Genomic DNA, 115,343 nt, shown 5'->3' on the forward strand with positions numbered 1-115,343 from the left:
ATAGGCATGACTAATTGCGATTGTTACATTCGGAATCCAATCTTCATGAAATTGCTTTAATTTTTTATAAGTAACTTCGGTTACAAAAATTGCTGGATTACCTCGTACACCAATAAATGAATTTTGCTGAGGAAGATTAATTTTTAGTTCAGGAATAGTGGCGTAAGTGCCATTTCTTAATCCTTCAAATCCAATTATTTGACAATACAGTAATATTTTTCTCATTTCTTCATGAGTCATAATCCCTCCTCAGTTTCTTATAAGATCAGCATCAAAAAATCAATTTATCCATTTTGAAATCACATTACTCATGAAAATAACTTGAAGTTTATTTATATGTCAATACATATTGATCATAATTTATTCTCATTAGGGAAAATAAATGACATCAGATGCTAAATTGACTATGTTGTATTGTTAGTGAGATGAGTAGTGAGTTGTGTCAGTTTTTGAAGTTATGAAATTTTGTTTTTCAAGTAGCCATGCAACAAAGAATGGAGCGGGTGATGGGAATCGAACCCACGCTATCAGCTTGGGAAGCTGAAGTTCTACCATTGAACTACACCCGCAAAAATAAACGTATGATAACTCGAATATAGGAGTTATTTCATTCAAGTAAATTTATTATAATCTATAGTTGAATAATCTCCATACTGTTTGTTCCCCCAGCTGTACCAATGACTCGACCTCGTGTTAATAGAATAAATCCATTTTTCTCAAGATGTTTTAGCTCAATTAACTCATCAAGTACTTGTTTATCCAGAGTTTCGGATGAGAACTGATGATAATTCATAAACACAGGAAAAACATTATGGGCAAGACACAAGCGGCCTATGGTTCGTTTATTAGCAGATACCGCGATAATAGGAACGGTACTTTGTTGTCTTGATATCCATAATGCGGTATCACCTGATTCGGTTAAGGTAATGATGGCTTGGATGGGAAAGTGGTTTGCAGCATGCATTGTGGCCATGGCAATCGCTTGATCCGCACGTTTGTAGTGACAGGACTCGCCAGTACTATGGTAATAAAAACTGGCATGCTTTTCTGCACTTAAACAGATCTTATTGACCATGGAGACCACCTTAATTGGAAATTGGCCACTAGCGGTTTCAGCAGATAACATGACGGCATCCGTTCCATCCAGTATGGCATTGGCAACATCGGAGACTTCTGCACGGGTGGGTTGAGGATTGTTAATCATTGATTCCATCATTTGTGTTGCTGTAATAACCACTTTATCCAAACGGCGTGCTTCGCCAATAATATGCTTTTGAATTGCCGGTACTTCAGCAGCACCTACTTCAACACCTAAATCGCCCCGTGCTACCATGATGGCATCAGATTCTTGAATAATTTCTGTTAAATATTCCAATGCCTCCATACGCTCAATCTTTGCAATAATCGGTATTTTTTTTCCAAATTCATTCATAAGTGCACGAGTATGCCTAATGTCTTCTGCATCTTTTACAAAAGACAGACTAATGTAATCTACTTCTGCTTCTATGGCAGTGTGTAAATCACGTTTGTCTTTATCAGTCATCGTCCTTGCTGCTAATCCGCCTCCTTTCCTGTTTAATCCTTTTAGATCACTTAGTATGCCGCCCTCAATAACGTTACAATGAATTTTAGAATCAACAATAGTCATTACTTCTAATTCAACCAATCCATCATTGAGCAGCAAGTGATCTCCTGGAGTCAACTCACGAGATAGATTCGGATAAGCAATAGAAACTTCATTTATGTCGCCTAATCGATCTGGAGCATTGCAATCCAAGGTAAAATTTTGACCTTCAACCAAAGTAATTGATTTATTCTTAAAACGGCCAATACGAATTTTAGGTCCTTGTAAATCGGCCATTACTGCTAATGGGCGATTTAATTCTTCACTAATTTGTCGCACTAAGGCAATAAGTTGTAGCGCTGATGCATCAGCATGAGAAAAATTAATTCGTATGACATCAACACCAGCAGTCAACATGGCGCGAAGTTTCGCGGGATCGCTACTGGATGGCCCTAGAGTGGCAACAATTTTAGTTTGGCGTAACATCTTTAGCACGCTCCTGCAAAATGGCAACAGCGGGTAAGGTTTTTCCTTCTAAATACTCCAGAAATGCCCCACCGCCAGTGGAAATATATGAAATCTGTTGATTGAGATCATAGAGATCAATTGCTGCCAATGTGTCACCACCACCAGCAATGGAAAAGGCGTCGCTTTCAGCAATAGCAATGGCTAAGGCACGAGTACCATAGGCAAATTGAGCAAACTCGAACACGCCTACTGGTCCATTCCAAATAATGGTTTTGGCTTCATTAATAATGTCGACGTATTCACTCACAGTCAGAGGTCCAATATCGAGAATCATGTCATCAGATGCGACATTTTGTAGTGATTTGTTATAGGCTGGGCAATGCTCGCTGAACGATTTACCTACTACAACATCAGTTGGCAAGGGGATATGACACCCTTTTTCTTTGGCTAATTGAAGAATTTCACGAGCTTCATGAAGCAAATCCTCTTCATAAAGAGAAACGCCTATTTCAAATCCTTGCGCTTTGAGAAATGTGTTTGCTATTCCTCCGCCAGGAATTAAAAAATCAACAATACCCACTAATTGTCGTAATAAACTGAGCTTTGAGGAAACTTTAGCGCCACCTACAATAGCAACAATGGGTTTTTGTGGTGCTTCAAGTGCTTTATCTATGGCGTGAAGTTCTCTTACTAACAATGGACCTGCAACTGCAATCGGTGCATACTGAGCAACTCCATATGTGGATGCTTGAGCACGATGTGCGGTTCCAAAAGCATCCATCACAAAGATGTCACAGAGATGAGCAAGTTTTTTAGCAAGTTGCTCATCATTATTTTTTTCGCCAACATTGAAGCGTACGTTTTCACAGACAACTAACTCACCAGGTTTTACATCGATACCATTGAGGTAATGACTTTCGAAACGAACGGGATAATTTAAGTGTTCACTTAAGTATTCCGCTATGGGCTGCATGGAAAAACGTCTTTCAAATTTTCCTTCTTCAGGACGACCTAAATGAGATAAAACCATGACTGCAGCACCAGCAGCTAAGGCAGCGTCTAAAGTAGGTAATGCAGCCTGTAATCGCTGGTCACTGGTAATAAACCCTTCTTTAATAGGGACATTTAGATCCTCACGAATTAGTACCCGTTTTCCAGACAGGTCTATATCGCTCATTTGTATCAGGTTCATCAGTTATCTCCAAATCGGGGTTAGCAACTCATCATTTGCTGTGCTGTATCAAGCATACGATTGGAAAAACCCCACTCGTTGTCATACCAAGCGACTATTTTCACCAGATTGCCAAATACTTTAGTTTGAGTGGTATCAAAAATAGCTGAGGCTGGATTATGGTTAAAATCGCAGGATACTAAGGGATCATCATTAATTTGCAAAATACGGCTTTTTGCTTGACGAACAATATCATTTACTTCTTTTGCTGTTGTTTCACGTTTTGCAGTAAAGGTTAAATCAATAACTGAAACATTAAGAACTGGAACACGCATTGCAAAACCATCAAGTTTACCAGCGAGTTCAGGTAATACTAATCCTACGGCAGCAGCAGCACCTGTTTTTGTAGGAATAATGGAGTGAGCTGCTGCACGTGCACGGCGCAAATCTTCATGACTTCCATCTAAAAGCATTTGATCGTTAGTATACGCATGAACCGTATTTAATAAGCCATACTCAATTCCTAAAGCATCATTTAAAGGTTTTACAACTGGAGCTAAACAATTGGTTGTACACGAAGCATTGGAAACGATGAGGTCCGATGATTTGAGTGTGTGATGGTTTACTCCATACACTATAGTTGCATCAACATTCTTTCCTGGGGCTGAAATTAATACTTTTTTTGCACCAGCAGAAATATGTTGCATTGCCTTTTCACGTTCTGTAAAGAAGCCAGTACATTCCAAAACTAAATCAATGTTTAATTCTTTCCAAGGAAGATTTAAAGGATTGCGTTCCGCGATGATTTTGATCGCATGTCCATCGATAATTAACATATTTCCTTCAACGGATACATCTGCTGGAAAGTGGCCATGTGTTGTGTCATAGCGTGTTAGATGTGCCGTCACATCAATTGCAGATAAATCATTGATTGCTACAATTTCAAATTCATGTTGTTTTTGGGATTCAAAAATTGCTCTTAAAATACAACGACCAATGCGGCCATAGCCATTAATCGCAACACGTATTGTCATATTACTTCTCCAATATTTTAGTAATAACTAGGTTACTTTTATTCCAAGAGGTTTATTGTTACCTGAGTATACAAAGCCTCACTTAGGAGCTAGAGAACAACGCTTCTTAACGTTAAGGCTTTGCCTTCATTCTGGTTACAATAATGTTTCTAATGTTTTAACTATTCGCTCAACAGTAATCTCCAAGAATTGGTATGCTTGAGCCGCTGGGGCAGACACACCAAAACGGTCCAAGCCTATTACCGCACCTTTTAGACCAACAAATTGATACCAATAAGCAGAACTGGCTGCTTCAATTGCTATGCGTGTGTGAATATTTGGAGGCAATACCTGATCTTTATAATTTTGGTCTTGCTCCAGGAATCGTTCCGCACAAGGCATAGAAATGACTCTCACTTTCAGTCCTCGGGCTTTCACTTGCTCGGCAGCGGCAATCGCTAACTGAACTTCTGAACCTGTTGCAATCAATAGAGCATCAGGAGTGCCATCGCAATCGGTAATAATATACCCCCCTTTTTTGATTAATTCAGCTGCGGTTTCACTATGTGGCAATGCAGGTAAATTTTGTCTTGAAAGCAGTAAAGACGTTGGCCCATTATGATGCTCCAAAGCAAGCTGCCATGCAACAGCGGTTTCCATTAAATCGGCAGGTCGCCATACACTCATTCCAGGAGTCATTCGTAGCATAGACGCATGCTCTATTGGTTGATGTGTCGGGCCATCTTCACCTAAACCAATAGAGTCATGTGTAAAGACATAAATGACACGTTGCTTCATTAGCGCGCTTAGTCGTACCGCATTTCGCGCATAATCTGCAAAGACTAAAAATGTTCCACCATAAGGAATAAATCCTCCATGTACTGCTATACCATTCATAATCGCTGCCATAGCGAATTCGCGAACGCCATAATAGAGATAATTACCGGAATAGTCGTGAGCAAAAATTGCTTTACTGCCTGACCAGTCGGTATTATTCGAGCCTGTTAAATCTGCTGAGCCACCGAGCATTTCAGGTAATAGCCGTGCAAAGTATTCGATGCATTGTTGTGACGCTTTACGTGTTGCCATGGCTTTGTCATTTTTGCGACATTGTTCAAAGAATACACCACTGTGATTTTGCCACTCATCAGGAAGATCTCCATTGATGCGGCGTAAAAATTCATAATGTTCTTGTGGATAATATTGCTGATACTCATTCAGAAGCGTTAACCATTGTTGTTCCTCTTTTTGTCCTTGCTCTACTTGATTCCATTGTTGATAAATAGAGTCGGGAATAACAAAAGGTTCATGTTTCCATTTAAAAAATTCACGGACATTGGCAACATCTTGTGCACCTAATGCAGAACCATGAGCTTTCTCACTCCCAGCAACGGAAGATCCTAATCCAATTATTGTATTGCAGATAATTAACGTAGGCTGTGTTGTATTCGCTTGTGCTTTAAGGATAGCTTGTTCAATCTCATCCATATCATGGCCATTTACTGCTTCGATGACGTGCCAATGATAGCCCCTAAAGCGTGCTGGTGTATCGTCAGTAAACCAAGAGTCAACTTTTCCATCAATAGAAATACCATTGTTGTCGTAGAAAACAATTAGTTTTCCTAAGCCTAAGGTCCCTGCTAACGAACATGCTTCATGGGAAATGCCTTCCATCAAGCAACCATCACCTACAAATGTATAAGTATAGTGATCGACAAGATTAAAATTATCCTGATTGAAGTGGGTCGCTAATACACGTTCCGCTAGAGCCATACCTACTGCATTTGCTAAACCTTGTCCGAGAGGGCCTGTAGTCGTTTCTACTCCAGGCGTATGACCCAACTCTGGGTGTCCAGGCGTTTTCGAATTTAATTGACGAAAATGTTTCAGATCTTCCAGAGAAAGAGTGTAACCCGTAAGATGAAGTAATGAATAAAGCAGCATGGAGCCATGTCCATTGGATAATACAAAACGATCGCGATTAAACCAATGAGGGTTTTGGGGATTGTGTTTTAAAAATTTTTTCCATAACACAGTCGCTATATCTGCCATACCTAATGGCATCCCCGGATGTCCTGACTGAGCATGTTCTACTGCGTCTACACTTAAAATACGAATGGCGTTAGCTAATTCTTTGAAAAGATTCATGGGATCTCTTGTCTGTAACTTGGGAGCATTATTGTCGCTCAGAAGACATAAATCAGCAAGAATACAAGTTTGTTTTTAACCATTATTTTGCAAAAAGATTTTATTTTGATCGATTATTCTGTTTAGTGAGCAAATCTCTCTCGAGTTATAAGCGGCTCACAAGAATTGGTTTTTGCTTGGTTTATCAATTAATAATCACTATTTATGTCATAGAACGTATAGTTCATATTATAATCTCTTTATGCTTATTTATGTAATTTAGGTTTATTTTTTTACTTTTAAATTTATTTATAGACAAAAAAATAATGATCACGATAGAATGTTTTTTCTCTTCAAAGTACATTCTAGGGCATCATGACCCCGATAATTCGACGCTTACAAGATAGTTTATCTGAGCTGCCTTTTTCTGAGGTAGAACAAAATCCATTAAATTGGACGTTTACCGAAAGTATTAGAAAATTAGGGCCTGATTTTTATTGTAAAGTAGTACCACTTCATTTAGTTCTTAGCCTCGAGTACAGCTTGTTAGGGCAGCAACTAAGGGCAAAATTTCTATCCAAGCAAGCACTTCATAAAAAGGAAATTGAAGAGCAGTTAATTGCCGCTTTAATGATGGCTGAACTTTTGGAGCATGTTTATCAGCACTATCTCAATGTTCCAAGAGAAGTAGTGCGCTTACGTCAGCACCAAAAACTGTATCGCGAACTATTGACGGAAATCATTAAACCATTACCTAATGAACCTAAAAAATTAGAAATCAATTCTTCATTTTCTCAAGATGTTCGTAATACAACGGTCTTATTGAATTTGTATCGGTTGCTATTCATTCGCTCTAAACGAGCTTTTGATGTTATTGCTACTCTTGGTACTGTTTCTGAGTCTTATCGTAATTTCGTCAGGATTCTGGATAAATATACTGATCCCGTATTAGCGAATTTGGCATGGCTTTTTTTCATACCTCGCTTGTCAGTGAACGTTTTTTTACTCTTGAAGCATACTGTGCCCGGTTTTTGGATGAGCGAGGAAGAAAAATCTTTAGGTTTAAGGGTGCGTTTTAATGCGCAAATGCAGCGTAGGTGGTTTGAATTAGGGAATGATAGTATTTGGCTGACAGCGGGTCTTGTTAATCGATTTATTTTAACAGGTGCATTAGCACCATTTGCTGTATATGTTTCCATTGCCTGTTTTGCTATTGATATTATTCTGTCTGTGACACGAGCCTATATTGAATTAAGCCGTTTGTATGACTTACAAAAACAATATAAATCCATGCTAAAACAAACAAGTAACTCGTCAGAATTAAAGAAAATTGAAGAACATCTTGATGCTATAAATAATCAACTCGATTTTGAATGGTTGCGACTTGGCTCACATATGATGACCACCACAGCTATTTTTCTATCAATGGCTGTAGCGCTACCTATATTGGGGTTTAATCCGCTTATTATTACAATCGGTGCTGCTTGTTTGGTTGCGGTTTGTTTTATAAATTTTGCATTATTCAAGATTATCGATGAGTCTCGGCCGAAAGATGCTCTAGTCATTCCACCAGGTGGGTTATCCAAATTAGGCATTTTTGCGAATAAGGTACATAAAGAACCAGCTTTGTTGCCTAAGAATGAGCATGACTTGGAATTAGAGAACTTATCGAGTTATTCAATCTAATTATTGCAAATTATTGTGATATGTGGTGATCCGGGGACAATCTTTATCATAGGTATAGAGGCATGATTAATTGAATGTTATGCTTAATGTTTTATATCTATTTTCGAAGGTAGAGTATGTCAGGAACAGTTGGATTACCGCAGTTTAGCCGTATTGATGTCAATCATTTTCAGTCTCATCTTGATGCAATGCTAAAAAAGCATTTGCAACAAGTGGAGCACTTACTCAAAGAAAATCCTCATTATACTTGGGATAATTTAATGTATCCTTTAGAGGATATGGATGATGAGCTCGAGCGTTTTTGGTCGCCATTGTCTCATTTGCACGGAGTGATGGATTCTCCTGAGTTGCGCAAATGTTATGATGCTTGTTTGCCACTGCTCTCTGCTTATGAAACGGCAATGGGACATAATCATGAGTTATATGAAGCTATTAAATCAATCGATAAACATACTCTTAACCCAATACAGCAAAAACTGATTGCAGACAATCTACGTGATTTCGAATTATCTGGAGTTGCTCTTGATAAAGAGCGCAAAAAGCGTTTTGAAGTGATTCAAACTCGCTTGGATGAACTAACCAATCAATTTGCACATAATATTTTAGATGCCACTCAAGCATTTACTTTGCATCTTAAAGATTCTACCCGCTTAGTAGGATTACCTGAGCACGCATTAAATACAGCCAAAGAATTGGCTGCTGAGAAGGGACTTGAAGGGTATGTACTTACCTTGGAGTTTCCTTGCTATTATGCAGTGATGACACATGCTGAAGATCGTAGTTTACGAGAAGAGATGTATTATGCTTATATCACTAGGGCTTCCGATCAGGGGCCCAGTGCAGGAACCTATGATAATACACCGTTGATTCAAGAAATTTTAGCATTACGTCATGAAGAAGCTCAGCTTTTAGGTTTTAACAATTATGCCGAATTGTCTTTAGCCACAAAAATGGCTGAATCAACCAATCAAGTTATGGATTTTATGGAGGATTTAGTCAAACGTGCTCATCAGCAAGCTGAAAATGAGTTTAAAGAATTAGAGCAATTTGCTGAGGAGCAATTTAGGTTAAATCGTGTAAAACCTTGGGACATAGGTTATTTGTCTGAAAAAAGAAGACAAGTGTTATTTACCTTATCACAAGAAGACTTACGACCTTATTTTCCTCAGCTAAAGGTGATGCAAGGTTTGTTTGAGCTTGTAAAAAAACTCTATGGGATGTCCATTGAGGAAATCAAGGGCGTAGATGTTTGGCATAAAGATGTTCAATGTTATTGTGTCGTTGATGAGCATAATAATGTACGCGGTTATATCTATACGGATTTGTTTTCCAGGCCTAATAAGCGCAGTGGTGCGTGGATGGATTCGTTACAAAGCCGTAGAAAATTGGAGGATGGTACAGTACAACTGCCTATTGCGACTTTGACGTGTAATTTTGCAAAGGCATCTGCAAATAAGCCAGCAATGCTTGCTCATGAAGAAGTAATCACTTTGTTCCATGAGTTTGGCCATTGTCTTCACCACGTTTTAACACAAGTAAACTATTTAGGTGCCTCGGGTATTAATGGCGTAGAGTGGGATGCGGTCGAGTTACCCAGTCAATTTTTTGAAAATTGGTGTTGGGAGAAAAGTGGTTTAGAAGTCTTAACTGCGCATGTGAATACTGGAGAATCTCTTCCTGATTCTCTCTTCGAACGCTTAATTACCGCAAAGAATTTCCAATCAGCAATGGCTATGTTAAGACAAATGGAATTTTCTCTTTTTGATTTTCGTATTCATAAAGAATACGTTCCGAATCAAGATTCACTTGTTAATGAGATTTTAGCTGATGTACGCTCCAAATCTGTTGTACCTATTGTTTCTTACAATCGTTTTCCACAGAGCTTTAGTCATATTTTTGCTGGTGGATATGCAGCAGGCTATTACAGTTATAGCTGGGCAGAAGTTTTATCCAGCGATGCTTTTTCTCGCTTTGAAGAAGAGGGTGTTTTAAATCCACAAACAGGCCATGATTTTTTACGCCATATATTAGAAGTAGGTGGTTCTAAAAAAGCTGCAGAAGCTTATAAAGAATTTAGGGGGCGTCCTGCGACCATTGATGCCTTATTACGTCATAATGGCATTCAAGGATAAATTGAATTCCGGGTTAAGAAAAAGGAATAGCCCGGAACGCTCTGTTGAATGCGACGAAATTTGATGGGAGGAAGCTTATTTTTTAACATTTTATGGTATACTTAAATGTAAGGGGGCGACCTGGCTTCGACGTGGGTTGCAAAACCAGAGGTGCATGCCGAGAATGAGAACTCTCGTAAATCAGACTCAACTAAATATAAATGCAAACGATGAAAACTTTGCTGGTGGTGAAGCTATTGCTGCCTAATAAGCACTTTAGATAAACCATCACTGTGTACTGGCCAATAAACCCAGTATCCCGTTCGACCGAGCCCGCTTATCGGTATCGAATCAACGGTCATAAGAGATAAGCTAGTGTCCTAATCTATCCCGGGTTAAGATGCGAAATTTAGGGAATCGCTGTGTATCATCCTGCCCGTCGGAGAATCCACAGTTAAATTCAAAAGACAAGGCTACGCATGTAGAGCTGAAGGCAGAGGATTTGCGGACGCGGGTTCGATTCCCGCCGCCTCCACCAATCATTAAAACTATTTCTGACCACTAATGACCATCATAAACCCATGTAGATCAACGAGTTAAATCCACTTTTCTGGTTGATGGGGTTGTCTTTTGTGGTGTTCTGTTGGCTCAAAAATCACCCAAAATATGTCCAAAAGTTTTGGAAAAGTACCCAATATCTGCCCAAAATTTTAGGAGAATTTAGTCACTTTGGATTGCCTTGTAGGAAATTGCGTAATGGAGTTCAAATTTGCAGTTGATTGTGATTCAAAATTGCAGGCGATTACAATTCAAAATTGCAGTCAATTGTAATTGAAGACTGCAGGTGATTACAATTCAAAATTGCAGTCAATTGTAATTGAAGATTGCAGGTGATTGTAATTCAAAATTGCAGTATCGAGTGATAGCGACATTGGCAGATTAAATAATCTATGTTAGCGCTTTCTTCTTAAGCACATAAGGTAGAAAGTGAGATGCCAATGGAGCGCCTAGATATGAGAAAGATCAAAGAAGTCCTACGGTTAAAATATAGTTGCGGATTAAGTAATGTAAAAATAGGACTAAGCTGCAATATCTCACGGGAATCAGTGCGTTTGTATTTGTTACGTGCATCAGCTGCTGGTTTAAGTTGGCCTGTACCCGAAGATTTGGATGATGAACAATTAGAAGGTTTGTTATTTCCAACGGAGTTAATCAGCGCACGTTTACCGCAGCCTGATTGTCAGCAGATTCATCAAGAACTGAAACGCAAAGGCATGACCCTATGGCTTTTATGGGAAGAATACAAAGTAAATCATCCAGATGGAATGAGCTATAGTCGATTTTGCCAATTATATCGTGATTTTAAAGACACATTGTCGGTCAGTATGCGCCAAACGCATGTAGCCGGTGAAAAGCTTTTTGTTGATTATGCAGGGATGACAGTTCCCTGGATTGAACCATTATCAGGTCAAATACATCAGGCACAAATTTTTGTTGCAGTTCTTGGTGCTTCTAATTACACCTATGTTGAAGCGACTGCAAGCCAAAGTATCCCTGACTGGATTAGCTTCCACGTTCGAGCTTACGGTGGATCCCTGATAAGTCCACTGTTGCTGGATATCAACCGGTGAGTGATTGGAACTTAAGCATGGGCACTACCAAGATCGGATAGTTAATTTATGCGGTCTAGTTGAGATTCTTAACAAGATATGTAAAGTTACTCAATCAAATTGCAGAGTACATGTTTCTTGCGAACGCTCGATTTTTGACAAAATCAGTCGGCATTACTAATTTAATTAGTGATACTGACAAATAATGTCAAACTCATATGAGTTGCACTTGGTTTTTTGCACTATATATGTTAGTTGAGCAAACTAAGTAATCTATGTATCTGCCCCACAAGATAAAAGGGAATGGATATAAAAGTATAGTTTACGGATTTCCCTAAATTATCTTTTACATCTACATTAGTTTTACTTGGATAATCAGAATTAATTCGCATGGCGAGAGGTAATTTTTTTAATCCCATGAAAACATGTAGTGACTTTAGGCTTCCTGTGGCACCAGCTTTTACTTCAATAGGTATAATTTTATTACCATGTTGGATTACATAATCAATTTCAGCACTTGAACCAGCCTCTTCTCTATGCCAATAATACAAAACTGGTTCAATATAGGGTGGTTCAATTGTTCTTAGCAATTGGCCAACTACCTGTTCAGCGATGCCGCCATTATTAATCAAAAGAATTTCATTTGTTGAATTAATTTGGTTTAAACTCAGTCCTAGTGCTGTACTACATAAGCCTATATCAAGGAAAACTTCTTTAAAAAATTTTTCTTTAATTTCAGATGCGAGGGGAACACCATTTGCTGAGCTACTTTGTACTCGGTGGCTAATTCGGGCTTTTTCTAACAGATCTAATACATGCTTTATTGTCGATGCTTGAATCGTTTTATTAACTCTACTAAATACAAATTTTTGTCCAAGCATTTTTGGAATAGAATTAAGTACTTCGTCTAATCTTTCTGTCGCTAAACGACCTTTATATTTTGAAAAGTCATCGCGATAGGTGGCCAATAAGTCATTTTGTATTTGACTAACTCTATTCAGAGAGCGTTCAGCAGCCCAATTAGAGACTACAGCGGGCATACCGCCGATAATCAGATATTCTTTAAATAAAGTAGTTAATTGCTCGTGAATCGCAGAGGGGAGCTCGACACTTAGGTCATATTGATTTAAATAGTCATAAAGTGATTCTTTGTCATTTGCTAATAAAAATTCATCAAATGACAATGGTTCCAAATGCATATAGCTAACTCGCCCAACCGGCATACTAAATGAGTGCTCCGCTAGAATAAATTCTAATAGAGAGCCAGCGGAGATTACTGCTAGTTGGGGTAAATCTTCTGCAAACCAACGGAGTTTGCTAAGCAGTTGAGGTGCTGCCTGTATTTCATCTAGGAATAATAAGCACTTTGGGGGATCTATTTTCTGATTTAATACCGTACTTAAATTTAATAAAATTTGATTTACATCATTAGAAGCAAAAAGACTGGCATAGGAAGGTTGCTTCTCGAAGTTGAGTTCAATTAATTGCATTCCTGTCTTTTCAGCTAAGTGCCTTACTAGCCATGTTTTACCAACTTGTCTTGCCCCACGAATGACTAATGGTTTCCGGTCAGGTGAAACTAGCCAGTTATCCATATAATTTAATAGAGTTCGTTTCATTTAATATACTTATCATTAGTAATATACTAAATTATAAGCAATAATATATTTAAGTCAACAAAACAGACGGTTGTTTTGATTATTAAACCAACAAAACAGCGTCCTGTTTTAATTAATAGCCATGGAAAACAGAGGGTTGTTATTTGAATTTTTAAAGTATTGAGGGCTAGTAACACCACATGATATTTACTTTAATCTCCATTAAATACTAATACTTACCTATTACTGGAGATTAAAGTAAATGATGGTAGAACAATTTTTTTATGACCACTCAACCAACCACAAATTGGGTTATCAAGCAACACCGAAGGTTAATTAAAAAATATAGCGGTTGTAAGGAAACAAATTCAATTCCCATATACGGAATCAAACTGAACAAAAACGCAATTGTTAACAAAAAACCACCCAATATCTGCCCAAAAAAGTTGAGCAGGATTTTGAGTTAAAATTTCAAGCAAAGTGATCTGGGTTGGGCTATGCCACCGATTTTTCGGATAGGCTCTTAAATTTTGGAATTAAATTGATTATTTAAATCAAGTGTCTTGATATACTCTTCTTTAGCAAGTTCGATGTATTCTGTTAATGTAATTTCACTATTTAAATGCATGCCTGCCAACTGTTTATAGAGTAAAATTAAAGTGCTCATCTTATCAAGAGAAACCTGTGTCGCAAGATACATAGGTCTACGTTCATCTGTTTCTTCTTGCTTCGTTAATTGGTCTAGATTTACATTAACTAGTTCAGTGCTTGTTGGTGTGAGAAGGTAGAGTTCCTTATAGAGTTCTTTCTTCTTTTCAATGGATGTTTTCGGGTCAAATAGCTGCTGTACTTGAGTGATATGGGAGGATAGGTTAATGCAGGTACATTTTTTATCTTTTAACCAAGAGACAAGAGAGAACGCTTGATTATTTGTTCCTTTTGCAACATTAGATTGATAAATATATCCGTAACATTCGTTTTCTTTTTGATGTGTCGCAAGCATTACATAGGAATGTCCCGGTACATCTATTCTGACGAGTTTAGGTAGATTTGTCATTAATTCATCATGGAGTTTTGTTATTGGCCGGGATAGGTCGTGATGAATAGCTGTTGACATATTTCTCCCTGTCATTAACTTACAAAAGCCGTTCGCCGTATAACCACAGCCTATAGGCAAAAAAAGACCTTGCTCAACTGGTATGTGATCCTTTGAGTCTTTATTCACAGTATTATCCATCATGAGTGCTGCATTTAACACCATCTCAAAAGGGAGGCCTTGTATGCTAATAAGAAAATTGGCATCGATTAAACTGTCTTTATTATTTTCAGCGTTGCATAAAATAGATTTATATAATTGGTGAAATTCAGCCCCATTGGTATTAGATGCATCCTCTTTTTTGTTTTTCTCTACATTAAAAAACATATTTATCTCCGTTTGTAAATCAATGGTTGCAATAAAATAAAACATCATTTTTAATTATAGCATTGGTTGGGTTTTTATAGATTCTGTCGAGATACAGCAGAAAACTCTTATCAACGTGAGTTCGATATTATTTTTAAGCCAAAATCAAAGGAATTTGCTGTAAATTAAGTGAAGGTTTTTTAGGCTGCAATGCGTAAACAGCTAATCCTACTAATAGATTCACCGTAAAATTGTTAATACTTCTGTGTCTCGAGTGCTCGATTTGGCTGATGTTTTTAAGTTGATCATAGAAGTCTTTATAGTATTTCTTATAAGGAGTGTCGTATATGGATTTAGCTTCATTAAAAATGGATAGGCTTAAATATAAATTGTCACAACCATTCGATTTTGAGAACGGTTATCGCTATTAAACAACCCGTGGAAAAGCATGATTATTCAAGGTGGATAAATATATCACTATTTTGGTCTAAATAAAAAATCTCTATATTCAGTGTAAGATAGCATATGGTAAATTGCTTGCAAAACCCCATGTCAAGGAAAGAATTATGAATAAAGAAGCCAGGGTTGTTCTTGTTTTATTATTGATTAGCTTGGTGACCTATGCTTCTAAGTACTCACTTAACGTTTTTATGACGCATCATCTTGCAAAATCTATTTATGGCGATTTCAGCATTGCTATTAAACTTTTGACGATAATGACAGCCTTGTCTCTTTTGGGAACAGATATAAGTTCAAAACGTTTCTTAGGTAAATATATAAATTTAAATCAAAAAGCAGATGCTATTGAATATGTTGCCTGGAATCTTAGGCTCATTAGTGTGACTTTTTTTATTTCACTACTTATTGCGCTAGCATCAACATTGCTGATGATTTTACTTCATCATTTCAGAGTGAAACATATTAACGATTATCATTTGGCGGTTTATGTCTTATGGCTCATCCCATTTTCTGCACTGCTATCATTGTTAAGTAGTTATCTTATAGTGGTTGATCGCATTTATTTATCTACATTATTGACCGAATTTTTAAAATATTTATTGCAAGTTCTTTTATTTATTTCTGTGGTTCTATTTGTTGAGCCAATATTAACGAATTTTTACATAGTCTCAGTATTACTAATCACGTTTATTTTACTTTTAACCTTGTCTCTTTTTTCTTTAAATCAGGACATCTTGGAGTTATTTAAGTATGGGTTTCATAAAGTAAGAAAAACACCGCTTACTAAAATGGATTGGCTAAAAACATCAGTACGATTAATTACAAATAACATCCTCTTTGTTATAGTTTCAGCTCTGGATTTACTTATAGTGGAGGTATTTGGCAGTAATGAAACAATGGTTGGCGATTATGCGGCCATTCTTACAATAATTGGTTTTTTGTGGCTTATTCCTACAACTGCCCTACAAGCTTTAAAATCCAAACTATCTTTTCTCCTCGAATCAGAGATGGGGAAAAAAGAGTTGCAATGTAAAATTAACAGCACTATGATGATTATTATTCCCACTACGATACTTGCTGGCTCAACGATTGTACTGTTTTCAAAAAATATCCTTGGTCATTTTGGACCAGATTATGTCAATGCCTCTCCCGCATTAATCATTTTAACATTCGGAGTAATGATGTCTTGCTTTGGTCGTATTGCTCCGGTTATTTTGATTTTTGGGGGATATGAGCAACTAGTTTTGCGTTGGACAATTTTTGAGTTGACATTCATGATTTTTGTGGCCATTCCTGCAACATATTATTTTAATATTATAGGAACGGCTTCTGCCACGGCGCTTCTTTTAACTGTAAAACCAGCGATATTAATTTCTATAGTTCGTAAAAAATTTGGATTGCGTGTGCTTTTTTTGTAAAAAATTGGCATCTGTCAGCAAGAATGTCACACCCCTAACGTTACTCAGGCATAGTCCTAATTGATGTTTATTCTTAAATTGCAATGAAATTCCTAGCTATATCTAAATGAGCGTTCTTCTTGCTCAATCTCTTGTGATTCATCTAACTCAACCTTCTTTGAACTTTCCTGAGTATATCCCTAATTTCAGCCACCTTATATTAAACCTAATCCAACGCATATCTTCTTGAGACTTTTCAATTTGGAGTCATTGGGTGGGGTTATCCACGTTCAATTTGATTTATAATTATTTAGGCAAAATATTCTTAATTGTGACAGATTTTGTTTGCCAAATGTTGTAGAGGTAAATAATAATAAAAGAATTTTATGAATTAGAATATATAAAGAATCGTAGAGATTGATAGCTATCTTATGTTCTAATTTAGATAGCTATCAAGCCTGTACCTAAATAATTATATGAGGATATATTTAATTTTTTCCTAGAACGATTAGAAGGTCTATAGTTCTCAATTTTATGTCCGCGTTAGTTTCGACTGTTCCGTGAATCCTTTTTTGTGTAGGTAAAATGATTATAGAAGTCTTTATAGTATTTTTTATAAGGAGTGCCATATATGGATTTAGCTTCATTAAAAATGTATAGGCTTAAATATAAATTGCCACAACCATTTTCTATTGCTACACATACCTGGACTCATTTAGAGACTATTTTAGTTCAACTTCACTATGATCATTTTATTGGTATTGGTGAGGCAGCGCCGTTTGCACTTTCGACTGGAGAAACTTATGATTATGTGGTTTCTCAGTTACAAAAGTTTAAAAGTTATGCGATAAATCCTAATGATGACGCACCACACGTTTTTTATAAGTTCCTCCAAGACAATGTGAACAGTTTTCATGCGACTGCTGCTTTGGATAGTGCTTTTCATGACTTACTAGGAAAGCTCCAAAATAAACCTGTATATGAGCTTTTTGGTAATGAAAGGAATCTCTCACTCAATACCTTGACCATACCGGTTTTAGGGTTAAAGGAAACTAAAGAGTTTGCGCTGAGTCTTCTTCAACATCATCCTCAAGTACAATTAATTAAGATTAAACTGAATAATGATAAAATTAATCCTGAAATAGCAAGGGTAATTAAAGACGTATTTGCCGAAAATGTAGCTTATGTCATTGATCCAAATCAATCCTTTAACGATTCACATCAAGCGATTGAAGTTTTAAAAGAAATACAATCGATTTTGAGAACGGTTATCGCTATTGAGCAACCCGTGGAAAAGCATGATTATCAAGGATTATTTGACATAAAAAGCCAGTTTGATGGGGTCGATATTTATGCTGATGAGAGCATGGTGGGTATGGATGGTCTGGAAAAATTAATTCGTATGAAGGCTGTAAATGGAGTTAATATCAAGATCCAAAAAGCAGGTGGAATTTGGAAAGCAAGGCTTCTGGCGCAAAGAGCTCATGAAGCTGGATTAAAAGTAATGGTTGGCAGCATGATGGAAGGGCCTTTAAGCGTTGCAGCAGGTATTCATTTTGCAGCATCAATGCCCAATGTCGCATTTACTGATTTAGATAGTGATTTATTCATATTTCAGGATTTAAAAGAACCCATTTTTACCCAATCTCCCTATATTCAGGGTATGAGAATACCTTTTAAAAAGCCAGGTCTTGGGATTGAAGTTAATGAGTCTGTTCTGAAACATTTGGCACTACAAAAAGTACTGATTTATGAAGAACTGTAATTGAACGGCTGAGTTGTTATCATAAAACAGCTTGAGGATGAGCCGGGAGTTCCACTTTTTACATATAACTCAATTAATTTTTATTGTACTTATTGATCATGCGGCTCGAAATTTCTTAAAGTATTAATACAACTTGCTCTAACTCCGTAAAATTGGGTTTACAACATAACTATATGTGTTATATCTATTAACTATGTATTGTTATGAGGCACTCAGTAGGAGATCAGTATATGCAATCAAAAAAAGAAGAAATGAAGCGTGCCAATTCACCCGTAGAAAAAAAAGTAGATTATGTTCATGCATTCGAACAGTTCATGCGCACAGATCTCACGCGACAAAATCTCAATAAACCGGCCTCAGCAGCCTATGATCGAATCAAGCAGGAGATAACTGACGCAGAAAAAGAATTAAATACAATAAAAGCAAAAAAAGGAAAAGCTAAAAAGAAAGCTTCATTAAATGAAACGATCATTAAAAAGAAAAAATGGTTAAGTGATGTAGACGATGAGGAAAGTAAAAACTTCTTGCCTCTCTGGTCTGCTATGTTTCATGGTTATCTGATTGATTTAGTGGTTAATCAAAAAGAACATATTAGAAAACAGGGCATAGTTGTTAAAGCAGCTAGTGAAGAATTTGTTAAACTCTTGTTAACAGTTCTCTCACAAAACATTAAAGTCGAAGGAAAAACATATACTGCTGCTGAGTTAAAGGAATATAAAAGTGTTTTTAGTCGGTTTTCTGAGTCAATTAAGACAATCGTTATTGAAAATAAAAATGAAATTACTTTAAAAAGAATTAGGAAGATCCTCTTTGGTAATGATTTAACAATTGAGCATGACTGCAATGGTCATGCAATTTATACCCAAATCTATAAAGAAGGAAAGCAATTAGTCATTACGCATTGCAATCGTGGTAATGGTCAAAGATCAACTTATAATTTAGTTTATCGCATTAATATTGCTGGCTTAGATGTAGCTAAGTTAAGAACAGCCATTGAAACAATTACTGGATTAGGTGTCGTCAACGGTAATGAAGAGAATTATAAGAAATTTTATGATCAATATGATAAGACATTAAAAGATTTAGGTTTCAGTTTTAGCTGGGGCAAACATGTAAAATCCCAAAAAATAGGTAATTGTGTTCTGGCGAATTTAAAAAGTCTGTTGAAAGAACGATTACCTGAAGATGTTTATAAATGGTGTACAACGCAAATGAGGGATCTAAGTACTATCCAACATTTGATAAATCCTATGCTGCAATCAGGAAGAAATCTAAAAAATAAACAATTTAATATTGATATTGATGATGAATTTTTTCACCTAAGACAATTAATTAATTATATTTTTGATAAATCGGTAGAGGGAATAGTCAACTGCTATTTTGATAATCCTAGGAAATCTGAAGCTCTAAAGAAAGCATTCAAGGCTATCGGAAATTATGAGAATGTTATTAATGAAAATAAAGCTTTGAGTAAGGCATGCAGAGCTGATATTAAAAATTATATTCATTCAAAAATAGATACATACAAAAAAATATCAATTAACACCGAAATGCGAAATCCGAAAATATTTTATCAAGTATTGTGGAATGAGGCAGAGAAAATTGGTTCCCTATCCTCTGATGATCTAAGTAATAAAGAGTTTTTCAAACATTTAATTAGAAAAGCTGTGAGCAATCCTCATTTTTTTAGCGATGTTTATGATTATTTTAATCGAGAAAAAAAAGAAAACAGCAGCGTCCTACTTAAATTAGTATTTACCCAAGCGATAGAAATCATAACCGATGATTCTATTCTAAATGATCTCGAATACATTGCTGTCTACCAAGACTCGCTGAGAAGAATACTTTTAAAAGAATGTGAAAAGGTTCCTTGTGATCAAGAACTCATTGCTTTATTAACAAATACTCATTTGACTAATACAGATCCAACTTTGTATACAGCCGCTTCCGCTACTATGAAAGCTCGTAAAAACGATGGTAATAAGTATGAAACGCTTAAATTATTGTTAGAATCTACTTTAAAAAATTGTGAATTTTTAGATTTATTTGTTCGCAAAAAGAAGCCTCCAGTTTCTACTTTTTTCAAACAGCAGCAATCTCAAGGAAGTTTCGATCTTGCTGCTTTTTTTAAAGAAGCGGCAGAATTTGTTATTAATAATACAGGACTCCCTTTGACACAAGAAAAATTGCAGCTACAGATAAGTAAAATTTCTCATAGTACCATTGAGCGTAGGGCTGACAAAGATAAAGTAAAAAGATTTTTAGAACTTTTCTGTTATAAACAATTAATTGATTCTGAAAAAATCAATGCAAAAAATAGAACCTATTGGAAAAATCTGCCTGTACTTGCTAATCAATGCAAACAAATCAACTATTGCTTTCCTGATGCACTTGAAGTAGCAAACAGTGTACTTGATAAGTATCATCAATTAAAAACTTTAACTACGAGATTAATATCTAAACAAGAGGAGTCTCTCTTTGATCGAGTTGAAACTACCAAAAATTGGGGCATGAGGTGGTAGATTGAGTGAGGAAAAATGGCATCTATTAAAAACGTAACAGGATTGCCTTGTTCCGATTAAGTACTTCTACGCTATATTATTTTCCTGGGACAATTCGAATATTAATAAACTGCCAAGGATCGCTTTGATCAATATATTTATTATTTGAATTGCTTCTATCCCGTAGGGGAGTCCAATCTGTATAATAACCACCGATTTTACCAAGATAAGGAGAGGCTAAACTCAAAATATACTCATGGTCCATATTTTCGGGCTCTATAATTCCACGTTCTGGATTTTTAATTGCCCAAATCATACCCGATAAAACTCCAGCTGCAACTTGTAGGCTTGTAGCATTATTATGGTTAGCTAATTTTCTAGCTTCATGTATGGATAGGTGAGAGCCATACCAATAAGCCCCTTTTTTATTCCCCATTAATAAAACTCCGAGTTCATCGGTGCCATCAACAATTTCTTTTAAAATAATTCGTTTTTCTTTTTGAGGCATGTATTTTCTTTGCACGAGCTCTTTTAAAGATAAAATAGCATCAGAGCAGGGATGATAGGCATAATGAACTGTTGGTCTGTAATACACTTTATTGTCTGTTTTTAAAGTTAAATATTCTGCAATAGACAAAGATTCAGCATGAGTAATTAAAAAACCATTAATAGGGCCAGAGTTAGGGGTCCAAGTACGAACTTGAGTCTCTGCTCCTGGCTGACTCAGATATATTCCACAATTTGAGCCAAAGTTGTGATGATTTGCATCATGAGGCCAATGACGTTCATGGCTTCCCCAGCCTAGTTCAGCAGGTCGAACCGCTTCAGAAATTAAGGCATCAACTGACCATGTATTTATAAATTCATCCGTTTTTTTAGTTTGAGAGGAAGTTTGAGTATCATGTTCAGAAATATGTATCGTTTTTATATCAAGATCATGAGCCAATTGAGCCCATTCTACAGCTTTTTGTGGTAGCTCACCTTGCCACTTATTATCTTTTGCCAAATTCCATAAGGCTTGTTTAAGAAAGTGGGATACCAATCCCGGATTAGCTCCATGTGTTAAAACGGCAGTAGGACCCTGCTTTTTATGTTGTAATATCGCATCACGTAACGCATAATTAGAAAGGAGTTGATTATTGCTGTACCTTTCTTCCCAAGATTCAGCGGCTGCATCCAAGTATAATATTTTATTTAACTGGCAATATTTTATTAAGTCAATACTGGATACTCCTACGGATAAATTTAACAAAAAATCACCAGATTTAAGAATAGAGGATAAAAGTTCTTGATAGTTATTTTCTTTAACAGCACTTTCTTTGAATGAGACGTTATAATGGTTTGCTACATCTGCACCTAGATTATGTTTTGATAGGATGTAAATTTGAGAGGGATCTAATTTAAGACATTGAAATAAAAGAGGTAATATTGCTTGACCAATACTTCCAAATCCAAGAATTAGAATTTTATTTTTAAATACTATTTGAGTCGCAGATTTATCCATAACTCCCCCAAATAGAACATCTATTTATTATTAAAATGGAGGTACAAATTCCAGAGTGTTCATCAATATAAATTTAGCTACCTCATTCTATTTTAAGTATAGCTCACAAAGATAATCTAATTATAAAATTTTAATGTAAATACGATCGTTGACTGATGAATTAATTTACAGCTTTCTCATATCTATAAATATATTTGATGAGTCATCATGAAATGATATGCTGAATTAAGTCCACAAGGTAAATTTTTTCTGACTCACCGGTGATTTTTCCTTGTAGAAAAAAATTAATTGATACAGTTCGAATAATTCTATGGATTTACAGTTCAAATTCACTAGATTAAATTACTTTGTGGGCCATAAATAATTTTGCAACCCACCGAGTGGCAAATGAATTTAGTGCATTCAATAAAAAAGGTGCTCAATAAATGAAAAGTTATGAAATGTATATTGATGGAAAATTTACTTCAGCTAAAACCGGAGGCACTCGCGATATTATTGATCCTGGTAATGGCCAATTGATTGCAAAAGTTCCAGAAAGTACCAAAGAAGATGTGGTGCTCGCAATCAACGCTGCACGTAAGGCATTCGATGAAGGTGAGTGGAAAAAAACATCAGCGCTTGAGCGAAGTAAACTATTATTTATGGTTGCCAATTTGATTCGTGCCAATGCAAAAATGTTAGCAGAGCTGGAAACGCGAAACTGTGGAAAACCTTTGGCAGAAGCAGAGTATGATGTGACTGATGCAGCTAATTGTTTTGAATTTTATGCTGGACTTGCTACTAAAATTCATGGCGAAACGATGTTGGTTCCAGCAAACTCTTTTAGTTATGTTGTACGAGAGCCTATCGGAGTGTGTGGACAAATCATTCCTTGGAATTTCCCGCTACTTATGGCTGCTTGGAAACTTGCCCCCGCGCTAGCAGCAGGGAATACCGTACTATTAAAACCTTCAGAACTAACACCATTGACTGCGCTTGAGTTATTCAAGCTGATTGATCAATGTGGATTTCCAGCGGGTGTAGTGAATCTCATTACTGGCCCTGGCGTGGGAGTAGGTGAAGAATTAGCAATGAATTCGATGGTGGATAAAGTTGCATTCACAGGCGGAACAGTAACCGGCAAAAAAATAATGCAGGCCGCTGCGGGAAATTTGAAGAAAATATCATTAGAACTTGGTGGAAAAAATCCAAATATTATATTTGCAGACTGCGATCTTGAGATGGCAATTGATGGTGCTCTTTTTGGTGCTTTTGCCAATCAAGGCGAAGTATGTTCTTCTGGCTCTCGCTTGATAGTTGAGCGTTCTATCCACAAAAAAATCGTAGAAGGGATGTTGAAAAAAATTCCAAATATCAAGCTTGGTCATGGTTTAGATGATGGAGTAAAAATGGGTCCACTGGTTTCAAGTGCTCACCGCGAAAAAGTAGAACATTACGTCAAGATAGGGATTGATGAAGGTGCGAAATTGATTTGTGGCGGGAAACGTCCTCTAGGGGAAGCTTTTGAAAAAGGAAATTTTTTTGAGCCAACTATTTTTGATGAGGTGAGGCCAACAATGCGCATCGCCCGAGAAGAAATTTTTGGTCCAGTACTCGTAGTCATCCCATTTGATAGTGAAGAAGAGGCAATTCAAATTGCAAACGATACCGATTATGGTTTGGCAGCAGCTGTGTGGACCAAGAACCTTACTCGTGCTCATCGTGTGACGTCTCAAATTCGTGCTGGGGTTCTTTGGGTAAACCACTACCATCCAACTTATAATGAAATGCCTTGGGGTGGATACAAGCAAAGTGGAGCAGGTCGTGAGTTAGGTTTGTATGGAATCGAAAGCTATCTTGAAACTAAGCAGGTGAATATTAACCTGGATGAAACACCGATTGGGTGGTACTAATGAATCAAATTGATATTAAAACTCAAATACCAGGACCAAAATCACAAATATTGATGGAGCAACGTTATAAACATGTTGCGCGAGGTCCATTTCATGCTACTCCCATCTTTGTGGAACGAGCAAAAGGTTCTTTTGTAGAGGATGTGGATGGAAATGTATTTTTGGATTTCTCATCTGGAATTGGGGTGGTGAATACAGGGCACTGTCCCGATGCGGTAGTCAATGCAATCAAGGCTCAGGCTGAAAAATTCATTCACACAAGTTTTAATATTCTGCCTTATGAAGGTTATATCAATGTATGTGAAAAATTAAATTATCATACTCCTGGAAGTTTTGAAAAAAAATCAATCTTGTTGAATTCAGGAGCGGAAGCTGTAGAAAATGCGATTAAAATTGCTCGTGCCTATACTGGAAAACAAGCGGTGATTTGTTTTGATCATGCTTATCATGGTCGCACTTACATGGCTATGGCCCTTACAGCGAAGAATAAACCCTACAAGCATGGATTTGGTCCATTTCTTTCAGAAGTTCATCGTGCTCCCTTTCCGTATGAGTATCGTTGGAAGGGAAAAAATTGTGTGGAAGAATGTTTCAATGATTTTTCTGAGCTCGCTAATTTTCGTGTCGGCGTTGAAAATATCGCTGCAGTGATTTTAGAACCCGTGTTAGGTGAGGGGGGATTCCTACCCTTTCCAGCGCCATTTTTGCAAAAACTTCGTGAGTTTTGTACAGAAAATAAAATTGTTTTCATTGCAGATGAAATTCAATCTGGTTTTGGTCGTACTGGAACTATATTTGCGATGAAGACACTGGCAGTGGATCCTGATCTTACTGTATCAGCAAAGGGGTTAGGTGGTGGAACAGTGATCGCTGCTGTGACTGGTAAAGCTGAAATCATGGATGCTGCAATGGTGGGTGGGTTAGGAGGAACCTTTGGAGGGAATCCTCTGAGTTGTGCAGCGGCTCTTGAAGTATTCAAAATCTTTGAAGAGGGGAGGCTTTTGAAAAATGTCGCTAACCTTTCAAAGGTATTTCATTCCAAGCTTTCTGGATTTAAAGAAAAATATAAAATAGTAGGTGATGTTCGTGGTTTGGGTGTTATGCAGGCGATCGAACTTGTGAACGATATAAGTACGAAGGAACCCAATAAAGTAGCGGCGGACAAATTAGCAAGATTTTGTTTAGAGCGCGGACTGATAATTCTCAGTTGTGGGATATACGGAAACATAATTCGCCTCCTCATGCCGCTTTCTACTGATGTAAACGATTTGGAAATTGGACTTTCTATCATTGAGGAAGGACTCAAGACATTATAAAGGTGCTTAGATGAACATTACTGAGATTCATATTGCACAATTAACTATTCCATTAATTCGCCCATTTATAACTGCCGTAAGACGTACGGAATGTGTTGAAGATGTGGTGGTAATGATTAAAACGGATAGTGGCAATTGGGGCTATGGTGCAGCAGCTTCAACGCCAGCCATCACTGGAGACAGTACGGAATCTATTATCATTGCAATTAAAACCATTCTTGGTCCACAGTTAATTGGACGAAGTATTTCTGAATTGAATGTATTACTCCAAATGAATAACCAGGCCATAGTAGGTAATACTTCTGCGAAAGCTGCTATTGATATCGCATTGCATGATTTATTTGCTCAATATTGTGGCTTACCTCTTTATAGATTGCTGGGCGGTAATACGAACAGCATTAGCTCATGTATCACTATAAGCGTTAAAGAGATTGACGCTATGGTGCAGGATGCTATTGACCTAGTCAATCAAAGGCACCAAACTATAAAAATAAAATTAGGATTAGATCCCATTGAAGACATCAAGCGCGTCCATGCTATTCGTCAAGCTGTAGGCAATTCTATCACTTTACTTGTAGATGCGAATCAAGGATGGTCTTATGAAGATGCCTTAAAGGTTATTCATTCATTGCAGCAACAGCATTTGAATATCCCTTTGGTCGAACAACCTATTAGTGCTCAAGATCTACTGAACTTAAAGGCTATTAACGAACAAGTTGACTGTCTTATCATTGCTGATGAGGCTTGCTTTTCACCAGAAGATACTATGAATATTGCGAAAATTAATGCGTGTGATGGTGTTAATATAAAGTTGATGAAATCGGGTGGTATTGAGAATGCTCAAGCGATTTATACTATTGCTAAAACAGCACAAATGAAAATCATGGTTGGGTGTATGCTGGAGTCGCCCATTGGAGTTGCTGCTATAGCCAGTTTTGCTTTAAGTAAGCCTGATATTCTTTATGCGGATCTCGATCCTATTTATTTGATTCGTGACAATTATATTCTTGGTGGGGCACAACGCCTTGGCAATAAAATTATTTTGTCAGACAAGCCTGGTTTGGGAATTGAAGGGATTAGTCAAGGATTAAACCGGATTGGAGTGATCCACTAATGTCTTCGTACATTCAGTTAGCCAGTTTAGCCATTATTGTTCTTTATGTCGTGATGTTATTTTGCGATGTTGATGCATTAATAGCGACCGCACTCTGTGTTGGACTAGGCTATTTGTGGAATCTAAGCAGTCCAATTGACATTGGAACTTCTATGGCTAATGCGTTAGGCTCATTCATGGCCTTAGTTGGATTTATTATCATGCTAGGCCATGGTCTAGGTGAGATCTTAACGCATACTCAGGTCAGCCATACTTTAGTGCACCAAATTGTTTCTGGGATTGGGGTTAATACTCAGCGACGTGCTAAAGTTGGTATTGTGCTTTCATCGTTTATCGTTGTAGGGTTGCTTGGCACCTTGGCTGGAGGATTAGCTATTTTAGCACCCAGTTTACGCCCTATTGCAGGTTCTGTTGGACTATCACGTCCTAGCTTGGCTGTGTTAATGCAGGCTTCCGCTGAAGAAGCTTTAATTCTTGGGCCTTTTGCTCCTCCAGTAGTGACTTTACTGGGTATTACAGGACTAAATTATGAGGTCGTACTTTTGTATGCATCTCTTCCAGTGGCTCTGGTTACTTTAATTACTACATGGGTTATGGCTAACCGATTACAACGAAAATATGCGGATGAATCTTACGAAGAAGAGGACACCTCAGAGCCATTTGTTCCCAGTAAACAACAAAAGCGCACTACTTTGCTTTTTTCGATCTCCTTTATGGCGTGTGTCGTCTATGGCTTATTTGCTCAGGCAAAAACCACCTATGTTATTTTTGTCATGTTATTTCTGGCGCTTATTACTGGATTGACGAGTAGATTAAGCTTAAATCAAATTTTTAAATTGCTCGTTGAGGGAATGCGAAAAAGCATGCATCTCTTCTTTTTGTTTATTTTATTTGATCCTTTTATGGTTTTAATTCATCAGGCTGGAGGATTTAGGGCATTAACAGAACTATTAACACCGTTGATTCATTTAGGTGGAAAACCTGTATTATCGATGCTAATAGGTTTTACAGGGGCTTTTGGTATGCCAGGTGCTGCGGAAGCAACCATTAAAATGCTGCATCAGCTTTTTTTCCCTAGTGTACTTCAGATGGAGTTACCCATGATAACTTTTGCTTTGTGCATGATCTTTGCGACCCGGGTTACTAATTATGCTTATCCTGGTGCTAATATGTTTGCTGCAATGGGTTTTGCTGGCAGCGAAAATGTCAAAGCAATGATACAAAACGGACTAACCGTGACAGGGGCACAAGTCTTATTTCTAATTGTATATAGTTTATTTCTATAAGAGCAGTTATCCATTTTCAATCGCAGCATTACCATGACGTAATAAGTTGGTTTCAAAGTAGAAATGGAATGAGCGCTTTTCTTTCCTTAGGATAATTGGAAAAATGTAAGTGATACCAACGATGATGGGTGATTGCTCGAGGAGCTAAATTGGCTATTGTCCACAAAGTAAACGAAAAACCAGCAAGCGACCAGGTCGCCACGCCCCAACCAATCCATTCGAGAATTTCACCAAAATAGTTTGGACTGCTTAAAAAACGAAACATTCCACCATAGGGTATTTTATAAGATCCGGGTTTTTTATTCTTATTCAGGTCAAACAAAATGTTGTCCGAGTTTTGATTGATTACAAATCCCGAAGCAAAAAGTATCAAACCAACGATAAAATGGGGTGTTTGCAACGTTGAAAGTGTAATTTCTTGAAAATGAGTGAGCCAATAGGCATTTACAAAACCATTCACCGTGGTAAAAATCGTGGCTGATATCGTGATAACAATTGGAACCATTTTTGCATTTTTCAAGCGAAATGGATAGATTAAGGAACGATAGACGTAATGAAATTGCCACATTCCAAAAAATACCCACGTATAAGCAGATGGTTTTGTCATTAGAAAAACAACCAAAAATGTGATCACAGATGGCAATTCCATAAAACACCAAGAAACATTTGCAGGAATTTTAGGCGATTTGTTCTGTTGATCATAACGTCCGTAAGGCGCTCGTTTGAAAAAAAGCGTGAAAAATACGATAACCGCTAAAGCATTCCAGAAATGAAGAAATAAAGTTAGATCGTTTTGAGTCATAATTGTATTTTGCCACACTGTGAAAACCAATGAAGCGTATCATGAATCGTTGTTTCGATTTCAGTTTTTTTGTACCCTAATTCATTTTCAGCTTTCGTACAATCCACTGTTGGTGAATACATCAAAGTTTCAATTGAGTATTTTGTAAAGAGCGGTTCTGTATTCGTGATTTTAGAAAAAAACTCCATGAGGGGTACCACAAAGTAAAGCATGTTTGGGGGAAGAAACATACGAGTCATTTTTTTTTGTTTTACAATGGATATCAATTTGACCAAATGATGCATGTTTATGTCATGGCCGCCTAAGATATAGCGCTCTCCAGATTTGCCTTTTTCAGCAGCAGCTATTGCTCCTTGAACCACGTCACGAACATCAACAAAATTGAATCCTCCTCGCACCAAAATAGGGATATGTCCTTTGTATATTTTAATTATTGCAGTTCCCATGAGGGATAATTTATGGTCATTTGGACCGATTGTTCCTGTGGGATTAACCACAACGGCATTTAATCCTTGCTTACAACTATCAAGCACTATTTTTTCAGCATAGGCTTTAGATTGATCGTAAATATTTACGGATTCTAAAGCAAGGGGGTAATTTTCATTTAAAATAGGAGTAGCATGGGATTTTTTATAATTTTGAATGAGGGCGTGAATGGAACTAAAATGAACTAGCTTTTTTACTTGATTTTTAAGGCAAGCATTGACCACATTTTGGGTGCCTTGGATGTTTGTTTTACGAACTTCCTCTTTTTCTCGATTTGTAATGGTAATTTTCGCGGCTAAATGAAAAACTGTATCAATATCTTGAGTGGCATCATACAAAGATTGCGGATGTAAAATATCTCCTTTGCACACTTCCAAAGGAAAATGAGTAAGGTATTTGGGTATTTCACTTCGCACAAGTATTCGGACATCATATTGTTTTTTAATAAGCTCGGCAACGAGGTTATTTCCAATGTGTCCACTAGCTCCCGTGACTAATATTTTCATGATTGTTGATTTCCTATCCAGCATTTTAAAGTGCCAGTCATAATAAGGCTAGACATTAGGAGTCGGTCTTTCTAAAGACGAATAACCGAGAGAACGACACAATCCCTAAGCGGTCCGCATCGACCAGGGCATTCACAGTCCCTGCAATGAACGTGTTGTAGAAGTCTGAAAATCCTTTTGGAAAAAGACGGACTGTTTCAAGGCCTAAAATCGCATTCTTCACTGCCCGAGAGCGAAGCGCGCCAGCCAGAAGCTTGTTTTCGGTAAAAAAATAGCTCCATCCAAGATCTTTTGAAATCTCTGTTTCAGAGAGTAGGCTTAAGCCCACGCTGCGGGCCGCATCTATCAGATCTTCGCTTGTGTGCAGAGGCGGCATTCCAGTAACAAATTCAATCCGCTCAACCAACGCGCGATGCTGTGGGCTATTCACATCGTATTTGGATGTCAGAACTGCATCATAGACTACATATCGTGCATTTGGTTCCATTACACGATGGACTTGTCCAAAGACTTTTGGAAGCAGGTTTTTGGAAATGTATTTAAGTGAGTAAATGCTGTAAGCTGAGCCCAGGAAATCATTAGGAAACGGCAAATTTTGTGTATAGTCACCTTGTCTGACTTCGCACAAGTGATCCAGATTTTGTTCGTGATTGAGGGCATTCGCTCGTTCTACTTCGGCCTGAGACAATGTGAGCCCAAGCACTTTTCCCTGGGAAAGACGGGCAATATCACGCGCTGCGCCACCAAGACCGCAGCCCATATCGAGGGCTGTTTTTCCCGGTAAAAGACAGAGTACTGAATTGATCCGTCTATGCAAGTTCGAAATGGTTTCCTCGCGTGACTGTCCCACATGATCGGGCGGATAAAAAACCCAACTACTGCCGTAAGCAATTTCAATCACCTCCGCCATGAGGTCATAATAATGAGAAGCAACGACTGCATGGTTATGGGTCTGCTTCGCAAGAGAGAATAGGCGGTCGTGTTCTTTTACAAAAGAGCCCAAGTCATTCCGCTTTAACAGGAAGCGTAACGTCTTCATGTAATTGATTAATAGCGACATAGGTTTCTCCTTGAAATTTGAACGCGTTCCTATTTTATGTGAGGATATCGTGATTTATCCACATCAAATTGTATACCTTTGACTAGGATGTGTGTCAACAGCCCCAGTATGAAGATAAAATTTGTACTGATAGTTGATTTTCTAGGATTATTGCGTTTGCATTTTGTTTCATTTGATCATGAAAACAACTATGCTTTTTATTAATGATCAATTATAAAAATAACGAATTAAGAATTCTGCGTGTTTTTAAGAATTATTAACTTGGATTGATGTTATTCGTTCAGTTCGTGCAAGGGATACAAAAAAATAGCCCAATTCAAGGGATGATAAATTGACGAAAAATGAATAGAAGTGTTGCTCAGCATAATTCATTTACTCAAGAAACCACATGGAGCATACGTATGACCTCATCATTAATGGATTTGAGTTCAGAAGAACGGCACAAAATCTTAGAAAAATGGAATCAAACTGAATCTAAATATCCTCATAATAAAATCATACCGGAGTTGTTTGAGGAACAAATTGAAAAGAAATTACAGCAAACAGCGTTGATCTATAAATCAAATATACTTGCTTACAAAGATATTAATAATCAAGCTAATCAATTGGCGCACCATTTAAGAGAAATAGGGGTCAAACAAAATACCTTAATCGCAATCTGCATGGAGCCTTGTTTTGAATTATTAATCAGTATCTTAGGAATTGTAAAATCGGGAGGTGCTTATATTCCATTGGATCCGAACAATCCTGCACTACGTCAAAAAATCATATTATCTGATTCGCGTGCAAAAATTCTAATTACTCATTCTCATCTAGCGAATCAATTTGAAGGCATGAGACTTTCTCAATTGATATATTGGGATATCGTCAAATCTAAGCTAGCTACATATCCTACCACCAATCCTAAGCATATTAATAAAATGAATGACTTAGCTTATGTAATTTACACATCAGGATCGACTGGGAAACCTAAAGGTGTCATGATAACACATCGTAATGTAAATCATTTTGTGCATTGGTTTGGTAAGGCTATTTCAATTTCATCGAAAGATATTTTTGATTTTTCATCGTCTATCTCATTCGATTTTTCAGTGGCATGTACTTTATTTCCCTTATTAAAAGGAATAAAAATAGCAATTTGTTCTGAAACCGATAAAAAAAATCCTTACTTGTACTTAAAGCATTTACAGGATGCACATGTTTCTATCATTAAAATCACACCAAGTCGTTTTAGACAAATCAACAGTATTGTATTGAGCGAGAAAAAAAAACTTGATTTAAAATACATTGTCTTTGGCGGTGAGACTTTGTTAGCAAAAGATATTAAGGATTGGTTAAAGCAGTTCCCACAGCATAAGCTGTTTTGTGAATATGGTCCCACAGAAGCTACTGTTGCTTCATCATGGATTATTATTGATAAAAATAATATTGATCACTATAAGCATCGAATTCCAATTGGAAAACCAGCACTAAATACGAAATTTTTTATATTGGATAAAAATATGCAACCTGTACCTGTTGGTGCTTTGGGGGAGTTATATATTGGTGGTGATGGCATTGCTAAAGGATATTTAAATAAGAAAAAAATAACAGAGAAACGATTTGTTGATAATCCCTTTAACTCAGGTCGATTGTTTAAAACCGGTGATTTATGTCGCTATTTAAAAGATGGAAATGTTGCTTTTGTTGAAAGAGAAGATCATCAAATTAAAATTAGGGGATTCCGAGTTGAAACTGGTGAAGTTGAAACATGTTTGGCATCGCATGCGAACATTCAAAATGTTGTTATTGTAGTGAGGTCCATGCAGGGAGAGTTTGACGAAAAACAATTAATTGCTTATTGCATTCCCAAAGAATCCGCAAAATTAGATGCGAATGAATTGCGTGATTATCTTAAAAACCAGTTGCCTGATTATATGATACCTTCATTTTTTATGATTTTAGATGAGTTCCCTTTGTCTGCAAGTGGTAAATTAGATACCCATAAATTACCTGGACCCGAAGATAAAGAATGTAACCAAGTTATTGAACCACGAAATGAGATTGAAATGGTACTTAAAAAAATTTGGTTAGAAACATTAAATTTAAAACATCTTAGTATCAATGATAATTTTTTTGACTTAGGTGGCAATTCATTGTCAGCAGTTCGATTAATCACTAAAATTCGAAAAATCACGAATAAAAATATTTTATTACAGGATTTGTATCATACAGAAACACTCGTTGATCTTGCTGAGGTTATCAAGGGTGCAGCAGATATTTCTGAAGATGAAGATGAAAATTATCGTCCATCACGTTTAAAAGCAATGCCATTAAATGAATTGCAATTTTTATTATGGTTAATGAGATTATTTTATCCGAAGTCGAAAGTATCCAATATAGTGGCTAGAAGACGTATAGCTGGAAATTTGGATGAAAAGAAATTAAATTTTGTCTTTGAATTATTATGTAAAAAGCATCCAATACTATGCTATCGCATAGCAAGATATTCACCTTTGCAATATCCACAGAAGAATATGCGTCAATTTAAAGTCATTGAAAAAGATATTAGAGGCTTGAAATTGGAAGAACAAGAGCACGAATTACATAGGTCGTTAGATGATTTAGCGAATCGAAGGTGGAAGAAAAGGCTACCATTAATCCTAGTTAAATTATTCCGACTTGGAAATAATTCTTGTGAACTACAAATTGCCCTATCCCATTTTATCAGTGATGAACTATCGGCGGATATTGTATTAAATGAACTATCTCATGCGTATGTTACGTCTAAGAATGAATCGGAGACAGTTGGGCAACAGGAATTGGTTTTTTACGATCATATTTTACGTGAACAAAGAGATCTTAGTAAAAACTTATCAAGAAATATCGATTTCTGGAGCGATTATTTAAAAAATGTTCCCTTATTGGTTTTCCCGCGAAATCAAATTTTAGAGAGTATTGATTCATCTTGTACTACTTATTTTGAAATACCCAAAAATACCTTGCAAGGATTACAGCACTTTTGCGAAAAAAATCGAGTTAGTATTGCAGATACATTGATAGCAGCAACTGGTTATATTTTGGCACCGTACGTACATGATAAAAATAAAATAGTGGCTATGAATTTTGTTAAATCAATTCGTAATAGTGAGATCTATGATAATGCAATAGGTCTTTTTGTTCGAAGTGATGTTATTAAAATCGACTTAAATCAACAAGTCACCTTATTTAAATTAGCAAAGCAAATACAGAGTTCGCGAATTGAAAATTATTCTTATCAAGCATGTCCCGTTATTATAAAAATTGCGTGTCTTTTAAAAAAAGATTGGGAAAACAAAAAAATTAGAAATTTTTTTGTAACGCTTGTCGCAAAAATATATACGTGTATTTTCTATAAATATAAATTAAATTATGAAATTTTATTGATGTTTGGTCGCGTATTTTTGGCACGTAAAAAACACAGTTTTCTAGTTAATATCAATATTATGAATAATTTTATTTATGATAGCTCTGAAACCAAATTGTTAGGGTTTAAGCAAAAGCCATTTAAAGCATATCATGATGATAAGTTGGTTGAAAAAAATGTATTGAATGTTTGGTTTAATCAAGACGGGGATGGTACGTCATATCTCATAATTTCGGGTAATTTAAAGTCTGAATTTCGAAATACTCTTGGTACCCATTTATTAGAAATAATGGCCTCGTGTACATTACAGTGAGCTTTTATTCGTCCTGATCCTATGCTTTATCCATATATAATTTTGCGGTGCATTGTTTTAAATAATCGATGCACTTAAATAATTTTTTCCAACATTCAAGACGAATATTAGGATCAATTGTATTAACGGCATAAGTTGTATCTAAGTCAGTCACCTTTTCATGAGTAACATAGTAACATTTATTATCTTTCAATGATGAAATAACTCGCACTAAATTAAAATTCTCAAAATGCAGCATACAATCATCTGGCACAGCAAAACCTGCTGGTAATATTCCTTGCTTCACTGCATTGATATAGGCATCCATGCGTTCTAGATATTGATTATCGCTATAAATGCACAGCGATTTTATTTTAGAATTAGCATGAGGACAGAAACTTTCTTTAAACCAACCTAAGCAGAGTAACGCTTTATATTGTCCAAATGTAGAGTCACTTAATCCTGAATGAAAGGGATACATGCCTCCAGCACTTACACCGGCTAAAATGGGCAATCGTTTTTCGGATTTCAATTTATTTAAAACAAAATTAAATCCAGATTTTTCCCATGTTTTCAACATTTTTTCTGTATTACCACCACCAACAAAAAGTACATCCTGTTGAGTAAGATAGTTTTCAAGTTGTTCTTTTGTTAACTGTGATTTTGTCAAGATTAACTCTGAAGTAATGACCTTTTTTCCAAATTTTGCACGAACAAATCGAGTAAAGAAAATTCGCTCGATCAATCTATCATTACTGGCTGTGCCGATATAACAAAAACGAACATTCGATTTTTTTATTAAACTAAAAGCATACTCCATAAATCGATTGAGAGTATGATTTAATTTCATAAAATTACTGTCATCAAAGCTCATTAACAACATATGACTCATGCTTCTGCCTGCTATTAAAGAAGGAATTCGTGAGAATATTTCTAATTGGTATGCTTGTATTAATAATTATAGCATGTGTATATAATCCTAAATTCAACTGCCGAATTTAGGAGCCAATAAAGTAAAGTTTGGCTTCAGTGAAATGTCTTGTTACTTCATAATGTACTGTTTTGCTGCTTAGGTTTGCCTGGCGTAATTGATTCATAAGTGTTTCATTGTGACGAAAACTGTCAATCCATTTTTTGACTCTTTTTAGACGCCATATATGTTTGTAAATTTTTTTATTCTTTATCTCTTTAATAACAATAATCCTAGGTAACTTAAAGGGCAGCAATTCTTCATTGACAAGAAGTATTGCCAGTAGCCAACGTAGCGAAAGGAATGAGGGGTAAAAGTCGCCACTGCGGTGGCTGATATTTTTTAAAACAGCCCCTGTTTTATCTTTAAATTTTATATTTCCTGCAGTCAAGCAGCATGCAGTCTCTAGAGGGTCACCGGTCATTTGAAAATGTTTCGGTGCTTTATTATGAGGACGAGTTTCATAAGCAAACCACAACTTACCTGCGGTATCTACTAAAAAGCGAAAAATGGTTTCTTCTTCTTGTTCCAGTAGTTGATTTAAAGTAGATAAAGACTTTATAGAAAAAGAATTAGCTTCACAATTAACGGCTGTTTTCCCTGCATAAAAAATATGAGTTGGATCTGGCGGACTTGAGAAAAATTCTTTATCTAATTGGACACGTTTTAAAAATGTAATCATATTTTTTATTAGGGTAATGGGGCACTAATTAAATGAATCATAACAAACAAATAGACATCGTCAAGTTAATAAATCCAGTGTAAAAAATACCAATATCTTAAATTTTAGGCGCAAATAAATCCAAAAGGAGCATCGTCCTAAATTGGTTTTGCCTTACCAAACTGCTGCCATTGTATGAGTTTTTGATTAAAATATCCTCCGATGAAGATAACAAAGAGGGTACTCCAATAACTTCGAACTCACGTTTTAGATATAAAAGGATTGCAAATTTAATGTAACTCGATAACATGATCTGCAAAGAAATAACAAAGGAATGTCATGAAACTTGCACTATTTACTATCGCTTTATTAGCTCCTGGAGTTGCTTCTGCCTCAACCACAGCTAATAGCTGGTATTCCAGCGGTTTTGGTGGTTACACATACTTATCGTCTAATGTAGAAACACGTTATTATGGTTTCTTGCTCTCTGATGTGCATTATCGCTATGGTTATAATGTGGGTGGTAGCATTGGATACCAAAGTAATCCTATTCGTTATGAATTTCAATATACTTATTTATATGCTGATACGAATCAGTATAGTGTAAATCATAAAAAAGCATTGGATATCGATGGTGGTACTAGAGCAAATATTCTTATGGCGAATCTTTATTATGATTTTCCGGAAATGTTGGGTGAAATTTCTCCCTTTCTTGGGGTAGGTATTGGCTATGCCTTTATGCACGCCACTTTAAACAGTACCAGCCGTTTCCACCGTCCTCATTTTAATACAGACCTAAACTCCTTTGCTTATCAAGGAACGGCAGGGTTGACTTACAATTTTATGGAAAATTTTGCAATCAATGCAGCATATCGCTATACAGCTACAACCAATAAAGGTAATTGGGGCAGAACCCTCCAAGCACAAATGGGTAATGTTGGCGTAGTTTATCGGTTCTTTACTTAAACTCCTTAAGCCAATTTTAAAGGCTTTTCATTGATCTGACTTTGTAGATTTTGAGGTAATAATCGTATCTTTCTCTCTTTTTAGCCTTTTATCTACTTTCAGGCTTTTTTTGTATTGGAAAAGAATGCCTGTTATAATAAATATTAACCAAATTGATTTAAATATGGTTAATGTGTGTAATTATGAAAGAAAAAATACCCCAAGACATTATTTTAAAAGAAGAAAATAAAGTTGGGTCAGATATTATTATTGGTGATGTCCATGGAAATGCGAACTGTTTTAAACAAGATTTAGAATCTCTTTCAAAGACAGATCGCTTGTTTATTGTTGGTGATTTAACAGATAGAGGACATAACAGCCAAGAAGTTATTAGGCAAATATTAAGCCATAAAGAACAAATATTTTCTATTCGCGGCAATCACGAGGATATATGTTTAGCAACGATAAATGCCTTAGAACGATTAACTCAAGAAAAGAGTAGCTTTATTTTTAATGATACTCATCCATTAAGAGATTATATAAAATCGGGTAAAAAATCTTCACGTAAGCTGGCTCTATTATTGAAAAGTTTAGATGATTTATATGCCCATGAACGTGAATATAAAGCTTTGGGAACAACCATTATTAATGGTGGGAGTTGGATAATTAAATTATTTCTAAACGAATTGGAGAATAAGAGCATTAGATGTTTAGGAGGAGCGATTCAATATCAAGAATTCAGTGAAATAAAATCCATCAAAGAATTTATGGAGCATTTACCTTATATTATTCATGTCACAGGAAAAAAGCCGTTTAATATCGTCCATGCAGATATGCCCTTTGAGGATGTAGAACTTTATAAACGAATCGCTCATAATAACATGACATTAACAAATAAAGAAAAAGTCTATGCTACTTGGGCGCGTCACGATGATCCTAAGTTGGAATTAAAGATTAGAACTAAAAAAAGACATAAAGGATCTATTCCATCCTATGTTGGTCATACCCCAATAGTGAAAGAGGAAAAATTCGTACCTATCGTGCGTTATGATTCAAATACAATTAATTTAGATGTAGGCACCTATGCACTTAATGTGAGTCTTGCTGTGAATCATACTAAGGGATGTTCAGAATATATTGGAAAAAAAGATAAGTTAAATAAATCTATGCTAGAAAAACAAGTAGAATTAAACCACCATTTACAAAATAATCCTTACGATCCTTCATTATATAAACTGGATCTTGTGAAATCATCCAAAGAAAAAGTTTCATTTAACTTTAATTCATTTTGGAAACCTCACTATGAGCGAATAGATGAGGAGGACAGACAAGATACTTATCTTAATCGGGGTGACGATAATAATTTAAAGCCTAAATAATAAGACATTACTACTCTCAAGTCGGCTCTTTATTTTTGCTAACTATTCACTTCTATAAAATACTACTGCATAGTGTATGAAGCACTTTGTAGTTTTGTATTAAGAAAAATTAATTTGACGAATAAGAACTTGGTGTAGCACATAGTCATGAATATTTTATTATTAGTCTTTGTTTTATTAGTTTGGGGTATGAACTGGCCTTTAATGAAGTTAGCGATGAATTTTCTTCCTCCTCAATGGTTTGGTTTTACACGAACGCTTACAGGCAGCTTATTTCTTTTTTTATTAGTCATCATTCAGAAAAAAATGACTTTTCCAAAACGAGGAGATATTGCTCATTTATTGAGTGTTGGTGTATTACAAATTGGTCTTTTTACGGCATTGGTTAATTTTGGTTTATTTTATAGTGGGGTAGGCCATGCCGTTATTTTAGTCTATTCCACGCCTCTTTGGGTGACACCTATAGCGGTTATATTCTTTGAGGAGCGTTTGAATTTTATAAAAACCTTGGGCTTAATTGTTGGTATCTTAGGTATCGTAGTTCTTTTTAATCCCTTTAATTTTAATTGGTCCGATCATAATGCATTAGTCGGCAGCATTGCATTATTCTCGGCAGCACTTTTATGGGCGATTGCTATTCTTCATGTTCGTTTTGTGCCTTCGCAGTCATCAATAGGGCAACTCATGCCTTGGCACCTGTTAGTAGGAGCGATGATACTTGCAATCAGTGCTCTTGTTTTTGAACCCCATCCAGTGCTCCACTGGACTACGTTCTCAATATTATTGAATCTTTATATGGGAACGATTGCCACGGGTTTGGCTTTTTGGGCGGCTGTTGAAATGAGCAAACGTTTTCCTGCGGTCACTACTTCTTTATCTTTAACCGGAGTACCAATTATCGGAATTATTTGTTCTTTATTATTCCTTGGAGAAAAACCAACCCTGACGGTCTTGATATCTCTTGCACTGTTAATCATAGGTTTGGTTTGTGTTATTTTAGGAGATTATCAAGAAAAGAAATCGTAAACTAACTATACATTCCCTAGTATTAAAATTTTGATTTAATTTTGTTATAGGTAAAATAGGCAACAGTCAAAATCGCACCTGAAATGAACCCTGTAAAGACATTAACTCCCATAGATATAATGGATGACAGATTTTCTGTGTAATGAGGATGGCAGGTATTTCATGAGTAATAATACTGCCTCCTACTAAAAACATAGCGATTGTTCCTACTGTACTTAAAATTTTCATAAGTATAGGAGCCGCATCAATTAAAAGAATCCCAATTTGTTTCAGTGGATGCCTTTTTTCACGTAAAATGAAGCCTAAATCATCTAATTTTACAATGCATGCAACCAAACCATAAACCCCAATAGTCATAATTATTGAAATTATAGCTAGTACGATTAGTTGGTTAATCAGGGATGTAGAAGCTACTGCGCCTAACGTTATAACAATAATTTCAGCTGATAATACAAAATCCGCGCGCACAGCACTGTTAATTTTTTCTTTTTCGAATTGGTGTAAATCGATATGTTGCAAATCTATTTTCTTTGAATCATCGTTTTTTTTATGGAAAACCTTCTCTACAATTTTTTCAAAACCTTCAAAACACAAATTCGAGATGAAGAAATGATTTATATAGGTGTTTTCATAGTTTTAATCCTTAATTCCATAATGAAGAAAATAGGTAACTTCTCATCAAATAAAATTTATTATGATTGAAACATAAAGAGATTATTAGTTTTTGTTCAACTTTTTTAATAATAGTGGCGAAACACATATATAATTATATGAAGTATATTCAGATTATAGTATTAAATATTTAATTGTTCCGGTCTTAATTTTATAAAAAAAGGATTTTTATATGGCTAAGAAAGCGGATAAACCAATTGTCATAATCACGGGTTCTAGTGGCCGAATTGGGACTGCTCTTGCCAATGCTTTACGAAAATCCTATAAAATTGTTGGATTTGATCAAGATAAAGATGCTTGTGAAATTCCGTGTGACATTACTTCAGCTACTTCATTAGCTTTATCTTTTCGATTATTTAAAGAGAAATATGGGAGTAAAATTGCGGCAGTGATTCATCTTGCTGCCTATTTTGATTTTACAGGCGAAGAGTCGCCTTTGTATCAGTCTGTAAATGTAAATGGTACAAAAAAGTTACTTATGGCATTACAAGATTTTGAGGTGGAGCGATTTATTTACGCCAGTACTATGCTCGTACATGAGCCTTGTATTTTAGGCGAAGTCCTTAATGAAAATGCGCCTCTTAAGCCGAAATGGCCCTATCCAAAATCCAAATTAGAAGCTGAAAAGGTAATTAAAAAATATCATGGTAAAATACCTTATCTGATTTTACGCTTAGCAGGTTTATATGATGACGTGACCTGTGTTCCGACACTTGCGAACCAAATTGCTCGAACATATGAACGAGAGATTAAAAGTCATCTATACGCGGGCGATTTAAATGTTGGTCAATCATTTATTCATCAGAAAGATTTAATAGACCTTTTTAAAAAAGCTCTTTTTTACCGGAATGAATTATCCCAAAATGAAATAATCCTTGCAGGAGAGCCCAAAACAGTCAGTTATGGAAAATTACAAAATCTTATAGCTCAATTAATTCATGGAGAACAATCTTCTCTCTATAAGGTTCCATCTTCCGTTGCTAAAGCAGGTGCGTGGCTTGAGTACCAGGCAGAACCATTAATACCTGATGATTTTGATCAAGGGGAAAAGCCATTTATTCGTCCATTTATGATTGATCTTGCTTCAGATAATTATGCTTTAGATATTACTAGAGCAAAAAAATATCTGCATTGGGAGCCTAAATACTCAATTGAAGAAACTCTTCCTAAAATTATCGATTCTTTAAAGGCCGACCCAGAAAGTTGGTATAAACAAAATAGATTAATCCAACCAGACTGGATGGCTGCTATTAAGCATAATCCAGAGAAAATACGCTCTCTTTATGAGATTAACTTTCGCAAACAACACCAGCAAACCCTATGGGCACATTTTTTAAATATGGGTTTTGGCTTGTGGCTTATAATTTCACCAGCATCCCTAGGATATACATCTTATCCTCTAATATTAAGTGATATTATTAGTGGTGGTGCACTTCTTTTATTTGCATCTTTAAGCTTATCCTGGCGTTTATCATCAGCTCGATGGGTTTGTGCTTTGATTGGTCTGTGGTTAATATTTGCCCCTTTGGTTTTTTGGGCGCCTACAGCTGCTGCGTATTTAAATGATACTCTTATTGGAGCACTAATTATTGGTTTTTCTGTACTAATTCGACCTGAAATAGGGGTGGCTCCTAATGCGGCTTTAGAAGGGCCGGTTATTCCTCCGGGATGGGGCTATTCACCTTCCAGCTGGTTCCAGCGGCTGCCAATAATAATCTTAGCTTATGTAGGTTTTTTTATTTCACAATATATGGCGGCTTATCAACTCGGTCATATTGATCATGTATGGGAACCATTTTTTGTGGGTTATTTACCCGATGCAAAAAATGGAACTGAAGAAATTATTACCTCTTATGTATCTAAAGCATTTCCAGTCCCAGATGCAGGATTAGGTGCTACGGTTTACATTTTAGAAATTTTAACAGGGATTATTGGTGGCCAAAATCGGTGGCGTACCATGCCATGGTTGGTACTTTTGTTTGGTTTTATGATTGTGCCATTAGGAATAGTCTCTATTACCTTTATCGTCATTCAACCAATTCTATTAAATACATGGTGTACTTTATGTCTAATTGCCGCGGTTGCCATGCTTATCCAAGTCCCCTATTCTTTTGATGAGATAATTGCAACGTGTATTTTTCTTTGGCGAAGATGGAAAGCTGGGAGGCCATTATTGAGAATTTTCTTTGTTGGTGATAGCGATGAGACAACACAATCCAAAAAAGAATTAGATTCTTTTGAGCAATCGCCTTTTGTAATTCTACGAGAAATGTTAAGTGGAGGCATCACTTTGCCTTGGAATTTAATGGGATGCATCCTCATTGGTATCTGGTTAATGTGCACGCGTATTGTTTTGGATACAACGGGACCAATGGCTAATAGTGATCATCTCATTGGTTGTCTTATCATAACGGTAACCATAACAGCATTAGCTGAAACAGTTCGTATCTTGCGCTTTCTTAATTTATTTTTTGCTGTTGCTTTGTTAATTACACCATTTATTTATCATGCATCAGGATGGGGGATCTTTGCAAGTCTGATTAGTGGCGGTCTTTTATTCTTCTTATCCATTCCACGGGGGAAAATTCGATTCTCTTACGGAACTTGGGATAAAGTTATTCGTTGATCAATCGTATTATAGGAAAATCAATTTCGCCCTGGGTTAAATCTTTTTAGCTTTGGGATTTGACTTTATTTTTTGTTTAGAGTCCTTATGTTTATTCACTTTGTCACAAACTTTTCCTGTAAGCGGGGCGCTAGGTGTAATGTCGCAAATATGTTCAATATGAGTGACTTCAGGATGCTTTTTCTCTTCCTTGTGTTTTTTCATAACATATATTCCTTGAGCTGATTATTTATAACATATAGTAACATTTTGACAATTAATCCAGGTTAAGAAAAGGAAGAACAACTATAAAATCGGCTAGTTTTCATTTATTTTCATTACAAACGTAACAGGGTTTAATTTTTTACTTTTGTTTATGCTATTGCAATGAATATTCTTTTGTTATCGATGGAATTGTGATTTTACCCAATCATTTCTATTTGATGATTTATAACTTTAGATAATAAATAAGCTATTCTTAAGTATGCATCTATTAAATTTAGCGTTATAGAGCGATGAAATAATGCAATTTGAATGGTGTTTGTTTCGGTAAGGCATTTATTTAATTTAAATAAAACTGCCAGACTGTATTGCAAAAGTTAATTACAATATTTTTAACCAATCTTTAAATTATGAATATGTTACATTGTTTAAAAAGTTTTCTCGCTGTTGTTGATTATAAAAATTTTTCGGCTGCGGCAAGAAATCTCCACATATCTCCATCTAAAATAAGCAAACAAATTACATGGTTAGAAGACAAGCTAAAAATAAAGTTATTGGTTCGCTCAACTACCAGCTTAATCTTAACCGAGAAAGGCTATTATCTCTATAAACAAGCATTGATTCTTTTTGAGCAATTAGGAAAAATCAAAGCTATAGGAAATGCTGAAAAATTAGAACTAATAGGTTCTCTTAGAATATATTTTACTGTTACACCCATGATTCCTTACTTAACTTCGTTAAGTATTCAGTTTATGAAAACTCATCCTAAATTAGAAATAAATATCGATATTGGTTATCAAGCGATAGACGTTCATTTATCCGAATTCGATCTAGCTGTGTCCTTCGATAGAATTAATAACCAGAAACTAGCCTGTACCAGGTTGTTTTCTGTTCAGCGTAAAATTTTTGCTTCTCCCAATTATTTAAACGAGCACGGTATTCCTGAAACATTACAGGACTTAGAGCATCATTGTTGTTTGATTAATACATTATATGGGTTACAAAATAAATGGATTTTCAAAAAGAATGTTATTTCTGTTGTGGGTAATTTTAAAAGTAATAGTGCCGATTTATTAAAACAAGCAGCCATAAACGGAATGGGACTTATCTGGGTACCTTATTTTTCGGTGCGTACAGAGGTAGATACAGGGCTATTAGTACCAGTATTACCCGAGGAAACTTCACCTGAGATAAATCTTTATGCTATTTATCCAAAACATTTAACTTATGAAGAGAAAATTTGTCAATTATTGAATTATTTTCAGGAACAAGCATTGGCTGATGGAATTGCTAATAAGCCTAATTGTTGACTTAGAAACTTAAGTAGATATCCATTCTAAATCTCATAGTGAATGGAGCTTTCTTAGATAACTGAATATTTTTTCCATTTTAGAAATTATTACTTTCCTAATTACTGTATTCTCCAGTGTCGACAATGGTATTAAAATTGATCACGTTAGACAAATAAATGGCAAATAGCCTTAATTGCTACTTACCGATTGGCTAATAAAAATTTTGTAAACGATTAGAGAAATTTCGGAGATTAATTTTATGAAGGCGAAACAAGAGCGAAGCGTATCAGGCGTTGCTAAGAAAATTACTATTTTAGATTTTGATCAGACAGTCAGTATTCAACACACTTTCGGTGAGCATTGTTTAGACAATCATCAAAATCTATCAATGACTGATATTTATCAGCTTGGAAAAAATCATGCGATCCAGAATGTAAAAATGGGCATTGAAGCGGTGCTAAAGCATAATGACAGTGATGAGTTAACTGCCATTGCGACCTATCATAACAATCCAACCTACATTGCTGGGTATGTTTCTCGGATTCTAGGTAAAGAACTTATTTTTCAGAAAACATTATACTCAACTCAGCCAACTACTGCCATTAACGTATATAAGGTCGCTGGCATAGAAAGACCCTTCTTAATTTCTTATCTTCCCGACTTAGGCCTTGCATTCCAAACAAAGGTGAACCAATTAGCAGGTAAAAATAACCAAATTAATTTTTTAACACAAGTACTGAATAACGAAGGTCAAATTGATATAAATAATTTTATCATTAACTTTTATGATGACACTCAGAAAAACTATACTAATGCGAAAGGATTGCCGAAGGTGAATTCTTTTTGGGTTCAAGGTAATACCAGCAAATTTTCACTCCAAGAGCAACATCTTTGTACGGAGCAGACTTTTGTAAATGTTGAGAACAACCAAACACTTCAAATACCTGCTGTTGTTAATCTCCCGATCCAGCCTGTTGCCATGGTTAATCCGAATACGCCGACCAGAAATCCTGCAGTTTACACCGTGCAACCGGTAGTACCTCTGAATAATAATCCTTATGGATATGTTACTGGACGCGATGCACATCCACACTACTATGTGAGTCTTCCTCCAAATAACAACCCAAACCCCGTTGTTAGTTCGCCTGCTGTTGCTAATCCTGTTACCATGGTTAATCCGAATCCGATGAATATGCCGACCAGAAATCCTGCAGCTTACGCCCCGCAGCCGCTAGTACCTCTGAATAATAATCCTTATGGATATGTTACTGGGCGCGATGCACGACCTGAGCAGTATGTGAGCGTAGCTCCAAATAACAACCCAAAACCTGCTGTTATTTCGCCTGTCATCACAATGAATGTAACCGCAACACCAGGTGTTGATTTAAGTGGCGTTCGAGTGAATGAACGAAGACTGACTAGCGACAACGTTTCTTGCACAGAAATCTCTTGCTCTCAAGATCAAGCAAATTTTATTATGATGGAATTGAAAAAGAAAGGCATCAGTGTTCTCCAGCAGCCCTATATGTATAATAATTTTTTTCGAATTAAAATTGCTAGCGATTTAAAATCTACAGTATTCATTAATAATCTTATTCAGAATTATAGTTTAACCCTGAGTACTAATAGGGCTGTTAATGGGGGTGATTTTTTCAATGCAACTAATCGCAACAATACCTCGCTAGAAGGAATTGTGAATCCATTAAATTTATATAAAAATTAAATATCCCCTGTGCTTTCTTGCTTTGAGCAGGAAAGCACTCCTCTGATGATAGAAGATGATCCAAATATATTGGACAGAAGGAACCGTAATAGCGAGTACTCTTGTTGATTAAATAAATAGGGCCCCCTTTAAGTTAAGAATATCGCATCTGCAATGCTTGTTGCTCTGAAGATAAAGATTCAGTGCCGGATGTTGCAAACAGGCCATCTCGCGAGTTTCCAATAGAAACTTGAGAAGGAATAAATGAAGGTAGGATGGTTTTAACCACACTATCATTAAAGATTCCAGAAGCTACTTTATTGCCTTTGTAATCGCGTACTTCTTTAATATCTTCATTGTTCACTGCGCTGACCAACTCAGAAGTTTTAAATACATAATATCCAGGACGCTCACTATAGCGGCCTATTGTGTGTTTAAACAGGCTCATAAGTTCGTCATAGGATTTGATTTCATTCAATTTGGCTAATGCTTGGGCAACGGTTTGAGTTCCAAAAACTTCAGTTGGTTTAATTAATAGAGTATTTTCATCAGTTTGTTCTAATTTTGCAATCAAGTCAGCTCTTGCTACAGACGGTGATTCCCAGTAGGCTGAAAATGTATCATCTTTGGGGGCGTTTCTTGTGTGTGGGAACAAGAAGTTACCGATTTGATTCCAGAATGCAGCTGTAGGATTCATTTGCATTTGCGCGGTTTCCAATTCATCCATAGTTACTGTTTTACAAACTGCAGTAAACGTCACATAAGCATATTTTCCAGGCTTATAAGATAGAAAACTTTTATCATCTTGAACAGTAAGAGCATGTTGTTTTCCATTCAAATTGAGTTGATAACCAGTTTCTTGAGAATGGGTTATTTTTAACACACCAAAAGTTTCTTCTTCAATTTCTTCTGCAAGTTGTGTTAAGAAAGGATCATTTTTATTTTCGACAGTTCCACCATTAACGGTTAGTACAGAACCTCCACGAGGCCCAGCAAATACATAATTCTCTCCATTGATTTTAAAGACAATCTGTAAACCTGTTCCATCTGGAACAACACCTAACTCAGCTGCATTTTGATCATAATACGTTTGAGGTGTTACTCGAGGACTAAGTGTAATTACTTGTTCAGTCATTATATTACCCACTGTAAAACTATTTGAAGTTATTGTATTAGGAGAATATCCTGGGCAAAATTATATACAATCAAAATGAGAGAAATAACTGTTATTTTTTAACAGTTATGAGCCTAATTATTCCATGTATAATCGCCCAGAAAGTCATTATTTGGATAATAATTATGTATGAATGTGTTGATACGCTACAAAAAAATACTCATAGGGATTTAGTGGGATTACTCCAAACGGGAAAAGCAATAATAATCCTCGATAATGATGGAACTATTTTCAACTCACAACCCTCCGAGGCTTGGCGAATAAGAACAATTTTATCGACTCTTGGTGAAACGCAACTACCCACAATGGAAGCCCTTCTTGAAATTGGTTATGGTAAAAAAAACTGGGCAGATGGGCTAATTAACGCGTTAAAAGAGCAATTTCCACATCTTTCTGTTGACAACCTTGAAAAACTCAAAAGTAAATTGGAGCGTGGATCTGTAGATGAGGTCATTGTGCGCATGGGACAAAATATGCTCCCCATCCCTGGTGCAGAGCGTTTTTTACTAGAAATGAATAAAAAGGGGCATAAGCTTGCAATTTGCAGTGATAATTATTCAGATACTGTTGCTGAAGCAGTGAATCATCATATTAGAGGCGTGCATTGTCAGTTGCCAGATAATCGGGAACCTCATGAACATGCAGCTAAGAAAACAATGTGTCCGGGGGATTACCTCATTACCTTAAATGACACTATGGGCGTTAATCTTAAGCGCAAATATAAGCCCGATCCCACCAAGTTATTAATTCAGCAATTTAAAGCATTAATGGAACTAAACGTAGTAAATGCAATGCAACTCGAGGAATTCATTGCTAAACCAGAATTTAGACGAGAATTAAAATCGAACGCAAATTATCGAAAAACGGTATATATAGGTGATGATATTAACGATTATTTAGCTGCTGCAAATGCAAATTTTGATTATTTTATTGCATCGACAAAGAGTGGCAAATGTGATGAGGAACAGTTCTCCTCTAAAATTGATTCGAATATGTTCGCGATTGAAACGATAATGGTTGATAACCTACAAATGCTTCATGAGTGGATCAATGTAGTACCCTGCAGAATCACTACAGAGATTATTACAAATACAAAAGTAACTCACTCAAGAGCGGGAGCAAATTCGAATGGTTTTTTTGATTCAAATTCTAACGTAAGCACTCAAGAAACCGTTCAAGCTTCTTTACCTACTCATAGTTTTTAAGAGAGGAAGTAACTGAACAGCGTCCTCAAATGTTGGGGATAAATAAGATTGTATTTATCCCGATCATTTCCAAAGATGTTCCTATTACGGATATTTATATTCCATTTTTATATTTTTGTTTCGGTTCCCCGTTTTTTAGGAAACGGAATAACACAGGCAATAACTAAGCCCAACAAGGAGACGATAATCAGTAAATACATCGTATGCTGCAGTACTATTTCTGAATATAGATTTTGTTTATTCACTAGATTAGTTTTATGAAAATAATAAATAAATTCTCCCATTACCCATAAGATGAAGGCACCAAATAACTGGGCTATCATAGTATTAAAGCTGAAAGCGCTTGCTGTAATATCTTCGGGAATGGATAATTTGATTAGGATGGTACTTAAAGCAAATGCACCCGCAGTAAAACCTAATAATATGAAACAATTTATTAAAAAAAACTCGTTGAAATTAGAAACTGTTATCAGAGTTAACATCGCGGAAGCCAAAGCAGAAGAGAGAACCATCATTTCTTTTAGGCCAACTTTTTGAGCTAAAACAGCAATAATTGGAGCACCTATCGCATAACCAACAAAAGTAGCGGAAATAAAATAGGTGGTCTTTAAGTGATCCATATGATAGTGAAGTTTTAAAAAGGGTGTTGCCCAGAAACTTGCAAAAGCAATGATAGGAGTAAGAACACATCCTCCATACAAGCCTGTTAACCAGTTACTCCATTTCTTTAAAAAAAATCTGCAGTCCTTAAAAAAAATTTTCATACTTTTATTATTGTTTTTATGCGTGCTATATTTCGTATCATGTAAATGGACAGAAATAAAAAACAGTAAGGCAATTACTAGGGCAAAAAAACCTGCATAAAGCAAGGAGGCACGCCAATTAAATGGGGCAGTGAATTTGAGAAGAATAAAACTACCGCAAATAGCACCAGTTAGGCCTATGGTGAGCGTTAAACCAGAGAGTAAGGGGAATAGATTGGCATGGAAATATTTTTTAATAATTGTGTACGAAGAGATTAGTGTAAAAGTTGCATAGGCACCCATTAACAAGCGGGCTATGATTAATTCAACATCAGTTTTAGCCAGATAGAATAAAAAACAGGATATCGCAGCTATTATCAATGAAAGAGGCAACATTCTTTTTACGCCATAACGATCAATTAAAACACCACTAAATGGTAAAGTAAGCACGTAGGATATGAAGAAAAGAGCGGCTAAATCGGTTAGATCAACAATAGTTAGGAAAAAATCATTGATTAAATAATGAGATAAAGTGCTTACTACTTGACGTAAAAAATATTGATGAGAATAAGTCAAGCTTGCTAAAAACCACATTGACCAAATTAAGATAAATGTAAAGATATTAATTTTATGACCACTCTTTTTCATGCTTATCCTTTTTAAATAAGCCTAAAATAGTGAAATTTTTCTATATTATCAATAAGCTTGATAAGATGAGTTTAGGAAATGTGATTCATGCCGGGCAACCGATGAGTGTTCAAAAAATAGCATTTAGTATTTTTTGAGTATACTCTATAGCTAGACGATTAAAAAACCAACTGGAGTTGGAATGATTTTATCTAGACGTAATAATTATATTGATTCCCTGAGAATCACTATTTCATTATTTCTTCCTATTGTTTTAGCCGCATCTTTAAATCAGCTCGATAAAGGTTTAATTATTGGATTTAGTTCATTTTTAAATGGAATATGTGGGGTAGGGGAAAACAATTGGCAACGTTTTTATGCGACTTTAAGCGCTGGAATGCTTATTACTTGCACGACTGTTTTAGGGTCCTTATTTGCGCCAACATCATCTATAATCTTGGTTTTATTTGGCATTAGCCTCTTTATCGCAGGTCTTGTTGTTCATTTGAAAAATGAAGCAATCTCTATTGTAACTTATTTTGGGGCAGTAGGTTGGTTAATTGGTAGTAGCATGCATGCAGGAGGAATGAGCTCGCAAAGTTTATTTCTCCTATGGATAGCTGGAGTTATTTTATCGCTACTATTTCTGATTATTAGTTTTCCAATTCAGTCTCAAGAGATGATGCATCAAAAGAAATCCAAACATAAAATTGATTTGTGGCAATTTGATGGCATCATTTATGCATTTGAATTAGCGAGCTTAGGAATATTGTGTACGGCAATCGCTTTTCATATCAATCCTCAACATGGCATTTGGGCAACTGCCACAGCACTTGCTGTACTTCATCCTGAACATAACACAAGGTGGCTTCGTATTATTTATCGTATGATTGGAACATTAATTGGGGTTGCTTTAACAATCATTTTTGTACATCTCTTACAACAATCAATTTATCTTTTGCTATTTGCTGCTTGTTGTTCATTGATAGCACTTATCATGCGAAAGCAACATTACGGAATATTTATGGTATTCGTAACGCCAATGATTATTATTGTAGCTGGCATAAATTCCCCAGCTATAATTCCTCTTGCTGAAGAAAGAGCTCTTTATACGGGAATGGGTATCGGATTTGCTGCCTTGTTTACTCTAGTGATGTCGCTACGATTTTGGCGAAAAAACTCCCACATTGATAATGAGGCATATATCAATATTGACTCAAATTAAATAGCTTCTGTAATGAAAAAACTTGCAAGAAAAAAATCAAAGCAAACGATATACGGCTACTTTTTTCATATAAAAACTTGGAACTTGGAAGAAAAGAAGAAAACAGACTATCTTTATTTGAAAGCGATGTTATTTATAGAAACCAGTTTTATGGGGGGTTATTCCAAGGATGCTAATCCCCATTAGGTATAGGAAATAGGAAGTCCAAATTTTTGCAATGGAGCCGTTCAATGAGTATAGATCAGCTGCAATACGCAATCATTTATTAATTGAAAGGCCCCTGATAGCATCCAAACAAGGAGGTTATGATGAATATTGATTTAGGAAACGCAGATGCAGCGGTTGGAATTTCTTTCAGTGTCATCACCGATTTTCTTCGCGAGCTAACTCGGCTTGGGCGGTTACCGAACCATCTGGAGTTTGACCGGGACATTGGCGGACAACCTTCTCATATTATTGTTCTGCTCGATCCCTTTGAGTTTGTAATGGTAACGCAGGGGCCTGATTCTCCCCGAAGTATTTTGCGTATTTTGGGAACGATCGAGATACGACCTGCTTCTGACCCAGACGCAACTCCCTTGGTAGTCCCTCTTGATGCGGCAGCAAGATTAACCGTGATCTTGGTCGATGCTGAAGCAGTTGCGGAGATTGGCTTTCGTTATGATGGGGTTGATGGAACCCCTTCACCCGCAGAAATAGCAACTGATATTGACAATTTCATGAATAGCTCCGAGGTACAAGACATACTTACAAATACACGACTTGCGATTGCCGATAGCCTTGTTCGAGGTCTGAATGACACAAGATTCATCGACCCTAATACCAAGCCTGAAGATTCTGAATGGAATGTTGCGCTTACCTTAACACCAGCCGGAGCAGACAGCGCTGATGCTTTCGTCCTATCAGCCAGTCCACCGGCAACAGCTCCAGCATTAACAATCACAGAAAGTTTTGTTGCACCACGAACAGGGCTTGCTATTGCTTATAATAGGAATTTCTTGGACATGGTTTTAGAGCGGGGTGCAGCGGCCAAAGTGGGGCAAGAAGTTGACGGTGCAGAGGTAACCTCCTTGTCAATGTCGATGGCTGATAATGGAATTCAAATAACCGGGCATGTAATTCGGGAGATTGATACGCCTATTATTGATGTGGCTCCTGATGTTGATATCGACTTCAATGGCGTGGCTATTCCACGGCTGATCCGAGGTACAACGGGGATGACGATGGATACATCTGGAATTGATGTTGATGTTGATGATAGTGATGAGATCTTTTATGGAGCGCTAAAATGGGTGCTATCTATTGGGGCATCGGCACTTCTCTTTACGGGAGTAGGGAGCTTAACTGCCCTAGGTATTTTTTTGTGGATAACACTTGTGCAGAAAGTTTGGAACGGTGCTGTGGAACTTGACAATGCTCCGAATGTTCTCAGAGAAAGTTTGGGGACTGGTCTCGGCGCTCAACTAAGCGTACTTGCTGATTCTCTTGATGATTCAACTCCTGCTGGAGAGCTAACGGTTGATGGAACTCCTGATTCAGCTTTAGTGGTGAATGGCAATATGGTTCTATTTGCTCAGGTTATTAGTACCTCGATAATGGCACGGATGCGTTCTGCTGAATACTCTCACCGATTACGACGTTTCGTCATTTTTGAACTTGATGACAGGCGAAGATTTCGTGCGCAGGAACTGGCTAGGTTGATGAAAGCAGGTAAGATTTTTGTGTCGGGTTTTCATCATGTCAACGGAAAATATGTACGTTCTGATCACGATAATTCGGCGGCCAACAATTTGCTCAAGATGTTTAAATCCAATGAGACGAGAGAGGTTGTTGTGAAAAATCGTTGATGAGTTGTTAGCAGCTTTCAAAAATAGCCTACTTGAATGACAGTATGAGTGGAAGCAGAGTGAATTATCATAGTTATTCTACCAACCACTGCGCTTTGCGCCGCATCTTTTCACTGCGGGATAATCGTTTATGACCCGATTCGTCCTTCCAGTATTCCCGTTGTTGAACAAACGGTACTATCATTACCTGTTTTAAGTGATTATCCTTTTTCCGCGCATATCCAGGAACACCGATATCAATGCGTTCCTGGGAGACACCTAAACCTATAGTTTGGTGTAATCTGTCCCAAATCGAAAAAACAACAGAGTAGTTTGAATCCGTTTCTCTCCGAAAATTAGAGTGATGAATTCCATGCATTCTTGGTGTGACGAAAATAAAGTTCAGCGCCTGCTCCAAACGCAAAGGTAAACGCATATTTGAATGATGGAAAAAAGTACTCATCTGAAATAAGACTTCGTACATCAAAAAAGTACTCGTTGATACGCCGATGAACGCTACTTGAAGAGCTCGAAAAAACGTAGAAAGCGCCACTTCACCAGGGTGAAATCGAAAACCAGTGGAAACATCAAGATCGGGATCGAGATGGTGTACATTATGAAAACGCCATAGGAACGGAATTTTGTGGTTGGCAATATGCCAATAATAGAAGCTAAGATCCAACAATAAAAACCCGACCAAAACTTCCCAAAGGCCTGTAACTTTAAACCACTGCATTAGTCCGAACGGCGTGTTGGCGGTCCAACCAAGGAAAAATCTTGTTGTCGGACGTATCAGAAAAAAGGCTACAGTAAAGGTCGTTAAGGAAACTGCAATATTAACAGTCAGGCGGGAAAGGGTGTCTCTTTTACGTTTCCTGAGGGGAAACATTCTTTCCAGAAAAAATAAAATGAGTGTAAATACAGTCGCAATAAATATTCCAGTCAATGCATGATCCTTAAAGTCGCCCTACGGTTGTATTTTTTTCGGCGGTATGACAGGAATGCTGTCAAAATCACAGGTGCAATTACTGGTTGCTTCCGGAGGAAGTGGTACTTGTGTAAAATCAGCGGGAAAACAAACGGAGATATTCCACGCCGAATCACCAGGATTTATTGTCCCTGGCAAAGGCCAAAAACGTTTAGAAACATAGACTTTATCTTTATCGTTTTCCCAAAAAACGGGAGAAAATTGTGCACGAAACATTAAACTCTGGGCAACCGAACAGGAAAAAGTCTCACGTACCCAAGATTTTCCCGCAGGCACTGTAGGCGTTATTAAAACTTTTTCTGTTAACCCGTCTATTACTTGTACAGTAACGTTATATTTAGTCCAACAATTATCCTTGGCTAAGGTGTAGTAACAAGTAAAAGCCCACAATGAGCAAGAAGCAATAAAGCTTAGAATAAAAATAAAGAGTCGTGCTAACATGATGCAATCCTTTTATTATTAGGGTCTGTAACCATTTTTCCTGCTTCAAAATGACACTCTCATAGAATGAAATGCTACAACGAGTTTTCATTTTAAGTGTAGCATACTTATATTTTTCGCTGATTTAATCAAAATTCGACACTCGTAGTAGATTCAACTACTGAATTTAGGTTTAAGAGGAACTTTAGATTGGAACGTTGTCATTGTTTATAGATGATCTAATAATTTGAATAATTTTTTTACTTACCGGATTGTTATGTTTTTCAGGTCTATAGACTAAACAAATCTCATCTTTAAATACAGGCGCATCGTCTAATTTTTTAAGATGTTTGTATTGAGATGTCACCCTTGTAGGTAGAATACCATAGCCAAGACCTAAAGAGGTTAGTTTAGCTACAACCTCAAGGCTGGTAGAATTAATCTCACCCTTAAAAGTTAGCTTTTTGCCAATTTTTTTAAGTATGTATTGTGATTGAGCAAGCTTTCTATCATAAATAAGTTTATTTTGGGCATTCTTGGCATAAAAGACGGAGACTTCATCAGTAGATAGCTTTATGATAACGAGATCAGGATGTTGTATGGGGTTCACAACAATACCAAAATCTGCTTCCCAACTTATCACTTTTTCTGTCATCTCTCGTGAATGGCCATGAATAAAATTAAAGTCAAGCCCAGGATAATGCACTTGAAGTTTTGGCATAAAGTACTCAAGCGCATAAAGAGCGACCGAAGGGTGAAGAGCAATGGTATAGTTTCCTTGAACAAAGCCTGATTCAGGATTCGCTATGTTTTGAAGTTGCTCCCATTCATATAATAGACAATGAGCGCGTTGCTTAAACTCTTCTCCAAGTTTCGTGAGCTGGATCCCATTTTTAAGTCTAATAAATAACAGCCCGCCAAGTTTATTTTCGAGTCTCTTTATGGAATAACTAAGTGCAGGTTGCGATATTCCAATAATTTCAGATGCTCTTGTAATATTGAGCGTATCACTGGCAACTATAAAATACTTTATATCATCCAATAATAAAGACATAAATTCATCAGATTAACATGAGATATAAATAAAATTTATCACAACCATTAAAATAAATCATTTTAATTATTTGTTGAAGATCTGTACTCTTCATTTTAGGAGGGAAGGAAAATGAAAAATACAGCATTCACTTTAATTACAGAGAATCATTACCCTAAAGATTCCGTACTTATAAAGTCATTAGATAAAGCCTCTGCTATGGAAATTGCCCAAAGAATATTAATGGAAGTAATGATTTTTCGTCGTGTTCCGAAGGGTATTAGCTTATGTAGTAGAGATTGTCAAAAGTGCTCTTTACCCCATTTGCCAAAAATCATCTCAGCAGTTAAAAAGAATGAGCCTGTTACTTTTATAGTACCGGCTTTCCCTGGAAAGTCTCCAAATCCTGAAAAAGTTCTGGGTCCTTTGCCCGATCATGCTGAACGACTTTCTCTTAATTTTTTGGGAACACTTTGTCAGCGAATAAAAAAATTTTATACACCCGGCGTTAAAATTATTCTGTGTTCTGATGGCAGGGTTTTTAGTGATGTGCTGGGCATGAAAGAAAGTAATGTGACCGCCTACCAAGTTGAGCTAGATAGACTTATAAAGGAAATGTCTCTTTCAGACCTATCTCTTTTTAACCTTGATTACGTTTATAAAGATCTTCATTTTGTCCGAATGCGTGAGGAGCTTATGAAAAGTTATGGACAGTCCTTAGAGTTTCTTAAGCTCAAAATTCGTAACGGCGCCAAATCATCAGCAAATCCTGATGAGGAAGAGGCAAACCGTATGTACAGTGGAATCATTCGTTTTCTATTTGAAGATGCCATGCACGCAGGTCAAACAAAAAGTCGTTCTGCTGTCCAAAAAGAATCTCGTTCTAAAGCATATGAGGTCATAAGAAGAAGTAATGCTTGGAGTGTGCTCATTTCTGAGCGTTTTCCTGAGGCAGTGCGACTGTCCATTCATCCACAAACTTGCGGATCAAAAAAATTAGGAATTCGTTTAATAGGAAATGAAAGCTGGATGACCCCCTGGCATGGTGTTGCTGTTGAAAGCAAGAAAGGGTATGTCTTACTAAAACGTTTAGAAGCGGAAGCTTTAGGTGCAAAATTGATTTATTCTTCTGATGGACGTTCTAGCCATTATCGATTAATGACGGAGGTGTCTTATGAAGTATAAAGTAACGCATCTGCAACCATTTGGTGTGCTCTTAGAATCTATGTATGAAAAGACGAAGGTGAAGGATCTAGATGTAGAGAACTTGCGTCATTTATTTGAGAAGAACCAACTTCTTGTATTAAGAGGGTTCGAGACATTTCAAAACGCTGAGGATTTTTCTAATTATTGCGAATTCTGGGGCCAAGTTAGTCTTTGGCCATTTGGAAAAGTGCTTGAGTTAATTGAGCAAGACAACCCAGAAGATCACATTTTTGATCACAGCTATATGCCGCTGCATTGGGATGGTATGTATCGACCTCAAGTTCCCGAATATCAGATTTTTCATTGTGTTAAAGCGCCCTTGCCTGGACAAGGAGGACGGACGACTTTTTCAAACACCATTTTAGCATTAAAGTGTGCCTCTTCTGAAATAAAAGAGTTTTGGAGTAAAGTGACGGGTACTTATCAACGAAAAATGGAATTTTATAGTAGCAAGACGGTATCACCAATTATTACTAAGCATCCGCAAAAGAATTGTTCAGTAATTCGTTACAATGAACCTCCATCTATAGATAAAGGCCATTTTATAAACCCACCTGATCTGGAATTTACTGGTATTAACCATGAAGAGTTAGATAGGTTCCATCGAAGTTTAGAAGAAGCCCTTTATTCACCGGATAATTTCTACGCCCATGAATGGCAAACAGGGGATATAGTCATCGCTGATAATTTTTCGCTATTACATGGTAGAGAGGGATTTGCCTCCAAGTCCCCTCGTCATATCCAACGAGTTCATGTTTTGAGTAATCCTCCTTTTGATAATCCTGGTCTGGAGTCTTATGAATGAGTGCGCAAGTTGCAGATGTTGTGATTGTTGGTGCTGGTCCGGTAGGTCTCATGTGTGCCTACCTAGGACAACTTTGTGGTATCCATACTGTTATTGTCGATAAGTCTGAGGGTCCTTTAAAGGTTGGAAGAGCTGATGCGCTTAATGCACGTACCTTACAACTTCTTGAGTTAGTTGATTTATTTGATGAACTTTATCCTTTAGGAAAAACCTGCAATACCAGTTCTGTTTGGGCTAACGGAACATTCATCTCCCGACAATCGTCATGGTGGGAGGAGCTGGAGGGTTGTTTGCATAAACATTTCCTCATGCTGGATCAGTCCTATATAGAAAAACTGTTAGATGAGAAACTTAAAGAGACTGCTGCAGCAGTAAAGCGTTCAACAGCAATCATAAACATTGAGCTTAATAAATCGGGATGTCTCACGACTCTTTCAAATGGAGAACGTATTCAATCAAGATACGTCATTGGCGCGGATGGTGCGCGTTCCTTTGTTCGAAATCACTTTGAAATACCTTTTGAAATCACCCGGCCACAAATTATATGGGCTGTAATCGACGGCATTATCGACACCGATTTTCCAAAAGTTCCTGAAATCATTGTTTTTCAGGCTGCGACATCCGATGTAGCTTGGATTCCAAGAGAAGGTGAAATCGACAGGTTTTACGTAAGAATGGATACGAAAGACTTTAGCTTGAATGAAGCAATTGACAAAATTAATCATGCAATGCAGCCTCATTCCTTATCTTTTAAGAAGATTGTCTGGTTTTCACAATTTTCGGTCAAGGAGTCTGTAGCCGAGAACTTCTTCGTGCATGATCGTATTTTTCTTGCAGGGGATGCATGTCATATTCATTCAGTAAATGGGGGACAAGGCCTCAACACAGGTCTTGCAGATGCATTTAATCTCATGTGGAAGTTATATAGGGTTCTTTATTGCGGAGCTCCCCGAGAACTTTTACAGAGTTATGAAGACGAGCGTAAACCAGTGGCGCGTGATGTGATAGAGACTTCAGGTGAGCTCGTCCGTTCGACTAAGTATTCACTGAATGGGACTCACGCCCAGGACTACGTAAAGATTATCCAAAGACGGGCTGGAAACATCACGGGGATGGGTATTCGTTATGGAAACCTAGGACTCAATGGTTCTCGACTCTTTGATTTTGAAGTGTTTAACGGCATTGTCAAAACGCGACTTTACTCTCTTTTAGACTATATGAAATTTACGTTACTCCTCTTTGGTTCTTGTGAGTTGGATCTAAAATTTCCAGAGTTTGTCTCCGTTATTCAAATTTATCCAAACCAATGTCAAGGAAATTTTTGGACAAATAACATTCAATATATAAACCAGGCAATTTTAGTAAGACCCGATTCCTATATTCAATCCTCCACGTCATTAGAGAATGTTGAGTCTTTAGTTGAATTGGCCAGAAAAATCAATACAAATAAGGTACCTAGTATATGAATAAACCTGTTATTATTGTCGAGCCAGTATCCTCAGGAGTAGAGTTGGCTCCAGCGTTTAAAGCTCGAGGGATACCTGTTATTGCGGTTACACTTAAATCTCTAGATTGGGTTGGATTTGGAGCTAAAATCCAAACTTCCGACTTTGTTGCGATTATTCCAGACCAACCAAATCTTATAGAGATTCTTAGGAAGTATGAGCCTCTTGCCATTATTCCTGGTGCTGAGGAAGCGGTTCCTCTTGCGGAAGCTCTGGCTATAGCGTTAACACCTCAGTTTGCCAATGATCCTAAAAAATCAGTGCATCGATTCCATAAGGCGTTCATGCAAAAAGCGTTGCAGGAAGCAGGGGTTCCAGCCCTTAAGACGCTCCATACTTCGTCTGAAAATGAAGCTGAAAGTTGGATTAAGACCAACGGATTCGTTGATTCTCCGTTTATAATTAAACCCCCGGCATCTGCTGGCAGCGATAAAGTTTTCCACATTCCAGCAAAAGGAGATTGGAAAAAGGCATTCAACCGAGTTTTATCTGAACCCTCTAAACTTACTGGGAAAATGAACGAAAGCGTTGTCGTTCAGGAACTGGCAATGGGTACGGAATTTGCTGTAGGTACTGTGAGTGCCAATGGAAAACACCATTTGGCACATTTAATTAAATACAATAAAACATCATTCAATGGTCGTAAAACGGTTTACGACCATGTTGAATTTGTACCTTATAGTGAAGAACTGTATGGTGAGTTATTTGACTATACTCAAAAGGCATTAGATGCTTTGGGAGTCCGCTGGGGAGCTGCTCATAATGAAATCATGCTTACTAAAGAAGGTCCTCGCCTCATCGAAACAGGTGCCAGAATGTGCGGTGGTCCAGTTGTGGGCTTTGCTCGCGAAGCTACTGGCAGCAGTCAAGCGGATAAATTAGTTGAGATCTATGCTGATGGTGATGTCGCAACAAAAAAATATGTATTTAAAAAAACGGTTGTACCTGTCTTTTTGAAGTCACCAGCTCAAGGAACAATATCGAATGTTGAAACCTTCGCTGACATTTCTAAATTGCCGACTTTTCTTAATGAACATATTTGGTTTAAAAATGGTGATCTTGTTCCCCAAACAGTAGATTATCTAACGAGTATTGGAATAGTGGGGCTGGCTGGAGATAGGGAGTCAATTTTATTAGATTATGAAAAAATTCGAACTATGGAAGCGAAATTAGTTATCGAATGATTCTATTTTGATTTTTAATGCCGACCAATAACTTCAAATCATTAGGGATGATTGTCAACAGACCCTAGATTTCTTCTAATATTTGCTTAAGCTTCGCTAAATCAGGTGGTTTAGCGAGATGATAATCAAATCCTGCAAGGTGCGAATTTTCAATATCATTGGGTTGGGCATATCCAGAAAGTGCAATAAGATAAGTTGCACTCAGATTTTTATCAGACTTGAGGGTTTCAGCAACTTGATAGCCATTCATACCAGGTAAGCCAATGTCACATAAGATTAAATTGGGTTTTATGGCCTGTGCTTTTTGAATTCCATCAGGTCCATTATGCTCAATGTAAATTGTGTGACCAAACATCTCGATCACCATGCCTAGACTATCTGCGGCATGAATAATATCATCGATGATGATATTATTTTTTGCTTCACTTCTTCTAAGTCGTCATTCTTTAATACTAAGAAGAAGTGAAATAATTGATTAATGTACAGAGATATCTTTCAATGCGTCACCGGATAGTTTTGTGTCGCAATGTAATGCTATATCACCTAGAGACAAAATGCCGGATAATTTTTTATTCTTATTTAGTACAATTAGACGACGAATTTGTTTCTTTTTCATGCTATCAAATGCTTTTTGAACATCATCATTCTCATAGCAATAACATACCTCTTGATGCATTACATTTTTCACTGGCGTATCTAATTCTTTTTTATTAGCAAGGGCTGAGATAACGATATCACGATCGGTGAGTATACCAACGATTTTATCGGTTGCTTTATCGCCAACCGGCAAAAAGCCTGTATCTAATTCGCGCATTTTCTTTGCTGCATCAAAAATGGTAGCAGTGGTGAGCAAAAATTCTGGTTCTTTGCTCATGATTTCCTTAACTTGCATGATAACCTCCTTGAAATAATTTTCTTAGAGAATTTATTTGATACATATTGCATATTAATAGTACACTAAATTTTCAGAAAATCAACTTTTTAAGCAAGATTAATTCATCAGTTTTGAACGTTTTGGTTATCGAATAGGGTTCATTTTTGAATGTCCTTTTGAAAAGCGATAGCAATGGCGTCAGGTTATCAATTATGCGTCATCACTATTGAAATTCCATCAAATTGGATGTAAAATGCTCATTTTGACAAAGTATAATCCTTTTAAAAGCATGAAAATTTATTTAGTAGGCGGCGCAGTCCGTGACAAATTACTCGGATTTCACCCCAAAGATAATGATTGGGTTGTTGTAGGAGCAACCCGAAATGAACTATTAGAGCTGGGTTATAAGCCAGTGCATAAAAGCGATTTCCCTGTCTTTTTGCATCCTGAAACCAAAGAAGAATATGCTCTTGCTCGGCTTGAAAAGCGAACAGGCTATGGGCATGGTGGTTTTGAGTTCGATATTGCTCCTACGATTACTTTAGTAGATGATTTAAAGCGACGAGACTTGACAATTAACGCTATGGCGTTCTCTTTTGAAGAAGAAAAACTGGGTGAATTAATTGATCCTTATCATGGAAAAGTTGATTTGGAAAAACAGATATTACGGCATATATCGCCTGCATTTGTTGAAGATCCGCTTCGATTAATACGTACGGCGCGCTTTGCTGCTTGCTTAGGTTTTGAAGTTGCCCCAGAAACAATGGAGCTCATGAAGCAGATGGTTGCTGAAGGAAAACTCAGTGAACTCAGTAATGAGCGAATTTGGAAAGAAATGGAACGGGCACTCATGGGACCACAGCCAGAGAAATTTTTCGATGTATTAAAAGAATGCGGTGCGTCTCGTCTTTTATTCCCTCATATAAAAATACCCGGGCCTAGTATCAACGCCATGCAACGAGCCGCAGATCATAAAAATTCAGCTCCAGTACGTTTTGCTGCTTTGATGCATGATTTGACACAAGAAGAAATAATCAAATTTTGCAAACAATTCAACGTATCCAATCAATACCGTGACTTAGCATTATTAACAACCAAAAATTTGCCACAATTCCGACGTGTTTCTGAATTGCAGGCTCCAGAATTATTGGATTTAGTAACAAACATTGGTGCGTTCCAAAATAAGGAACGCTGTAACGATTGCTTGGATGTTTTTGAACGATGCACCCAGGAGTCGGCCTCTATAGAAAAAGTACGCCATGCTATTCAAACAGTTAAATCCATTAATACTAAAGAACTTGCTTTGAAATATATAGGTCATGAGATCACTAAAAGAATTAAAATAATGCGTATTGAAGCAATCCAACAATGTATGCATTTGGAATTAGAAGGACATAGCCTGGATATTTGAGATCCCTGATAAAAGTAATTTAATATAAAACACACATAAACTGCGGTTTAGTTGTGGCTTTTATTTATTTGGTATTAATAAAATACCAAAAGATAAAATGTGGTGTGAATCTAAATCCAGAACCTTTACAAACTAATTCTATTTCTCATCTAAACAAGCATCATGAAGGCATGAGCTACATGTGTTACTTGACGATGCTCCCAAGATGTAATAGCGTCTTAGGGTAAGAAAAATAGCCAAATAATAATTAAGGATAATTATGCAATTGCGAATCAAGAAACATGTGCTTTTTACATGCTTAGTACTGCCTCTATCGTGCATGGCTGGAACGATGGGCAATAGTGGAAGTTCTAAACTTTGGTCTATTCCACTTCAAGGAGGTTTTTTTGGGGCTTCTCAAGGCAAAGCACAACATATTGATATTGAAAGTTTGATTGGGAACCGTTATACCGTAGAAAATAACTCGCAAATCAGTGGCCTTGCTGGTATTGGCTTGTATTTCAATGGTTATTCTCAAGAACGCATACAGCTTTCTTATGGAGTGAACTTGTTCTATTTAGGGCAGACAACTGTTCGTGGCGATATAGTACAAGAAGATTTATTCACCAATCTTTCTTATCAATATAACATTCAAAATCTACCACTTTATGCTGCGGCAAAAGCAATAATTGCTACAAACAATCCAACATACAACATTACTTTTGATGCTGGAATAGGTCCAAATTTTATGTGGACTTCGAACTATCGTGAAACACCATTAGCTGATTTTATTGTACCGGATAACGCATTTAAAGGATCTAGTTCAACGACATTCAGCGTTACAGCAGGTGTGGGATTACGCTTGAATGATATTCTCGGTCCAATGCCAATTGAGTGTGGCTATCGTTTCTTTTATCTAGGTAAAGGAAATTTGAGTAAAGAAAATGATTTATATCTCAATACACTAAACACGGGTGATACGTATGCTAATGCACTCGTGTGCTCGGTTACCGTTTTCTAAGTTGAGCACGACATAAAAAATATGGAATGCTTTTTCTGTCACTAAATATGACCTGTATGAGCGGTGCTTCATATGGCTTTGGAACGTTATTTAGACCCTCCGCTTTTCGCCTGAATCTTCTACACATCTTGTCTATCGCAAATAAAACAGGATCCAATTATTTTTTTTGCAGAAGGAGACGGTATTGAGAGCATCGTCACCCTCTGCGTAAGCAGGGGGTCTCATACGCGTATGACTGCAAGGTGAAGTTTAGAGCAAAGATTTGTTACTTTTAGACCTTCCGCTTTTGCGGAAGGAGACGGTATTGAGAAGTCCCCCCCTCTGCGCAAGCAGCTGTCTCTTGATGAGATAGGATCAAGAGACAGGCTTTTCGCGGAGGGTGACGTTCTTTCGAAACTAAAAGTTGCTACCGACACCCCATTCTTTCCTCAAGTTAACGCTATTGAGTGTTCACGGAGAGCGTCTTATTCTACGCTTATGAACTAATATAGTGGGGATATTTTCCTGGAGAAAATGAATACATCATTATAAGATATCATTATGTGTAGTCGTTGAATTCTTGGAAAAAATGATTTTAATGTTTGCGATCCCTAATTGTGAGACTGTCAAAAAAGCTCGCCTTTTCTTAGAGAAAAATAAAATTGATTATGAGTTTATCGATTTCAAAAAATGCCCACCAACAAAGGCACAAATAAAAGCATGGAGTGAGTACTCTGGTGAACTTCCAATCAACAAAAAAGGAATGACTTATCGAAAATATAAAGACCATTATGAATCATTAAGTCTTCCAGAAAAAATAGATTTTATAATCGCAAATACCTCGCTTATCAAGCGACCTATTTTGATGCAAAATGATAAAACAGTTGCGTTAGGTTTTAACGAAGAACATTATAAAGAACTAATAACGATATTTATCAGGTAGCCTACTTTTATAGTTTAAGTTCAAGGGATTATTACGTCACCTTATGTACCAATAGATTAAATCGATAAACTATATCCGAAATATCATTAAGAGCGGTTGTTGAGCGTACTATGTGATGCGCTTCTTGGCTTGTTACTGGTAATTTTTTAGCGCGCTCATCTGGGTTAAAAAACGAGTCTTTAGGCGAATTGGAATAATGTTTCATTACTTCCCCTTTGTTATTTAATAAATTAACAAAAAGAGCAAAATTTCATCAAATGAATATTAAGGAAATCTTAATTTGCTTAAGTTTTATGTAAAAAAATTTTCGGGAAATAGAGAAATCAAACAGAATGTTGTTCCTATACACACTTTTTTAGAATACAAAATACAATTATTTATGTAATAATATAAACCTAGATAAAGGGAGACTCGTGGTGATCAGGCACTCAGCAAGCTTATTGAATTAGATGCATTATTTTCAAATACTCATGAAATCAAACCACCTATTAAAAATCATTCTGGCTAGCGCTTCTCCGCGGCGTTTACAAATATTGCAGGAGCATGGGTTTACTGCTGTGGTTATGCCTGCGGATATTGAAGAAATTTTGCAAAAAGACGAAGAGGCTAAAGAATATGTAACCCGTCTTGCTCGAGAAAAAGCTCAAACTGTTTTGTCTCAAGTTGCAATAGACGACGCGGATCTCATTTTGGCAGCAGACACTACAGTGGTTTATCGGAATCATATTCTAGAAAAACCTCACAACTACGAAGATGCATATAGAATGTTGCGCATGTTAAGCGGCAATTCTCATGAAGTTTATACGGGTTATGCCTTGGTTTTTCTACCACAACAACAATGGTGTATTGATTATGTGACAACCAATATTACTTTTCACTCCCTTACCGAACAACAAATAAAAAACTACATTGATTCAGGAGATCCTTTTGATAAGGCTGGAGGATATGGTATTCAGCAAGTACGAGATACTTTTGTTAAAGAAATTAAAGGCTCCTATTACAATGTAATGGGATTACCCATAGAGGAAATTTTGAAAAAAATATCGTAAGCGCTTCATGCACCGGGCGTCATCTATTTTTTTGCCATATAGATAATTGCGCTATGGAGTGCTGAAACTGGCGCTCTGTTTCACGAATTACAAAAGGAATGTCCTCAGTTGCAATTAGGTTAAATCGAGATTTTAGCAAAGATTTTATGCCCTCTATGGTTTTTTGAAATTCTCCATTAACTCTAATCCCTCCTAGCCAATTGGATTTATCAGTGTATTCTTCTAGCCAGGTATAGGAGGAGGTTAAAGCCAGAATTCCTTTAGGACTAAGACGATCACTGATTGATTTTAAGAAAAGGGCTGGATTGTAAAGTTTGTTTATTAGATTTCCACAAAATACGAAATTATAATCTTTAAAAATCGGCTTTAGATTGCATGCATCTCCTTGAATAAAATGAATTTTATCAATTAAATCGTAATAGCCTAGATCAGATAATTTCAGTTCTTTATAATCAACTAAATCACCTTCAGACGTTATTGCATAGCGAATGATTCCTGTTTCTTTTAAACGCACTACTTGCTGTATAAAACGAGTTGAAAAATCAATTGCATCAACATGTTCAAAATACTTCGCTAATTCAAAGCTAAAACGACCCACCGAACAACCAAGGTCTAACGCTTTTAAAAGAGGAACATGAATAAAAAATTCCTTGCATCGGTTAATACACGTTACCGGAAAGTTGGGTACTTCGAAGTATTCATTTCCATAATGAAATTCTAAAGATCGAGCGATTATTTGATCCGTTTCATAACCATTCATTTTTTCTGTTAACAGTAAGGGGGTGTCACTTTGTACATAGCGAAAACCTGCATGCTGAAAGAAATGACGCCTAAACGCATAACGTGATTTTTTTGTGGCCAAATTACCTGTCGAAATCCAAGATCCCCCCTTAATTAAATTGTGTTGTCCATCAAAAGTTGGGGTAGAGAAATCATCATACAGTGGATGCACTTTAAAACCTGGAAATGCATCTATTGGCGTTTCAGTCCATTGCCATACATTGCCTATAACATCATAGAACGATCCCATTTTAAATTTATTTATTGGGCATGATGAAGCGTAGTACTCAAGATTGATATTCCCAGGGGCCTTTTGCCAATCAGTGATATTCCCTTCGATTTTATGACGTAGAATAGTCCATTCTTCCTCTGTAGGTAAGCGGATATATTTTTTTTCAGTAAGTGATTTCCAATTACAAAAAGCTTTAGCCTCATGATAATTCACTTCAACAGGCCAGTTAAGTGGCAAAGGTATTTCTTCACATAAATTTCTTTGCCAAAATTGACCATTTTCAAAGCGCCAAAAACGGGGCATTTGGGCTTTGGTGTACGTCAGCCATTGTTTTCCTTCAGATGTCCACCACTCTAACTTTTCATATCCTCCGGCTTCAATAAAAAGTAAAAATTCCTGATTAGAGACTAAAAATTTTGAGGCAAAAAAATCATTGACCCCAACTTCTTTCTTACCGTATTCGTTATCCCATCCAAAGAGTGTATGCTCCTGTTCACGACCTAATAAGAGATGTTTACCAGTTACTGCAATTAATTCATTTAGGGGAGCACTACCAACTTCAGTACAGGCTTGCCAGTTTTTCGATTTACGTAAGTAGATTAATGGAACCATTCTTAAAATGACAGAAGATGTTTCAAGGTGAATTCGCTCATGTTCAATACCCATCAAAATAAGCCAAATTAGAGAATCTTGGTTTATCGTTGTTCCGATAGGTAGGTTATCAATTAAGCGCTCAATTAATATTTTTACTTGCTTACGATAATCAGCAACTTCTTTAACTTTAGGCCAATTATAATGGGTTGTATTCAAATCATCCCAGGACATTTCATCAACCCCAACGGCAAACATGGATTCAAATTGTTCATTAATTCTTTTATCAATGTATTGTCCAAGAATCAGTTTATTGATAAAAAAAGTTGCTGTATGGCCGTAATAAAATATCAACGGATGTCTTAAAGGTTCGGCACGAAGGTAATAGGCCTCGTCATTAGCAATACACGTAAATAGATTTTCATAAGTTTCAAAAGTGTTCCTGAAATATTTTTTCAGCTCATCTCGTTTTTGTACGGTCAATAAACTATCTAGTACAGGCGTTTTGAATGTATTTATCGTGTTTGCTTCCATTCTCTAATACCTATATTTTAATAAATAAGATCTTAATTTATATATGCATATTTCGCGCCAAAATTTCATAGCAGGAAGTATCCACGATATTTTCTTATATCAATAAGGGTCTTTTTCTTTGATTAATAAATTAAATTAATCTATCCTAAATGCACTTGTCTTAATAAATGGCCATAAACATGGATGCTTATGAACTGTCTATTGGGTTGGAATTAGAAGCCAATGTGATTGATATAAATACAGGTAAGGCAAGTATTGATTTTAATAACAAAGACTTTCAAAAATTTTCATCGTACTTTCTTGCCCAAGGCTATCCTGCACCTCAAACTGAGTTTGATGCGGCTACAGTTGAGCTGGCAACCTTACCTTATCACGATTTAGACTTAGCATTTAATCAGCTTTCTGTAAGTGTGGATGATGCTAATAATTTTTTATATCAACAAGGATGTTTATTGCTTTTATTGGGCCTACATCCAGGAAGAGGTCGTGACGAATTAATAATGACAGATAGTCCATATTGCAGGGCTTCGTTACCCTTAATGGCTGAGCAGGGTGGGCCATTATTTTATTGCAGTTACCAAATAAATCTCGGAGTGGGTTTGCGAGACATTGATTATTTGATTCCATTGTGTCATTGGTTGCAAATATTCATGTGGCCTTGCTCTGTAATTACACAATCATCACCTATTTTCGCACATAGAGACACTAATTATAAATCATTTAGAGTCCGCCTGAATGATTCTCTAAGTGGGAGTCGGACTGGCCCATTGCCTTTAGATATTCGTAATTTAAATGAATTGCAACACTATTGTAACCATTTACCCGATGAAGCGAATGCATTACGTAAATATAATGTCTGGTATGATATACTTCCAAAATTAATTAACCCAACAGATCCAACATCAGGATATCGCATCGAAATTAGAGTTGCTGATACTTCTGCGTTATCAAAGCTTTATGTATTTACTCAGGCGATGTTCCTAACCTTTATGAGTATTTTTCATCAATTAAAATCGAAGGAATTAGTACCGTTACCAGAACATCGATGGTTAATCCTTAATCGTGATAGTGTATTAAAAAAAGGGAGTAAAGCCAGAATAACTCATAATGGAGAAGAGTTCTATTCTATAAAGGATTATCTTAACACCATTTGGCGCCCAATGGTTACCGACTCCGCGCGGTATTTGAGTATCGATATGGATAATCTGATTTCTAAACTTACTGGCGAGTCGCGCGCTGAACACATCTTGCACCAATTTCAAGTGCTATCAGCCGATCAAATGGCACTTAATTATGCTTATTGTGATTTCAATTCAAACTAGAGATTACTGATCGCGCCATAAAAGTGCTGCTATCGTTCCTTGGTCTTGAAAGACTTCCAACAAATTATCCAATGAGTTGATAGGGATGTTATTAACAACTAAGTTAAATATCAACTTATGATTATTTTTACTATGAATATACCCCGCTAAGGCTTGTCCTTTAAGAATCATTCCAGATTCACCACCGATTACATAAGTACCTGGTTTTGCATAAACATGACCAGCTGCTCCTGAGAGTGTTGGGTTTGACTTAAAATTCGTAACAAAATCTAATGAGCCATCGTGTGCCAGAATAGGTAAGGCATTAAAAAAAGCATCGAAAGAAGTTTCTTTTGACATTATTGCTAACCATTTAGTAATGATCTTATTGGTTGCTGTCGTATCACCTCCTCCGCTCCCATCAATAAAATGGTATTCTGACGATGCAATGCCGTATTTGTTCTGGAGTTCTTTTTTCTCCATAGCTAAACTGCCAGCCATTGTGCGCTCTCCATTGGTGAGTCCCAAAAGCATTAAGCTTGTATCAGCCCCTATATTGTAACTTACCTTGAGAATAAATTTTGCATGCTCTTGGTACGGAAGTGATTTAAGGGTTGTAATTTGATTCTCTTCATTATAAAAAGGGCTAGGTTTGAGTAGATTGACAGGATTATCTTTCACTTTTGTGATTTTAGACACATCGACTCCTGCTTGTTGCAGCGCCTCAATGAATACAGTTCTTGCGAAATTAGCAGGTTTTGTGATTCTATAAGTTTGAATCAGGGGATAGCTGTTTGTCAAAGGTGGAGAAAAATTGATGGGTAGATCTCCTTTAATGATACCGAGACAATTCGGGTTTCCGATACACTTAGGTAGGACAGGGTGGAGCTCCAGCGTGTATTTTTTATTGGGTTGTGCGGTGACAAGCTCATTGATTACACTAAAAGCGGCCGATTTGGGACTCCAGTCCACAACGGATTTTTCGTTAACTTTGCCAGGCTTAATGATGACGTCCACTACATCATCATTAACAAATATGGGGGAGACATCAAATTGATTTCTGAAGTTAAACGCATCAAAAAGTCTATCATCAATAATTACGTCACCGGTTATTGCATGAATGCCCAATTTTTTTATCTGTTTTGCTAAATTTTGATATCCTGCTAAAGGATTTGTTTGGGTCAATATAGCATTGCCTAGTGAATCCGCTTCATTATGATCAAATGGGGTAAAAGCGATTTTACCATTAGGAAGGGTACGGCCACCCATGGTCAAATCTCCAGATGCGACAAGCACCAGATTGCCATTTAGGGTTCCATTCTGAATTACGCCATCCTTATGTACAGTAGTCACAGAATAATAGTTGGGTCCTACTTTATTTAATAACTCACCAATACTGAATATCTTACGAACTGAACCTATAAAAAAATGAGTGTCTGAATTTAAATTTAACAACTCTTGTCCTGTTTCAAGATTAAGAACACGTAATCCCCATTGGGCATTTTTATACATAGGTTTATTCATGATTGCCTCTATATCTGCAGGAATAGCAGTTTCTGACTTCGAAGAAGCTGTTTGAAGCTGATCATTGCTTTGGATTAACGTAGTTACGGCACTCAAAATTGGCATGGATACGATCATTAAAAGAATAGAAAGTGATAAGCTGGTCAAGCAGTTCTTAAACATTGGCTTTGTCCTTTTTTTGCCATGAAATTGAGCCCAATAAACCGTGAGGCATTGGTAACACTGATCCTTAAAATCTTCTATTATATGGAGAGTTTTTTCAACTTAAACTTTCGCATACAGTTTCTTCACCCAAGGACCAATGGTCAGTCCTTGAAACAAAATTGAGAAAATCACTACCATATAGGTCATCATCAAAATCGCTTCGAAGGCAAATTCATTTGCTTTGCCAACGGTGTCATGTAGAGAAAGAGCTAGTGCTACCGATATCCCTCCACGTAGGCCGCCCCAAGTGAGAATTTTGATGCTGTGTGGCGTGAAGTCCAATTGACGTCGCATTAACGCTAACGGAACTGCTACTGAGATCCATCGGGCCAGTAGGACTACTGGAATCGCCATAATTCCAATCAACAGATATTGTTTATTGATGGTTAAAACCAGCACTTCCAGGCCAATTAAAACGAAGAGCACTGCGTTGAGTATTTCGTCGAGTAATTCCCAAAAGGTATCCAAGTGTTCACGAGTTTTACTGGACATCGCAAATGTTCGTCCATGATTGCCGATAAGTAGCCCCGCTACTACCATTGCAATAGGTGCTGAGATATGAAGTCGTTCTCCTAAAGTATATCCTCCCATCACTAGTGCGAGAGAGATAAGAATTTCAACTTGATAGTTGTCTATGGATTTTAACATTTGATAGGTAATATACCCAGTTGCTAGTCCGAACAAGACTCCGCCAATTGCTTCTGTAACGAATAACATTAATAAACGTGAGACACTGATCTCCTGCATTCCCGAGGCCATTTCTAGAATACCAAGAAAAAGCACAACGCCTACTCCATCATTAAAGAGCGACTCCCCAGCAATTTTCATTTCCAAATTCTTAGGTGCACCTAAAACTTTCAAAATACTGAGTACTGCGATCGGATCAGTGGGAGAAATAAGGGCACCAAAAAGCAGACAGTAGGTAAATGAGATTTGCATGTTGAGAGTATGGAGTAACCCATAAGTTAACAGACCTACAAGGATGGTAGATATAAATGTGCCAATAAGGGCAAGCACGGTGACAACAATTTTTTGTTCGGCAAGCTGACTAATATTAACATGAAGTGCACCTGCAAAGAGCAGAAAAGCCAGCATTCCATGAAGTAATGCTTCATTAAAATTAACCTGCCCCAAAAAATTTTTAGCATTTGAAATAATTCCAGGCCATATCGTACCACTTACATTTAAGCTTAAAGAAAATACAAGGGCTATAGCCATCAATCCGATCGTTGGGGGAAGTTTAAACAGTTTAAAATTGACATAGCTAAACATCGCGGAAATCGTGATTAGAATGGCAATGATTTCAAAAAGCGACATAAACATTCCTTCGTTTAAACCGAATTATCAGAGTCAGCTATTAATACAATATGTAAGCGGACAAAAGCAAGTTTAAACTTAGAAAAAGCAGTTAAGTCCTACTGCGCAAGCTAAGAGCACTGAGTCTGCTGGATTTTTTTTAATCTCGTACACCCAAAACAAGCCGACATAAGACAAGGTTTTGTGAGTGGATACTTAAGGCCTAATATGTCCATTCCCAAAGACAACCCATTTATAACTTGTTAAAGCATCTAGAGACATAGGGCCACGAGCATGTAATTTTTGCGTACTGATTCCTATTTCAGCACCCATGCCAAATTGTCCGCCATCAGTAAATGCTGTTGACGCGTTCACGTAAACGGCTGCTGCATCAATATGATCAAGAAAATAACTCTGTGTTGTATGATCTTCAGCAATAATTGCTTCGCTATGACCCGAGCTATATTCCATAATATGTTTCACTGCCTCTTCTACTGAATCAACAGTTTTTATTGCCATTTTATAAGATAAAAATTCTTGCCCAAAGTCATCAGGAGTTGCCTTATGAAGTAACTGTTTGGGGTAAAATAATTTAATTGCCTCATAGCTAAATTGATCTGCAAAAATTTCAACATTTTTATCGGCGAGTGATTTTACGATTAATGGTAAATCAAGCAATCGCTCTTTATGAATTATCAAGGTGTCGAGTGCATTACAAACGCTCACTCTTCTCGTTTTGGCATTGTCAATAATGGTACGACCTTTCTCTATATCCCCACTTTGATCGAAATAAATATGAACAATTCCAGCCCCTGTTTCAATAAAAGGTATTCTTGCATGTTCACGTACAAAATTGATTAATGATTGACTTCCTCTTGGAATACACACATCAACTAACTGGTTGGCTTGCAAAAGAATATGAATTGCCTCTCGTTCTAATGGTAATAAATAAACAATAGTTTCGCTAATATGATGATGATGGAGAACTTGGTGAATCAAGGAAACTAAAAGCAGATTAGTATGATGAGCTTCCTTTCCACCCTTTAAAACACAGGCATTGCCGGTTTTAAAACATAATGTAAACGCATCAATGGTCACGTTGGGCCGTGATTCATAAATAATCGCAACAACCCCTAATGGAACTGAAACCTTCTGAATAATTAAACCATTGGGAAGCTTCTTTTGTTCTAGGATTTTTGTTGGTGAGTGGGGTAAAGAGGCGACCGTCTCAATATCAGTTGCCATCGCTTCAATTCGCTCTTTAGATAAAAGCAAGCGATCATATTTGGGATCTTCGTTACTTATTAACGCTAAGTCTTTTTTGTTTTCGTCAATGATTCGATTTACAGAATTTCGTAATCGCTTGGCAAGCTCTAATAATATTTGATTTCGTTTGTCTTCATTAACAAAACTTAGGTTATAGCTGTCTTTTTTAGCTGCTTTAAGTTGATTAATGACTTCTTCAATCATGAGAACACCTTTAACTCGCTCGCTACGGACTCCGCTGCTATTGCTAGGTTAAAAAATATGTAAATGATCATAATGAATAAACTCCGGTTTTGATGAGTGACCTAAATATTCATTTAATTTAATTGCATCATATTTAGCAAGACCAATGCCAATTTTTTCATTATTTGGCGTCAGTATTTCTATCAGGTCACCGCGCTTAAAATCGCCAGTAAATTTTTCGATCCCAACAGGTAATATACTGATAATTCGCTTATTTTCTTTTATAATGCCGACTAAGCGAGCGTTTATAGTGATTGTTCCTAATCTTTTTTCATTATACGCGATCCATCTTTTTATATTCGATCTTTTTTTAGTAGGGAGAATAGTTGTACCTAAAGATTCCTCACTGAGGATACGCCTAATCACTGAGTGTTGATTGATGCTTGCTATGTGCGTTGTTATTCCAAGATTCGACATTTTTCGAGCAGTTCCAAGCTTGCTAATCATCCCACCTCTGCCATGAAGGCTTTTTACGGCAGAAACTTCTGGCCAATCATTTTTGGGATTAATCATTGAAATCAATTCTGAGTCAGCTTCATTGGGATGTTTCGTGTAAACACCTTCAACATTACTCAGAATAATGAGTTTATCAGCGTTTATCATTGCTGCTATAAGACCTGATAATTCATCGTTATCTGTAAACATTAATTCTGCAATAGCAACACTATCATTCTCATTGATAATGGGTACAATATTTTTATGATCTAGAATTTCACGAAGTAATCTTGAAATATTCAAATAGTGCTGTCTTGTTTGAAAATCTTGTTTTGTGAGCAACAATTGAGAGGCAAGCATGTTATGTTTTTTGAACATCGAAGCATAAATATGCATCAGCTCATATTGACCTAATGAAGCTAAAACTTGTTTTTCCCCTATCGAACTACCGTATTGGCGGTCAAAAAATTGACGTGCAACTTTTCGACCTGAAGCAACCGCACCTGAACTTACTAATATAACTTGATGGCCCGTTTGTTGTAGCGCGACAATCTGTTCCACTAAATGGAGCATAATAGGTTCAAATGGTGTGCCATCATTTGCTAAAATACTTTGGGTTCCTACTTTGATAACTATTTTCATTGTTTACTCGTTTTAATACAACTTGGTTCCAATTTTATTTTCTATGCTTATTGATCTTTTGTTCTAGTTTAATAAATTTATGAGACTATTTCTGCTCAATTCAACTCATAATTTTTCAAAATATGCTGCTATACTGATATCGAAGATTATAAAGGACATTTATTAGGGAGAAATCATGAAAATCTTCAATAGAAGCGCGATAACAGTATCCACTGTATTGTTTAGTAGTTCATTATTTGCTTTTAATTGCCCACCTGCTGGTGGTCCTTATGCATTGACAGGACATAATGCAAATGGTACGCGTTGTACTTATACCTCTGATAGAAACTTTGCATTAAATATACAAGGGACTAAATTAATTAAACCTAAATGCCCTAGCCCCTTGATTACAGATCCTCATTATCAAGATGTTCAATGCCATCATGACGCAATAAAGAAAAAATGCATCTGTGTTGCGGTGCGTCATTAAATGCATCACTGAGGAGTCGATAATTTTTCCTATATGTCGGAAAAATTCCAAACTGAAAAGCCTGAAATTTTTTCAAAAAGCATATAAGTTAAATGCGGTTATCGTCTCTTCTTAGTGGTTAAGCAAAATAATACAACTAAGTTAAGTCACTTTGATTAAAAATAGTCTATAAAAGAAATAAGGATTATTAAAAATAAATACAAATATGGATCCCACCAAGAAAAAAAGTATATTTGCAGGTTTATACGGAAATACTTTAGAATGGTTTGATTTTCTTCTTTATGCTAATTTCACTCCCTTATTTGCCGAGCTATTCTTTCCATCGAAGATATATTTCGTTTCTCTACTTCTCACGTTTGGTGTATTTGCAGTTGGCTTTTTTATGCGCCCCCTGGGAGGAGTATTACTAGGGCACTTTGCTGATCATTTTAGCCGAAGAAAAACGTTAATTTTCTCAATGTCTATTATGACTTTTTCTACAGCCTGTATTGCTTTGATCCCTGATTTTAATACTATCGGTATTACTTCACCTCTATTGTTTGTTTTTTTTAGATTAATTCAAGGAGTTGCAGTAGGAGGAGAACTTCCTAGTTCAACTACTTTTCTTATTGAACATATGGCAGATCATCGGCGTGGCTTTGCGGGAAGTTTAGTATTAAGCACCGCTTTTCTAGGTATTTTTTTGGGCTCATTAACGGCTTCTTTTCTTAGTGTTTTATTACCTGAAGACCTACTTAGAGACTGGGGATGGCGTTTGGCTTATTTGATAGGAGCTATACTTGGACTCATAGGCATTTATCTACGTCTTACAAGTGTAGAGTCTGCTACCTTTTTACAGGCCAAGCATACTACAGAGCTTCCTGCAAAAATTGTTGTTTTTACTTATAGCCGAAAATTACTATTGGCTATTATTTTTACAAGCATTATGGCTATCAGTAATTATTTATTGATTGCTTATGTCACAAGTTTTCTCGTCAAATCAGAAGGATTTTTATTAAAAGATGCTTTGGTTGTTAACTTTATAGCATTATTCGTTTTGACGGTATTAATTCCTTTTATGGGGTTATTATCTGATTATTTTGGTAGGAAACCGATTTTTTTGTGCGGAGTTTTCGGTATTTTAATTCTTATTTATCCCATATTTATTCTTTTTTTAAGTGGTAATTGGTGGCATGTGCTTGCAGGAGAAATAGTATTAGCGGTAATACTCGCTCCTTTGAATGCAACGGTACCTACTATTCTTGCGGAAATGTTTCCCACTGCTATTCGAGCCAGTGGTGTTTCTATTGGCTACAATATAGGCCAAGCATTTTTCGGCGGGACCATACCTGTAGTTTCCTTGATTTTAGTTGAGTTAACGGGAAATAAGTATGCTCCAGTATTATATATTGTATTTTGGGCGATTATCGCAATTATTGCTGCTCGATACGCACAAGAGACCTATCTTAATAAATTAACGTGAGTTCGACATAAAATTTTGTGTCGTGAAACCGTCTTTATACTAATTTTGATGAAGAAATTCCCTTAAATGCTGAATTAGAAATAAAAATTGTTCATCGTCCTGTTGAAAAAAGGAGTTATACCCTAGTAATACCGAGGATTCATATTCAAGAAGGCAGCTATAAATGAAAAAAAAGTCAGTCAGGTAAAAGTTGTTCCCTATGTGATGAGCTTCAATCAGTCACGAACGGTGTGTGGTTAGCGCAATATCGTGCAATAAAAAAACAACTCTTCCCTTTACCGAGCATTTAGGCATTTCTATGGTGTTATAGCCAGCATCTCGATAAGCAATTTTTAAGAGTTCGTAGGAATCAACGGCTTGCTCGTAAGTATGGATGCGTTCGTTATCCATAGTATAAATATCTTCCCAAGGAGGGAAAAGGTAGACTTTAGTATTATATCTAAATTTATTAATACTGTCTCTGACTACGGCCATCAATTTCCCCCAAGCCACCCCTTCAGCAATAGATTGATAAGCAAGTAAATCGGGGATGCCTCTATCAAAAAATACCGGTTCTTTTGTTTTTAATTGTTGCTGAAAGTCACTGATGCATTGAGTTAAAATAAGCTCACAAAACTTTGCCCTATCTCCAAATGGAGTTGCATGACCACCTACATTTCTTTGTTGTTGGATGATTGTCCGTGCGGCTTCAGGAACAATATGATGTCCTCTTTTTTGTAATTCATTGATAACGGTGCTTTTTCCGGCTCCGGGACCACCGGTTATTAAATAAAAATTATTTTTTTTCAATTGTCCAACCCATCTTAATCAATAATAAACCGTTATAACTAGGAATTCTGCTCATGATAAAATATGCCTGCGGCTAATTCTTCGTAAAGATTGATCACACTCATTAACTGTTCTAATTTGCTGATAGTTAGTCGGTAATCTTGTTGGTTAATTTCTATCCTACTATATAACAAGTCATTATGGCTAATAAGGCCTCTGTGATAGAGGTCTTGTTGCAATTGATATCTTTTCTTCAATGATACTAAAGAGAGAGAGTCTTCATGGTATTTTGCCATAAGCTTTTGATTGGCAGCGATACTGTTTGCAATTAAACGTAATGCATTTTGGATGACGTTGTTATATTCTGCCAAACTCCTCTTAAAAATAGCTTTACTTGTGAGAATTTGCCCAAATAAAGAGGGAGATAAGTTAAAAGTTGCATACACATCACCATAAGGTGCTGAATGAGTTGGGCTTTTAAACGTACCATTTAAACTTGCTTTTCCCCAAAAGTAATCTAGGGTTAAGGATGGAAGGAGTTGGGATTCTGCGATATTGACTCCGCTACATGCGGCAAGCAGAGATGTTAAGGCCACCATGACATCTGGTCTACGTAGAATTACTTGCGTATTGATCTTATTTAATGGTACTGCTTTACTGGGCAAATTAATAAATGATTTACTTGATTTTATTTCTCCTGGGGGCTGATTGATTAAATAACGCAATGCATTTTCGCTTGCGATGATATTGTTTTGTATTTGTTTTTGTAGTCCTAGGATGCTTTGTAATTGGCTGGTTACTGTTAATAATTGTAGATTATTTGCTAGTCCTTGTTTTTTCGCTAGTGTTAATGATGTTAAAAGTTCTTTATTGTCCTGTTCGATTTGTTTCAATAGCACTAATTGATGATTCCATGCGAGTAGAGAAAAATAACTACCCGTCACTTCACCGATAACAGTTAAACGCACGCCAAGATAATAGGCTTTGGAGCGTTTTAAGATAAACTCTGCTTTTTTTTGCTGGAAATAAAGCGCAACGAAATTCTGGTAATAGCTGGGGAGAACTCCATAAAACACTCCTGGGTTTCCTAAAGCAGGATCTTGGGCGAAACCCATTAAAACATTCAACCCAGGTAGCCAATTTAAGCGAATCGTTTGCAGCTCAGCCTGGGCAACACGGATCGAGCGTTTGGCGATTGTCACATTATTATTGTAACTAAGCGCTTTATCGATAAGCTGATTGAGCAGCGGATCTCTAAAATCTTGCCACCAAGCTTGATAAGGAAGTCGATTTAATGCATCATTGCTTGAGTCTTTCAGAGAGCTGGGAATATAAATCGACGTGAGTCGTGGATTTTTTGCGCTGGGCATACATGCTACTAGCATACTTGTCATGGCTAAAATAATTAATGTTGCCAGGCTGCGCAATTAAATAGTTTCCATAAAATAACATGACTAATACTGAAAAATGGTAACACAAAAGCTTCGAAAGTTAAAACCTTATGCAGTTGTGCTTTCCTTGGCCTTGCTTGCAGTTTTATATTACTTTTTCTCTTTTCTAGTTCCTTTTACTAATAACGCTTTTGTTGTTACCAACGTTCGCCCTGTAGCTGCGATTGTTAGTGGGTATATTACTGATTTATACGTTAAAAATGAACAGTATGTTCATAAGGGACAACCTTTATTTACTGTTTTCCAGGAACCCTACAAGCTCACTTATAATAGGCTAATTGAGGAGGTTCATACTGCGGAAGTGGATCTTGAAAGTTTACAACATCAATTACAGAAGGATAAACAATTACTGATACAATATGAACAAGAATATAATAGAATTCACTTAAATTATCTTCGTAATAAAGCGGTTTTAAAATCAGGAGCAATATCTGAAATTAACGTTAAGGATTTACAATATGAAGATCTTGGTAGTTTTGCCAAAGTGAATATGCAAAAACAGCAAATTAGCTTGGATGAAAAAAATATTCAAAGTCTACAACACAAGATCAAAGCGTTGATTTATAAAACGCGCTATGCCAAAGTTAATTTAGAGCAAACAACGGTTTATGCTCAAAGCAATGGCCGCATTCAAAATATGTATCTGTCTTTGGGAACCCCCATAGAAATCAATAAGCCTGTCTTTTCATTTGTAGATACTGATAATTTTTACATTCAGGCTAATTTTACTGAAATTGATTTGCGTATGGTAAAAACTGGCGCTAAAGTCTACATCATTCCTCGAATGTATTTTGCTACGAAATTGTATCATGGAACGATAGTATCCGGTGCCTGGGCTGCTAATCGTCAAATTACAAATCCCAAGACACAATTACAAACGGTAACCAATGATACTAATAATTGGATACTTTTGCCTCAGCGTTTCCCGGTACAAATTAAAATCGACGATTATGATGCCAAACATTACCCGTTGCCTATTGGAGCAACTTGTTATGTCATTATCAAGATATAATTTTTTTAAGGATTAGTTTTTTATGGAAGTGACTTCCGAAAAAACAATAATGGCTGCGCGTATGGCCATTGGCACGGTTATTGCTCTAATTATTACAACGTATTTTGATATTGTTGAACCTACCTGGGTTTATATTTCTTTATTTATCGTATCGTTTGAACAACGTACTATTGGCGCTTCATTGACTCGTTGTTCCATGCGGATGATTGCAACGTTTAGTAGTGCCTTATATAGCTTAATTATTATTTTGCTTTTTGATAACGCATATCTTATGAATCTTATTGGATTTATTATAGGGATTTTTTTATATACTTATTTATTTTTAGGAACGAAACGTAGTTATATTGGTATTTTGGGAAGTGTTACTCTCGCTATTTGCCTTATTAATTATAATAATTTTACCTATGTATTTATGCGTCCTACCAATGTGATAATTGGTATATTAATCGGCTTCTTTACATTACGCTTTTTTTTCCCAATCCGCGCAACAAAAGTACTAATTTTAGAAATGCAGAGATTTCTCAATGAATATGCTGATTTATCGAAGTACCTTGCAAATACAGATGATACAACAAAAGACTTATCTGCACATTTAGTTCAGTGCGAATCAAATGTTTTAGCACTTATTCTTCGTTTTCAAACATTAATTAATGAGGCTCAGGTTGAAATAAGTAAGGACTCTGGATTTACCCAAATTGCGACGGATATTCTGCAATCTTTCCGGCATATTTTTCGTTATTATGCCTCAATAATTGCTTTAATCCTTTACGAGGGGGTTAAAATCAATGAAGAGGATAAGGAGAATTTAATTTTTTTGAGTGACGCTTTAATGAGGTTAAAAGAAAATCTTTTTTCCTTAAGGCGTAGACGTAACTTAATTGTGGCTCCTGATATGATGTCTCAAAAGGATGAAAATCTGTTATCTTTGATGCTTAATTTACTTGTTACAGAATACAGCGTTTTGGAAATTAAGATCAATAAATTAATACGTATGACTAAAGTAATTAAATTGGAGTAAAAGGATCATTGTTTTTATTGTTACTCCTTTGTTTCGGATGGCAAATTACTCAGAGTCCTTATCAGAATAGAGATATCATTTATTTTTACAATGCAACTTATTGAGTCAGTCTGTATTATAATTAAAGTATTATCAAACAGGAATTTATAACTCTAGTTGAGCTGTTAAATGACAGGGAGTTTTAACATGGCTACTAAAGTTGATATTTTGTATATAGAAGATGATGAAGTTGATGTTATAGCAATGCAGCGGGAGTTTCTTAAAACAAATCAGCCAATTAACATTGTTATAGCCAAGGATGGGGAGCAAGCACTGGATATGCTCTATGGATATAACGGCCAGCTTGAAATCAAACCTAGCGTGATATTGCTTGATCTTAATTTACCCCAAATGAATGGTATTGATTTTTTAAAAAAATTAAGAGGAGGTTTTAATTTTGTCGATGTTAAAGTGTTCGTGCTTACTGGTGCTTACACTACGGAAGAAAAGCTTGCGACAATTGATTTAAATGTGTCTGGTTGTATTATAAAACCTTTGCAGTATGAAGACGCGCTTAATATTTTATGGTGCGTTACTGCAGGAGAAGATATGTCAAAGTTGCTTTTTATGCAGTAAGAGCAGCATATTAACATTGATGACTACCCTTCAAAGACGGTTTTGCGCCATTTTATACTGAAAAACAATTTTTTATTAAGATTTAAGCGTCTTTTACGCATAATCTGTTTTAAACCAATGGAGGTTGATGCATACCTCCACTTGGTTTTTTAATGGTTCACTTAAAGCAATGAACGGTTTAATGACATACCATTTCTCTGGGATTTCCAGGTACTGGCACACAAGTTTTATAATATTTTCCCTTATAAAAGTAGTTATAATAAATACCATTAATAAAGTATAAATAATACATGCCATTATAGAAGTAATTGTAATAGCGCCCATTATTGTAATAAACATAATAGTTATTATTATGGTAGTAGTTATAATATCTGCCATTATTGTAATAGTTATAATGCTTGCCTTTATAATAATAATGTCCCGGTTTTACACCCCCATGCACACGTACATTAACATTGGTTTTGTTTACATTAACATTGTTTACATTAATGTGTTCGTGCTTTTTTATCACCTTATTTTGATAATTGTGATGTTCATATGGACGCTCTACTAGCCCATCTCTATGTCGTTCAAAATGTTCTCTCCCTGCATCTGCAATAGAAGGTAAAATAAGCATCATGATGGAATAAACCAAATATGCTCGCCAATTACAACTTTTACTACTCATGATGGTACTCCTCGCAAAATAAAAACTGTTAAAAGAAGAATTTCCCCATAATCTATATCTATGCGCAGGAGATTCTGTAACTATTAAGTAGAGGTTGAGTCAAATATTATTCATTTTTAATTTTTAAGCAAGTTGAAATTCGCATCAGAATTTACAGCATGCACTTTTTTTATTTACCATCAAAGGCTTAATCTATTAATACAAAATAAATAAACGGAATCGTACATCCCATGCTTTTAAATAAAGCAGATCATTTAGGGAAATACAAGAAAATTATGGGGTGATTGAAATCGAGACTACACCAAAAGTGATTTTAGTGTCTCGATACTTATATTGGCGCCACTCAAGATGACTACTGTATTTTGGCCACGAAACTCTTTAGCATTTTTTAAAAGTGCTGCAAGAGCCAAGCCTGCTGCTCCTTCAATCAAAAGATGTTGTGTTCTTATCAATCTAAGAATGGCATTTTTTATTTCTTTTTCAGAGACTAAAATATAATCGTCAACACATTGATGACATAGTTCAAAAGTAATAGAATCCGCTTCTATTCCACCTGCTGTAGCGTCTGATAAAGTAGGTAATGTTTCCATCTCAATAATTCGACCTGCTTTAATGGATTCTGACATCACAGGTGAATTTTCAGGCAAACACCCAATTATTTTGATATTAGGATTAACTGATTTTAAATATCCTGCAATTCCTGAGATTAATCCTCCGCCACCTATTGGAACCAAAACAGCATCAATAGTATCCAGTTGCTTTAAAAGCTCCAAGCCAATGGTCCCTTGTCCTGCTATAACTTGAGGATCATTATATGGAGATACATAAATCATCTGATGCTGTTTTGCATAATTTAATGCATATAATTCCGTTTGTATGCACTCTTTGCCATAAAATTTCAGATCACTCGTATAATTACGAATATTATCAACTTTAGTAGAGGATACATTTTCTGGAACAAAAACGATTCCGTTGAGGTTTAATTTATTTAAGCTAAAGGCGACAGCTGCTCCATGGTTTCCCGATGAAGCAGTGACTATACCTTGTTCCTGTTGAGATGGAGTTAAACTCAATAATTTGTTGATTGCACCACGCACTTTAAAGGAACTTGTATATTGGAGGTTTTCACATTTTAAAAATACATTAGCTTGTGTTTCATGACTCAGCGCTCTTGAATAATCAAGAGGAGTTTTCTTTACATGTTGCCTGATTCTTTTTTCAGCAGTTAACACTTCATTTTTAATATCAAACATAAATCACCGATCGTTTGTTCATGGCAAATAGTGATAAAATGGCTGCTCTGTGATACTTAATAATTTGCGCACTCTAATAAGGCGACATTTTTAGCTGAAAATGTCTTTATCAAAATACATGCCCCTGAACGCTATTGTTGTAGGGGCTACATTGCTCTTTTTTCTTAAAGCGATTTTATCACTAATGATTCAGTTTGAGGAAAGGTACCCTTGTTTAAAAGAGAAATAATTTCCTCATTCTTTAAAACATCGCCGAGTAAACTATGCTCTTCTTCGTCTATCCATGTTTCAAGATTTTTTAACAAGCGATCCCTTTTTCCCCAAACTGCGGAGGGGCTTTTTTCTGCGGCATGAGTCATTATTTTATCAATCACCTGTTTGACCAATAAGGAAAAATTCTTATCTTCATCACTCAATTGACTGTTGATGGTTTTAATTCGTTCGTCACAGCTCCATTTAGCTTTTATTCGTTTATAGATTAACGGAGACATAGTAACCGTATGAGCAAGAAGAAATGCTAAGGACGCACCTAATACAAAAGGTGCGGCACCGCCTTCTTCACTTTTGTTCCAAGCTAAAAAACCACCCGCTGCTGTGCTTGTAATGACAAAACCTCGCTCTATTAATTCTCGGGTTGAATAGTGGTGACTGCTAAAAAACAAGCTTCCTGGTCTATTCCAATTAATCAAATAATCTGTTTTTTGATTTAAAAATGTTCTTATATTATCCAATGACAGCATATGGCACCTTCTTTAAATTAAAGAGAACTTATTATCCTCTGTTTCTATATGATTGCAATATTGTTGTCAAAGAGAACCTTATGAATTATAATTGACCAATTTATGCAAATTCTTTTATAAAATATTATTTGTGTAAGTTATCTATAATTATCAAATAAGCCCCTAATGCGAAGGATTAAATCATGCCCCGAATTATTTCTCATCCTGGAAAATACAAGAAATCTGAAGCCGAAAATGTAAGATACCAGGATAAACATCAGCCATTTGGTTATTTTGAGATGCAAAATGCACCTATTCGCCCAAGCCAAGAAGACGCATTGGCCTGGGAAACATTGGATCAATCCTTAGACTCATTAAGTCCTGAGGAAATTGGCAAGCGCTTATGGACAACTTATCGATCCTTAGACGAACAGGTTTTAGAAAAGAACTACACTGATGGAAGTACGGCCTCTACTACAGTTTATGATGGGAAGGGTAATTTAATTACCGCAACTCTAGCAGACGCTGCATCTTTTGCGGCAATTTATGATAAAGAGGGTAATCTTTTGGGGGTGGTTCGGTTAAATTCAGTCACTCATAAGCCTACTGATCCCGAAGAAGGTTTGCGAATTCAGCAAGCTGGAGGTTTTGTTGGGTGGGGTAGAGTAGATGGCATGCTCGCTGTTTCACGCGCTATGGGAGATAAATCGTTCAAGGAGCATGGGGTTTGCTCTGAAGCAACAATTGATATTACGAGTATTGATGACCTTGCACAAAGATTTAACATCAGTCGCGAGACAATCGGGAAAATACAGATTATCACCACTTGTGATGGTTTTACTGATGGTACAAAGGTAGAAACCAAAAGGGGGCATGAGCAATTTTTATATCAATCATTAAAGGAAATTATAAAATCAAATAAAAAGAAACCGGAATTAGAAATAGCAAAAGCTTTGGCACTCAAAGCGAAAACAAATGATTCACGCGATAATATTAGTGTTGCCGTACAAACAATAACGCAAAATACACCTGCTTTTTTGCTTGGAGTTTATGATGGACACGGAGGCTCTAAAGTATCAACTTACGTCGCGAACCATATTGGTGATGAATTTAAGAAGCAGTGCGCTTTAACGCCAAGCGAGTATGAAGAACAGCCGTTGAGTGTTGCGAAAAATATGTCTATATATCAACGTGATAACTCAGCGGATGTGAGGTATGAGCGAAAAAGGCAAGAATCCATCCTGAGTAAAGAAGAAAGTGAATTAATTATCAAAGAATTGCTGACGCTCACACAAAAATATCAGCATAATTTATCGAAAAAAAACCGCGAAATACATTCCATTGTTGAGCAACTGTTAACGGTATTAAATAGTTCCGAAAAAAATCAGGATACAATTAAAGAATATTTTAAAATTCTTGAGAAAAAAGAAGAGGGTAAAGCGTTTACAAATCTTCAGATTATACAAAACAACAAAGATAAATCGACTGGACGTTTTATTGCCGGTATTATTGCGATCGCAGCGACCTTTCTAACAGGAGTTCTACCAGGGCTGGCTATTATAGGATTAGTCTATGCATTCACAGATAAAACGCCAAAAGATTTATTCAAAACATATGGCGAAGGTTTTCAAGCGGATTTAGCGGAAGTTAAAGAGCAACATGATCTTAATACATTGAAAATAAAATGAAAAAAATGGTTAGGATCTGTTGACAATTCTACTATCCTAGTCAAAATGACATGATTTTATGCGCTCCGATACTCACATACTTCGTGTATGCTGGTTCGGTGCTCTAAAATTACGACATTTTGATTCAGTCTAGTGAATTGTCAACAGACCCTGTAGTTGATTTGAGAAAATAAGTTAATTTTTTATATCAAATAACTTTTAGGTTTATCATATTTTCAAAACATCACAATCGGGTTTCGCGCTTTACTCCATCTACATTCATGGCTTTTACCCCATCAAAAGAGACATGCTCACCGCAGGAAACGGCAAGTACACGGATACTCCAGTCACACAGTGGATGTACTACACCGTAAACCATAGTTTTTATTTGTTTCTTATTAGTGACTCGGAGTAGCGAAAATATTCCTTCGAAGATAGGAGTACATTTAATCTGTTATAAATTCATGTTACTTTATCAGTGCTGATGTGAATGAGCAAAAATGAAGTGCGCAACTGAAAGAGACCGATTCTTATCATGTATAATGTTTACGCCAAAATTAAAGAAAGCACTTTTACTTGGAGATTAATCAATTTTTATTTAGATTGCATTGCTCGTTTTTGCGATGGTGTTATTTTTTTGAAAAAAAAAATAGGAGCACTGTTAAGAAGAGAGTTTTCTTCTATTTCTCATCAACATTCATTAAAAGCGTTTATTCGCTATTGCCAACGACAGCCTTCACAACCCATACTTTTTCCAAGTGCCTATAAAGATATTGACGTTTCTATTATTATTCCCGTTTACAATCAATGGAAATTAACTTGTGCTTGTTTAAACTCTATTTTAAATACATGCGATGGCAATATTAATTATGAACTAATTTTAGCTGATGATTGCTCAACAGATGAAACAATTAATGCTGCTGTACTGTATCCGGGTTTAATCGTTATTAGAACGGATAAAAATAGTGGATTTTTACAAAATTGCAATCATGCCGCACAAAAAGCTCGAGGGCGGTATCTCCTATTACTTAACAACGACACTATAGTATTACCTAATTGGTTAGAAAGTTTATACCAGACGATAGAAGGGGAGGAGCGTATTGCGATCGTTGGTTCTAAGATTTTGTGTCCAACAGGAAAAATTCAGGAAGCAGGTTCTATAATATTTCAAAATGGCAATACTCTGAATATTGGCTATGGTTGCCATCGAAGGGTCTCTTTTTTAAACACCCGGCGTGATGTCGATTATATTTCTGGTTGTTCTGTTCTTATTCGCAAATCATTTTGGGACTCTGTAGAAGGATTTGATCCTCGGTATAAAAATGCTTATTACGAAGATACAGATTTAGCGATGAACGCTCATGCGCAAGGAATGAGAGTGGTTTATCAACCCAGTTCAGAAGTAATACACTTTCTTCATAAGACTTATGGGCATACCCACCAGGATCTTTTGGAGACGAATAAAAAATTATTTTTAGAAAAGTGGAACCATGCTTTAAAAAGTTATTCTAAATTTGGTACTTCGTGGCATGTGGCAATGGTGCGGGCAGAACAGATCCCACCTATAGAGGCCCATCATCGACGAAAAACGAATAGTTTAAATATATTATATTACTCTCCTATTCCTACTTATCCCGCTAACCATGGAAATCGTGCTCGAATATGCAACCTTATTAAAAAATTTGAGAGGATGGGGCATAAGGTTCATTTTGTTATGTTAGAAAACTCTGAATGTACTAAAGACGGCTTACAGGCAATGGAAAATCAATTTACTACCGTAGATATTATTCCTTGTAAGAAGAAAATGGTTAGTTTTGGTGTTGTTCCCTATGATGGTTGGTACAAAGATGGTATTGGAGAGCATATTTATTTTTTATGCAAGCGTTATGATATAGATCTTATTTTGTGTTCTTACATATATCAATCAAAATTGCTTGAATTTGTACCGAATTATATTTTAAAGGTAATCGATACCCATGACAAAATGGGAAATCGTTCTGAAATGTTGCGTCTTAATAAATTACCACTAGGACACTTTTCATGTACCCCAGAAGAAGAAGGTGCTTATGTAAGAAGAGCTGATCTGGTCGTTGGAATCACCGATGAAGAGGCGAGGTATTTTGAAACTGTTTCTGGGCAGAAAAATACTATAGTGATTTCTCACAGTACCTCTCCTAAATTTTTAAACAATAAATTTTCCACCTTAGGTAACGTGGGCATTGTCGCAAGTAATAATCAGTTTAATCTGGCTGTGGTACAGAAATTTTTGGAACGTATCGATTGTTATTTACAAAAAGAAGAGGACTTGCCCTTTATAATCCACGTTGCTGGAGAAGTTAAAAAAGCAGCTGCTAAAAGGATTTTCGATTCTAAAATGAACGTTTTTAAAAAATCTTGGGTAAGAATGCATGGCTATGTACCCAATATTGCAGAATTTTATGGTCAGATGGATTTGATTGTATCCCCTATGCTGTGCGGTACAGGGATCAATATTAAAACAGTGGAGGCAATGGCTCATGGAATGCCATTATTAACCACTGTACACGGTAGTAGAGGAGCGGGCTTGGATGATAAGATGCATAATCATAAAGATATTGATTCTTTAGTTCATTCTTTATTTTTTATCAGTAAAAACCCTACAACGGAACTTCAACGTCTTGCGGATTTGAGCCGAGAGAAGTACGTGCAATTTCATGAAAAAAATGAAGCTCACTGTAAATTGCTGTTTGAGCACCCTCGATTAAAAATTATAAAGTAGGATGAATTGTCAACACGGCCTACTGTTATCACCAAACGGGTTATGTGGCAATTTAAAAAAATTTTGCATAGAATGAGCTAGCCAAATAATTATTCGTTTCTCATAATAATGAAATACATATTGCTAGGGATGAGTCGTTTATTATCGAATGCCATTGCTGCACACCGTCCAACAGGAATTGATCGTGTGGTTATGGCTTATTTAAGGCATTATGAAAATCATATAAACGGAGTAGTGCAATTTAAGTTAATTAATTGGAAACTTAATCTGCTTTTATCAAAAAATACAACCAGTCAAATTTTGCAATTAATTGATGCAAAGCCAAAATATTTTAGATTTAAAATTATTCTTTTGTTAATCAAGGAACGAATTACAAAAAAAGAAAAACAACAGTTAGCAGGAGGCGTTTTATTAAACATTGAGCCTGCTCGATATGATGGTCATCCCCACATAAGTAACCTCCCTGGTGTAATAAGCTTATTCATGGTTCATGATTTAATTCCTTTGCACTATCCGGAATATTGTTCACCTGGTCGAGCACAAGAATATTTAGATATGTTCGATTGTCTGATAGCCCATGCGCATGGCATTCTCACTAACTCTAAATCAACTTTAGAAGAGCTACAAAACTTTGCTTTATCTCAACGCAAACAACTACCTCCTGCCAGAGCTGTGCTCTTAGGTAGTGATCTTCACCTAAATTTTGCGAAACCTTCAAACGTCCCCCCTTTATCACAACCTTATTTTGTGATCCTTGGAACGATTGAACCAAGAAAAAATCATTTACTTTTATTACAAGTTTGGCGGCGTTTAGTGGAAGAGCTTCAAGAAAAAACACCGCGCTTAGTAATTATCGGTCAAAGAGGTTGGGAGCTTGAAAATATTGTCGACTATCTAGAAAGATGCGAGATTTTACGTGAATTTGTTATTGAAGTTCTTGTAAATGATAATGAATTAGTCAATTATTTATGTCATGCGCGAGCCCTATTGTTCCCAACTTTTGCAGAGGGTTATGGAATGCCCTTAGCTGAAGCGTTATCTTTAAAAGTACCTGTAATTGCAAGTAATCTCCAAGTTTTTAAAGAAATCGCCAGAGACATCCCCGAATATATTGATCCCTTAGATGGATTAACATGGTTAAACATGATCAAAGCTTATACTCATGAGAATAGCGAACAACGTTTATCTCAATTACAGCGATTATCTAACTATACGCCACCAACGTGGGCTGAGCATTTTGCAAAACTGGATGCATTTATGGAAAGTTTACTGCAATAGATTGGAAATAGTAATTTATACTAATTACCATGGACAGTATCCGCAGTACTTGTTAGCGCACAACCCGCGAAAATAGGTTAATTTTTTTTGAAAAGATAAATTCTTTCATAAATCCAATCCATGAATGATGCACATATAAATTGTTATAATATTCTGGGGCTATTTTCTTCAATTGAGCTGTTCTGGACCATGGAATGGCTGGAAAATCATGATGCTCAACATGATGTCCAAAATTAAAAGTAAGATAATTCAATGGCCCATAATAAGAATAAGTTTCCTGTTGTTTATGAGCGACATAATGCTCTGCGATAAAATGGGTTGCCAGGGGGTGAAGACTCATGCCAATTAGAGTAGATAGGATTAAAAAACTTAAAAACTTCCATCCAAACAAATAGGTCACTAAAATATCAAATAGTAATTGTAAAATAATATTACTTATCTCCCAAGAAGACATTTTTTGCGGCCATTTAATTATTGGACGAAGACTATAAGTAATTGGTTGAATGAGTAACCAAAGCAATTTGCCTTTTTTAGAATTAAATATTTTTGCTTCGGTTATTAAAGGAACGTCACCATCTTTTTTTCTATCGCCTAGATGTCTATGATGTAAATGGTGATATTTCTCAAAACTAATTGCTGCCGGAATTCCTAAAGGTAAATTAATTAAAAGAGCAAAAAAACGATTCGCCTTTTTTGATTTAAATGCCAAATTATGGGTTATTTCATGAATTGCGGTAAAGAGGGCGTGATTTATTGTGGCTCCTAGAAAATATAAAATAAATATCCACCAAAATAGGGTTATTGTTCTACACAAATAGGCCAGTATGAGCTGCAATGCTACTAAAAATAAGCTAATGTATATTGTTTTGGATTCGTGACCAAATAAATTTTTAACTTCAGGATATTTTAGTAATATTTCTTTACGACGTTGTCTATGAAAATCAGGTTCATTTACGAAAATAAATGATGAATTCTTATTTGGCATAGATTTCCAATTCCTTTTTTACATTAGGATCCAACAATATCTATATCTCTGTTGCTTGAGCCTGTATAATATATGCTAATTAATATAAGATTCAAAGCGATTTAAAATCGCATCAACGGGTCTTGAGGGAAGCAATTGAGACAACTTAATAAGTAGATGTAAAGGCCAGGGAAAGACGATAGATGCTTTATTTTTTAGTAAGCCTTTCTGGATAATTTGAGCTGCTTTCTCGCTTGATATTAAAAAGGGCTTCAAGCCAGTGAGCCGGTCAGACATATCTGTTTTAACATAACCAGGACAAATTACATTAACATGAATTTGATATCGGATAAGCCAGGCACGTAAGGATTGACCATATATATAAAGAGCTGCTTTACTGGCACAATAGCTTGGGGATTGAGGTAATCCTCGTAAGCCAGCAATGGAACCCATTATCGCTATTTGCCCTTTTTTTCTTTCTATCATTCTGGGAATCAATGGGTTAACAGTATGCATCGTTCCTTGCAAATTAATCGCAAGAACCTGATGAATATCTTCTTCTTTCTCGGGTTGCCAATTCGCTTGTAATGTTGAAGATACGCCCGCATTCGCGATAACCAAATCAATAGGCATTTTAGTATCAATATCGTGAATAAATTTTTTCAATAGCGCTTTATCTTGAACATCATGGCTTGCATAAATTGTATTTGCTCCTTTCTCTTGGCAACGTTGAGCCACATGAGTCAACTTTTTAAGATCTCTTGCAACTAAAATTAAATTTACATTTGTTGAAGCATACTGAATTGCTATTTGCTCCCCTATACCACGACTTGCACCAGTAATTAATATTGTTTTTTTATTCATTCAGCTTTAGCTCTATTTTTTGTTAGGGTATAGGTATTAAATATGAAATCCCATAAAGGACTTGTTACTCCAAAGCGTCTAGGAGGGGTACGATGATGATGTATTGCATGATTTCTACGTAAATAATAGATTAATTTGTTTTTTGACTTACTATGATGAAGCGCCCAATGCAAGTAGTCATAACAGAGATAGCTTAGCGTAAATCCGAAAAGGAAGCTAAATAAATTGTTTGATGTAAATACCTTAGAATAGATATATAAAAAAATCAAGCCAATGGGTAGACTCATTAACGGTGGTGCAACAAGTCGTAAAGGGTCATGAGGATCCTTATGATGAATTCCATGGATGATATAACTTATTTTGTTTGCCCACTTAGTATTTATAGGCAAATGAAAAATAAATCGATGCATTGTATATTCAATAAAAGTCCATAACAAAATACCCGAGAAAATTAAGATTAAAGAATGAATTGTTATTTTTATATGTAAAATACAATAAAATAACACTGGGATATATAGAAGTGCAGGTGTTATTGGATGAACAACAGAAAAGCGCTCTAGAAAGTTCGATTTAAATAATCTTATCCTTTTATAATCGTGCATGTTAAGTCCATAATATGCTTAAGAAGTAATCGTTACAAAAGTTAGAAAAGAAATCAATGGAAATTGAGTGAATTTAAATATCCATTTTAAGAGATTAAACTGAGTGTTTGAAAACGAGTCAACAAGATGACGGTTTTACAATTGTTTGTTATTATCTTTAATATTTATTAAATGACAATCAATTAGGACGTTACTACTTTTATTGTTATAAAAATCTGATCAATATGTTATATGCTTAATTGGACTTAATCATGATAAAAGAAAAATCACGGATCTGGCAAAAGACTTCAATGCTTCTTGGTAAGTTTTTCGCTAAATATAGTCCTTTTCCGGCGGGATTTTATACAATAAATTCGTTAATCTTAGCGGCAATCGCGGTTCTTTGCTCCTATTTCCATTGCTACGTTACCGCCATTTTGCTTTTTCTTTTAGCAGGTATTTTTGATGTAATTGATGGTTCGGTAGCAAGGGCACGGAATAAGGCATCGAATTTAGGGGCATTTGTTGATGGAACAATAGATCGATTTGTAGATTTTGCGATTATTTTTTCCTATTTTTTTTGCGACATTAAAGCATTTTATTTGAGCTTGGATCAATTAATCTGCATTACTTCTTTTGTAGTTATTTTACCTTCATTTATTGTGGCCTATGCCAACCATCGTGGAGCAGTATCTGATGATAATGAAACACTAATTTGGCGGGTTATGAATCGTGGAGAAATGCTTTTTTTTATGATAGGAATTTTGATTACTTCTTTATTTAGTTCTTATTGGGCAGGGATTTTATTGATCCTTTTAATTTCTTTATCGATGCTTACTATAATACAAACAATTTTTTTGACTATTTATTATGCACATAAACATAAATCGGCATGAATATGCCATAAGTAAGATACTCAGAATAGATCATTTAATAGGGTTAAGGTATGTTAGTGTTGGCTTTATTGGTAATTATTTATGGTGTTATTTCAACTTTTATTTTAATAATATCTAACCCGAAACAAAAAAAATTACGTTTCTTTTACATAATTATTAATTGCATCATCATTTTATGGGAAGCTGTTCCATTTTTTAAATCGATTCATTCAAATACGTTGCAAATTTTATATGATTGGTCTCCTTTATTATTCTTACCCATATTGCACAGAGAGACTGAAATCCTGACTTCTGCATTTAATAAAGCTAATTACGATGAACAGTTCATCCATTTTGAAAAGAAACATTTTACATGGGTTCTGAACTTTCATCATAATAATCGTGCAAATTCATTAATTCTTTCTGAGTTTTTGCATCTCTGTTATTTAAGTTTTTTTTTATTGCTTTATGGGGTACCGCTCTTTTTTTATCTTAAACATGACTTAGTAGCATTTTATGAGAGTCAATTTGTTATCTTATTATTGCTTTTTTCATGCTATATAACGCATAGCATTATTCCAGTTTATGGACCCCGTAATATTTTTGAAAAAATTAAAGATCATCGCAGCCAAGGTTTTTTCTTTAGATTGACGCATAAATTATTACAGAGTGGCTCGACTGCGGGTACAGCATTTCCAAGTGGCCATACAGGATTATCTTCTGCTGTTTTATTAACTACAGGACATTTACATACTTCGCTATTTTATTGGATTTTACCTTTGGGAATAGGATTGATAATTAGTACTATCTATGGAAGATTTCATTATGTCATTGACATGCTATTTGGATTTTTGTATGCATTGATTGCTTTTTTTATAGCAACATCATTAATCTCATTTTATTAATGGGTTTCAAATCCAGGAGCTCATAGAATAGTAGCGATTTAAAATACCTGAAAAAAATCACCTTATTACAACTATTTTCCATCATAGATAATAGCTTGAAGCATTTTTACCTTTAACTCAGCAATCCATGGCGTAAGACGGCCAAATGGGAGCTTACCTGATTCGAGTCTCTAAACGGTCTACTATTTACTATTCATGTACATTTACCATTTGTACAGGCCTCTCTTTTAACTTTCTTCTTTGAATCTTTTTTCTCAATAAATTTACAGTATTATAAATTTGCTCATCCGTATGGAGGCAATTCACAAATAATCTAACTCTTGCTAAATTTTTTTCTACTGCGGGATAGATAATCGGTAAAGCCAAAATCTGATTTTCTTTTAAGTAATGACTTAATTGTACTGCTGTTAAATCTTTACCCACAACAATGGGAATAATGGGAGTGTCATTACTTAATCCAGTTGGAATGTTTTCTTCTTTTAATAAAGACAATAAAAGAGTATGTCGATCGCGCAGCAAATCTACTCTATGAGGTTCCTTCTTCATGACTTCAATCGCAGCTAATGCGGCAGCAGTATTGGCAGGCGATATACCTGCTGAATAAACAAAACCTGCTGCAGTATACTTAAGATTTTCAATTAACTCATGAGTTCCGGCGATATACCCACCACAACTGGCGAATGATTTACTGAGCGTCCCCATCCAAATATCAACGTCTTTAGCATCTAAATGATAATATTCACGAATTCCTTTGCCGGTTTTCCCTAATACACCCATAGAGTGTGCTTCATCGATCATTAAAAAGGCATTAAATTGTTTTTTAATGGTGACAAGTTTGGGAACATCAGCAATATCTCCATCCATGCTAAAGATCCCTTCAGTTACAATTAATACTTTTCTATAGCGATCACGGTATTTTTCAAGAAAATTGGTAAGAAATTGATGATTATTGTGAGGAAAAGCAATACGTTCTGCTCCAGAAAAAATAGCAGCTTGGATAATACTGTTATGGGCGAGCTCATCATGAATAATCAAATCATTTTTGCCAAATAAATGAGTAATAATAGTAATGTTGGTTGAATATCCAGAAGGGAATATGAGGCAATCTTCCGCTCCAATTAAATCAGCAATAGCCTTTTCTAATTTACCATGCAGGGATTTTTCACCTGAAACTAAGCGACTGGCAGAAACAGAGGTTCCCCATTTTTTTACAGCAGTCATAACTGCTTCTGCAATTTCTGACTCCCCTGACAAACCTAAATAATTATATCCTGAATAATTAATATAAGGTTTTCCATCAATTACAGTAGTATTATTTGATATTCCCTCATTAACATTAAAATAAATACTTTTTAAATTCTTTATGAAATTATGATCCAAATTGAAGTCAGGATTTTGTTCTACGCTTTGCAACCCAAATGTTAATGGAGGATCAACCAGCCTAACTGGCTCTTTATTTTCTAAGGATTGTATTGTTGTATTGTTTTTAATCCATGGCAAATCTTCGGTAGAAAGGCTTTCTGATAAAAAAGTGATGAGTTGGTTCAACGTATATTGTTCAAATAAAGGTAACAATTCAAATTGTTTACCTATTTTAGCTTGTAAATCATTGGACAATTCAACTGCTGCAATTGAATTAACCCCCAGAGCAGTGATTGATTTTTCATAGTCACAATCAGATAAAGTCATATTGAGACGTCGCATTAACCACTCATTTAACCATTTTTTTATTCCAATTGAAGATGAGGTTAACGAAATAATGCTTGTTTGATTTTTAGAGTCTCTATGCCAATGAGCAATGCTTTTGAGCGTTTTATCAAGAAATGCTTTACGTGCAAGCCAACGTTGGATTTTTCCACTAGAGGTTTTCGGGAGGGTGTAAGGTTTTATTAAAACGATTGAATAAGGTATCAACCCAAATTGGTCTAAGAGAATTGCTTGAATATCAGAAAATAATGAATCAAGCTCAACTCGATTAATTGCTTCCCGTTTGATTTCTTGTAGCACAATTAATTCTCGCCTATTTTCCACTTTTACTACGAATGCAGCCGCACCTTGAGATTCAAATTGGGTATGACTCTGAGCAATCGCTTGCTCAATGTCTTGCGGATAATAATTCTTACCATGGATAATGAGCAAATCTTTGATTCGACCTGTTACATATAAATTGCCTTGGTTGATGAAACCAAGATCGCCTGTTCTTAAGTACGAGACATCTGGAGAATCAGGTAATTGATTTTCAAAAGTGGCTTTGGTGAGTTCTGGTTTATTCCAATAACCTTTTGCGATACTTGGACCACTCGCCCAGATTTCACCTATAGCCCCCTCAGGCAATTCATTGAAGGTATTAGGATCAACAATGCGAATAGAATGATCTTTGAGGCAATTACCACAATTTACTATATGCGTAATAGGATTATTGAATGGTTCTGATACAATGGATATCTTTCCTAATTCAAAATCCGATTTGATTAATTTTAATGAAGTATCAAAGATATTATATTGTTTTGCTGTTAGCATTAAGGTTGCTTCGGCAAGACCATAGCATGGATAGATTGTTTGTGGCGAGAGGCCTGCTATAGTAAATGTATTAATAAATTGCTGAACCGAATCAAATTGAATAGGTTCAGAACCATTGTATATGCAACGTAAACAGCTCAGATCTAATTGATTGATTTGAGCATTCGTGACTTTTTTTACACAGAAATCAAAAGCAAAATTAGGAACGCATGTGAGCGTAATTCGTTCTTGAGAAATAATCTCTAGCCAGCGTATGGGCGCATGTAAAAAGTAAGCAGGCGGCATTAAGATTAATTCAAATCTTTTATAGAGTGAAGTAAGTATGCATCCAATTAAACCCATATCATGATAAGGCGGTAACCATGAGCAAACTTTGTCGCGTTCGTTTTCTTTGGATGGGGTAAGACTAAGTATCCCTTGAATGTTTGCAACAAGATTTGAGTGACTGATTAATACACCCTTAGGTGTATTTGTAGATCCCGATGTATATTGCAAAAAAGCAATTTTGCTTTCTTTAATAGAAATAGGGCGATATTCACTAATGACTTTTTTGTCTATTGAATCAATGTTGATAACATTGTGATCAGTAAACTCAGGAGCAAGAGATTGATTCGTAATTACAAATTTTGCTTGTGAATCTTCAAGAATAGAAAGGACTCGGTTTTTATGCTGATTTCTTCTTGGTGGATAGACAGGAACAGCAATTACCCCCGCGTACAGGCATGCAAAAAAGGCTACAATGTAACTTAATCCCGGTGGTAATAAAATAACAGCGCGCTCATCATAATAAGAATCATATTGCTGTAATATATGAGATAATCGGCGTGCTTGTTGATCAAGCTCTTGATAAGTCAATAGTTCATAACCTTTTTGTGTCAAAAATTTAACAGCGGTACAATTGGGATAATCTTTTACATGGCTTTGTAGAGCATCAACGATTGAAATAAAATCTTGCATCGAGTTTTATCCATTTTATAAACTGCATTACATCTAGTATTTTTTTATTGTCCGGGTGATAATACTAGTTCCTATCTATTCAAAATCGTTATGATCCAACTCTACCTAAAATAATAGTGGGCTATCCATATATAAATCATTTGTTTATTCCTTGAAAAATCATATTAGGACCTATGATACGGCGAATAGGATCTAAAAGTAAACATTTGAATAGCTGTTAACTCGAGCCATACCGACGTAAAGCAAGAACCGCATTTAATCCTCCAAAAGCAAAAGAGGAGCATAATGCGTAATCAATTGGAAATTGATACGCTTGATTCGTAACTAAAGGGATATCACAATTCAGATCTTTTTCTATAAAATTTAGCGTAGGCGGAATGGTTTTATGTTTTATTGCTAAGGCAGTCGCTACTGTTTCTATAGCCCCTGTAGCGCCTAGTAAATGGCCATGTGCCCCCTTTGTTGAACTCACTAATAAATGCTCATCAGCATTAGGAAATAGTGTACGAATGGTTTTTGACTCAATTTCATCATTGATGAGGGTGCCAGTGCCATGCGCATTAATATAATGTATTGCTTCCGGGTTAATATGTGCATCTTGCAATGCACTTAAAATAGCTCGACACTGTCCTGCGGAGTTCGGTTTAGTCAGATGAGTTGCATCAGCGGACATTCCAAATCCGACGATTTCTGCGTAAATAGGTGCTCCACGACTTTGAGCGGAAATTAAGGACTCTAAAAACACCATTGCTCCTCCTTCACCTATAATCATTCCTGAGCGATTACCTGAAAAAGGCCTACACGTATCAGGGGAAACAACTTGTAATGCATTCCAGGCACGAAGATGTCCTTCTGTGAATGGTGCTTCACTACCTCCAGCGATTGCTTTGTTGACGACACCTTGGCGAATGAGCCAAAAAGCCTGACCAATGGCATGAGTTGAGGAAGAGCAAGCGGTAGAAATGGTATAGGTAGGTCCAGTGATTTGATATTTAGCTGTAATATGACTGGCTCCAGCATTAGCCATTACATTGGGAATAATATTGGGATTTGCACGGGGATTATTTTGACGAAAAAGACGCACATATCCAGCTTCTTCTGTGATTTTACCCCCCAAGCAGGATCCTGTAATAACTGCCGTACTATCATTTGCGATTTCATTAGGATCTATTTTTGCATCTTCTATGGCTTCCTGTGCAGAAATTAGCGCAAATTGTGAAAAGCGATCGAGCCAGGTCAATTCTTTAGGATGAAAGTAATCATCCATGTTTATATTTTTAACTTCAGCCCCTGCTGAAAATCGCATTCCACTGCAGTCTACTTGTTGTAGGGGTAAGATACCTGAATTACCCTGGCAAAGTGATCTCCAAAAATCTTTATGAGTATTTCCTAGCGCGGAAATGGCCCCTAATCCAGTGATCACAACTCGAACAGGTTTCATACTGCACTTATCTCTGTAGTTTGTTGCGTTTTGAGTAAGCTTTCAATTCCCATAACAATATCCTGAATGGTTTTTGCTTCTTTTGCTTTATCCGCGAGATCCAGATTAAATTCATCTTCCAAAGCAAAAACTAAACTAACTAGATCGAGCGAGTCTTCACAAAGCTCCTCAATAGGTAGTGTCAAATGGATGTTTTCAGGAGGTTTAGTTAGACTTTTTGCTATGATTTGGAAAACACGTTCTTGTATTTGCTGACTCATAAAAATCCTTATTGATACTAGGGTCTGTTGACAATTCTACTCTCTTGGCCAAAATGACATGATTTTATGCGCTCCGATGCTCACATACTTTGTGTATGCTGTGTTTCGGTGTCCTAAAATCACGCCATTTTGACTCAGTCTAGCGAATTGTCAACAGACCCTAAAATAACGTGAGTTCGATGTAAAAAGCATTTCAATGCTTTTACGTCACTAAACAAACGTTATCCCGATTTATACGGGATCCAGTTCTAAATAAAATCAGTTCGATATAAAAAATCATTTTATTTTTTATATCGAACTCACATTAAAATAAGCTTTAATAATTTAAATTGTCTAAATTAGCATGCATCACATAACGTATTAAGATTACATTCTATTGTTTAAATTGAAAAACTCAAAGCAAAAATGATTGAAATGATCTTACAACTTTCCTCATTTTATGCAAGCCACAACTTGCATAAAATGAGGAAAGAACGCATACTCAGTTTCTATTTTTAAATTAAAATGACATATTAATAAATGGAGATTTCATGTCGGTTGATGTGGTTTTATGTAAAAAGACAAAAGATTTTAACGACTTTTTAGAGGTTCCTTTTCAATTACATAACCACAATGCAAACTGGGTTCCGCCATTACACTATACCGTAAAACGCATTTTAGATAAAAAGAATCCATTTTATAAAAATGCTGAGATAAATCATTGGGTTGCCTACCATAAAAATAAGTCTGTTGGCAGAATTTCTTGTATTATTAATCAACTGCATAATACAATACATAATGAAAAAACTGCTTTTTGGGGTTTTTTTGAAACCGAAAATTCAAATAAAGTAACAAATGCTCTTTTTAAGCATGCTGAGCAGTGGGCTCTCGAGCAAGGGATGCGGGTTTTACGCGGCCCCATGAATCCTTCAATAAATTATGAATGTGGTTTACAAATTTCTGCTTTTGATACCAAGCCTTACATCATGATGCCTCAAAATCCTGAGTATTACATCAATTTAGTGGAGCAAGAAGGATATAAAAAAGCTAAAGATCTTCATGCATGGACTGCGAGTGTTAGCTCAAGTAAATTTGACCCTAAAAAAATACAGATTATAAAAAAAATATGTGACAAGTATGGCATTACAGTGAGAACAATCAATATGAAAGAGTTTAAAAATGAACTAAAATTGATTGTTAGAATTTATAATGATGCTTGGGCAAAAAATTGGGGTTATTTACCTTTAGATGCGGATGAGTTTTATTATTTGGCTAAAGAGTTAAAGTCTTCTCTTTTACCTAATTTTATTTTTATTGCTGAAGTAGCGGGAGAACCTTGTGGATTTTCAGTGGGACTTCCTGATCTTAATCAGGCATTAGTGCATGTGCGTGATGGTAAATTATTTCCTTTTAATTTCATAAAATTACTGTGGAATCTTAAAGTTAAAAAAATTGTTAATCAGGGCCGTATTCCATTATTAGGCGTAATGCAAAAATATCAACATCTTCCTGTTGGCGGGTTGCTTTATTATGAATATTTCCGAAAAATAAACCAGCTGAACTATCAACAGGGAGAGTTTTCATGGATATTAGAAGACAATCTTGCAATGCAAGCGGGGCTTGAGTTGATTAACGCAACACATTATAAAACATATAGGATTTATGAAAAAAGCTTATAGCTTCTCAATAAATTCAGAGCAGGTCACGGGAGATGGTGAATCTTGGCCAGAACGGACAGGTTCAACTTGAGCCAAACAGGACCGTTCTCAGATAGGAGTTGGCCTGTTACAATTCAGACAAATTAAATCACAGTTTATTTATTCCATAGGTTACCAATTTTGATTTTAAATAGGCATAAATGGATAATGCATTTCCCTTAAGTACTTCAGAAAAAAAGATTGGATTTTCGATTAAGAAACGATTGGTTTTATACAAGGATTTTTCAGAATTATAATAACCAGGCCAAGTTGTTGTAGCACCAAGATATCCGGCCTGCTTTACAGCATCAACTACTGCTGTATTATACCCTCCATAAGGATAGCAGAATGTTTCAATGGCAACTCCCAGCTCGTCTTCTAAATATTGTTTGGAGTCAGAAATTTCATACGGAAGATTTTTTCGATCAATCTGGTGCAGCTTGGGATGAGAAAAACTGTGTGAGCCGATTTCCATTCCTGCATCCAGTAGTGCTTTTCGGTGATTCTTTTGCATATTTTTATAGGGAATTGTATATCCTGTTTTTTGAACATTACTCCATTTTCTTTTTCCAGGGTGTACCCAGCGTGTTATTTCATCAAATCCTGGGACTACAAAAAAAGTGGCAACAAAACCATACTGATTTAATAAGGGTAACGCATTTTCATAATTATCCAATAAACCATCATCGAATGTTAATACTGCATTTTTCTTTGTTGAATCATAGTTTTCCTTAAACAAATCAGCGAGAGTAATGGTTGTATAAGATTGAGCTTTCAAGGCATCTAAATGCGCTATAAAGCGTCGCAAATCTAATGTTTCAGGTCCAATGCCACCAATGGAATGATAATAGAAAATAGGAATTCTTTTCTTCATTATTCGCTACCGTTCAAACAAATGGTTAAAGACCCGATTAAAATTACTTCTATCCTTATTTTCATGCATACATAATCCCATAGAACGTTTATTTCCAAGAATGATACTTTGCCATCCAGGCAATGAAGGAATTAGAATTCGTCGTATATCTTTTTTCTGTAAATGTCCACTAATCCAGACATCATCTTCAAAAAATGCCTCAGGTAAATTAGGAGGGTAATGAAAAATATCTTCTGAAAAGAATGTTGGCTTCACCAATACACCATTATATCCCAGGAGCACATCAACCAAAGCCATTTTTTGAGTTGCTTTATATTCGCAGCGAATCGAACCATGCATCACGGTTCCTGCTATTCCTAGCGCAGCATTAGAATCCAACTCTTCGTAATGCAATAGATCACGAATAAAGTGAGGTGGATAGATTCTATCGTCATCAATGATAATTAATTTTTTATTTTGTCCCGAAAAGAACTCTAAACAAGGCAATAATTTTGAAGCAGGACCGTAATCATATTCAATGTAGTGGATAAAAACGTTAGGGTATTTTTTAATAAAATTAGGGAGCTGAGAAATAGATTGATTTGCAAAACGTTTAAATCGTTTAGGGATCCACAACATAATTTTTTCGGGTTGTTGTGATTGTAACGCAATGGAGTTTAAAGTAGGCCATATTTTATTGATTCGTTTTGGGGTTGTAGTAAGCGAAACAATGACATTATTTTGGATGTTTGTATTACTGATCTGAGGTGTAATTTTTAAATGGCATCTTAAAAAATGAAAATAATTGATAAGTCGTGATATCAACGCAGCTTCCTTATAATTTTTTATCCTTCTGTTAGTGATATCCCTTGAGGATGAGAAGAAAACAATAATGTATAGTAAACAGATAAAGTTTGTTTCGCAATAAGCTCCCATTTAAATTTATTGAGTAATGGGTATGCATTGTTTCCTAATTCAGAACGTAATGCTTCATCATGAATAAGTTGGGTTATTCTTTTTATCATTTCATGTGTTGAAGAAACTAAAAAACCTGTTTTTCCTGAAGAGATTATGTCAGAAATTCCATTATTAGTATAAGCAACAGTTGGGACTTTGTGATAAATTGCTTCTAATATAACCATTCCAAATGCTTCGTGAGGGGAGGTTAAAACAAAAATATCGGTTTGCTGTATTAAATGAAATACGGCAATCCGTGATATATTTCCGGTAAAAAATAGATGTTCTGCAATTCCTAATTGATTGGCTATTCGTTGCAGTTTTTTGTTTTGTGGCCCATCCCCAACTATAAAAAATTTTAGTCTCTTATGTTTTTTAAGCAGTTCGTGAGCAATCAAGATAAAATCAATCACCTTTTTCTTGCCCGATAATCGAGATACGGTGGTAATGATGAGTTCATCAGATTTTTTAGCCACAGAGACAGACTTTTCTGCTCCATTTGGAGAAAATATATCAAACCCATTGGGAATATAGTAAGTGATTGCATTTTTTTTTAAAGATTTCATATTATCTACAACGGCATGGCTGACGCAAATCACATGCTTAACAAATATTGCGAAGCCTCTAATTAAATATTTGTCGTGATTTCTATATAGGGAGTGGCTTGTCAAAACATGAGGTTTTTTTATTTTTTTCGCCAGTAACAGAGCTTGTACTGCTAATATGGACCCTAAGCTATGGGCGTTTATAATATCAAATTGAGTAAAGAACTCGTTGTATTGGCGAGAAAAGCCTAAAAGCGTCATCCCCATCTGAGTATATGAAATCCGTTTAATTAATAGCGAACCTTTTCTCTCCTCTGATGGGTAATTTTTTCTTTTACGCGTTATAATGCATACCTGATGTCCAAGTGCTGCTAAGTTTCTTCCTAAAGCATCAACACAATACTCTACTCCGCCTATCTGAGGGAAATAGTTATCCGTAATTAATGCAATCTTTAATGATTGTGGCTGCATTAGAGTCACTCGTATATTTTGTATTTAAGATTATGAAATTATTTATTGATAATTTTCTAATTCATTTAAGTCCATTAATAATGAAGACCAGGGATTTGGATGTCTATTACGTTCATTCCATTTTTGCTTTAATGATTTTTTCTTTGTATTTGTTTTCTTCCATGAGCCATGAAAATGGTGTTTGGCGTACATGTTGATGTTAAATGGCCATATATTAGGGTAATTCAATGGAGGCATCCAGTAAATCTGCGATAGAATGTGAATATCTTTAGTATATTTTAATTGATAATAAAGACGAGTTAACATTCGTGGGCCTGTCATGTCTTCAATGTCCTCATTGTTTTGAATTTTAGTACCGTCCATTATTAAAGTGACAATATGATTAATTATTTTTTTTAAGAACCAATGTTTTGGTTCTGCAGCGAAGATACAGTTCGCCAACTGAAAAGGAAAGGAATAGCCTAATTTATGCTGATTTATATGAGTTAATTTTGCTTCAACACTTAGAAGCAGCCCATTAAACGGCATAAAACAGTCAAAGGATTTGTAGCATTCCATATCTATATCAGCATAAATTCCTCCATAATGAAAAACAATGAGATACCGAAAAAAATCTGCTTTTTGTACCCCTGTTTGCAGGCGACTATAGGGTATTACATATTCAGGGTAAAATTGGGTAATAAAATCTACACAGTTTAAATCATCATAAAAAGAATAAGAAAAGCTGGGATTATGTTGGCGCCAAGAATTTTGATAATCCTTTAATGGAGCGTCCATTGCAGCATTTTTCCATGTTTGATGAATATGTTTGGGTATCATATTAAACCCTCATCTTTATTGAGGATGATAATGATAAATGGAATTCCTTTGCGAAGACCAGTACCCTAATGGAAAATGATAAGATATCGAAAAAAATCAGCTTTTGCATCTCAGTTACCAATCGAACTCTCTAAAACTCGGACATAAACATTGCCTCAACCAAGTGCCTGGCAAATTTGATATCTGCAATTTTTACTCCCTTGTTTTTATCAATAATAACGTTTTTTACAAAAGCAACGCTTGTATTTGCAAGAAGTTTTAATTTTTTTAATCCAGTATATTCATTGAAGTATCTAAAACGAAATATACCGCCGAGTGAGCGAATTATAGAGTCATTATAAAGCAGATGTTTTGATGAACTAATATAAAAATCATGTAATGGAAGCAGATCAAAATGTCTTCCATAAAAACCGTAGCTTTCCTCAGAGTCCATCATCATTGAACCGATACGTCCAAAATTACTAAATAGAGGATAAAAAAGCATATCACTTTTTGATAGAAGGAAAAAATCAGCAAAAAGCTTTAAACAAGCACTATATGACTCCTGATTTTCAGGATAGGAAATATGCAAGATTGGATCATTGATTGTAAGTGCATCAACCCCCTTTTCTTTTAAATAATTTTTTGCTGAATCGGCATAAGCAGTGTTATCAGCAGTAACAAAAATTTTAAGATCAGAGCTGTTTACTGTAGCGATTTTCTCAAGAACTTTATCACAATATATTTTAAGATCATTCATGCTTAAACAGGGTACTTCATCTCTAATCACACCACTTCTGATCTGTAGTCCAACTAGACGTTTTTCGGGATAGGATAATAGAGATAAAGTCTGCGAAATTTTTTCAAGTAAGTTATCTTTTGGTATTAATATCTTCCTAAAAATCTCTTTATATGCTTCGCGTAGATCTGTTTTAAAATCACTCAATCGATGTTTGAAATGAGGATTCAAATAAAGGGCGTAATGAAAGCATTCATTGCCAATTACATGAGCCGTAGTATTTAATTCATTAAAATTGCTTTGAGCTAAAATCTCAGTATATCTATATTGGGTATCAAGATAATCAATGTCGTATTCTAGTGGGTTTGCAATCTCGTCGTATTTCGTTAAAAAAATTTCAGGCATAAAAGGTGCATCAAGAAAAAGCTCAACATCTAATGCCTTAGCAAGAACCATGGCTGATGCTAGACCAACAATACGATCGCCAAAACCAACTTGGATCTTTGAAAAATGGAAAATAATTTTTTTACACTTAAATTCATTCTTGAGAGTTGTCTCTTTTTTGCAATTAATTATCTGCTCATCTTTAAAAGAGAGGTAGCTACGATTTCTAGAGAAAACATTAGGAGATTTAAATTTTAAAATCCTACTGTATTTTTTCACTAGTGTATCAAGAGTCAATTCGTTAATTGAATGAACGCCAGGTTGAAGCTCTAATAACAATATGAAAATAATGTCTAAAGACTTTTTCAAAATAACAATACGAGACCTAGAAATTTTTCCATTAAACAAGAGAGTTATTCTGTCTTGAATTTCAGTATATGTCTCTGTTCCACTAAGAGTTAATTTAGAAGGAGAGTATTCAATAACAAGTGAGTCTTTATAATGTATGCTCTTATCATTTATTTTATAAGCATATTTTGAAAAATGAGACCTGTGATTCATCTTGAAAAAAATCTCCTATTCTTAACGTAAGTTGTAGTTAACTAGGATCTGTTGACAATTCAGTTCCCGCCTTCCGCGACTTGGAAGACGAATGTCAACAGGTCGATAGTTTTATTTAGAACTGGATTCCGTATAAAATGCTGCGCGCTTTACGGGATAGCGACATAAAATGCATTTCTATGCCTTTTATGTCAAACGCATGTTAATTAATAGGTGCATTATTACTGTTCACTCCACTTGGGCAATTTCGAACATCCGCTCTTTCTTTTCTACCTGCATTTTTATCCAGTCATACGTAGATTTAATACCCTTTAGTAATGATACACTTGGCTGCCAATTTAATTTTTGGGCAATAAGTTTATTATCAGAGTTTCTGCCGCGTACCCCTTCTGGGCCAGGAATATTTTGAATGTTTAATTTTTTTCCTGATAATTCAATAATCATTTTAGCCAAATGATTAATGGTTACCATTTCCTCAGAACCAATATTCACTGGCCCTTCAAAATTAGATCGCATCAACCGTAATGTACCCTCAACACATTCATCAATATATAAAAAAGAACGAGTTTGCTTTCCATCACCCCAAACTTCAATGGATTCATTATCCCTGGCGGTTGCAACTTTACGACACAATGCAGCAGGAGATTTCTCCCGCCCACCAGTCCAAGTTCCTTCTGGACCAAAAATATTATGATAACGAGCTATACGAACGTTAATTTGATAATTGCGAGCATATGCTAAGTATAATCGTTCACTAAATAATTTTTCCCAACCATACTCACTATCTGGTGCTGCTGGGTAGGCTGAATCCTCAGAACATTTTGGATTCAAGGGGTCTAACTGATTGTACTTAGGGTATATACATGCAGAGGATGAATAAAAAATTCTACCAACTCGCCTGTCTTTTGCGATATCCAACATGTTCAAGTTGATAGCCGCAGAATTGTGCAAAATATCTGCGTCATTATCTCCAGTAAATACAAATCCTGCTCCACCCATATCAGCCGCCAATTGATAGACTTCATCAAAGGGAGTATCTAATATTTTTTTACATACTAGAGGATCGCGTAAATCGCCAATGACAAATTCATCAGCTTTAGTTTTTGAAAATTCCGGGCTTTTTAAATCTACTCCACGAACAAAAAAACCTTCTTTTTTCAAACGGTTAACCAGATGGCTCCCTATAAATCCCCCTGCACCACAAACCAGTGCTTTTTTCATAACTTGTCCCTTTTTTATAGTCCTTTTTATAAAAGTCAAATCAACTCTATCAGTTTTCTTAAAGTGTCTGTTATGGGCTTATTTTTTCTCTGAAGAAATGATGTTTCCTCCTAATGCTTTATAAAGATTGATTTGAGTCATTTGAAGTCGAACGGTATTTTGCAGGTAAGCAAGCTCTATACGACTTAATTCTTCTTCTGCGCGAAGTACTGTATTAAAATCAGAATAAGATTTTTGATAAACATCTTTCGCTAGTTTTAAAGCAAGTCTCTTTTGTTCCACTGCTCGCTTAAGATGAATGGCGCTTTCTTTGTAATGTTGAAGATAATCATATTGAGTTTCAACCTCATGCAAGGCACGCATCACAGCGAGTTGATATTGTATGACTATAATGGCTTTTTCACGTTTACGTAATTCAATGGTATTGAATAAAGCGGCATTGAATATGGGAGCTGTAAAAGTTCCATAGAAAGTAGATTCAGGATTTTGGACGGTAAGAAGATTACGTGCAGTAAGAATGCTGCCTGCGATGGTTTGAGTTTGCCATCCTAACAACCATCCTATGGTCACTTGAGGTAATAAGTTTGCCATTGTAGCCCGAATATTTGCATGAGCCACAGCTACTCGCCGTTCGGCGGCTCTAATATCGGGTCGTCGCTGTAAAAGCTCGGCAGGAAGTCCTAAATTAATATTTTGATTGATTTGAGGAATTGGCTTAAGGGGTAATAATTTCTTTGCCAATACTCCAGGATTATTCCCCGTTAATAGTTCAATTTTATGCAATAGGGTTGTAGTTAATGCTTTATTCTGTTCTAACTCAACCAGTTGAGTTTCAATTAATCCATCTTGTTGTGCAAAATTCAAATAATTAGCAAACCCTTCTTTATAACGTGATTTGATAAATTGAAGTATTTGTTTATTACCTGAAATATTATTGTTCAATACGATGTTTCTTGCTTGTGCTTCACGTAACTCCAAGTAAGAGGAAGCAATTTCTGCATATAAATTAATTAATGCAAAATCAAGCTCTTCTTGTTCCACTTGTAAATTTGCTTTAGCCATTTCTTTTAGTTGACGGTTTTTGCCAAAAATATCAGGATCTAAATTACCTGTTAACGCGATAAGTTGATTGATATCAAATCCTGTTCCAGTTGGAGGAGAGGCACCAAGTGTCGCTGTGGGAAATAATTGGGCCATTGCTATAGCATATTGGGCCCGTGCTGCACTTACCCGAGTTTGTGCAGCTTTTAAATTTAAATTATAGACTGCTTGTTGTTCAATTAAATCATTTAATATGGGATCATGAAAATTACGCCACCAAGCCTCTTCATTTTTTACTAAAGACACATGTTGAACTTTATTGCTCCAGTTGGAGGGTACAGGAGCAGTAGGAGGAACATATTTGGGGCCAATAGAGCATCCTGTCAGAAAAAGAACAACTAATGCGAAATAATAGAAATAGTTCATGATAGGATCACGTATTTTTAACGGGAATATGAGCATCAAGTTGACGACCTGCAGCAAGATTAGGGTAATCTTTTCTATTAAAAAAGTATAATGCTTCTTGCACTCGCGCATTTAAGCGATCATTATTAATAATGTAACGATCAAGTTGAATAAAGGTTAAAGGAATATTTAAATCTTCTCCAGTTAAATATGCGGCAGTTTCAGGAGAAAATTTTTTCGTATCTCGTTCTTCTATAGAAACACGTACGATTACTTTTTGCGCATCTCCTAAGAGAATGACTTGGCTTCCTCCGCCAACGAACTCATCAACATGAGCATTAATTTGTAAAACAATTCCATCTTTCGGTGCTACAACGTTAAATTGGCGGAGAGCCAATTCAGCATTTTTTAGATTTGCTTTTGCCGTGTCCAAGCTGTGCTGCAATTGCTCTATTTGTATTGTTCCCATTTTCACTTCATAAGCTTTTTCGCGTACATCAGCTTGATTAATGGCGCGTTTATCAATACTTTTTAATCGTTTTAATTGCGCTTCCGCATGCTTTAAATTTTTTGTCTGAATCATAAGGTTGTTTTCTGCTTGTCTAAGTGCGCTCTGATTAACAGCCACATTATGCTGTCCTACTGTGTCATCAAGTGAAAATAAAATTTCTCCTTGTTTTATCATCTGTCCCACTGTGACATGAATCTTTTTAATAATGCCACTTTGTATGGTTGGAACATGAGTTATGTCATTTGTAGCATCGATTATGGCTGGAGCAACCAACTCTTCATTCTTCACGGTAGCAGGCGCGGGCTGCATGTGGAGCATTGCCATTTTGCGATTCAATACGAAATAAAAATAGGAGCCACCAACTAAAAGTAACAGCAAACTACAACCAATAATTTTTCTTTTCATACTGTTTCCTTTCGATAAGTCACTTGATAATCATTTAATCCTTTGAACTCAAGTATTTTATCCGCATGTGGCATAATACGATAATCATGAGTGGAAATTAAAAAGGTGCATCCATGTTTTTGTGCATACTCTTCTATTAACGAAAAAACCACATCACTACTATCTCTATCTAAATTACTGGTGGGTTCGTCACAGAGAATTAAACGAGGAGCTCGGATTAATGCACGTCCCATCGCAATCCGTTGTTTTTGTCCACCCGATAGAGTATCTAATTTTGAGTAAATATGAATTTCAAGTCCTAAACGAATCATCAGCTGCTTTGCTTGTTGGTAAGCTTCTTCAGGTGAGACCCCATCGATTAACAAAGGCAATGCTAAATTTTCAAGTGCAGATAGAGCCGGAAATAAATGAAGATGTTGAAAAAGAAAGCTAATATGGGAGGCGCGAAAAGCAACTTTATTTTTAGGGGACATTTTATAAATGTCGTGTCCACACACTGCGCAAACCCCTTGATCCGGAGTGAGGATGCCTCCTACTATCATGAGTAATGTTGTTTTTCCACATCCAGACGCACCCATCAACATGCCTATTTCTCCGGGGTGAAGAGCTAATGAAAAATTATCCAATACAGAAAGAGTTGTAGTGCCTGTTTGATATGTTTTAGCAATATCCATGCAATGTAAGGTAGGAATTTCGCTGTTATCCATTAATTTGAGTCGCGACATAATTCTACTGAATCCAAACGTAAGACTTTTAAGATAGCAAAATAAGAGGAAAAAACAATCACTATTGTTGAGCCAAGTGCTCCTAATAAAATAATTTGATGAGTTAGGTGAAATGCCACCGTTGTATCATGAAAAATCAATCCAAAAAGAATGGTAAGTGATAGACCAAGAATATAACCTAATCCTCCGGTAATAGCGGCCTGAAATAATACCATTTTAATTAACGAAGAACTGGAAACTCCTAGCATTTTCAACATGCCGAATTGATGAAGGTGGGTTAAAACAAAATTGGTAAAGATCTGCCACATCATAACAAGGCCAATAATGAACCCCACAATTGCTACAGCAATAAAAGCTATAACAATAGGTGTTTTTTCACGAAAAAATTGATTGGCACGATCGACAAATTGATCTGGCGTTAGAGGAAGAAAGCCGGTGGTTTTGCGAATTTCATAGGCGACTTGTTGCACATTATAGGACGGTTTTACTTTGACTAAAATAAAAGAGTTTCTATGTGAAATATCAGGAATATGGTTACTTGTCATGTATGCTTTAGGCTCATACATATAAGTACGCAATGGTTTAGTAATAGCCGTTACTATAAATTTGTTTTGGCCTTCAATCATTTTTTCACCCGGTTGAATTGTTCTTCCATCAGGTGTTTCGAATTGTTTTAAAGCATAACCATCAATAATAATTGAATTGGTCTTATGGATTGTAGATCTTGCACCTGCTATCATGGTTTCAGGCAAGCCAAGTAAGGAGTCTGGATCAACACCAATAAGTTCCCAATTTGAGATTTTTCCGGTGCCAGTATGTATCATAGTATACCATGTTCGATATAACTGTTTTGCCCAAAGTACTCCAGGAATACTACGAATGCGATAGATATCTATAGGTCTAAAATATAGAGAATCTGAAAATGAAAAGGAAGTGTCGCCCATCACCCATAAATCAATACCAGTAATCGCCCGAATTGGCGCAACAATGCGGTCGGTTACTCCTTGATAAATACCTGGTTGTTGCATAATGATGAAGGAAGAAAATGTCGCACCAATTACCATACCAATAAACTTGCGCTTACTGTTTACGAGCATTTTCAAAGCAACAGAAAATAAATTGATGTGTTTCACATCAATTAATGAACGAGCTATTTTACCAATCATTCTTTTACTTAGTGCTCTATGGCAACCCTTTGAATATATGTTCATCCGGAACATGCATAATACAGCAGTAGTTTAAACGAAGCTTTTAGATATCTCAAGAAATATAAGATATTTTAATAAATGGCTATATTATACAAAAGGTTAATAGGACTTACCTGAAAGAAGACTTATAGAGTTCTGTATATATTTTAATTGAATGTTGTTGTATAATGACAACCTGAATGGATGTATTTATAGGAAATAATATGGGTCGTACTTTATCAAAAAATCATCCCGCACAAATGTTTTTAATGTTATGGCGTCATTATGATCTCATTCTACAACTCGTTAAACGAGACATCTTGATGAGATATCGTGGTTCTTTTGCTGGAGTATTGTGGTTAATACTCGCTCCTCTATTAATGTTAGGTCTCTATACACTTGTGTTTAGCGTTTTTATGCGTATCCAATGGCCGGGTGTTACTAATAATCTTATGTATTCATTACTGATTTATGTAGGTTTAATCATTTTGAATTTTTTTGGTGAATGTATGAATCGATCACCTACTATGATTGTGAGTAATGCAAACTTTGTAAAAAAAGTGGTATTTCCTGTAGAAATTTATCCCTGGATAATCATAGGCTCAGCTCTTTTTCATGCAATAGTAAATACGTTTATATTAGCGTTGTTTTGTTTTTTTATATTAGGAAAAGTGAATGGTACCATTTTATTACTGCCTATTTTATTTATACCCCTAATTTTGTTTTCCTTAGGAATGAGTTGGTTTCTTTGTTCTGCAGGAGTATATGTAAGAGATATTACTCATATGATGGTTTTTATTCTACAAGTAATAATGTATCTGTCACCTGTTTTCTATTCAATAAGTATGTTGCCTGAGTTATTTCAAAAGATTTTGTTTCTCAATCCACTAACCTGTATCATTGAGCAAGCTAGAAGCCTTGTTATTTTTGGAAAATTACCTCAGTGGGAAAGTCTTGGTATTTTTTTTATTGTTAGTGTTTGTATTGCCTATATAGGATTTCTTGGATTTCAGAAAACAAAAGATGGATTTGCAGATGTTTTATAATCTTTTTGCTTGATCAAGCATTTTTATCTGTTAAATCATACATAATTTTTGCTTTTTATAATTGACTTTCGAAAAAGGATTGGTGAGTGAATGTCTTCTGAAATTGCCATTAAAGTAAATAATCTGAGCAAATGTTATCATATTTATGAAAAACCTCATGATCGCTTATTGCAAATATTAAGGCGAAATCGTAAACAATATTACCGGGAGTTTTGGGCACTTAAAGATGTGTCCTTTCAAGTAAACAAAGGTGAGACGGTTGGCATTATCGGAAAAAATGGTAGCGGTAAATCAACTCTATTACAAATCATTTGTGGAACGCTGACTGCTACAGAAGGAGAGGTACAAACACAAGGACGGATTGCTGCTTTATTAGAGCTTGGCTCAGGTTTTAATCCAGAATTTACGGGTCGTGAAAATGTTTATATGAATGCCACGATGCTTGGATTGAGTAAGAAAGAAATCGATGAGCGTTTTGACGACATAGTTGCTTTTGCGGATATTGGAGACTTTATCGAGCAACCAATTAAAACATATTCTACTGGAATGACGATAAGATTAGCTTTTGCAGTTCAGTCACAAGTGGAGCCAGATATTCTGATCGTTGATGAGGCCTTAGCCGTGGGGGATGCGAAATTTCAAGCAAAATGTTTCGATAGATTGAAACAGCTGCGAGAAAATGGAACTAGCATTTTATTGGTCACTCACTCAAGTGACCAAATTGTTACCCATTGTTCCCAAGCTCTTTTGTTAAATAATGGCGTGGTTATGGAATTAGGTGAACCCAGGCATGTCGTCAATCGATATGTAGATTTGTTATTTGGTAAGGCAAACACGCAAGAGCTACCTGAAGAGCAACAACCTGCAATTGAAACAACAAAACCCCAATATAAGTTAAGTACATCTGCGGATATGTTTTCCACACGTCCTTGCTACAATCCTTATGAATATCGATGGGGAGATGGTGCGGCCAAAATCCTTGATTTTTACATGGAAGTAGAGAATAACCCCTATCCATCGGTAATCACTACAGGTCAATTGATTACATTTCAGATTGCAGCGATATTTTTAAGGGATGTGATACGTCCAATTTTTGGGATTACGATCAAAACAAAAGAGGGATTGCCTGTTTATGGAGCTAACTCAGAAACGCTTAATGTAGATGAATTTAAAACATTTGGTTCTAACGGGAAAATCATTCAATCTGAGGTATCATTTCATTGTAAGTTGGCTTCGGGGGATTATTTTGTCTCATTCGGGGTTGCTTCTCGACAAGGAGAAGATATTATTCCTCATGACCGGCGTTATGATTCGGTACATTTACATGTTTTATCGGAGACGAACTTCTTTGGTCTTGTTGATTTAGGACTTAAACTTTCTGCACAGGAAGTATGCACATGAACACTTTGCTTTCTAAGTTAGATTACTCTTTGGATCGTACCACACAGGTATGGTTTAAAGCCGATTGTGAGAGTATCGCTTATAATGACGGAGATGAGGTTGAAAATCGTATTATTTCGGTAATTCTCCAGGCAAAGGATATCTCATTATTTTCACCTGAATTAAAAATACACTGTATTGATTGGCCTTCATTATACCATCTTAGTGCGAGTAGAGCTAATATTTTACGCCCTTTTCATAGTATGCTTTCGGGAGCGGACGTGCTTGAAATAGGTTCAGGTTGTGGAGCAATAACTCGCTATTTAGGGGAATGCGGTGCTCGTGTTTTAGCCCTTGAAGGAACACTAAGGCGTGCTGAAATTACTCGTGCTCGAACTCGTGATTTGAGTAATGTAGCTGTGGTATGTGAGCAATTTCATAAGTTTTGTTGGAACCAGAAGTTTGATGTAATCACTTTAATTGGTGTATTGGAATATGCTAATTTATTTATGCCAGGAGAATGTCCGGTACAAACCATGCTTCAGCATGTTAAGTCCATGTTAAAACCCGAAGGTCTACTCATTATAGCAATTGAAAATCAGCTGGGGCTTAAATATTTTGCTGGAGCCCCCGAAGATCATCATGGCAAACCGTTGTATGGAATAGAAGGACGTTATAGAGATAGACAGCCATCAACTTATGGGCGACATGCTTTAAAAAACCATCTCAATCAAGCCGGTTTTGTAGAAAATCATTTTTTTGCCCCATTTCCCGATTACAAGTTACCCTTATCCATCATTAGCCAGCGAGGTTTTTCCAGTCAAGAATTTGATGCGGGAATGTTAATAACCCATGGTGTAAGAGCAGATCCACAATTACCACCTCATTTAGTTTTTTCACCTGAATTAGTTTGGCCTGTTGTTTTAAAAAATGAGCTTGCACTTGACCTTGCGAATTCCTTTTTGATTGTAGCCCAAACCTCAAAAATTAAATTAGCTTCATCAGAAGTTTTAGCGTATCACTACTCCACACAAAGGACTAAAGCATTTTGTAAGGAAACCTTATTCTTACACAATAAAAAAGGAGATATTGAAGTCCAATGTAAATTACTTGAATCCAATACATCTCAAAACTTGGAGTATCGGGAACTAGCACATACTCTCGAAAAAAGAGCTGTTTATATTAAAGGTAAACTTTTGTCTTGTGAGTTTATTGATATTGTAACTCGTGATGGATGGTCTATTGATGAAGTAGCTTTATTTTTCAAAAAATATTTGTTCATATTGGCGTCGCTTGTCTCAAAAAATAATCCAATTAAGGAAATTGATATTGATACACTTTTGCCTGGAAATAGTATTGATCTGATTCCTCAAAATATCATAATTGATCAAAAGAATATACCTTGTGCAATAGATCACGAGTGGACTTGGAAAAAACCAATACCCGCTGGATTTCTTATATTTCGTAGTTTACTCATGTTGAATAATATGATTTCTTGCTATGGCAAAACAAAGAACTCTCCTAGTACTTTGTTAGAATTATTTTTAGCTGTATATAAAACGTTGGGGTTTGAAATAAATGAGAAAAAGATTCAAGTTTATTATGACTTGGAACTTTCATTCCAAAGTAAGGTTGTTCATGATCATGTTGTAATACCGCATTTAAATTCGCCTCTACGGACTTCTAACTTAAATCATGTA

Annotated in this window: 93 protein-coding genes, 1 tRNA gene, 1 other RNA gene and 1 pseudogene (2 of these 96 only partly in view); 44 read left to right on the top strand and 52 right to left on the bottom strand. The window is 36.0% G+C overall.

The annotated features are described in order from the left end of the window. The 6 genes from Lgra_RS07420 to tkt form a co-directional block, all read right to left on the bottom strand. Positions 1-240 carry the beginning of a hypothetical protein gene (locus Lgra_RS07420; RefSeq protein ID WP_058498615.1) on the bottom strand. The gene continues 426 nt to the left of window position 1, outside the view, so 240 of the gene's 666 nt are visible here — the first part of the coding sequence; the start codon lies at positions 238-240; the stop codon falls past the left edge of the window. Positions 241-495: 255 nt separating this feature from the next. Further along, a tRNA-Gly gene (locus tag Lgra_RS07425) sits at positions 496-569 on the bottom strand. A gap of 62 nt (positions 570-631) precedes the next feature. Beyond that, positions 632-2,050, bottom strand: coding sequence for a pyruvate kinase (gene pyk / locus Lgra_RS07430; RefSeq protein ID WP_058498616.1), 1,419 nt, complete (start codon positions 2,048-2,050; stop codon positions 632-634). After that, the gene (locus Lgra_RS07435; RefSeq protein ID WP_058498617.1) at positions 2,034-3,224 is read right to left on the bottom strand and encodes a phosphoglycerate kinase; all 1,191 of its coding nucleotides are present in this window, start codon (positions 3,222-3,224) and stop codon (positions 2,034-2,036) included. The genes pyk and Lgra_RS07435 overlap by 17 nt, the downstream gene beginning before the upstream one ends. 20 nt (positions 3,225-3,244) lie before the next feature. Further along, complete coding sequence (gene gap / locus Lgra_RS07440) at positions 3,245-4,237, bottom strand: type I glyceraldehyde-3-phosphate dehydrogenase (RefSeq protein WP_058498618.1); 993 nt, start codon at positions 4,235-4,237, stop codon at positions 3,245-3,247. A 135-nt stretch (positions 4,238-4,372) separates the two neighbouring features. Continuing rightward, positions 4,373-6,364 carry a transketolase gene (tkt, locus tag Lgra_RS07445; protein WP_058498619.1) on the bottom strand — a complete coding sequence of 664 codons (1,992 nt, stop codon included), beginning with the start codon at positions 6,362-6,364 and terminating at the stop codon, positions 4,373-4,375. A gap of 354 nt (positions 6,365-6,718) precedes the next feature. Between tkt and Lgra_RS07450 the strand changes: the two genes are divergently transcribed. The 4 genes from Lgra_RS07450 (at position 6,719) to Lgra_RS07460 (ending at position 11,771) form a co-directional block, all read left to right on the top strand. After that, entirely contained in the window at positions 6,719-8,029 is a 1,311-nt protein-coding gene (locus Lgra_RS07450; RefSeq protein WP_058498620.1) for a hypothetical protein, read from the top strand. 116 nt (positions 8,030-8,145) lie between these two features. Next, positions 8,146-10,161, top strand: coding sequence for a M3 family metallopeptidase (locus Lgra_RS07455; protein WP_058498621.1), 2,016 nt, complete (start codon positions 8,146-8,148; stop codon positions 10,159-10,161). Positions 10,162-10,272: 111 nt separating this feature from the next. Next, positions 10,273-10,678, top strand: a transfer-messenger RNA (tmRNA) gene (ssrA, locus tag Lgra_RS17220). Between the two features lie 475 nt (positions 10,679-11,153). Continuing rightward, positions 11,154-11,771 carry an IS21 family transposase gene (locus Lgra_RS07460; protein ID WP_058498622.1) on the top strand — a complete coding sequence of 206 codons (618 nt, stop codon included), beginning with the start codon at positions 11,154-11,156 and terminating at the stop codon, positions 11,769-11,771. Positions 11,772-12,001: 230 nt separating this feature from the next. On the opposite strand, the gene Lgra_RS07465 is transcribed toward Lgra_RS07460, so the two are convergent. The 3 genes and pseudogenes from Lgra_RS07465 to Lgra_RS17785 form a co-directional block, all read right to left on the bottom strand. Further along, entirely contained in the window at positions 12,002-13,369 is a 1,368-nt protein-coding gene (locus Lgra_RS07465; protein WP_058498623.1) for an ATP-binding protein, read from the bottom strand. Between the two features lie 502 nt (positions 13,370-13,871). After that, entirely contained in the window at positions 13,872-14,771 is a 900-nt protein-coding gene (locus Lgra_RS07470) for a hypothetical protein (RefSeq protein WP_058498624.1), read from the bottom strand. 133 nt (positions 14,772-14,904) lie between these two features. Beyond that, a pseudogene (locus Lgra_RS17785) lies at positions 14,905-15,057 on the bottom strand (IS982 family transposase); the annotation flags it as partial. A 259-nt stretch (positions 15,058-15,316) separates the two neighbouring features. On the opposite strand from Lgra_RS17785, the gene Lgra_RS07475 reads away from it, so the two are divergent. The 3 genes from Lgra_RS07475 to Lgra_RS07485 all read left to right on the top strand — a co-directional run bounded on the left by Lgra_RS07475 (position 15,317) and on the right by Lgra_RS07485 (position 20,893). Further along, entirely contained in the window at positions 15,317-16,627 is a 1,311-nt protein-coding gene (locus Lgra_RS07475; RefSeq protein WP_058498625.1) for a lipopolysaccharide biosynthesis protein, read from the top strand. A 610-nt stretch (positions 16,628-17,237) separates the two neighbouring features. Then, the gene (locus Lgra_RS07480) at positions 17,238-18,371 is read left to right on the top strand and encodes a mandelate racemase/muconate lactonizing enzyme family protein (RefSeq protein ID WP_058498626.1); all 1,134 of its coding nucleotides are present in this window, start codon (positions 17,238-17,240) and stop codon (positions 18,369-18,371) included. A 230-nt stretch (positions 18,372-18,601) separates the two neighbouring features. Continuing rightward, positions 18,602-20,893, top strand: coding sequence for a hypothetical protein (locus Lgra_RS07485; protein WP_238584386.1), 2,292 nt, complete (start codon positions 18,602-18,604; stop codon positions 20,891-20,893). Between the two features lie 76 nt (positions 20,894-20,969). Here Lgra_RS07485 and Lgra_RS07490 read toward each other — a convergent pair whose 3' ends face one another. Further along, entirely contained in the window at positions 20,970-22,376 is a 1,407-nt protein-coding gene (locus Lgra_RS07490; protein ID WP_058498628.1) for a saccharopine dehydrogenase C-terminal domain-containing protein, read from the bottom strand. A 425-nt stretch (positions 22,377-22,801) separates the two neighbouring features. Here Lgra_RS07490 and Lgra_RS07495 point away from each other — a divergent pair, with 425 nt between their 5' ends. From Lgra_RS07495 to Lgra_RS07510, 4 genes are read left to right on the top strand one after another with little or no spacing between them, the layout of a single operon-like run. Beyond that, a complete protein-coding gene (locus Lgra_RS07495) occupies positions 22,802-24,268 on the top strand; it encodes an aldehyde dehydrogenase family protein (RefSeq protein ID WP_058498629.1) in 1,467 nt (488 codons plus the stop codon). Next, positions 24,268-25,584, top strand: a complete 1,317-nt coding sequence (gene gabT, locus Lgra_RS07500) for a 4-aminobutyrate--2-oxoglutarate transaminase (protein WP_058498630.1) — start codon at positions 24,268-24,270, stop codon at positions 25,582-25,584. Before Lgra_RS07495 ends, gabT begins: the two co-directional genes overlap by 1 nt. 10 nt (positions 25,585-25,594) lie before the next feature. After that, positions 25,595-26,698, top strand: a complete 1,104-nt coding sequence (locus tag Lgra_RS07505) for a dipeptide epimerase (RefSeq protein WP_058498631.1) — start codon at positions 25,595-25,597, stop codon at positions 26,696-26,698. Continuing rightward, positions 26,698-27,984: a GntT/GntP/DsdX family permease gene (locus tag Lgra_RS07510; RefSeq protein WP_058498632.1), complete on the top strand. Its 1,287-nt coding sequence runs from the start codon at positions 26,698-26,700 to the stop codon at positions 27,982-27,984. Before Lgra_RS07505 ends, Lgra_RS07510 begins: the two co-directional genes overlap by 1 nt. Positions 27,985-28,036: 52 nt before the next feature. On the opposite strand, the gene Lgra_RS07515 is transcribed toward Lgra_RS07510, so the two are convergent. From Lgra_RS07515 to Lgra_RS07525, 3 genes are read right to left on the bottom strand one after another with little or no spacing between them, the layout of a single operon-like run. Further along, complete coding sequence (locus Lgra_RS07515; protein ID WP_058498633.1) at positions 28,037-28,804, bottom strand: methyltransferase; 768 nt, start codon at positions 28,802-28,804, stop codon at positions 28,037-28,039. Further along, the gene (locus Lgra_RS07520) at positions 28,783-29,778 is read right to left on the bottom strand and encodes an NAD-dependent epimerase/dehydratase family protein (RefSeq protein ID WP_058498634.1); all 996 of its coding nucleotides are present in this window, start codon (positions 29,776-29,778) and stop codon (positions 28,783-28,785) included. The genes Lgra_RS07515 and Lgra_RS07520 overlap by 22 nt, the downstream gene beginning before the upstream one ends. Before the next feature lie 55 nt (positions 29,779-29,833). After that, entirely contained in the window at positions 29,834-30,838 is a 1,005-nt protein-coding gene (locus Lgra_RS07525) for an SAM-dependent methyltransferase (RefSeq protein WP_058498635.1), read from the bottom strand. Positions 30,839-31,179: 341 nt separating this feature from the next. On the opposite strand from Lgra_RS07525, the gene Lgra_RS07530 reads away from it, so the two are divergent. Then, a complete protein-coding gene (locus tag Lgra_RS07530; RefSeq protein ID WP_083502869.1) occupies positions 31,180-34,536 on the top strand; it encodes an amino acid adenylation domain-containing protein in 3,357 nt (1,118 codons plus the stop codon). Between the two features lie 19 nt (positions 34,537-34,555). On the opposite strand, the gene Lgra_RS07535 is transcribed toward Lgra_RS07530, so the two are convergent. Further along, positions 34,556-35,407 (bottom strand): Type 1 glutamine amidotransferase-like domain-containing protein, encoded by an 852-nt coding sequence (locus tag Lgra_RS07535; protein ID WP_083502870.1) that lies wholly within the window; start codon positions 35,405-35,407, stop codon positions 34,556-34,558. A 106-nt stretch (positions 35,408-35,513) separates the two neighbouring features. After that, complete coding sequence (locus tag Lgra_RS07540; RefSeq protein ID WP_058498638.1) at positions 35,514-36,167, bottom strand: hypothetical protein; 654 nt, start codon at positions 36,165-36,167, stop codon at positions 35,514-35,516. Positions 36,168-36,485: 318 nt separating this feature from the next. Here Lgra_RS07540 and Lgra_RS07545 point away from each other — a divergent pair, with 318 nt between their 5' ends. From Lgra_RS07545 to Lgra_RS07555, 3 genes are all read left to right on the top strand, one after another. Then, positions 36,486-37,112, top strand: a complete 627-nt coding sequence (locus Lgra_RS07545; protein WP_058498639.1) for an outer membrane protein — start codon at positions 36,486-36,488, stop codon at positions 37,110-37,112. A 182-nt stretch (positions 37,113-37,294) separates the two neighbouring features. Beyond that, entirely contained in the window at positions 37,295-38,470 is a 1,176-nt protein-coding gene (locus Lgra_RS07550; RefSeq protein ID WP_058498640.1) for a metallophosphoesterase, read from the top strand. 147 nt (positions 38,471-38,617) lie between these two features. After that, positions 38,618-39,496 (top strand): DMT family transporter, encoded by an 879-nt coding sequence (locus Lgra_RS07555; RefSeq protein WP_058498641.1) that lies wholly within the window; start codon positions 38,618-38,620, stop codon positions 39,494-39,496. Positions 39,497-39,562: 66 nt separating this feature from the next. Here the strand turns inward: Lgra_RS07555 and Lgra_RS07560 are convergent, their stop codons facing one another. Beyond that, positions 39,563-40,090: a DUF808 family protein gene (locus tag Lgra_RS07560; RefSeq protein ID WP_238584387.1), complete on the bottom strand. Its 528-nt coding sequence runs from the start codon at positions 40,088-40,090 to the stop codon at positions 39,563-39,565. Between the two features lie 250 nt (positions 40,091-40,340). Between Lgra_RS07560 and Lgra_RS07565 the strand changes: the two genes are divergently transcribed. Continuing rightward, positions 40,341-42,794 (top strand): vitamin K epoxide reductase family protein, encoded by a 2,454-nt coding sequence (locus Lgra_RS07565; protein WP_058498642.1) that lies wholly within the window; start codon positions 40,341-40,343, stop codon positions 42,792-42,794. 36 nt (positions 42,795-42,830) lie between these two features. On the opposite strand, the gene Lgra_RS17790 is transcribed toward Lgra_RS07565, so the two are convergent. Next, entirely contained in the window at positions 42,831-42,998 is a 168-nt protein-coding gene (locus tag Lgra_RS17790) for a hypothetical protein (RefSeq protein WP_157068260.1), read from the bottom strand. A 407-nt stretch (positions 42,999-43,405) separates the two neighbouring features. Here Lgra_RS17790 and Lgra_RS07570 point away from each other — a divergent pair, with 407 nt between their 5' ends. Continuing rightward, a complete protein-coding gene (locus Lgra_RS07570; protein ID WP_058498643.1) occupies positions 43,406-44,305 on the top strand; it encodes a LysR family transcriptional regulator in 900 nt (299 codons plus the stop codon). Between the two features lie 241 nt (positions 44,306-44,546). Continuing rightward, positions 44,547-46,010: a hypothetical protein gene (locus Lgra_RS07575; RefSeq protein ID WP_058498644.1), complete on the top strand. Its 1,464-nt coding sequence runs from the start codon at positions 44,547-44,549 to the stop codon at positions 46,008-46,010. A gap of 133 nt (positions 46,011-46,143) precedes the next feature. Here the strand turns inward: Lgra_RS07575 and Lgra_RS07580 are convergent, their stop codons facing one another. Further along, positions 46,144-47,124: a hypothetical protein gene (locus tag Lgra_RS07580; RefSeq protein ID WP_058498645.1), complete on the bottom strand. Its 981-nt coding sequence runs from the start codon at positions 47,122-47,124 to the stop codon at positions 46,144-46,146. 164 nt (positions 47,125-47,288) lie between these two features. Between Lgra_RS07580 and Lgra_RS07585 the strand changes: the two genes are divergently transcribed. After that, positions 47,289-48,368, top strand: coding sequence for an HAD family hydrolase (locus Lgra_RS07585; RefSeq protein ID WP_058498646.1), 1,080 nt, complete (start codon positions 47,289-47,291; stop codon positions 48,366-48,368). Positions 48,369-48,475: 107 nt separating this feature from the next. Here the strand turns inward: Lgra_RS07585 and Lgra_RS07590 are convergent, their stop codons facing one another. After that, positions 48,476-49,759, bottom strand: a complete 1,284-nt coding sequence (locus Lgra_RS07590) for an MFS transporter (protein ID WP_058498647.1) — start codon at positions 49,757-49,759, stop codon at positions 48,476-48,478. Between the two features lie 181 nt (positions 49,760-49,940). Here Lgra_RS07590 and Lgra_RS07595 point away from each other — a divergent pair, with 181 nt between their 5' ends. Further along, positions 49,941-50,963: an FUSC family protein gene (locus Lgra_RS07595; RefSeq protein WP_058498648.1), complete on the top strand. Its 1,023-nt coding sequence runs from the start codon at positions 49,941-49,943 to the stop codon at positions 50,961-50,963. Positions 50,964-51,271: 308 nt separating this feature from the next. Then, on the top strand, positions 51,272-52,810 hold the full coding sequence (locus Lgra_RS07600; protein WP_058498649.1) for a hypothetical protein: 1,539 nt from the start codon (positions 51,272-51,274) through the stop codon (positions 52,808-52,810). 73 nt (positions 52,811-52,883) lie between these two features. Here the strand turns inward: Lgra_RS07600 and Lgra_RS07605 are convergent, their stop codons facing one another. The 3 genes from Lgra_RS07605 to Lgra_RS07615 form a co-directional block, all read right to left on the bottom strand. Beyond that, on the bottom strand, positions 52,884-53,735 hold the full coding sequence (locus tag Lgra_RS07605; RefSeq protein ID WP_058498650.1) for a sterol desaturase family protein: 852 nt from the start codon (positions 53,733-53,735) through the stop codon (positions 52,884-52,886). Between the two features lie 21 nt (positions 53,736-53,756). Then, entirely contained in the window at positions 53,757-54,218 is a 462-nt protein-coding gene (locus Lgra_RS07610; protein WP_058498651.1) for a hypothetical protein, read from the bottom strand. Positions 54,219-54,402: 184 nt separating this feature from the next. Continuing rightward, positions 54,403-55,251 (bottom strand): LysR family transcriptional regulator, encoded by an 849-nt coding sequence (locus tag Lgra_RS07615; protein WP_058498652.1) that lies wholly within the window; start codon positions 55,249-55,251, stop codon positions 54,403-54,405. Between the two features lie 111 nt (positions 55,252-55,362). Here Lgra_RS07615 and Lgra_RS07620 point away from each other — a divergent pair, with 111 nt between their 5' ends. From Lgra_RS07620 to Lgra_RS07635, 4 genes are read left to right on the top strand one after another with little or no spacing between them, the layout of a single operon-like run. Next, a complete protein-coding gene (locus Lgra_RS07620; RefSeq protein ID WP_058498653.1) occupies positions 55,363-56,415 on the top strand; it encodes an L-tyrosine/L-tryptophan isonitrile synthase family protein in 1,053 nt (350 codons plus the stop codon). Then, a complete protein-coding gene (locus Lgra_RS07625; RefSeq protein WP_058498654.1) occupies positions 56,405-57,241 on the top strand; it encodes a TauD/TfdA dioxygenase family protein in 837 nt (278 codons plus the stop codon). The genes Lgra_RS07620 and Lgra_RS07625 overlap by 11 nt, the downstream gene beginning before the upstream one ends. Next, complete coding sequence (locus Lgra_RS07630) at positions 57,238-58,707, top strand: FAD-binding protein (protein WP_058498655.1); 1,470 nt, start codon at positions 57,238-57,240, stop codon at positions 58,705-58,707. The genes Lgra_RS07625 and Lgra_RS07630 overlap by 4 nt, the downstream gene beginning before the upstream one ends. Continuing rightward, on the top strand, positions 58,704-59,930 hold the full coding sequence (locus Lgra_RS07635) for an ATP-grasp domain-containing protein (RefSeq protein ID WP_058498656.1): 1,227 nt from the start codon (positions 58,704-58,706) through the stop codon (positions 59,928-59,930). Before Lgra_RS07630 ends, Lgra_RS07635 begins: the two co-directional genes overlap by 4 nt. Positions 59,931-59,994: 64 nt before the next feature. Here Lgra_RS07635 and Lgra_RS07640 read toward each other — a convergent pair whose 3' ends face one another. Further along, positions 59,995-60,339: a response regulator gene (locus Lgra_RS07640; protein WP_338011219.1), complete on the bottom strand. Its 345-nt coding sequence runs from the start codon at positions 60,337-60,339 to the stop codon at positions 59,995-59,997. 66 nt (positions 60,340-60,405) lie between these two features. Beyond that, positions 60,406-60,822, bottom strand: coding sequence for a CBS domain-containing protein (locus tag Lgra_RS07645; RefSeq protein ID WP_058498658.1), 417 nt, complete (start codon positions 60,820-60,822; stop codon positions 60,406-60,408). Positions 60,823-61,057: 235 nt separating this feature from the next. Here Lgra_RS07645 and Lgra_RS07650 point away from each other — a divergent pair, with 235 nt between their 5' ends. The 3 genes from Lgra_RS07650 to Lgra_RS07660 all read left to right on the top strand — a co-directional run bounded on the left by Lgra_RS07650 (position 61,058) and on the right by Lgra_RS07660 (position 64,137). Further along, a complete protein-coding gene (locus Lgra_RS07650; protein WP_238584388.1) occupies positions 61,058-62,215 on the top strand; it encodes a tRNA nucleotidyltransferase/poly(A) polymerase-related protein in 1,158 nt (385 codons plus the stop codon). 259 nt (positions 62,216-62,474) lie between these two features. Further along, a complete protein-coding gene (locus tag Lgra_RS07655) occupies positions 62,475-63,215 on the top strand; it encodes a hypothetical protein (RefSeq protein WP_058498659.1) in 741 nt (246 codons plus the stop codon). Positions 63,216-63,783: 568 nt separating this feature from the next. Further along, entirely contained in the window at positions 63,784-64,137 is a 354-nt protein-coding gene (locus tag Lgra_RS07660; protein ID WP_058498660.1) for an arsenate reductase family protein, read from the top strand. Between the two features lie 31 nt (positions 64,138-64,168). On the opposite strand, the gene Lgra_RS17795 is transcribed toward Lgra_RS07660, so the two are convergent. Next, complete coding sequence (locus Lgra_RS17795) at positions 64,169-64,342, bottom strand: hypothetical protein (protein ID WP_157068261.1); 174 nt, start codon at positions 64,340-64,342, stop codon at positions 64,169-64,171. 265 nt (positions 64,343-64,607) lie between these two features. Between Lgra_RS17795 and Lgra_RS07665 the strand changes: the two genes are divergently transcribed. Further along, positions 64,608-65,186 (top strand): Maf family protein, encoded by a 579-nt coding sequence (locus Lgra_RS07665; protein WP_058498724.1) that lies wholly within the window; start codon positions 64,608-64,610, stop codon positions 65,184-65,186. A 19-nt stretch (positions 65,187-65,205) separates the two neighbouring features. Here Lgra_RS07665 and ovoA read toward each other — a convergent pair whose 3' ends face one another. Further along, positions 65,206-67,323: a 5-histidylcysteine sulfoxide synthase gene (gene ovoA, locus Lgra_RS07670; RefSeq protein ID WP_058498661.1), complete on the bottom strand. Its 2,118-nt coding sequence runs from the start codon at positions 67,321-67,323 to the stop codon at positions 65,206-65,208. 179 nt (positions 67,324-67,502) lie between these two features. Here ovoA and Lgra_RS07675 point away from each other — a divergent pair, with 179 nt between their 5' ends. Next, entirely contained in the window at positions 67,503-68,645 is a 1,143-nt protein-coding gene (locus tag Lgra_RS07675) for a glutamate-cysteine ligase family protein (RefSeq protein WP_058498662.1), read from the top strand. A 3-nt stretch (positions 68,646-68,648) separates the two neighbouring features. Here the strand turns inward: Lgra_RS07675 and Lgra_RS07680 are convergent, their stop codons facing one another. The 4 genes from Lgra_RS07680 to proB form a co-directional block, all read right to left on the bottom strand. Then, on the bottom strand, positions 68,649-70,310 hold the full coding sequence (locus Lgra_RS07680) for a D-alanyl-D-alanine carboxypeptidase/D-alanyl-D-alanine-endopeptidase (RefSeq protein WP_058498663.1): 1,662 nt from the start codon (positions 70,308-70,310) through the stop codon (positions 68,649-68,651). A gap of 102 nt (positions 70,311-70,412) precedes the next feature. Next, positions 70,413-71,669, bottom strand: a complete 1,257-nt coding sequence (locus Lgra_RS07685; protein ID WP_058498664.1) for a cation:proton antiporter — start codon at positions 71,667-71,669, stop codon at positions 70,413-70,415. A 195-nt stretch (positions 71,670-71,864) separates the two neighbouring features. After that, positions 71,865-73,118: a glutamate-5-semialdehyde dehydrogenase gene (locus tag Lgra_RS07690; protein ID WP_058498665.1), complete on the bottom strand. Its 1,254-nt coding sequence runs from the start codon at positions 73,116-73,118 to the stop codon at positions 71,865-71,867. Positions 73,119-73,166: 48 nt separating this feature from the next. Beyond that, entirely contained in the window at positions 73,167-74,234 is a 1,068-nt protein-coding gene (gene proB, locus Lgra_RS07695) for a glutamate 5-kinase (protein WP_058498666.1), read from the bottom strand. Positions 74,235-74,409: 175 nt separating this feature from the next. On the opposite strand from proB, the gene Lgra_RS07700 reads away from it, so the two are divergent. Both Lgra_RS07700 and Lgra_RS07705 read left to right on the top strand, forming a co-directional pair. Beyond that, on the top strand, positions 74,410-74,703 hold the full coding sequence (locus tag Lgra_RS07700) for a hypothetical protein (RefSeq protein WP_058498667.1): 294 nt from the start codon (positions 74,410-74,412) through the stop codon (positions 74,701-74,703). A 205-nt stretch (positions 74,704-74,908) separates the two neighbouring features. After that, positions 74,909-76,165 (top strand): MFS transporter, encoded by a 1,257-nt coding sequence (locus Lgra_RS07705; protein ID WP_058498668.1) that lies wholly within the window; start codon positions 74,909-74,911, stop codon positions 76,163-76,165. A 219-nt stretch (positions 76,166-76,384) separates the two neighbouring features. On the opposite strand, the gene Lgra_RS07710 is transcribed toward Lgra_RS07705, so the two are convergent. Both Lgra_RS07710 and Lgra_RS07715 read right to left on the bottom strand, forming a co-directional pair. After that, the gene (locus Lgra_RS07710; protein ID WP_058498669.1) at positions 76,385-76,954 is read right to left on the bottom strand and encodes an AAA family ATPase; all 570 of its coding nucleotides are present in this window, start codon (positions 76,952-76,954) and stop codon (positions 76,385-76,387) included. A gap of 38 nt (positions 76,955-76,992) precedes the next feature. Further along, the gene (locus Lgra_RS07715; protein ID WP_058498725.1) at positions 76,993-78,303 is read right to left on the bottom strand and encodes a TolC family protein; all 1,311 of its coding nucleotides are present in this window, start codon (positions 78,301-78,303) and stop codon (positions 76,993-76,995) included. A 97-nt stretch (positions 78,304-78,400) separates the two neighbouring features. Here Lgra_RS07715 and Lgra_RS07720 point away from each other — a divergent pair, with 97 nt between their 5' ends. The 3 genes from Lgra_RS07720 to Lgra_RS07730 all read left to right on the top strand — a co-directional run bounded on the left by Lgra_RS07720 (position 78,401) and on the right by Lgra_RS07730 (position 81,029). Next, positions 78,401-79,396: an HlyD family secretion protein gene (locus tag Lgra_RS07720; RefSeq protein ID WP_058498670.1), complete on the top strand. Its 996-nt coding sequence runs from the start codon at positions 78,401-78,403 to the stop codon at positions 79,394-79,396. A 22-nt stretch (positions 79,397-79,418) separates the two neighbouring features. Then, positions 79,419-80,414, top strand: a complete 996-nt coding sequence (locus tag Lgra_RS07725) for an FUSC family protein (RefSeq protein ID WP_058498671.1) — start codon at positions 79,419-79,421, stop codon at positions 80,412-80,414. 186 nt (positions 80,415-80,600) lie between these two features. Next, a complete protein-coding gene (locus Lgra_RS07730) occupies positions 80,601-81,029 on the top strand; it encodes a response regulator (RefSeq protein ID WP_058498672.1) in 429 nt (142 codons plus the stop codon). Positions 81,030-81,207: 178 nt separating this feature from the next. On the opposite strand, the gene Lgra_RS07735 is transcribed toward Lgra_RS07730, so the two are convergent. From Lgra_RS07735 to Lgra_RS07745, 3 genes are all read right to left on the bottom strand, one after another. Continuing rightward, positions 81,208-81,696 (bottom strand): hypothetical protein, encoded by a 489-nt coding sequence (locus tag Lgra_RS07735; RefSeq protein WP_058498673.1) that lies wholly within the window; start codon positions 81,694-81,696, stop codon positions 81,208-81,210. A 296-nt stretch (positions 81,697-81,992) separates the two neighbouring features. Beyond that, positions 81,993-82,949 carry a threonine/serine dehydratase gene (locus Lgra_RS07740; protein WP_058498674.1) on the bottom strand — a complete coding sequence of 319 codons (957 nt, stop codon included), beginning with the start codon at positions 82,947-82,949 and terminating at the stop codon, positions 81,993-81,995. 164 nt (positions 82,950-83,113) lie between these two features. Beyond that, positions 83,114-83,689 carry a hypothetical protein gene (locus Lgra_RS07745; RefSeq protein WP_058498675.1) on the bottom strand — a complete coding sequence of 192 codons (576 nt, stop codon included), beginning with the start codon at positions 83,687-83,689 and terminating at the stop codon, positions 83,114-83,116. Between the two features lie 182 nt (positions 83,690-83,871). On the opposite strand from Lgra_RS07745, the gene Lgra_RS07750 reads away from it, so the two are divergent. Then, positions 83,872-85,356 (top strand): hypothetical protein, encoded by a 1,485-nt coding sequence (locus tag Lgra_RS07750; RefSeq protein WP_083502874.1) that lies wholly within the window; start codon positions 83,872-83,874, stop codon positions 85,354-85,356. Between the two features lie 223 nt (positions 85,357-85,579). Here the strand turns inward: Lgra_RS07750 and Lgra_RS18460 are convergent, their stop codons facing one another. Continuing rightward, positions 85,580-85,714 (bottom strand): hypothetical protein, encoded by a 135-nt coding sequence (locus tag Lgra_RS18460; protein ID WP_274519563.1) that lies wholly within the window; start codon positions 85,712-85,714, stop codon positions 85,580-85,582. 156 nt (positions 85,715-85,870) lie between these two features. On the opposite strand from Lgra_RS18460, the gene Lgra_RS07755 reads away from it, so the two are divergent. Then, positions 85,871-88,093: a glycosyltransferase gene (locus Lgra_RS07755; RefSeq protein WP_058498676.1), complete on the top strand. Its 2,223-nt coding sequence runs from the start codon at positions 85,871-85,873 to the stop codon at positions 88,091-88,093. Between the two features lie 129 nt (positions 88,094-88,222). Further along, positions 88,223-89,371, top strand: coding sequence for a glycosyltransferase family 4 protein (locus Lgra_RS07760; protein ID WP_162264316.1), 1,149 nt, complete (start codon positions 88,223-88,225; stop codon positions 89,369-89,371). A 52-nt stretch (positions 89,372-89,423) separates the two neighbouring features. Here the strand turns inward: Lgra_RS07760 and Lgra_RS07765 are convergent, their stop codons facing one another. From Lgra_RS07765 to Lgra_RS07775, 3 genes are all read right to left on the bottom strand, one after another. Next, positions 89,424-90,356 carry a fatty acid desaturase gene (locus Lgra_RS07765; protein ID WP_058498678.1) on the bottom strand — a complete coding sequence of 311 codons (933 nt, stop codon included), beginning with the start codon at positions 90,354-90,356 and terminating at the stop codon, positions 89,424-89,426. Between the two features lie 75 nt (positions 90,357-90,431). Continuing rightward, positions 90,432-91,199: an SDR family NAD(P)-dependent oxidoreductase gene (locus tag Lgra_RS07770; protein ID WP_058498679.1), complete on the bottom strand. Its 768-nt coding sequence runs from the start codon at positions 91,197-91,199 to the stop codon at positions 90,432-90,434. Next, complete coding sequence (locus Lgra_RS07775; protein ID WP_058498680.1) at positions 91,196-91,801, bottom strand: sterol desaturase family protein; 606 nt, start codon at positions 91,799-91,801, stop codon at positions 91,196-91,198. The genes Lgra_RS07770 and Lgra_RS07775 overlap by 4 nt, the downstream gene beginning before the upstream one ends. Before the next feature lie 251 nt (positions 91,802-92,052). Between Lgra_RS07775 and Lgra_RS07780 the strand changes: the two genes are divergently transcribed. Continuing rightward, entirely contained in the window at positions 92,053-92,676 is a 624-nt protein-coding gene (locus tag Lgra_RS07780) for a CDP-alcohol phosphatidyltransferase family protein (protein WP_058498681.1), read from the top strand. A gap of 50 nt (positions 92,677-92,726) precedes the next feature. Next, positions 92,727-93,560, top strand: a complete 834-nt coding sequence (locus Lgra_RS07785; protein WP_058498682.1) for a phosphatase PAP2 family protein — start codon at positions 92,727-92,729, stop codon at positions 93,558-93,560. A gap of 189 nt (positions 93,561-93,749) precedes the next feature. Here Lgra_RS07785 and Lgra_RS07790 read toward each other — a convergent pair whose 3' ends face one another. The 3 genes from Lgra_RS07790 to Lgra_RS07800 all read right to left on the bottom strand — a co-directional run bounded on the left by Lgra_RS07790 (position 93,750) and on the right by Lgra_RS07800 (position 98,738). Continuing rightward, on the bottom strand, positions 93,750-97,037 hold the full coding sequence (locus Lgra_RS07790) for an aminotransferase class I/II-fold pyridoxal phosphate-dependent enzyme (protein ID WP_058498683.1): 3,288 nt from the start codon (positions 97,035-97,037) through the stop codon (positions 93,750-93,752). Between the two features lie 217 nt (positions 97,038-97,254). Further along, complete coding sequence (locus Lgra_RS07795) at positions 97,255-98,478, bottom strand: beta-ketoacyl-[acyl-carrier-protein] synthase family protein (RefSeq protein WP_058498684.1); 1,224 nt, start codon at positions 98,476-98,478, stop codon at positions 97,255-97,257. Next, positions 98,475-98,738, bottom strand: coding sequence for a phosphopantetheine-binding protein (locus Lgra_RS07800; RefSeq protein ID WP_058498685.1), 264 nt, complete (start codon positions 98,736-98,738; stop codon positions 98,475-98,477). The genes Lgra_RS07795 and Lgra_RS07800 overlap by 4 nt, the downstream gene beginning before the upstream one ends. Positions 98,739-99,268: 530 nt before the next feature. Between Lgra_RS07800 and Lgra_RS07805 the strand changes: the two genes are divergently transcribed. After that, positions 99,269-100,396, top strand: a complete 1,128-nt coding sequence (locus tag Lgra_RS07805) for a hypothetical protein (RefSeq protein WP_058498686.1) — start codon at positions 99,269-99,271, stop codon at positions 100,394-100,396. A gap of 127 nt (positions 100,397-100,523) precedes the next feature. Here Lgra_RS07805 and Lgra_RS07810 read toward each other — a convergent pair whose 3' ends face one another. From Lgra_RS07810 to Lgra_RS07855, 10 genes are all read right to left on the bottom strand, one after another. Then, positions 100,524-101,288, bottom strand: coding sequence for a polysaccharide deacetylase family protein (locus Lgra_RS07810; protein ID WP_058498687.1), 765 nt, complete (start codon positions 101,286-101,288; stop codon positions 100,524-100,526). Positions 101,289-101,294: 6 nt separating this feature from the next. Continuing rightward, positions 101,295-102,092, bottom strand: coding sequence for a glycosyltransferase family 2 protein (locus Lgra_RS07815; RefSeq protein WP_058498688.1), 798 nt, complete (start codon positions 102,090-102,092; stop codon positions 101,295-101,297). A 20-nt stretch (positions 102,093-102,112) separates the two neighbouring features. Further along, positions 102,113-103,240 carry a glycosyltransferase family 4 protein gene (locus tag Lgra_RS07820; RefSeq protein ID WP_058498689.1) on the bottom strand — a complete coding sequence of 376 codons (1,128 nt, stop codon included), beginning with the start codon at positions 103,238-103,240 and terminating at the stop codon, positions 102,113-102,115. A gap of 42 nt (positions 103,241-103,282) precedes the next feature. Then, positions 103,283-104,059, bottom strand: a complete 777-nt coding sequence (locus Lgra_RS07825; protein ID WP_058498690.1) for a glycosyltransferase family 32 protein — start codon at positions 104,057-104,059, stop codon at positions 103,283-103,285. Between the two features lie 130 nt (positions 104,060-104,189). Further along, positions 104,190-105,722: an O-fucosyltransferase family protein gene (locus tag Lgra_RS07830; RefSeq protein WP_058498691.1), complete on the bottom strand. Its 1,533-nt coding sequence runs from the start codon at positions 105,720-105,722 to the stop codon at positions 104,190-104,192. 228 nt (positions 105,723-105,950) lie between these two features. Next, positions 105,951-106,943: an NAD-dependent epimerase/dehydratase family protein gene (locus Lgra_RS07835; protein ID WP_058498692.1), complete on the bottom strand. Its 993-nt coding sequence runs from the start codon at positions 106,941-106,943 to the stop codon at positions 105,951-105,953. A 78-nt stretch (positions 106,944-107,021) separates the two neighbouring features. After that, a complete protein-coding gene (locus Lgra_RS07840) occupies positions 107,022-108,410 on the bottom strand; it encodes an efflux transporter outer membrane subunit (RefSeq protein ID WP_162264317.1) in 1,389 nt (462 codons plus the stop codon). A gap of 7 nt (positions 108,411-108,417) precedes the next feature. Further along, on the bottom strand, positions 108,418-109,305 hold the full coding sequence (locus Lgra_RS07845) for an efflux RND transporter periplasmic adaptor subunit (RefSeq protein ID WP_058498694.1): 888 nt from the start codon (positions 109,303-109,305) through the stop codon (positions 108,418-108,420). Beyond that, on the bottom strand, positions 109,302-110,030 hold the full coding sequence (locus Lgra_RS07850) for an ABC transporter ATP-binding protein (RefSeq protein ID WP_083502876.1): 729 nt from the start codon (positions 110,028-110,030) through the stop codon (positions 109,302-109,304). Before Lgra_RS07850 ends, Lgra_RS07845 begins: the two co-directional genes overlap by 4 nt. After that, a complete protein-coding gene (locus Lgra_RS07855) occupies positions 110,012-111,241 on the bottom strand; it encodes an ABC transporter permease (RefSeq protein ID WP_207385577.1) in 1,230 nt (409 codons plus the stop codon). The genes Lgra_RS07850 and Lgra_RS07855 overlap by 19 nt, the downstream gene beginning before the upstream one ends. A gap of 200 nt (positions 111,242-111,441) precedes the next feature. Between Lgra_RS07855 and Lgra_RS07860 the strand changes: the two genes are divergently transcribed. The 3 genes from Lgra_RS07860 to Lgra_RS07870 form a co-directional block, all read left to right on the top strand. Continuing rightward, positions 111,442-112,263, top strand: coding sequence for an ABC transporter permease (locus Lgra_RS07860; protein WP_058498697.1), 822 nt, complete (start codon positions 111,442-111,444; stop codon positions 112,261-112,263). 90 nt (positions 112,264-112,353) lie between these two features. Next, positions 112,354-113,664, top strand: coding sequence for an ABC transporter ATP-binding protein (locus Lgra_RS07865; protein WP_058498698.1), 1,311 nt, complete (start codon positions 112,354-112,356; stop codon positions 113,662-113,664). Continuing rightward, the coding region annotated (locus Lgra_RS07870; protein WP_162264318.1) for a class I SAM-dependent methyltransferase crosses the window boundary (this coding region is incomplete at its 3' end): on the top strand, positions 113,661-115,343 show 1,683 of its 1,979 nt. The annotated region continues 296 nt past the right edge of the window. The genes Lgra_RS07865 and Lgra_RS07870, both read left to right, overlap by 4 nt.

The sequence above is a fragment of the Legionella gratiana genome (assembly GCF_001467695.1).
GTDB classification, from domain to species: Bacteria; Pseudomonadota; Gammaproteobacteria; order Legionellales; family Legionellaceae; genus Legionella; species Legionella gratiana.

Excerpts from the sequence above, each read along its gene's own strand:
- pyk (WP_058498616.1), bottom strand. The coding sequence starts at position 2,050 with ATGTTACGCCAAACTAAAATTGTTGCCACTCTAGGGCCATCCAGTAGC.
- Lgra_RS07435 (WP_058498617.1), bottom strand. The coding sequence starts at position 3,224 with ATGAACCTGATACAAATGAGCGATATAGACCTGTCTGGAAAACGGGTA.
- gap (WP_058498618.1), bottom strand. The coding sequence starts at position 4,237 with ATGACAATACGTGTTGCGATTAATGGCTATGGCCGCATTGGTCGTTGT.
- tkt (WP_058498619.1), bottom strand. The coding sequence starts at position 6,364 with ATGAATCTTTTCAAAGAATTAGCTAACGCCATTCGTATTTTAAGTGTA.
- Lgra_RS07450 (WP_058498620.1), top strand. The coding sequence starts at position 6,719 with ATGACCCCGATAATTCGACGCTTACAAGATAGTTTATCTGAGCTGCCT.
- Lgra_RS07455 (WP_058498621.1), top strand. The coding sequence starts at position 8,146 with ATGTCAGGAACAGTTGGATTACCGCAGTTTAGCCGTATTGATGTCAAT.
- Lgra_RS07460 (WP_058498622.1), top strand. The coding sequence starts at position 11,154 with ATGAGAAAGATCAAAGAAGTCCTACGGTTAAAATATAGTTGCGGATTA.
- Lgra_RS07465 (WP_058498623.1), bottom strand. The coding sequence starts at position 13,369 with ATGAAACGAACTCTATTAAATTATATGGATAACTGGCTAGTTTCACCT.
- Lgra_RS07470 (WP_058498624.1), bottom strand. The coding sequence starts at position 14,771 with ATGTTTTTTAATGTAGAGAAAAACAAAAAAGAGGATGCATCTAATACC.
- Lgra_RS07475 (WP_058498625.1), top strand. The coding sequence starts at position 15,317 with ATGAATAAAGAAGCCAGGGTTGTTCTTGTTTTATTATTGATTAGCTTG.
- Lgra_RS07480 (WP_058498626.1), top strand. The coding sequence starts at position 17,238 with ATGGATTTAGCTTCATTAAAAATGTATAGGCTTAAATATAAATTGCCA.
- Lgra_RS07485 (WP_238584386.1), top strand. The coding sequence starts at position 18,602 with ATGCAATCAAAAAAAGAAGAAATGAAGCGTGCCAATTCACCCGTAGAA.
- Lgra_RS07490 (WP_058498628.1), bottom strand. The coding sequence starts at position 22,376 with ATGGATAAATCTGCGACTCAAATAGTATTTAAAAATAAAATTCTAATT.
- Lgra_RS07495 (WP_058498629.1), top strand. The coding sequence starts at position 22,802 with ATGAAAAGTTATGAAATGTATATTGATGGAAAATTTACTTCAGCTAAA.
- gabT (WP_058498630.1), top strand. The coding sequence starts at position 24,268 with ATGAATCAAATTGATATTAAAACTCAAATACCAGGACCAAAATCACAA.
- Lgra_RS07505 (WP_058498631.1), top strand. The coding sequence starts at position 25,595 with ATGAACATTACTGAGATTCATATTGCACAATTAACTATTCCATTAATT.
- Lgra_RS07510 (WP_058498632.1), top strand. The coding sequence starts at position 26,698 with ATGTCTTCGTACATTCAGTTAGCCAGTTTAGCCATTATTGTTCTTTAT.
- Lgra_RS07520 (WP_058498634.1), bottom strand. The coding sequence starts at position 29,778 with ATGAAAATATTAGTCACGGGAGCTAGTGGACACATTGGAAATAACCTC.
- Lgra_RS07525 (WP_058498635.1), bottom strand. The coding sequence starts at position 30,838 with ATGTCGCTATTAATCAATTACATGAAGACGTTACGCTTCCTGTTAAAG.
- Lgra_RS07530 (WP_083502869.1), top strand. The coding sequence starts at position 31,180 with ATGAATAGAAGTGTTGCTCAGCATAATTCATTTACTCAAGAAACCACA.
- Lgra_RS07535 (WP_083502870.1), bottom strand. The coding sequence starts at position 35,407 with ATGAGTCATATGTTGTTAATGAGCTTTGATGACAGTAATTTTATGAAA.
- Lgra_RS07540 (WP_058498638.1), bottom strand. The coding sequence starts at position 36,167 with ATGATTACATTTTTAAAACGTGTCCAATTAGATAAAGAATTTTTCTCA.
- Lgra_RS07545 (WP_058498639.1), top strand. The coding sequence starts at position 36,486 with ATGAAACTTGCACTATTTACTATCGCTTTATTAGCTCCTGGAGTTGCT.
- Lgra_RS07550 (WP_058498640.1), top strand. The coding sequence starts at position 37,295 with ATGAAAGAAAAAATACCCCAAGACATTATTTTAAAAGAAGAAAATAAA.
- Lgra_RS07555 (WP_058498641.1), top strand. The coding sequence starts at position 38,618 with ATGAATATTTTATTATTAGTCTTTGTTTTATTAGTTTGGGGTATGAAC.
- Lgra_RS07565 (WP_058498642.1), top strand. The coding sequence starts at position 40,341 with ATGGCTAAGAAAGCGGATAAACCAATTGTCATAATCACGGGTTCTAGT.
- Lgra_RS17790 (WP_157068260.1), bottom strand. The coding sequence starts at position 42,998 with ATGAAAAAACACAAGGAAGAGAAAAAGCATCCTGAAGTCACTCATATT.
- Lgra_RS07570 (WP_058498643.1), top strand. The coding sequence starts at position 43,406 with ATGAATATGTTACATTGTTTAAAAAGTTTTCTCGCTGTTGTTGATTAT.
- Lgra_RS07575 (WP_058498644.1), top strand. The coding sequence starts at position 44,547 with ATGAAGGCGAAACAAGAGCGAAGCGTATCAGGCGTTGCTAAGAAAATT.
- Lgra_RS07580 (WP_058498645.1), bottom strand. The coding sequence starts at position 47,124 with ATGACTGAACAAGTAATTACACTTAGTCCTCGAGTAACACCTCAAACG.
- Lgra_RS07585 (WP_058498646.1), top strand. The coding sequence starts at position 47,289 with ATGTATGAATGTGTTGATACGCTACAAAAAAATACTCATAGGGATTTA.
- Lgra_RS07590 (WP_058498647.1), bottom strand. The coding sequence starts at position 49,759 with ATGAAAAAGAGTGGTCATAAAATTAATATCTTTACATTTATCTTAATT.
- Lgra_RS07595 (WP_058498648.1), top strand. The coding sequence starts at position 49,941 with ATGATTTTATCTAGACGTAATAATTATATTGATTCCCTGAGAATCACT.
- Lgra_RS07600 (WP_058498649.1), top strand. The coding sequence starts at position 51,272 with ATGAATATTGATTTAGGAAACGCAGATGCAGCGGTTGGAATTTCTTTC.
- Lgra_RS07610 (WP_058498651.1), bottom strand. The coding sequence starts at position 54,218 with ATGTTAGCACGACTCTTTATTTTTATTCTAAGCTTTATTGCTTCTTGC.
- Lgra_RS07615 (WP_058498652.1), bottom strand. The coding sequence starts at position 55,251 with ATGTCTTTATTATTGGATGATATAAAGTATTTTATAGTTGCCAGTGAT.
- Lgra_RS07620 (WP_058498653.1), top strand. The coding sequence starts at position 55,363 with ATGAAAAATACAGCATTCACTTTAATTACAGAGAATCATTACCCTAAA.
- Lgra_RS07625 (WP_058498654.1), top strand. The coding sequence starts at position 56,405 with ATGAAGTATAAAGTAACGCATCTGCAACCATTTGGTGTGCTCTTAGAA.
- Lgra_RS07630 (WP_058498655.1), top strand. The coding sequence starts at position 57,238 with ATGAGTGCGCAAGTTGCAGATGTTGTGATTGTTGGTGCTGGTCCGGTA.
- Lgra_RS07635 (WP_058498656.1), top strand. The coding sequence starts at position 58,704 with ATGAATAAACCTGTTATTATTGTCGAGCCAGTATCCTCAGGAGTAGAG.
- Lgra_RS07645 (WP_058498658.1), bottom strand. The coding sequence starts at position 60,822 with ATGCAAGTTAAGGAAATCATGAGCAAAGAACCAGAATTTTTGCTCACC.
- Lgra_RS07650 (WP_238584388.1), top strand. The coding sequence starts at position 61,058 with ATGCTCATTTTGACAAAGTATAATCCTTTTAAAAGCATGAAAATTTAT.
- Lgra_RS07655 (WP_058498659.1), top strand. The coding sequence starts at position 62,475 with ATGCAATTGCGAATCAAGAAACATGTGCTTTTTACATGCTTAGTACTG.
- Lgra_RS07660 (WP_058498660.1), top strand. The coding sequence starts at position 63,784 with ATGATTTTAATGTTTGCGATCCCTAATTGTGAGACTGTCAAAAAAGCT.
- Lgra_RS17795 (WP_157068261.1), bottom strand. The coding sequence starts at position 64,342 with ATGAAACATTATTCCAATTCGCCTAAAGACTCGTTTTTTAACCCAGAT.
- Lgra_RS07665 (WP_058498724.1), top strand. The coding sequence starts at position 64,608 with ATGAAATCAAACCACCTATTAAAAATCATTCTGGCTAGCGCTTCTCCG.
- ovoA (WP_058498661.1), bottom strand. The coding sequence starts at position 67,323 with ATGGAAGCAAACACGATAAATACATTCAAAACGCCTGTACTAGATAGT.
- Lgra_RS07675 (WP_058498662.1), top strand. The coding sequence starts at position 67,503 with ATGGATGCTTATGAACTGTCTATTGGGTTGGAATTAGAAGCCAATGTG.
- Lgra_RS07680 (WP_058498663.1), bottom strand. The coding sequence starts at position 70,310 with ATGTTTAAGAACTGCTTGACCAGCTTATCACTTTCTATTCTTTTAATG.
- Lgra_RS07685 (WP_058498664.1), bottom strand. The coding sequence starts at position 71,669 with ATGTCGCTTTTTGAAATCATTGCCATTCTAATCACGATTTCCGCGATG.
- Lgra_RS07690 (WP_058498665.1), bottom strand. The coding sequence starts at position 73,118 with ATGATTGAAGAAGTCATTAATCAACTTAAAGCAGCTAAAAAAGACAGC.
- proB (WP_058498666.1), bottom strand. The coding sequence starts at position 74,234 with ATGAAAATAGTTATCAAAGTAGGAACCCAAAGTATTTTAGCAAATGAT.
- Lgra_RS07700 (WP_058498667.1), top strand. The coding sequence starts at position 74,410 with ATGAAAATCTTCAATAGAAGCGCGATAACAGTATCCACTGTATTGTTT.
- Lgra_RS07705 (WP_058498668.1), top strand. The coding sequence starts at position 74,909 with ATGGATCCCACCAAGAAAAAAAGTATATTTGCAGGTTTATACGGAAAT.
- Lgra_RS07715 (WP_058498725.1), bottom strand. The coding sequence starts at position 78,303 with ATGCCCAGCGCAAAAAATCCACGACTCACGTCGATTTATATTCCCAGC.
- Lgra_RS07720 (WP_058498670.1), top strand. The coding sequence starts at position 78,401 with ATGGTAACACAAAAGCTTCGAAAGTTAAAACCTTATGCAGTTGTGCTT.
- Lgra_RS07725 (WP_058498671.1), top strand. The coding sequence starts at position 79,419 with ATGGAAGTGACTTCCGAAAAAACAATAATGGCTGCGCGTATGGCCATT.
- Lgra_RS07730 (WP_058498672.1), top strand. The coding sequence starts at position 80,601 with ATGGCTACTAAAGTTGATATTTTGTATATAGAAGATGATGAAGTTGAT.
- Lgra_RS07735 (WP_058498673.1), bottom strand. The coding sequence starts at position 81,696 with ATGAGTAGTAAAAGTTGTAATTGGCGAGCATATTTGGTTTATTCCATC.
- Lgra_RS07740 (WP_058498674.1), bottom strand. The coding sequence starts at position 82,949 with ATGTTTGATATTAAAAATGAAGTGTTAACTGCTGAAAAAAGAATCAGG.
- Lgra_RS07745 (WP_058498675.1), bottom strand. The coding sequence starts at position 83,689 with ATGCTGTCATTGGATAATATAAGAACATTTTTAAATCAAAAAACAGAT.
- Lgra_RS07750 (WP_083502874.1), top strand. The coding sequence starts at position 83,872 with ATGCCCCGAATTATTTCTCATCCTGGAAAATACAAGAAATCTGAAGCC.
- Lgra_RS18460 (WP_274519563.1), bottom strand. The coding sequence starts at position 85,714 with ATGGTTTACGGTGTAGTACATCCACTGTGTGACTGGAGTATCCGTGTA.
- Lgra_RS07755 (WP_058498676.1), top strand. The coding sequence starts at position 85,871 with ATGTATAATGTTTACGCCAAAATTAAAGAAAGCACTTTTACTTGGAGA.
- Lgra_RS07760 (WP_162264316.1), top strand. The coding sequence starts at position 88,223 with ATGAGTCGTTTATTATCGAATGCCATTGCTGCACACCGTCCAACAGGA.
- Lgra_RS07765 (WP_058498678.1), bottom strand. The coding sequence starts at position 90,356 with ATGCCAAATAAGAATTCATCATTTATTTTCGTAAATGAACCTGATTTT.
- Lgra_RS07770 (WP_058498679.1), bottom strand. The coding sequence starts at position 91,199 with ATGAATAAAAAAACAATATTAATTACTGGTGCAAGTCGTGGTATAGGG.
- Lgra_RS07775 (WP_058498680.1), bottom strand. The coding sequence starts at position 91,801 with ATGCACGATTATAAAAGGATAAGATTATTTAAATCGAACTTTCTAGAG.
- Lgra_RS07780 (WP_058498681.1), top strand. The coding sequence starts at position 92,053 with ATGATAAAAGAAAAATCACGGATCTGGCAAAAGACTTCAATGCTTCTT.
- Lgra_RS07785 (WP_058498682.1), top strand. The coding sequence starts at position 92,727 with ATGTTAGTGTTGGCTTTATTGGTAATTATTTATGGTGTTATTTCAACT.
- Lgra_RS07790 (WP_058498683.1), bottom strand. The coding sequence starts at position 97,037 with ATGCAAGATTTTATTTCAATCGTTGATGCTCTACAAAGCCATGTAAAA.
- Lgra_RS07795 (WP_058498684.1), bottom strand. The coding sequence starts at position 98,478 with ATGAAACCTGTTCGAGTTGTGATCACTGGATTAGGGGCCATTTCCGCG.
- Lgra_RS07800 (WP_058498685.1), bottom strand. The coding sequence starts at position 98,738 with ATGAGTCAGCAAATACAAGAACGTGTTTTCCAAATCATAGCAAAAAGT.
- Lgra_RS07805 (WP_058498686.1), top strand. The coding sequence starts at position 99,269 with ATGTCGGTTGATGTGGTTTTATGTAAAAAGACAAAAGATTTTAACGAC.
- Lgra_RS07810 (WP_058498687.1), bottom strand. The coding sequence starts at position 101,288 with ATGAAGAAAAGAATTCCTATTTTCTATTATCATTCCATTGGTGGCATT.
- Lgra_RS07820 (WP_058498689.1), bottom strand. The coding sequence starts at position 103,240 with ATGCAGCCACAATCATTAAAGATTGCATTAATTACGGATAACTATTTC.
- Lgra_RS07825 (WP_058498690.1), bottom strand. The coding sequence starts at position 104,059 with ATGATACCCAAACATATTCATCAAACATGGAAAAATGCTGCAATGGAC.
- Lgra_RS07830 (WP_058498691.1), bottom strand. The coding sequence starts at position 105,722 with ATGAATCACAGGTCTCATTTTTCAAAATATGCTTATAAAATAAATGAT.
- Lgra_RS07835 (WP_058498692.1), bottom strand. The coding sequence starts at position 106,943 with ATGAAAAAAGCACTGGTTTGTGGTGCAGGGGGATTTATAGGGAGCCAT.
- Lgra_RS07840 (WP_162264317.1), bottom strand. The coding sequence starts at position 108,410 with ATGAACTATTTCTATTATTTCGCATTAGTTGTTCTTTTTCTGACAGGA.
- Lgra_RS07845 (WP_058498694.1), bottom strand. The coding sequence starts at position 109,305 with ATGAAAAGAAAAATTATTGGTTGTAGTTTGCTGTTACTTTTAGTTGGT.
- Lgra_RS07850 (WP_083502876.1), bottom strand. The coding sequence starts at position 110,030 with ATGTCGCGACTCAAATTAATGGATAACAGCGAAATTCCTACCTTACAT.
- Lgra_RS07855 (WP_207385577.1), bottom strand. The coding sequence starts at position 111,241 with ATGAACATATATTCAAAGGGTTGCCATAGAGCACTAAGTAAAAGAATG.
- Lgra_RS07860 (WP_058498697.1), top strand. The coding sequence starts at position 111,442 with ATGGGTCGTACTTTATCAAAAAATCATCCCGCACAAATGTTTTTAATG.
- Lgra_RS07865 (WP_058498698.1), top strand. The coding sequence starts at position 112,354 with ATGTCTTCTGAAATTGCCATTAAAGTAAATAATCTGAGCAAATGTTAT.